This window comes from Sorangium sp. So ce1504, assembly GCF_051521635.1.
Taxonomy (GTDB): Bacteria; Myxococcota_A; Polyangia; order Polyangiales; family Polyangiaceae; genus Sorangium; species Sorangium cellulosum_B.
This window is the reverse complement of sequence record NZ_CP150365.1, coordinates 4,790,069-4,905,411: the sequence shown is the minus strand read 5'-3', so window position 1 is coordinate 4,905,411 and position 115,343 is coordinate 4,790,069. Positions and strand designations below refer to the sequence as shown.

Here is a 115,343-nt window from a genome sequence, read left to right as displayed (position 1 = left end):
GGCGGTGAACACGCCGGTGCTGCGGGCCGCGTTCGATCGGCTGGTCGGCCGCGGGCGCTGGCAACCGCTGAACACGCTGGGCACCTTCCCCGTGCGCTTCCCGTCTCCCGACGATCCAGGGGATGCCGGCTGGCACGTCGACGTGAGCTTCGGCACCGAGAACCCCGACTTCATGTCATGGCGCGTGAACGTCGCGTCGCGCGGCCGCGCGCTGCTCATGCTGTTCCTCTTCTCGGATGTCGGCGAATCCGACGCGCCGACGCGCATCCGGGCGGGGTCCCATCTGGACATCGCGCGGCAGCTCGAGCCGGCAGGCGAGCCGGGGCTGACGTTGCGTGAGCTGGCCGCGAACGGCTTCGCCGAGACGGCCCACCGGCCGCAGGTGCTCGCGACCGGCGAGGCGGGAACGGTCTACCTGTGCCACCCATTCCTGGTCCACGCAGCGCAGCCGCACCGCGGCACGCGCCCGCGCTTCCTGGCCCAGCCGCCCCTGCTCCCGACCGAACCGTTGCGGCTCGATCGCGAAGACGGCGAGAGCTCACCCGTCGAGCAAGCCATCCGCGCGGCGCTGCGCGGCGATCTGTGAGCATCGGACACGCCTCGACACACCGGCCGCGCGCGTCGAATCACCGTCAACCCGCGGCGGCGCGCGCCCCGCGCGCGCGCCGCACCCGGTCGACCGCCACGGCGACCACGATGATCGCGCCCGTCGCGATCTCCTGCACCCAGCTCGGCAACCCGAGGTGGACGCCGCCGGTCCGGATGACCGTGATGAGCAGCGCCCCGATCACGCTCCCCGCGACGCTCCCCTCGCCGCCCGAGAGCGGCGCGCCGCCGATGACCACCGCCGCGATGACCTCGAGCTCCAGGCCGATCGAGTCGGTCGGGTCGCCCACCGTCAGCGTCGAGAACTCCATCACCCCCGCGACGCCGGCGAGGAGGCTCGACAGCGTGTACACCGCGATCTTCACGCGCCCCGTGTCGATGCCGCACAGGCGCGCCGCTGCCTCGTTGCTGCCGACCGCGAACACGTGCCGCCCGAAGCGCGTGAACAGGAGCACGGCGAAGACCACGATCGCCAGCGCCGCCGTCATCCACAGCCCGGGCGCGGTGAGGTCGGACGACAGCAGCGCGTCCAGCCCGCGCGGATCCGCGTCGATCTTCTGCTCGGACGCGAGCCCCTTCGCCGCGCCGCGCAGCGCGCTCATCGTGCCCAGCGTCACGACGAAGGGCACCATCCGCGCCCGCCCCACGAGCGTCCCTACGAGGGCGCCCACGAGGCCCGCCGCCGCCGCGGCGACGAGCGCCGCCGGGAGCGCCGGCACCCCCGCGCGCAGGAGCTTCGCGAGGACGACCGTCGTGAACGCGACGAGCGAGCCCGTGGAGAGGTCGATCCCGCCGGTCGCGATGACGAGCGTCATGCCGACGGCGCAGATGCCGACCACCACCGTCTGCCGCGCCATCGTGAGCAGGTTCTGGCTGCGCAGGAACGTGTCGGGCGTCAGCGCCGCGAAGAGCGCGTAGACGAGCAGCAGCGCGACGAGAGGCCCCACCCACGGCGGACGCTTCTTCACGAGGATGCCTCCAGGAGGAGCGACGCCTCGGTCCATGACGACGCGGGCCGCGGCGGGTCGAGGGTCCCCCGGCGGAGGACCGCGATGCGATCGCAGGTCGTGACGAGCTCGTCGAGCTGGCTCGACACGAGCACGATCGCCTTGCCGGCGCGCGCCAGATCCCGGAGCAGCGCCAGCACCTGCGCCTTGCTCGCCACGTCGATGCCGCGCGTCGGCTCGTCGACGAGGAGCACGTCGAAGTCCTCGCGGAGCAGCCGCGCGATCTGGACCTTCTGCTGGTTGCCGCCCGAGAGCTCGCCGGCGCGCTGCTCCGGCCCACGTGCGCGGATCGCGAGCTCCTCGATCCAGCGCGCGCCCTCCGAGAGGACCGATCTCGGCCTGGCGAAGCGCGGGGCGCGCCGCGAGAGCCAGACGTTCTCGGCGAGCGAGCGGCCGAGCATCAACCCTTCCCCGCCGCGATCCTCGCTCAGCAGGCCGATCCCGCGAGGAGCGCGCAGCGCGACCGTCCCGCCGCGCCTCGGATCGAGCCCCGCGAGGATGCGGAGGAGCTCCGTCCGCCCCGAGCCCACGAGGCCGGCGATGCCAAGGATCTCCCCCCGGCGCAGCGTCAGCGACGCGCGCTTCGGCCGCTTCACGCCGGAGACGCCCTCGGCCTCGAGCACCACCTCGCCGCCGTCCGGGCGCGCCGCCTCGGGTACGGCGCTCGCGCGCGAGTCATCGAGCGCGCGGCCCAGCATCTCTCGGACGATCTGCGCCGGCTCGATCTCGCGCGGATCGCCCTCTCCCGCGACGCGGCCGTCGCGGAGCACCGTGTAGCGATCGGCGTGCGCGCGCACGTCCGAGAGGAAGTGGGTCACGAGCAGCACCGCGAGGCCGGCGTCTCGCAGGGCGCCGACGCGCTCGAACAGGCGCGCGGCGTCCGACTGGCCCAGGCTCGATGTCGGCTCGTCGAGGACGAGGAGCCGCGCCGCGAGCCGCCCGTCCTCGCGGAGGCCGCCCTGCGCGAGCGCCCGCGCGATCTCGACGAGCTGCTGATCGGCGACGCCGAGCTCCCCGGCCCGCGCGTCGAGCGGCACGCGGCCCGGATCGGCGGTGACGAGCGCGATCGCCGCCCGCGCCACGGCGCGCGCGCGCGAGCGGTCCCGGATCCCGAGCCGCGCGCGCGCGAGCGGCTCGATCCCGAGCATCACGTTGTCGACGACCGTGAGGTGGGCGCAGAGCGTCCGCTCCTGCGGCACCAGGACGACGCCCGCGCGGCGCGCCTCCTCGGCCGACGCCGGCGCGTACCGCGCCCCTCCGAGCAGGATCGCGCCCGCGTCCGCGCGCTCCATGCCGAGCAGGACGCGCGCCAGCGTGCTCTTGCCCGCGCCGTTCTCGCCGAGGAGCGCGTGAATGCTCGCGGGCGCTACCCGCAGCGAGACGTCGCGCAGCACCGGGTTCGGTCCGAACGCCTTCGCGAGGCCGGTCACCTCGAGGAGGGGCGCGCGCTCTCCGCCCACGGGCCGCTCACTCCCCGAGCCACCTGGCGAGGTCGGGTCTCACGATCTCCTGCACCGCCGGGTCGTCGAGGTCCTGCCTCGTGACGACGCGCGAGCCCGTGTCGATGCGCGCCTCGACCTTCTCTCCGTGGAGGTGCGCCACCATCGTCTTGACCGCGACGTACCCCATGTTGAACGGGTTCTGCACGACGAGCGCCTCGACGTCGCCCTCGCGCAGCGCGCCGAGGAGCTTCTCCGACGCGTCGAAGCCGACGAACTTCACCTTCCTCGCGACGTTCGTCTTGCGGAGCGCCTGAAGCATCCCGAACGTCGTCGACTCGTTCGGCGTGAAGACCCCGGCGATGGCCCCTTCCGCCGCCCTCTGCGCGAGCAGCAGGCTCTCGCTCTTGTGGAACGCGGACTCCGTGGTCGCGCCGCCATACTGGTTCTCGCTCGCGACCGTGACGCCGGCCATCGCGCGGACCGCGTCGAGGAACCCCTTCTCGCGGTGCTGCGTGCTCGCCGAGCCCTCCTGGTAACGGAGCACGACGACCTTGCCGTTCTCGCCGATCGCCTTGCCGAGGTGCTCACCGGCGAGCCTCCCGGCCGCCTCGTTGTCGGTCGCGACGAAGCTCACGTGATCGTCGCTGGCGAGATCGGAGTCGAACACGACCACCGGGATCTTCGCCTGCCTCGCCGCCCGCACCGGCGCCCTCAGCGCCGTGGCGTCGAGCGGCGCGAGCACGATGCCGGACACGCCTTGCGCGACGAAGCTCGAGACGACATCGACCTGCGCCTTGAGGTCGTCCTCCCGGAGCGGCCCTTTCCACACGATGTCGACGTCGAGCTCGCGCGAGGCCTTCACCGCGCCTGCGTGCACGCTCTTCCAGAACTCGTGTGTCGTCCCCTTCGGCACGACAGCGATGCGGAGGCGCGCGCCGCCCGTCGCGCCCGCGCCCGCATCCGTCGACGTCGTCGCCGATGACGACGTCTTGGAGCACGCGGCGAGGACGGCAATCGCGAACGCGCACACGACGACATGGACGCTCATGGGCGCGAGGATAGTCGACGGATCGCGGCCACGCTCGCGGGGGCGAGCATGTCGTCGGCGGAGTTCCGTCCGACAAGCACCATGGGAGTTCTCGGCTGCGTCCGGCGCAGGCAAGCTCATCCCGCGCGACGCTCGCCTGCAGCTCGTCATTCACCCGGGTCGAACCGGCGAGCGGGCGCGCGCATCGACCCGGGTCGGACGGCGCCGCTCAGTCAGCTCGGCGGCGCCGCCTTCGCCTCAGAGGCCGAAGAGCTCCTGGAGAAACACGCCGCCCTTCCCTGCCCCTGCGTGCGTGAAGAACAGGCGCCCCGCCTCGAAATCGCCCCCCTCCGCGACCCACTCGGCCGCGTGGGCGCGCAGCCGGGCGACGGCGTGCGGCGGGAACGCGAACGGCGAGCGCGAGCGGTAGACGAACGTGGCGTCGTAGTCGACAGGATAGCTGGTGAGCGTCAGGTAAAACCACCCTTTCCGCTCGAACACGAAGGGCGACTCGGTATAACCGCTGTTGCGCATCGCCGTCTCCGGCCCGAGCGTGAGCGCCATGGCCGGCGGGCTCCAGTGGAAGAGATCCAGCGACGTGCGGTAGGCGACGCCGCTCAGGGGCGACTCGATCGACGTGCAGCGCGTATAGTACACCACCCACAGATCGCCGAGCCGGGCGAGCATCGGATCGCGGGCGACGCAGATGTCCTCGAAGAGCGTCCCTCCCTCGCGGCTCCAGGTGAAGCCGTCGCGCGAGCGCGCGATCCGGAAGCCGGATCGGTCGGGGTCGTGCGTGCCGACATGAAAGATCATGACCAGGCTGCCGTCCCGGTCCTGGACCATGTGCGGGGCCCAGATCCAGCGCTCGTCGGAGAGGGCGCGAATCGAGAAGCGCTCCGGAGCCAGCGTGAGGCTCGGTGAGACGGATTCCATCCAGCTCACCGGCCCAGGTCCAGGCGAGGTGGCGAGGACGAACTCGCGCTCGGTGTCCGGTCGATAGGGCTCGCGGTGAAAGATCCCGGTGAGGATCCAGCGACCGTCGGCGAGCTGGATCATCGAGTGATCGTTCACATAGAACGGCCCCCCGAGGAGGCTCTTCGTATCGAAGATCTTCACCGCGGGCCCCTGCGTGAGCTGAGGCGCGGGAGGTCCGGAGAAGAACCGCAGCGTGTAACCCCGCTCGCTCCACGGCGCCGGGGAGCCTGTCGCGTCGATCTCGAGGAGCGGGCGCTCGCCTGCGCCGCACTGTTCGGGGAGGAGGTCTATCCACAGCGCGTCCTCGGCGAGCGACCGGACGGGGTTCGCCTGCATCTCGTGGAGCACGCCGACCTCCCGCCCGTCGAGCCTCACACGCGCCGTCTGGGGGGCGTTCGCCGCGGAGTACGCGCGGAGCAGCAACAGGCCGCGCGCATCGGACGGGCACGCGACCTCGATCCGGGTGATCCCGCGGCCCTCGCTGGACCAGGATCGCCGCCGGAGCTCCAGCCGCTCGGCGTCGACGGCCGAATGCACGAGCCGCCGCCGCCCGGACGCACGGACCTTCTGCTCACCGATCACCTGATGTTCCGGGAATGCGTAAGAGAGGCCCAGCGAGCGCACCCGCAGCGGTGTGTAGGCGCCGGTCGGCCCGGCCTCCATGCCGAAGCGCAGACCGGAGCGGCTCACGATGGGATCGGCCACGTGCAGGCGGTACAGGGAATGGACGAACGTGGCGTTCTTCCATCCATCCTCGGGATCGACGACGAGGAAGCGGAGCAGCCCGCTGAAGGCGTTATGGTGCGCGCCCAGGAAATAGAAGCCTCCGTTGAAATAGTCCTCGGTGCCGGTCCCTATCTGCAGCGGGTGCGACATCCCGTCGGTCCGGATCATCTCGTCGCCCTCGAGGTACGTCCGGTCGTTCGGTCGGCCGCCGCTGATCTCCTCGAGAAGCGCGACGAACTGGAGCGGCTCATCGCTCTCGAAGAGGGGCATCGTCGTCTCGCGTCCGGGGGCCATCTGATCGCGGTATTGCGCGATCAGCCGCACGCCTCGGCGGGCGGGCGCGACGTCGACGGCCGCCTCGACACCCGCGATCTCCTGCCCGGGCGCGGCCTCGAGCGAGAGCACCTCGCCTTCGGCCAGCGGGATCGGCAGGCGCGTCGCGAGCCTGCCCGCCCCTGCGGCGTCGGGCGTCCAGGCGGCGTGCAGCGCGCTCCTGAAGGTGGTCCATCCGCCGTCGGCGTCGGTGCCCGAGCTGGCGAGGCCGAAGAAGAACGACGCTGGTATGGGCGGCTGTCCGCCGATCCTCACCGACAGGTCGTTCAAGCTCCCCGCCGGGATGTGAACGTCGACCCCTGATACGGTCGCGGGGCCAGCCGCCAGGACGAGCGGCGCGCTGGCGCTCAGGCTCTCCCGACGCGGCGGGGCAAGCAGGGTGGCTGTCCAGTCCTCCGTCATGAATCGCGACAGCTCCTCGGGCGTCGGTCCCGACGCGGCCCCGGGGCCCTCGCGGTACGTGATCTGGTAATAGATGGGAACGCCCCGAAAGAGGACCTTGGCCTCGCTCGACCAGGCGAAGGGGACGTAGCTGGTATACGCGCCCGAGCTCGCGTCCACGTCGAGCACGAGAGGTGATCTCCAGGGGCCCCTGCCCCCGAAGAAATCGCCGGGCGACCCGCGGAACGCTGTGTGTCCGTCGATCTCGATCCAGATCTCCTGGTCCGGCCTCTCGAGCTCCGCGCGGGGGGCGGTCATCCAGATGCGCGCGATTCTCCCCTCCCCGCGGGCATGGAACAGGACCCGGTGCTCCCCCTCGAGCGCGACCCCCGGGCGATATCCATCATCGTTGCCCCCTGCAGGGTCATGCGTGGTCACGCTCCGTGTCATCCACCCGGGATGAAAGGAGAGGAGATCCTCCAGCACCGGCGTGATCGACGCGGCGCCCGGCGCGATGGCGAGGGACGCGCCGAGGAGATGGCGGGCCGCGCTCGAGACAAGGCGGTCCAGGAGCGCGCGTGCGCCGCGCCCGTCGAGACTTCCGGCGTTCATGATCGAAACCTAATGGCGCGAACGACGCCAGGGGAGCGGGCTCGGCGAGGCACCACGCTTGCACCGCCGCGAAGCGAGGACATGCGCGACGCACCGATCGCGCACTCGAGGGGGGTAATTCATGCGCACCCGCCGCGATCGACGCCCTGTCGAAGGCTCGCCCAGCTTCGGGCCACGCGCATGCGCGCGAGGCCTCCTGCTCGCGCTCCTCTCTCTATCGCCGCTCGCGGGCGCCGGCGACGCGCCGCGCCGCGCGCTCGCCGCTCCCATGGAGCAACGGGACGCCCCGGGAATGTCCCCGAGGCCGCCGCTCCAGCTCGATCGCGCGGCCTACGCCGAGCGGCTCCGCGCGATGTGGATTGGCGCGTGCATCGCCAACTGGACAGGGCTTCGCACGGAGGGCGTCCGCATCGAGCGCCCCTTCTTCACCGACGCTGACTGGGGAAAGCCCCTGGGGCGCGACGGGGCGCCGATCGACTTCGTCGTCCTCGACCCCTGCCCTGCCGACGATGACACCGACATCGAGTATGTCTACCTCCACCTCATGACCGAGGCGGGGACGCTCTTCCTCTCCCCCGAGCGAATCCGGGACGGATGGCGCGCGCACATCAACGACTTCATCTGGGTCTCCAACCGGAGGGCGCGCGATCTCCTCGAGCGCGGCGTGCTGCCCCCCGCGACGAGCGATCCGGCGCTCAATCCGGACGCGCTCCAGATCGACGCCCAGCTCACCACGGAGATCTTCGGCGCCCTCGCGCCCGGCATGCCGGATCTGGCGCTGCGGATCGCCGACCTCCCCATCCGGACCACCGCGCGCGATCACGCCGCGCACGCCGCGCAGTTCCATGTCCTCCTCTTCTCGCTCGCGGCGACCGTCGATCTGGAGAAGCCGCGGCGACAGGAGATCGTGCGCATCGTCCGTGAGGCCAGGGGCTATCTGCCGGCGGAGTCCAAGGCCGCCGACGTCATCGACTTCGTGCTGTCCGCCTATCTATCGACCAGCGATCGCGCCGAGGATCGCGACGGCTGGGAGCGCGCCCGCAATGCCATTGCGGATCGCTACCAGGAGCGAGCCTCGGCGTATGGCTTCGTCTATCGGGGGTTCACGGAATCCGCGATCAACCTGGCGACCGCGACGCTGGCCCTCCTGTTCGGTGAGGGGAGCTTCCGGCGCACCGTACAGATCGGTACCCTGTCCGGCTGGGACTCCGACAACGGCACGGCGACCATGGGCTCGCTCGTTGCGCTCATCGGCGGGATGGAGGAGCTGCGCCGCGCCTTCCCCGGCGCGCGCCTGTCCGACCGTTATCGTATCCACCGCACGCGCCCCACCCTGCCGGACCGGCTTCCGCAAGATCGCGAGGCCGAGGACACCTTCACGGACGTGGCGAGGAGGATGGCCGCGCTGGTCGACCTCGCCGTGCAGGAGCGAGGCGGCCAGGTCGAGCCGACCCGATGGGTCGTTCCGCCGGGATCCCGACGGGGCACGGCGCGGTCGCCTGGCCGCCTTCCAGGCGCTCGCAGCCCTCGCCGAACGGCGGCTCCACCGACTTGTCCTTGAAGACGTCGAAATACGCCTGGGCCGCGGCGATCAGCTGTTCCCGCGTGCTGCGCTGCTCTTCAGGCAAGACGTCCCATGTCTGGTCCTTCGAGTCGAGGTACCCCTGGGCGTCGAACAGCCAATCGCCGTTCCACATTGCTCGGTGTCGACGAGGTACCGGTGCAGCTTGACCGGTCCAGCGGTCTTCCAGAGGCCCTCTCCGATCGGCACCTCCTCGGTATTCTGCGTGCCCTCCGCAAGGAAGCCCCTTGCCAGCACACGGCGGAATCTTGCCTCGAATCGTCGCGGACGTCGATACACCGCTCGGGGAAATACTCGAGTTCTCTCCCAGCGCGCCGCAGCGCGACCGGGGCAATTCGACACGTGGATGAATCTTTGGGTGTGGTCAATTTTCAAGGCGACCGGTGAACTCGAGCTGCTCTTGACGACCAACACGTGCAGCGTCGCTGCACGATGAAGACGTCCACCGCAAGCAGCTCCGGCGACAATTCTGACACCCCGACGAGCGACCTTTGCACGCGGCGCGACACGGACCACCGCGCGGGCCGCTCTGCCAAGTCCAGGACCGCTGCGTTTGCCCCTCGGATCCCGGCGGCCTCTGCGCAACGAGGGCGCGCAACGCTCCCGCGCCGCTGAGCCCGCGCCATGAGGGACGGCGCGGCCCTGCACCCGCGACGCCCGGATGTGAGATTTCACGCCGACGACCATGCCGGTTGCGTGAACGGGGGCGCATTGCGCGATGACGACGGCGACTCGACGCTGCGTCTTTTCGGACCGTATCCCGCGCAAAGATCAGCGTCATCGACTATACTCGTCATCGATCCCGGGGCTCCGCCGAGGCATGCACTGGAAAATTCCGCCTCTGGAGACCTCTCGTTGCTAACTAACTTCGTGCCCGCGGACCGCGCTGGCACGCGTTCCAGTAGGAGTCGGCTCATGAGATTGCCTAGGACAGCCATTGCATTGCCAATGGTGGCTTTGATCGGCGCGGCGTGCGGCGGGGCCAACGATGGCGGCGGGGACAGCGCTGGCTCCCAGAGCAGCACCGGCTCCGGCGCCGGCGCCGGCTCGGGCTCGGGCTCCGGCACCAGCACCAGCACCGGCTACGACGACACCTTCGGCAACGGAAGCGGCGAGGGCTCGAGCGGGAGCTCCGGCACGACCGGAAGCAGCAGCGGGGGCTCGACGGGCGCGGGGGAGGCGTGCGCCACCCAGTCGTCCCAGGCCGGGTTTCAGCAGGTGTACCTCGTGTTCGCGTTCGACGTATCGGCCAGCATGACAGCGAGCGACGTGGAGTGGCGCAGGAAGGATCTCAAGTGGGATCCCGTCGTGGCCGCGACGAAGCAGTTCTTCGTGGATCCCGCGTCCGCCGGGTTCAGGGCGTCGCTCACGTTCTTCCCGGGCGCGGCTCAGACGACTCAGGCGTGCCAGGCCGCCGGCTACTCGACCCCGGATGTCCCGATGACGCCGCTGCCCTCCCCGGCGTTCGGCGAGGCGATCGACGTCATCGAGCCGGAGATCAGCGACAGGCTCTCGTGGCGCACCAGCACGCCGACGGCATTCGCGGTCCAAGGCATCGTCGATTTCATCGAGGCGCAGCGCCAGCAGAACCCCGGGAAATATGCGATCGTGCTCGTGACGGACGGCTATCCGGAAGGGTGCCGGCAAGGCAACACGCTCCCGGACGTCGTGAGCAGCGTCGAGGCCGCGCTCTCCAGCAACATCTCGACCTTCGTGATCGGGGTCGACAGTCCGCAGGGGGAAGGCGCGCCGCCCAGCCTCACCAACCTGCACGAGATCGCCGCTGCGGGCGGCACGGGAGAGGCGTCCATGCTGAACACCGGCGATCCCGCGCAGACGACGGCCGCGTTCAAGACCGCGATCGAGAAGATCCGCGGCGCCGCCGTCTCGTGCACGATCCCGATCCCGCCGCCGCCCGACGGGAGGAGTTTCGACAAGCAAAAGGTCAACGTGACCTACACGAGCGCCACGACCAACATGCCGACGACCCTCACGTATGACCAGGCCTGCGCGGCCACGGGGACATGGCGCTACGACGACCCTGCGACCCCGACGGCGATCATCCTCTGCGACGATACGTGCGCCGTGGTCCAGGCCGACGTCGAGGTCTCCCTGGGCGTCGACTTCACCTGCGAGGACGTGATCCAAGTGCCCCAGTGATCGACGACGCTCGCTGACCGACACGGGTCTTCGCGAGGAGGCGCCGGCCAGCTGCTCGCCTCCCGATACGCAGCCAGCGAGTGGGTTCACGATCCAAGATCGGGTCGTGAACCCGGCTCAGGTCAGAGAGACTGACGCAGACCTGGAGAGAGCGCGCCGGCATCCGTACGAGATGCGGGCGCACCCGAGCTCCTTCGGTCGAGGGAGCTCGTCCAGCTCAGCGCGTCGGCTCCGCGTCAACCACCACGGTCCAGGAAGTCCATCAGCCACTGCATCGCCGGCCGCATGGTGCCGTTCTCCTGCTGGAGGCCGGTGCCGTTCCTCCAGGTCTTGCCGACGATGTAACCCCACAGGGTGATCCCCGGGATCTTGGGGTGATTCCAGAACATGGTGAACTGCTCCTCCATGATCTGCTTCTGCCTGTTGTCGTTCGCTTCGCCGATGTCGTACTCGGTGATGTACACGGGCTTGCCCAGCTCGGCGAGCGAGTCGATGTACCCCTTGACCGTGTTGGTGTTGATCTTGAAGGCGTCGTGCGCCTGCGCGCCGAGGGCGTCGACCGGGGCGCCCGCCTCGATCACCTTCTTCGCGATGTCCTTGAAGTGCCTGTGCTCGTTCTCATACTCGATGTTGTTGTAGTCGTTGAGGATCAGAACGGCGTTCGGGCAGAACTCGCGAGCCCACTTGAAGGAGTTGACGATCCAGTCCCAGCCGCTGGCGCCGTTGCCGCCGAGGCCGGCCGTGTATGAAGGCGTGGTGTGGGGCGGCGGCTCGTTGACGACGTCGATGTACTTCGTGTCCGGGTAGCGCTTGCAGAACTCCTCCATCCAGCTCCGCACGGCCTTCTTCTGCTCATCCGGCGAGAGGCTCCCGACCCAGGAGGGTTGCTGGCTGCCCCACACAAAGACGTGGTGCTTGAAGATGATCTTGTTGTCCTGCGCGTACTTGTAGGTCCTGTCGAGCGAGCTCCAGTTCTTGTTCCCGCGGGAGCTCTCGACGGAGCCCCACTTGCCCTCGTTCTCGGGCGTGATCTGGTTCCAGTACTTCGCGAAGCCGTCGCGCACGGCGCCGCTCGTCGTGATGTTGCCGACGAACTTCCCCTCGGGCTCGGTTCCGCCGGTTCCGGTCGACGCGCTGGTCGACGAGCTGGTCGAAGCGTCCCCGCCGCCGACCCCCGTGGTCGCGCCGCCGGAGGTGGCGCTGGTCGTCGCGGGATCGCCCGAGCTGCTGCTGGTGGCAGGGCCGACGCCGGTCGTCGTGCTGGCGCTGGAGCTGCTGTTCGTGCCGTTGCTGGAGCTCGTGCTGGCGCTGGTGCCGGTGCTCCCCGCCCCGCCCGAGCCGCCCACGCCGTCGTCAACCCCCTCGCCCCCATCGCCACATCCAAAGAGGGTCGCCATTCCGAGCGCGATCCAAGCCGTGCTGCACAGCAATCGAGAAGAACGCATCTTGTTCATGTTGGACTTCCGCAAGTCGGACGATTGTCGTTGGTGAAGCTGGGAGCGAGAAAGCCGAGGGGCAGCGGCACGAACGGCGGCGCCCACACTCAGCGATGCGCACGCCGTGCAACTCGCGACGGATGATTCCCGCCACACCTGGAAGTGATCACGACACGCGCGCGAAGCCTCCTACATTTCAAGTTCCCAGCTGATAGGAAACGTGCATCGACAGCGCATGTTGCAATCATGAAGCAACTTTGCGATTCAAGCGGCAGCCCAGCTCGGTACCGCTGGCTTGACCGCTCAAGGCCCGGTCCGAGAACACATCACGGAGCCGGTACGGTAGAGCGCGCACGGTCTCACCGGCGCCGGGGGACGGCCGTGCTCTTGCGCACGACGAGCTCGGTCTCGACCACGACCCGCGACCACGAGCGCTGGCCGCTCTCGATCTGCCCGAGCAGGACGTGGAGGCACCGGCGCCCGAGCTCGGAGAAGTCCTGGCGCACCGTGGTGAGCGGCGGCGTGAAGTAGGCCGCCTCCGGGATGTCGTCGAAGCCGACGACGCTGATGTCGCGCGGCGTCTCGCGCCCGTTCTCGTAGAGGAAGCGGAGGAGGCCGAGCGCCATCTGGTCGTTGGCCACGAACACGGCGGTGACGCCCGGCGTGCGCGTCAGCTGCGGGGCGAGCTCGTAGCCGGAGCGCGCGCTCCAGTCCCCCCGCAGGAGCGGCGGGATCTCCGCGCCGGCCGCCTGCAGCGCCGAGCGCCAGCCGTCGATGCGCTGGTCGGCCTCGAGCCAGTCGGTCGGGCCGGCGATGTGCCACACGGTCTTGTGGCCCAGATCGAGCAGGTGGCGCGTCGCGGACACGGCGCCCCCGAGCTGGTCGACCGCGACCACCGGCACCGAGTCGTCCGGACCGCCCTCGACCGCGACCACCGGCACATCGGAGGTGACGTGGCGCAACGCGTCCACCGCCGACCGCTGCGGGGCGATCACGACGATGCCGTCGGCCCCCTGGTCGCGCAGCCGCTGCACGGCCTCCAGCACCGGCGCGCGGCTGAACGACTTCAAGCTGGCGATGCTCACGCCGTAACCCGCGTCGTGCGCCGCCTCCTCGAGCCCCAGGAGCGTCGACGCCGGACCGTAGAGCGTCGTGTCGAAGCTGACCACGCCGAGCGTCCGCGACCGCCCGGTGACGAGCGCCTGCGCCACCGAGCTGGGCCGGTAGTCGAGCTGGCGGATCGCATCCAGCACCCGCTCCCGCGTGTCGCGACGCACGTGGGGGCTGTCGTGCAGGACCCGCGAGACCGTCTGATACGAGACGCCAGCGAGCTTGGCCACGTCGACCATGACCGCGGCCCGCCGCCCGCCGCCCCGCTTGACGCGGCGCTCCGGAAGAGATTTGTCAGCCATCGGCGCGGGAGGATAGTCGCGGGCCGGTCGATTGGAACGGAGTTCTTCAACGTGAGCGTTCACAAACTGGTCGGGGTTCTTCATTTCACTCGGCTTTCGCGTCACTGGGCGGGTGCGCGCCGGGGATCGTCCCCCTCGGGATCGAGCGCGGCACCGACGCTGATCGTTCGTCGTCGTAGATGCCATTCCCGGTGGGGCCGCGATCGATCCCGCAGATTTCACGCCGGCTGTCACATCGGGCCTATGCGAACGGCATGCCGGCGTCTGCCGGCGGGCGAGGCCACCTCGACCAGGTCCGCAGCCCGGCCTCTCCTCCCCTGAGGTCGGCGCTCCGGAGGAGCGCCGACGGCCCTCCTGCTCAACCGGTTCAGAAATCGTTAGGTGCCAGTCGATTCCAGTTGACACCAGCTATGTGAACGTTCACAATTCAGGAGACATCCTTAGGCATTGCGCCGGCTAGGTCGTCGTCGTACGTCTACGCACCGGGGCATTCGTCATTGATGTCAGCGCGGGGAGAGGCGGCTGGTCTGACCTGCTGCTCGTGCGCTCGCCTCACACGCCATGGCCAACCAGGGTCGGCCCGCGCGGCAGCGGCGGTTCGTGAAGGTGTTACGCGGTGCGGCGCCAGATCATCTAGCGCAGCCCCGGACGTCAGCAAGGCACTTTTTCACACAGCAGGGCGGACTCACAGGAGGGATCGTGTGAAATTATCTTCTTTATTGGCTGCCGCCTTGGGGCGCGCGCCCCGCAAAGCGCTGAGGTGGCTCGATGGCCGAGGTCGCGCAGCAGAAGCGATGAAATCTTCCACTCACGATAGCGGTCCGAACGCCGCGTATGATCGATGGGAGGTGGAAACATTCACTCACAGCGGGGCGGCCTCCCGGCTGCTGCGAGCGGTCGCGTGCACTTCGCTCCTCGTTGCAGGGTGCGTGGGTGATATCGGCGGCAACTCGAGCTCCTCTGGCTCCTCGGGCGCCGGCGCGAACCCGACGGGCGGCGGCACGAGCTCCTCGGGCGGCGGAGACGCCGTGTGCAACCCGCGGCTCGAACGACGGATCGTGCTGCTCGCCGACCTGCAGTTCATCAACGCCATCCGGGGTCTCCTGGGGGACGAGGCCATCGAGGCGGAGCAGGCGCCGGACGCGCGGACGAAGCCGTTTGCCAAGAAGGGCCTTGTCGTGGGGACCTCCCTTGTGCATACGCGGCTCGCGAGGGCTGCCTACGCGGCCGAGAGCATCTCGGGGCGCTTCGAGCAGGTGACGGGGTGCGCCGCCGACGGAGACGACGCCTGCGCCAAGACGTTCCTGACGAAGTTCGCGCAACGGGCGTTCCGCCGGCCCGTGGACCAGGCGGAGCTCGACAACCTGTGGTCGGTCTATGCGCTCGGGAAGGAGACGAGCTACGAGCGGGGCGTCTCGCTCGCGCTCGAGGCGCTCATCGCGTCCCCCTCGTTCTCCTACCGCACCGAGCTCGGCGGCGACGCGGACGGCGACGTGGTGAAGCTCGCCGCGCACGAGGTCGCGAGCGAGCTCTCGTTCTTCTTGACGGACGGCCTGCCGGACGAGGAGCTCGCCGCCGCCGCCGACTCCGGGGCCCTGAACGATCCGGAGGAGCTGGCGCGCCAGGCCGAGCGCCTCCTCGAGAAACCCGAGACGCGCAGCAGCCTGAACACCACGCTGATCGCGGCGTGGGGGCTCAGCAACCTCTTCGGCACGGTGAAGGATCCAGGGCTCTTCCCCGAGTACACCCCCGCGCTCCAGGCGAGCATGTTCCACGAGACCGAGCTGCTCGTGGACGACCTCCTGTGGAACCGCGGAGCGGACGTGTCGGAGCTGCTCACCACGAGGGAGACGTTCGTGAACGGCGTGCTCGCGAAGGTCTACGGCGTGGAGCACACGGGATCGAGCCCGGAGGAGTTCACCAAGGTCGAGCTGCCGGCCGACGAGCGCGCCGGGATCCTCACGCAGCCCGGCCTGCTCGCGGCGCTGGCCCGGACCGACAACACGAGCGTGGTGGCGCGAGGGCTCTTCGTGCGCGGCGCGCTGCTCTGCCTCGGGAAGATCCCGTCGCCCCCGGAGTCGCTCTCGGACGCGATCAAGGAGCTGCTCGAGGCCGACATGACCGAGCGCGAGCGCGCCGACGCGCGCGCCGCGAACTCCACCTGCGCCGCATGTCACGCCCAGTTCGACGCGTTCGGCCTGCTGCTCGAGAACTACGATCCGGTCGGCCGGTACCGCGACACCCTCGATGGGGAGCCGATCGACGCGCGCGTCAACGTGGGCAACATCGCCGAGGTCGCGGGGAGCTACGCGAGCGCCGTCGAGTTCGCCGAGGCCGTCGCGCAGAACGACGCGTTCGCCGCCTGCATCACGCGGCACCTGCTGACCTACGGCACGGACGATGAGACGCTCGGGACCAGCGACTGTCAGGTCGAGCGCGTGATCGAGGCGCTGCCAGAGGGCCAGCGGACGCTGACCAACGTCGTGAAAGCCATCGTGACGTCGCCCGCGCTGACCGAGCGCGCCAAGGAGGAATGACCGTGGGCTACAACCTTTCTTATGGATGGTCTCGCCGCCGCTTCCTGCAAGGCATCGGCGCCGCCGCGGGTCTCGTCACGGTGCTCAAGGGCCTCGAGTCGGCCGCCGAGGGAGCGGCGCCCCCGAGGCGCCTGTTGATCGTGCAGCGCCCCGTGGGCACCGTGTACGAGAACTACTGGCCGCAAGGGAACGGGACCAACTTCACGCTCTCCCGCATCCTGACCCCGTTCGAGGCCATGAAGGATCGGATGATCGTGATGCGCGACCTGAAGCTGCCGCACGAGGGGTCTGTCGGCGGCGGCCACGAGCGCGGGACGGTGCTGATGTGCACGGGGACGCGGACCAAGCAGCTGTACCCGGGCAACGGCGGCGACGATCCGATGGCCGAGGCGCCGAGCATCGACCAGCTGCTCGTGAAGCAGGCGGCCGAGCTCCAGGGCACGCCCATCGCGTCGCTCCAGGTCTCCTGCGACAACCGCGCCGACACGCCCGAGGTGTCGACCCGCCACATGTCCTATTCGGGCGCGCGCGCGCCGATGAAGCCCTACTACCAGCCGCTCGAGGTGTACAGGCGCGTGTTCGGCACGCTCATGCCGGGCGGCCCGACGGACGGCAACCTGGACGCCCTGGCGCGGGCGCGCCTGGAGAAGAAGAGCGTGCTCGACTTCGCGCTCAAGGACCTGAGGCGCCTTCAGGGCCTCGCGCCGAGCTCGCAGCGAGAGGCGCTGGAGGGGCACGCCGCCGCCATCCGCGAGGTGGAGAAGGAGTTCGACGCCGACCCGAGGGATCCCGCGTCCTGCGGTGTGCCGCAGGAGCCCGAGACGATCGAGGTGAGCGGGCACATCGATCCCTATGGCAGCTCGCACGTCGTGAACGAGCGCGACGACGTGAAGCACGCGCGCATCGGCGCCCTGCACTTCGCCGTGATCAAGGCCGCGTTCCGCTGCGACCTGACGCGCGTGGTCACGTTCCAGTGGTCCCCTGGCACGAACCACGTGAGCTTCGGCGAGCTGTGGCCGCCCAACTCCGCCATCTTCAAGGTGCACCACACCACGAGCCACGATCCCGATACGCCGGACACGCTCGAGTTCCTCACCCGGGTGGAAGAGTTCTACGCCGGCTACGTCGCCGGCTTCCTGAAGGAGCTCGCGGAGACGAAGGACGTGGCTGGCGGGACGCTGCTCGACACCACGCTGGTCCCGTACATCACGGAGGTCGGCACGCGGCACCACAACTGGGACAAGATGGCGTGGGTTCTGTTCGGCGGCGAGGGCACCACGCTGCGCGGCGGGCAGGTGTGGACCAACGGCAACCGCGGCGGTCGCTCCACCAACGATCTGTGGATGGCGATCGCGGGCTCCTTCGGGGTCCCGGATCTCGTGATGGGGGACAACGACCAGCACACCACGGCGATCGAGGGGCTGTTCGGCTGAACGTGGGCCGGCCGTAGCCGTCAACCAAGCCTCGCGTCGCGTCCTCCCACATCCGAACGTTTACGTAAACGTTCACGTGGTCGTGGTCGTGGTCGTGGTCGTGGTCGTCAACGGTCAGCCGTGAACGACCACGACCACGTAAACGACCACGACCACGTAAACGACCACGACCACGTAAACGTAAACGTTCACGTTGGTGAACGATGGTGGGTGAAGGGGGCGGGTTTCGTGCCCTGCGTGACCGGACGAGCTTGGTTGACGCCTATGGATCCTCGGGGATGGGATACGGTGGAGCTCGGCGTGGACGTCGCCTGCGAAAGGTCGTGAGGTGAACATGATGAAGTCGAGCTTCCACCTGCACCTCTTGAGCCTCATGGCGCTCTGCGCCTGCGGCGAGGCACCGGACAGCCCCGCGGCGACGACCGAGGGCGGCGGCACGTCGGAGGGCAGCACCTCCGCGTCCGGCGGCTCTGCCAGCAGCGGAGCAACAGGCGGCGGAACTCCGGGCGCAGGCGGCGCAGGCGGCGCGGCCCAGAGCGGCTCTACCGGCACGGGCGCAGGGGGGAGCTTCGTGCCCGGCGGCACAGGAGGAGGCGACTCCGCTTACGTCCTCGATTGCGGCGCGAACGGCGTGGCCATCGAGAGCGCGGGCCCACCAGAGAACCGCATCAACTACGTCATCGTGGGCGACGGCTACGACGCCACGACCGTGAACACCACGTACCTCGAGCACATCGAGGAGGCGATGGCCAAGCGCTTCAGCAGCCCGATCGGCGAGCCGTACGGCAGATATCGCAAGTTCGTCAATATCTGCGCCGTCAAGCTGGTCAGCCGCTCGAACGGCATCCCTGGAGCGCTCGGCTGCACGGGCGACGACGAGAGCCGCCTCGCAGAGTGCGACACCCGCGCGGCGGATCAGGCGCTCAAGGCGAACCTCCCCGAGGACTTCGAGGTCGACTGGCACGCCATCGTGTTGAACAACGACCGGTGGTGGAACACGGGCTCGGCCTGGATGCTCTGGTCCGGCGGGCATGGGGACGCCGCCGGAGCGGCCCTGCACGAAGGTGGCCACGGCTTCCATCAGCTCGCCGACGAGTATTGCGCCAAGGCGACGGGCTCTGCCTGCGGCGCGAACACGTGCAGCGGCAGCGGCACGGAGTACGTCGAGGTGAACACCACGGGCAACTGCACGACGACGGCGGGCAAATGGGACAAGTGGCTGGAGTACGACGCCGCCGACGCCACGGGCGTCCAGGGCACGTTCATCGGCAGCCGCTACGTGGATAGCGGACAGTACCGCCCGTCCTCGAACTCGATGATGAACAGCCTGTTCGGAGACAACAAGAACACGAGCTTCAACCCGGTCTCGCGCGAGAAGATGGTCATGGACATCTGGATGCGCATCAAGCCGATCGACTCGGCCGATCCGCCCGCGGGGGCCGTCACGGATCCGGCGACGCTCGCGGTCAAGGTGATCGATCCCGACGTCATCAGCGTGGATTGGACGCTCGACGGCGAGGTGATCGCGACGGACGGCGGCCCCGTCTACAACGTCGCCGCGGCGGGCCTCGCTTCGGGCACCCACACCATCGTCGCCAAGGCCTACGACAACGCCGGCGAAGAGCTTGTGCGCTACCGCAGCGGCGAGTGCCTCGACCCTCCTCCCTCGACCAATCCCCGCTACATCGATCCCTGCTGGGGTCGCGACAACTGGCCCCGCTCGCAAGAGACGGTGACGTGGACCGTGACGATTCCATGAGGTCGGCGCGCAGGCGCTGGTCCGTCGCCGCGCTGCTGCTCCTCGGCGCGGCGCTTTACCTCGTGCATCGCTCTCGAGAGCCCGACGCGCCTCTCCTGCCTTCCTCTCGGCAGGAGACGTCGCGAGAGGAGGCGCCGCGCGAGGCAACGTCGCGCCGTCGGTCGAACGAGCCACCGGCGTCGGCCGGCAGCACCGTGCTCGCCGCGGCGATCGACGACCTGCCCGTGATCGGGCCGAGCCCCGACGACCGCCACGACGGCCCCGCCCACCCCCACCCCATCACGCAGCGCCACGTCGAGATCCAGCATGAGAACGGCCTGATCGGGCTGCTCAATGACGCGATGAGCGCGCGGAACGGCGCGCGCATGCGGGAGCTCGTGCACGAATATCGTCGCACGCACCCCGGCGACCCGAACCATCTCCAGGACGGCTACGAGATCATCGCGGACTGCCTCGACGCGCCGGGCGAGGCGTCGAGAGCGGCGGCGGATGGCTACTACGCCGAGCATCGCGCCTCGACCGTGAGGCGCTTCGTGCGCAGGATCTGCCTCGAAGGCGGCTGAGCCGCGTCCCCAAAGGCGTTCGCCAAGCTCGTTCGGTCACGCTCAGGGCACGAAGCCCCCTCCACCACCATCGGTCACCAACGTGAACGTTCACGTGGTCGTGGTCGTGGTCGTGGTCGTGGTCGTGGTCGTGGTCGTGGTCGTCGCGTGAGCCGGCGGACCATCGCCCCCTCCCGGCCTGACCGCACGACAGTAGAGTTGCAGCCTGGTTCATCCTCCGGGACGGGAGAAGCGTCGCGATCCGGCAGATTGTGATTGACAGTCACATTGTGAACGTTCACATTGAACTCGGGGCACATCCTTACTGGCTTAGCCCGGCCAACGGGTCGTCATGCGCAAGGGAACATTCGTCATCGGGATCGATTTCGGCACCGACTCCGTTCGGGCGGTCGTCGCGGACGCGCGGAACGGCGAGCTCGCGGGGGCCTCGGTCGCGCCCTACCCGCGCTGGGCGCAGGGCCTCTATTGCGACGCGCGCGCGCACCGGTTCCGCCAGCATCCGCTCGACTACCTGCATGCCATGGAGGCGTCCATCCGCGCGGCCCTGGACCAGGCGGGCAGCGACGTCGCCGCGCACGTGCGCGGGATCGCGGTCGATACGACCGGATCCACGCCGGTCCTGGCCGACGCGAAGGGCAGGCCTCTCTCGCTCAGCCCACGCTTCGAGGAGGACCCGGACGCGATGTTCATCCTCTGGAAGGACCACACCGCAGTGGCCGAGGCGGCGCGGATCAACAGCGTCGCCCGGACCTGGGGCGGCGTGGACTACACGAAGTACGAGGGCGGGGTGTACTCGTCCGAGTGGTTCTGGGCCAAGGTGCTCCACGTCCTCGAGACCAATCCGGCGGTCGCGCGCGCGGCGGTCACCGTCCTTGAGCACTGCGACTGGATCCCCGCCGTCCTGACCGGCGCCGACGACCTCCGGCAGATCAGGCGGAGCCGCTGCGCCGCCGGGCACAAGGCGATGTGGCACCCGGAGTTCGACGGCTATCCCTCGAACGAGTTCCTGTCGAGGCTCCATCCGCGCCTGCCCGCGCTCAAGGCCACCCTCGGCTCGCAGACCTGGACCGCCGACGTGCCCTTCGGGACGATCTCGCCCGGGTGGGCCGTGACGCTCGGTGTCCCGGACGACGTCGTCGTCGCCGTCGGCGCCTTCGACGCGCACATGGGCGCGGTCGGCGGCAACATCCAGCCGAACCGCCTGCTCAAGGTCATGGGCACGAGCACGTGCGATATGCTCGTCGTCCCGAAGACCGGCGCGACGGAGGTCCTCGTCGCCGGGATCTGCGGCCAGGTCGACGGCTCCATCCTCCCGGGCGCAATCGGCTACGAAGCGGGGCAGTCCGCCTTCGGTGATGTCTTTGCCTGGTTCAAGCAGCTCCTTAGCTGGCCGCTCCTCGCCATCCTCCCTGCCCTGCCCGGCGCCGGCCACTCGGACCGGAAGACGCTGGCCGACGTGACGCTGGCCGATGCGGCGATCGAGCGGATCATCCCCGAGCTGGAGCGGGCGGCGGCGGAGATCCCGCCGGCGCGGAGCTCCGTGCTGGCGCTCGACTGGCTGAACGGGCGAAGGACCCCGGACGCGGACCAGCGGCTCAGGGGCGCCATCGTCGGCCTCGATCTGGGCACGGACGCGCCGCGGATCTACCGCGCGCTCGTGGAGGGGATCGCCTTCGGATCGCGCGCCATCGTCGAGCGCTTCCGATCCGAGGGGCTCCGCATCGACGGCATCATCGGTGTCGGCGGCGTCGCGCGCAAGAGCCCCCTCACCATGCAGGTCCTCTCGGACGTGCTCGACATGACGGTCGAGGTCCGCGCCGGCGAGCAGCCGGTCGCGCTGGGCGCGGCGATGTTCGCCGCGACCGCCGCCGGCCTTCACGCCACCGTCGAGGACGCGCAGCGCGCGATGTCGTCTGGAACCGAGGCCCGGTATCTGCCGGATCCCACGCGCGCCAGGCTCTATGACGCGCTGTACCGGGATTATGTCGCGCTGGGATCGTTTGTGGAGAGGGAGTTGACGCAATGAGCGGGATCGCCATGCAGGATCTTCGAGAAGGCTTCGAGGTGTGGTTCTTGACCGGCAGTCAGGACCTCTACGGTGAGGAGGCGCTGAAGCAGGTCGCCGAACACGCGCGGGAGATTGCCGCGTCCCTCGACGCCTCGGGCAAGCTCCCGGTCAGGGTCGTCTGGAAGCCGACGCTCAAGAGCTCCGAGTCGATCCTCGCCGTCTGTCGCGAGGCCAACGCTTCGCCGCGGTGCGCCGGCGTGATCACGTGGATGCACACGTTCTCTCCCGCGAAGATGTGGATCGCGGGGCTCAAGCGCCTGGAGAAGCCGATCGCGCACCTGCACACGCAGTACGGCCGCGAGCTGCCCTGGGACAGCATCGATATGGACTTCATGAACCTGAACCAGTCGGCCCACGGGGACCGCGAGTTCGGGTACATCGGCGCTCGCCTGCGCATCGACCGGAGGGTCATCGTCGGCCACTGGACGGACGGCGACGTCCTCGCCAAGCTCGACATCTGGGCGCGCGCCGCCTGCGCCATCCTCGACGGGCGGCGGCTCAAGATCGCGCGCTTCGGCGGCATGAACATGAGAGAGGTGGCCGTCACCGGAGGCGACCGCGTCGAGGCGCAGGTCAGGTTCGGCTGGTCGGTGAACGGCTATGGCGTGGGCGATCTCGTGGGGCGCATCGCCGAGGTCGACGAGCGCGAGGTCGATCGCCTGGTGGCCGAGTACGACGAGGCGTACACCATCGCCCCCGCCCTGAGGAGGGGCGGAGATCGCCACGGCGACCTGCGGTACGCGGCGAGGCAGGAGGCGGCGATGCGCTCCTTCCTGAAGGAGGGCGGCTTCGGCGGCTTCACCACGACCTTCGAGGATCTGCACGGGCTCAAGCAGCTCCCCGGCCTCGCGGTGCAGCGGCTCATGGACGACGGCTACGGCTTCGGGGCGGAGGGCGACTGGAAGTCCTGCGGCCTGGTCCGCGCCCTGAAGATCATGGCGACGGGCCTGCGCGGGGGCGTCTCCTTCATGGAGGACTACACGTATCACCTGGTCCAGGGGCGAGAGCGCGTCCTCGGCGCCCACATGCTGGAGATCTGTCCGTCGATCGCCGCCGGGAGGCCGTCGCTGGAGATCCACCCGCTCTCGATCGGCGGCAAGGGGGACCCGTGCCGGCTCGTCTTCGACGCCGGGGTCGGGCCCGCTGTGAACGTTGCCATGATCGACATGGGCGGCCGCATGCGGATCGTCGCCAACGAGCTCGAGTCGGTGGCGCCCGACAGGGCGATGCCGAAGCTGCCCGTGGCGCGCGCGGTGTGGATCCCGAAGCCCGATTTCAGGCTCGCCTGCGAGGCGTGGATCCTGGCTGGGGGCGCCCATCACTGTGCCCACAGCCGCGCCGTGACCATGGCGCACGTCGAGGACTTCGCCTCCATCGCCGGCGTGGAGCTGGTCCGCATCGGCGAAGGGACCGACATCCGCTCGCTCAAGAACGAGCTCCGCTGGAACGATCTCGCCTACCGGCTGGCGCACTGAGGGCCACGACGTGAGCGCGACCTATCGAGAGCTGCGCGAGCGCGCCTTCACGGCGAACATGGAGATCCCGCGCATGGGGCTCGCGATCTACACGTTCGGCAACGTCTCGGCGTTCGATCGCGACAGGGGCGTCCTGGCGATCAAGCCGAGTGGCGTCCCTTACGATCGGCTGTCGGCCGACGACATGGTCGTGGTCGATCTGGAGGGGAAGGTGGTGCAGGGACACCTCCGCCCCTCCTCGGACACCAGGACGCATATCGTTCTCTACGCGAGCTTCCGCGGGTTGGGTGGCGTGGTTCACACGCACTCGACCTACGCGACTGGTTGGGCGCAGACAGGCACGCCGATCCCGATCTACGGTACGACGCACGCGGATCACCTGGCCGAGGACGTACCCTGCACCGAGGTGATGCGGCCGGACGCCGTGGAGGGCGACTACGAGACGGAGACGGGGAAGCAGATCATCGAGTGCTTCAGGGATCGTAACCCGCTTCACACACCCATGGTGCTGGTGGCGGGACACGGCCCCTTCGCGTGGGGAGAGGACGCCGAGAAGGCGGTGTACAATGCGGCGGTGCTCGAGGAGATCGCGAGGATGGCGTTCATCACCCGCACGATCCACCCGGGTGCCGCGCGCCTGCCCGACGCGCTCGTGCGCAAGCACTTCGACCGGAAGCACGGGAAGAGGGCGTATTACGGGCAGAAGTGACGCCGGACGTCGGGGGACGACGGCGAGGATGACCGAGGTGCCTCATGGAACGAGGCGATGGACGAGAGGAGACGAGCTGCGCCATGAAGAGGAGAAACTTTGTCACCACGGGGATGGTGGCGCTGGCAGGGCTGGCGCTGATCCTGGTCGGGCAGGGCTGTCAGAAGGAAAATAAGCAGATCACGCTCGGGTTCTCCCAGATCGGCGCGGAGAGCGAGTGGCGGACCGCGAACACGAAGTCGATCGAGGAGTCCGCCAAGGCGGCCGGGATCGATCTCAAGCTCTCCGACGCGCAGCAGAAGCAGGAGAACCAGATCAAGGCCATCCGGTCGTTCATCGCCCAGAAGGTCGACGTCATCGCGTTCTCGCCCGTGGTCGAGACCGGCTGGGAGCCCGTCCTGCGCGAGGCCAAGGAGGCCAAGATCCCCGTCATCCTGACCGATCGCGCGGTGGACACGAAGGACGACACCCTCTGGGTCAGCTTCATGGGGTCGGACTTCGTCGAGGAGGGCCGCCGCGCGGCGAAGTGGCTGGTCGAGAAGACGAAGGACCAGAAGGACCCGATCAACATCGTCGAGCTGCAGGGCACCGTCGGCTCGGCCCCCGCGATCGATCGCAAGAAGGGGTTCGAGGAGATCATCAAGGACAAGCCCCAGTTCAAGATCATCCGGTCGCAGACGGGCGACTTCACGCGCGCCAAGGGCAAGGAGGTCATGGAGGCCTTCCTCAAGGCGGAGGGCAAGAACATCAACGTCCTCTACGCCCACAACGACGACATGGCGATCGGCGCGATCCAGGCCATCGAGGAGGCGGGGCTCCGCCCCGGCAAGGACATCCTCATCATCTCGATCGACGCGGTGAAGGGCGCGTTCGAGGCGATGATGGCGGGCAAGCTCAACGTGACGGTCGAGTGCAGCCCCCTCCTCGGGCCGCAGCTGATGAGCGCTGTGAAGGACCTGATGGCGGGCAAGCAGCTGCCGAAGCGCATCGTCACCGAGGAGGGCGTCTTCCCGATGGAGACCGCCGCTCAGGAGTTCCCGAAGCGCAAGTACTGAGCGCGCGTAACGGTGGCGCCGCGGAGGCCGCCGGGGAGGACGTGAGCGATGCAGAGCGGAGCCGTGCCCGTGCTCGAGATGAAGCGGATCTCCAAGGGATTTCCTGGCGTACAGGCGCTCTCTTCCGTCGATTTTCGCATGCTGCCCGGGGAGGTGCACACCCTCATGGGGCAGAACGGCGCGGGCAAATCGACGCTGGTCAAGGTCCTGACCGGCGTCCACCCCCCGGATGACGGGCAGATCCTGCTCGAGGGCCAGGAGATCAGGCCCTCGAGCCCGCAGGACGCGCAGGCGCTCGGCATCAGCGCCGTGTTCCAGGAGGTGAACCTCTGCCCCAACCTCTCCGTGGCCGAGAACATCTTCCTCGGGCGCGAGGACGCCGGCGTCTTCGCGATCCGGTGGGGGGAGATGCGCCGGAAGGCGAGCGCCCTGCTCTCGGACCTCAACATCCACGTCGACGTCACCGCGCCGCTCTCGACCTTCTCGATCGCCGTGCAGCAGCTCGTCGCGATCGCCCGCGCGCTCTGCGCCAAGGCGAAGATCCTCGTCCTCGACGAGCCGACCTCGAGCCTGGCCGAGGACGAGGTGAAGACGCTCTTCTCGGTCATCCAGCGGCTCAAGGCGCAGGGGATGGCGATCCTGTTCATCTCGCACTTCCTCGACCAGGTGTTCGAGATCTCCGACCGGATCACGGTGCTGAGGAACGGTCAGCTGGTCAGCGAGACGCCGGCCGCCGAGCTGTCGCGCATGGAGCTCGTCACGCGGATGGTCGGGCGCGAGGTCGCGGAGGACGGCCCGGCCCGGGCCGAGCGCGCGCGGGCGACGATGCCGGCGGGCGGGCAGGCGCCCCTGTTGCGGGCGCGAGGGCTCGGCAAGAAGGGCTCGGTCAGCGATGTCGATCTCGACGTGCAGCGCGGCGAAGCGCTCGGCCTCGCCGGCCTCCTGGGCGCCGGAAAGACGGAGACGGTGCGGCTCTTGTTCGGGCTCGACGGGGCGGACCAGGGATCCATCGAGATCGACGGGGAGCCGGCGCGCATCGGCTCGCCGCTCGACGCGATCGCGCGCGGCCTCGGCTTCTGCCCCGAGGACCGGAAGGTCGAGGGGATCCTCGGCGACCTCTCGCTGCGCGAGAACATCGTCGTCGCCCTCCAGGCCAAGCGCGGCATCTTCCGCAACCTGTCCCGGGACGAGCAGGACGACATCGCCCGCCGCTACATCGAGCGGCTCGGCATCGTGGCGGCCGACGCGGAGGTGCCCATCTCCAAGCTGAGCGGCGGCAACCAGCAGAAGGCGCTCCTGGCTCGCTGGCTGGCGACCGATCCGCGCATGCTCATCCTCGACGAGCCGACCCGCGGCATCGACGTGGCGGCCAAGGGCGAGATCATGGGCAAGGTCATGGAGCTCTGCGATCGGGGCATGGCGGTGGTGCTCGTCTCCTCGGAGATGGCCGAGGCGCTGCGCTACTCGGACCAGGTCGTCGTCCTGCGCGACCGGCGCAAGGTGGCGGAGCTCGCCACGGACAAGACCGACGAGCAGGCGGTCTACCAGATCATCGCGGGAGGTCAGCCGTGAGCGCGCCCGCCGCCTCCCTGCGCCGGCTCGCCAGCGGGAGCACGTTCTGGCCGCTGGCGATGCTCGGCTCCCTCCTGCTGTTCAACCTCGTCAGCAATCCGCAGTTCTTCGCGATCACGGTCAAGGACGGCCACCTCTACGGCAGCGTCATCGACATCCTGAACCGCGCATCGCCGCTCATGATCATCGCCATGGGGCTCACCCTGGTGATCGCCACCCGCGGCATCGACATCTCCGTCGGCGCGGTCGTGGCCATCTCTGGCGCGGTCGCGGCGGTGCTGATCGGCGGCGAGCTCTCGCCGAGCGGCGGGACCGGCATGGCGGACGCGACGCGTGTCCCGCTGCCGATCGTCGTCTGGAGCGCGCTGGGCGTGGCGCTGGCGCTCGGCATGTGGAACGGCACGCTGGTGTCGATCTTCGGCATGCAGCCGATCATCGCGACCCTGATCCTGCTCGTCACGGGGCGAGGCATCGCCCAGCTCATCACGGGCGGCCAGATCATCACCATCTACTACAGCCCGTATCACGTCATCGGGAACGGCTTCCTCCTGGGGATCCCGGTCTCGCTGTTCATCGTGGCGGGCGTGAGCGCCGTCGTCTGGCTCTTGACCCGCAAGACCGCGCTCGGCATGTTCATCGAGGCGATCGGCGTGAACCCGGTCGCCTCGCGGCTGGCCGGGATCCGCGCGCGCACGATCACCTTCGCCTGTTACGCCGTGTGCGGCCTGTGCGCCGGCATCGCCGGGCTCATCGTGAGCTCGAACGTCAAGAGCGCCGACGGGAACAACGCGGGCCTCCTCTTCGAGCTCGACGCCATCCTGGCCGTGGTCCTGGGCGGGACATCGCTCTCCGGGGGCAAGTTCACGCTGGCGGGGAGCGTCATCGGCGCCCTGATCATCCAGACGCTCACCACCACCATCTACTCGGTCGGCGTGCCCCCGGAGGTCAACCTGGTGGTGAAGGCGCTCGTCGTCTTCCTGATCACCATCGTGCAATCGCAGAAGGTCAGGGATCTCATCGCAAAGCAACGGACGAGGAGGGTGGTCACACCATGATCGACACCGCCGCCGTGACCGGACGGAGCGGCACCATCGCCGCGACCGGACGGAGCGGCACCACCGCCGCGACCGGGCGCTCCGTCCGGATCGACCCGAGGCACCTGCCGCTCGCGGTCACCAGCAGCCTGTTCGTGCTCATGTTCGCGGCCGGGTCGTACCTGTTCGACGGGTTCTTCTCGCTGCAGGTGTTCCTCAACTTCTTCATCGACAATGCGTTCCTCTTGATCACCGCCATCGGGATGACCTTCGTCATCCTCTCCGGCGGGATCGACCTCTCGGTCGGCTCGGTCATCGCGCTGACAACGATGGTCTCGGCGTCGCTCGTCGAGAAGCACGGCTTGAGCCCTGCCGTGGTCATCCCGCTGGTGCTGGCCATGGGCTCGGGCATCGGCCTCGTGATGGGGCTCGTCATCCAGTACTTCAAGGTGCAGCCCTTCATCGTCACGCTGGCGGGCATGTTCCTGGCGCGCGGGCTCTGTTACCTCATCAGCATCGACTCCATCACGATCCGCAACGGCTTCTACGTCGACGTCTCGTCGCACCGCATCCCGTTCCTGTTCGACACCTCGATCACCTGGAACGTGGTCCTCGCGCTCGCGCTGTTCGCCGCGGCCATCTACATCGCCCACTACACGAGCTTCGGCCGCACGATCTATGCGATCGGCGGCAGCGAACAATCCGCCCTGCTCATGGGCCTGCCGGTGCCACGGACCAAGGTGCTCATCTATACCTTGAGCGGGTTCTGCTCGGCGCTGGCGGGCGTCGCCTTCACGTTCTACATGGTATCCGGCTACGCGCTGCACGCCGGCGGAATGGAGATGGACGCCATCGCCGCCGTCGTCATAGGCGGGACCCTGCTGACCGGCGGCCACGGCACGGTCGTCGGCACCCTCTTCGGCGTGCTCATCTACGGCACCATCCAGACCCTCATCATGTTCGAGGGCACGCTCAGTTCCTGGTGGACCAAGATCGTCATCGGCCTCCTCCTCCTGGTCGCCTGCCTGCTCCAGCGGGTCTTCGAGCGGCGCGCCCGTACGGCGTGACACGACGGGGATGAAGTGCGTTCCGCCGGGGTCCGTGTGGCGTCGATAGGCACTTTCGTGCCCGTTCATTGATCATTTCGGAAGCCCTCGGGAATTCAAGCGTCCACAACAAGGAACTGAGAGGTCATCGTGCGCTCCTATGCAGCAGGGATTGTCACTTTCGTTGGATTGATCGCGATGGGGTGCGGCTCGGACGAGCCCAATCCCACCCCGGCGGGATCTAGCACCTCGTCCGGGTCAACCTCGGCAAGCTCCGCGGGTCAGGGCGGAGACGGCGGTGGAACGGGCGGCGACGGCGGCGGCGGCGGCGACGGCGGCTCCGGGGGCGACGGCGGCTCCGGGGGCACGGGTGGCTCTCCGAACGCCGGCGGCGGTGGGGCGGGCGGCGACGGCGATGCGGCCTTCGAGGTGACGACCTACCAGAACCCCGTTCTGCCCGGTGATCACCCGGACATGAACATCTACCGGGAAGGCGACGACTTCTACCTGGTCGGGTCGAATTTCCACATGATGCCCGCCTTCGAGATCCTGCACTCGACGGATCTCCTCCACTGGGAGCGCATGAACCGGGTGGTCCACTCCACCGCTCCCGCGCTGGAGGCGCAGCTCGGCCCGGGCCAGGGCACCTGGGGCGGCTTCATCGTCAAGGCCGGCGATGTGTACCGGGTCTATTACTCCATCGGGGCCACCCAGCATTTCTCCTCGGCGCCGAGCCTCGAGGGCCCGTGGTCAGAGCCCACCAAGGTCGACATCTTCCCCTACACGCCGCCCGGCAGCGAGACCTCGTACGAACGAGGGACCGGCTCCGACAACTCGGTGTTCGTCGATCCCGACAGCGGCAAGACGTACATGATCATCAAGAACGGCCTGTGCAAATGGGACGCGGATCACCCGAGCGACTTCGGCATCAACCTGGTCACGGAGATCGATCCCGACACCGGGATGCTGCTGCCCGAGTCGAGCATCGACATGAGCTTCATCAACTGGGACCAGGAGACCGGCGGCTGCGGCGACTTCACGAATCCTGACTGGAGCAAGTGGGCCGAGGGGCCGACGATGGCCAAGCGCGGCGAGTGGTACTACTACTTCGTCTCGACGCATACGGCCTGCGGCGGCCAGCTGCACGCCTGGGCGTCGAAGAAGCTTGTCGGCAGCACCCCCGAGGACTGGACGTGGCTCGGCTATGTCCTTACCGGCGAGGAGCCGTACGCCGGCGTCCAGCACACCACGTCGCCGATCGCGCTGGAGGACGGCTCGTGGTGGGCCTTTGCCCACTCGTACGACTGCAGCAACGTGGGAACCGACGACACCAAGACCTCGAAGAACGGCGACTGGCAGGGGCTTGGCCGCGAGGGGCTGCTGCTGGAGGTGACCTGGGTCGACCAAGAGGTGAACGGGAAGACGATCCCGGTCCCGCGATACCCGACCAAGAAGGGCGATCTGTCCGCGCCCAAGCTGCCGCAGAGCGGCGTGCCCTTCCTGCTGCCCGTGAACGACGATTTCTCGTCGGCCACGATCAACTCCGCGTGGACCACCTACGGCGCGTCGGAGGACAAGTACTCGGTGGCGGATCGCCCGGGGTGGCTGCGGATCACGCCGGGTGCCGGAGGGACCGCGTGGGTCGTTCAGAAGGACACGCTGCACTCGAGCAGCATGGTCGCGAAGGTCGAGTTCACGCCCGCGGCCGACGGGGACGCGGCCGGCATCCGCGTGGGCAACGGCTACTGGCAGGACGAGCAGGTGCTTTCCTGCCCGACGTGGATGAACGACAGCGAGAAGTTCAGGCTCCCCGCCATCATGGACGTCTCGGTGGCGCGGGTCATGGAGGGCGAGGAAGACAGGATTCGCTTCTCCTTCCGGTCGCGCTCGGTGCAGGCCCCGGCCGAGGCGGGGGCTGCGTACACCGAGCTTGCCGAGCCGGTCGTAGTGGGCGCGTCGGTCCCCGCACCTTCCGGGAAAGCGGTCTGGCTGAAGCTGGTCCGCTCCGAGCACAAGGCTACGGGCTGGTTCAGCACGGATGGAGTCGAATGGACCCAGGTAGGCCCCGAGATCGACATCTCCACGCTCGACGGGTTCTATGCCATGGCTCACACCTGGATTGGCAACCAGGCCGGCATGTTCGCGACCAATAGCCGTGCCTACTTCGACCTGTTCACCTATCGTGATGGATTCACCCCGATCCCGGCCGCGGAGGCGGACCAGCAGTCCGGCGCCCAGGTCGTGTCGAGCACGTCGGCGGGACCGGTGCTCGGTGATCTGGAGAACGGCGATTGGGCCATGTTCGGGAGCGTCGACCTCGGCAGCGGGGGTGTACAGTCGAAGGCGATCGCGCTGGAGGCCTCGAGCGCCGGGGACGGCGGCACCGTGGAGGTCTGGATCGATCCGCTGGCAGGCGGCTCGATGATCGGCACCTGCGCCCTCCCCGGTACCGACGGCTGGGAGAAGTGGACGACGACGACGTGCAACGTGGCGCCCACGTCGGGCACGCACGAGGTCTACTTGAAGGTGAAGGGCGGCCAGGGCGAGCTCGTGCGCCTCGCATCGCTGCGTTTCGTGCCCACCAACTGACCTGCCCGCCACGGGTGGCAAAGCCGCCGGCGGAGTCGCCGGCGGCCGCCCCCTTCCCGGCCGGCCTGACGGCCGCGAGCAGCGAGGAAGCTGCGGCTGGACCTGAACCTCCAAGAAGTGTGGCGTGGCCCCGTACGCCCGCCGGAGCCGGCGCGCTCGGGGCCGACGGGCCTGCCGCTCTCGCCGTGCCAGGCGTGATCAGATACGCCGCTCAGGGGCGCGCCGCGACCGGCGACATGGCCGCGGCCGCCGAGGCTCGGCTCGCCGACGACAAGGCGATGTCGCGCTACTACAACGAGACGCTGGCCGGCGGGAAGTGGAAGGGCTTCCAGACGCAGCCCAAGATCGGCTACGGCGGGAACTATCCGGACTCGGGCTGGCAGCAGTCGGAGAGGAACAACACCGGAGAGCTACCGCGCGACGAAGTAGGCGCGCGCGGCCCCACCCTTCCCCGCATAGGCGTTCACGAACCTTCACGCCGCGTTCTCCTACCTCCGAACGTTTACGTGGTCGTGGTCGTGGTCGTGGTCGTGGTCGTCAACGGCAGGCCGTGAACGACCACGACCACGTTCACGACCACGTTCACGACCACGACCACGACCACAGGTTGGGCCCAGTTCAACCTGGGTCGGGCTGACGGCATTCTGGCCACACTGAGGCACTCCGCGACGTCCGCGACGTTCGAGCACGGCTCGACAGCGCGCTGGGCTGCGCTCGTGTCGCGAGCGCCGAGCCGCAGGCTTGGCATACGGCTTGCGATCCTTGCGATCGCGAGCCGAGGCCGACACGATCGAGGCCGCTCAACCCACCATGACCAATCGCTTCGACAGTCTGATCGCGCGCCTGCGCAGCGCATGGAAGCGGACCAAGCAGCCCACCGCCCCGCGCGCCTACCGCTGCCAGTGCGAAAGGCCCGTGTTCTTCCGCAACAGCGAATGCCTGGCCTGCAAGACGCCGCTCGGCTACGAGCCCGAGCGCGCCCAGGTCCTGCCGCTCAAGGCCGGCCCGACCGAGGGCACCTGGCAGATCTGGCACGACACGGCGGACGCGCCGCAGCTCTACAGGCGCTGCGGCAACTTCGACCTGGCGTCGGGCTGCAACTGGCTGATCCCGGCGGCGGCGGAGGCGCCCGCGCTCTGCGCCGCGTGCCGGCTCAACCGCACCATTCCAGATCTCTCCGTCGCCGAGCACCAGGCGCATTGGCGCCTGCTCGAGACGGCCAAACGACGGCTCGTGTCGCAGCTCCTGGCGCTGAACCTGCCGGTGAAGTCCAGGATCGGCGAGGATCCGGAGCGCGGCCTCTGCTTCGACTTCCTCGCCTCGCCGCCCGACGGGCCCAGGGTGATGACGGGCCACGCCGACGGCGTGATCACGCTGAACATCGAGGAGGCGGACGACGCCACGCGCGAGCGCACCCGCGCCGCGATGCGCGAGCCCTACCGCACGCTGCTCGGGCATTTCCGGCACGAGGTCGGCCATTATTACTGGGACCTCCTGGTGCGCGACACCGGGTGGCTGGCGCCGTTCCGGGAGCTGTTCGGCGACGAGCAGCAGGACTACGCCGCCGCGCTGAAGGCCAACTACGAGCAGGGGCCGCCGGCCGACTGGCCCGAGCGCTTCGTCAGCGCCTACGCCAGCATGCACCCGTGGGAAGACTGGGCCGAGACCTGGGCCCACTATCTCCACATGGTCGACACCGTCGATACGGCGCTCAGCTTCGGCATCGACGCCGACGAGGTGGAGCTCGACGTCGAGCCATGGGGCGCGGACGCGCTGTGGCGTCCGGACGACCGAGGGGCCGAGACCTTCCTGGGCTTCTTGAACGCCTGGGTGGAGCTGACGGCCGTGCTCAACGAGATGTCGCGCAGCATGGGCCAGCATGACTTCTACCCGTTCGTGCTGCCGCGCCCCGCCGTGGCGAAGCTGCAGTTCATCCACCTCGTGGTGAACGGGGCCTCGCCGGCGGTACGCTAGCCGGCGGAGCACTCACGGCAGGGCGCTCGCCCGCGCCTACCGCCCGTACAGGCGCTGGAGCTGCTTCACGAACTCCGGCTTGAACACGCCGTCCACGCGGATCGAGTACCGGAAGAACGGGTCCGGCTCGACGCCGTGGTAATCCATGTCGTTGAACCAGTAGATGGGCGCGCGGACGACCGTGCGCTCCTCCCCTGCCCTGTCGCAGACATAGAACCGCTTGTCGCCGCGCGGGTCGAACGAGATGGACTGCGCCGCGCCGATCGCGCTCCCCGGCTCGGTATCCCGGTGCGCGGGCGCGTGATCGTTCGCCTCGAGGCCGAAGATCACGCACCGCCCGATCTCGACGAACGGCAGGCCCCGGATGAACTCGACCGTCCGGGGGAACATCGCCTTGGCCTCCGCCGAAAAGTCCTTGCCGGAGCCCGAGTGCTTGTCTTCCCAGCGATCGTTCTCGAGCAGATGATAGCAGACCTTCCAGGGGAAATAGACGCCGTAGCGGTACTTCAGGTACAGCATCTGCGCCCGCGTGAGCGGGTGATCCGTCTCGTCTCCGAACGTGTACTCGCGCCGCCGGTCGGGATCGAAGGCGGACGGGTCGTCGCCGAGCGCGATGAAGTCGCAGAACTCGTCGCGCGAGAAGCCCCCGATGACCTCCCCGTAATCCACGTACGGGTCGTCGTGCACCCAGGGCGCGACCACGCCCATCCATTTCAGGCTGCCGCCGGTGTACGAGGGCTCGACGCGGCAGAGGCCGCGCACGATCTCGCGATCGAGCTCGGGGAAGCACGCCGCGTCGATCAGCGGCGACAGGTCGATGTACGGGCGGCCCCACAGGCCGCAGAGCTTGCTCATGCCGTCCTCGCTCCGAGCGGTACCCGCGCGCGACCATGCCGTCAAACCTGCGGGCGCCTTCCTCCACCAGGGCGTAGGTCGACGGGGCGTGGCCCGGCGCGCGGCTCCCGCGCTGCTGGCGCGGTCCTCCCGGTTCACGGCGTCCCAGGAGGCGCACACGTGGCCCGGATCGAAGCCTGGCGTGAACGCCGCAGGGTGGAAGTACGTGCCGGCGATCACGAGCGTCCGGTCGGGCGCACGCGTGACCCAGCCGGCTGGCAGGCCGCGGTCGCGAACACGTTGCCGATCCACCGCCGCGGTCCACCGCCGAACGGCATGGACGCGCAGCGCGGGCGGAGGCCGCGCGCTCGGGCGTGGAGCGCTCGGGACCGAACGCATCGGGGCCTCCCAGAAGGATGAGCCGCGGCGCAGACAACGAATTCGACTCTCGCCCGAATTATTCAATCCACCAACATGAACGTGACGTCTCGCATCGAGGCATAGGCGAGTATGCCTATACATCGATTCAGCTGGCTTGGGTACGACCTCGTGGCAGTCACCTGCATCGGGCGAACGCGGCCCCCAAGGTGCACGGATGAATTGTCAACACAAGGCAATGAATGGCTTTCGCCGCTTGAACCCTCGGCGCCAAGCGGACACTGGAGAAATAAAATGAGGTCGACACGTTCCTACGTTGCTACGAAACTGAGCGTTCTCGGTCTCCTGAGCATCGGCATCTGGGCCTGTGGTGAGGCCAATGACGGTGGTACGTCCTCGACCGGCGGAGGCGGCCCCGACGGGACCACCACCACCACCACCACCAGCGCGGAGACCACGGTCGGCACGGGCGATATGGCCACCAGCGGTGCCGGAGGCGCAGCAGCCGGGAGCACCGCGAGCAGCAGCAGCAGCGCAAGCACCGCGGAGGCCAGCAGCTCGGCCAGCGGCGGAGAAACGGTCGGCACGGGCGGGGACCCGGGCGAGTGCGTCAAGGGCCAGACCAAGGGAAATCAGGTCGCGGTCATCGGCGAATCGTTCATCGCCGCGACTCACGGCATCACGCAGCAGATCGAAAAGCAGGCGAAGGCCAACGGCTCCCTCCCCCAGAACGATCGCTATATCGACAACTCGGTCAGCGGCACGACGCTGGCCAACGATCAGATTCCCAGCCAGTACCGCAAAGCCGCGGAGAACGGCATGATCAAGTACGTGCTGATGGATGGCGGCGGGAACGACTGCTTGCTGAGAGGGGACGGCGACGCGGCCCTCGCGGCGGCGGAGTCGCTGTTCGAGACCATGGAGAAGGACAACGTCGAGAAGGTGGTCTATTTCTTCTATCCAGACCCCATCGGCAACCAGTTCGCGTCGCTCAAGACCTGCCTCGATACGCTCCGACCGAAGATGAAGGCATTGTGCGACGGGCTCACGGCGCCGAAGTGCTACTGGCTGGACCTTCGTCCGACCTGGAACGGACACAACGAGTATACGCAAGACGGAATCCACCCCACCTCTGCCGGTAGCATCGCCACCGGAGATGCAGTCTGGGAAGTGATGAAGACGAGCTGCGTCGCGCAATAACGAGAGATCGATCTACGGGCGACCCCACCGGCCGCAGCGCTCGCTCATGCCGTCCCCGCGCGGAGCGCCGAGAGGTACCTGCGCGCGACCATGCCGTCGAAGGCGTGGACGCCGTCTTCCACCATGGCGTAGGTCGACGGCGTGTAGCCGGGCGCGCGGATCCCGCGCTGCTGCCGCTCGCAGATGGCGCGGTCTTCCCGGTTCACCGCGTCCCAGAAGGTGAACACGTCGCCCGGATCGAAGCCTTTCGTGAACGCCGCGGGGTGGAAGTACGTGTCGGCGATCACGAGCGTCCGGTCGGGCGCGCGCGGGGCGAGCCGGTACGTGAGCAGGTAGTCGGGCTGGAGGCTCGTGAGCAGGCCCGGGAAGAGCATGGCGTCGCGCACGCGCCGCCGCTCCGCCTCGGGGACGATGAGCGGCCGCGCGCCTGGCGCCGCGCTCGTCGAGACGGTGTCGGCGCCGGGCGCGAGGTCCATGACGCCGCCGAGCCACGGGCCCCCCCGGCCCCAGGACACGGCGTCGTCGCACGGGGTCAGCCGCTCCAGCGCGGGGTGCACGCGCGGGAAATGGTGAGACTCCTGGAAGTTCTCCGCGCAGAGCTTCCAGTTCGCGGCGACCTCGTACTCCACCCGCCTGCCCCGCCGGAGCGAGCGCAGCCCGGGGCGCGAGAGCCAGGGCGGCGCCTCGCCGAGCGCGCTCTCGAGCGGCGGCGCGCCGGGATCGAGCGTCACGAAGAGGAAGCCGAAGAGGGCGCCGGCGCGCGCCGGGAGGAGCCCGTGCGCGCCGCGGTCGAAGCCGGGCGGCGCGTGGGGCGCGGCGCGCAGCGCGCCGGAGAGCTCGTAGGTCCAGCCGTGGTACGGGCACTCGAGGTGCGCGAGGCGGCCGCACGGGCCGTCGAGCAGCGTCGCCGCCCGGTGGCGGCAGACGTTGTGGAACGCGCGGATCTCCAGATCGGCGCCGCGGAGGACGACGACGCCCGCCGGCGTGAGGGGGGCGAGCAGCCACTCTCCTGGGCGGGCGATCTCGTCCTCGCGGCCGACGCAGAGCCAGGAGCGCCCGAAGATCTCGGCCTGCTCGAAGGCAAAGACGTCCTCGTCCCAGTACGCGCGCGCAGGCAGCGGCCGGGCGCTGGGGAGCGGCGCGAGCACCGCGTCGAGATCGGCGGGGGTGAGAGGGAGCTCCGGCAAGGCGGGCGATGTTACCAGAACGAGGGCGCGGATCGCGCCGCCCGGGATCGGCTCAGGGGCCGGCTGCGGATCAGCACCCGAGGATGCTGGCGTTGCCGCACGAGTAATAACACTCGTCGCAGTTCACGCATGTGTCGTAGTCGAGATAGAGCCGCGCTCCATCCGGATGTCTGTCCATGCACGCGGTGAAGCAGGCGTCGTCCCCGTCCTCGCAGGTCACGGCGCACTGAGCGAACAGGATGCAGTCGTCGTTGAGGGTGCACGCATCGAGCTCATCGGCGCAGCTCCCCTGGACCGCGCATCCGATGCACCCGCTCGTGTCGCTGCCGCACTCGTCGAGGTCGTCGCAGGCCAGGGTGGCGTTGCAATCGGCGAGGTCCGTGCCCTCCTCGCAGAGACCGGTGCCTTCGGGCTCGTCGCACTCGCCGTTGTTCGTGGAAGCGCACGGCGCGCCTACCGCGCAGTCCGCGACGTCCGTGCCCTCCGCGCAGAGCCCGGTGCCCTCGGGCTCGTCGCAGGCGCCGTCCTGCACGCGGTCGCACGGCGCGAGCTTGCAGTCGTCGACGTCCGTGCCCGCCGGACACCGGCCCGTGCCCTGGGGCTCGTCGCAGGTGCCGTTGCCGGTCAAGGGACAGGAAGAGAGGCAGTCGGCGGGGTCGGTCCCGGCCGGGCATTTGCCGGTGCCCTGGGGCTCGTCGCAGATGCCATCATCCGCGCTGGGACAGTGGCCCGTGGGATCGAGACAGCCCTGGAGGGCCGCCGCATGGGCGTTGCAGACCTCCGCCAGGTGATGACCGTCCACGCACCGGCCCTCCAGCCGGACACAGTCGATGTACGCCGCGTGCTCGTCCTGGCAGCGCTCCTCGGCTCGCTTGGCGATGGCCTCCTCCTCGGCCTCGCACAGGCCCTCTTCGTCGCCAGAGCAGTCCTCGCAGGCGCAGCGGGCCTCGCAGACCGTCCCGTAAACCGGCGGCTCGGTCTTGCCATCATCGCTCTGCGAGCTGGCGCAGGCCGCGAATAGACCGGCGATCGCTGCTGTGATCATCACGTGTCGGACACGCATGGGGTCTCCTCATCCTCTGGCTGAAATGAGAGGTCGTCCGCGGAGGCGCAGGGCGCCGACGCGACGCGGCAAGGGCAAGACGACATGGCTGGCACTCGAAGCACCAGGGCACCCTTCACCTGCGCACACCGCGCTCGACCGCCTTTTGTCTCGGCTATGCCTGGAAAAATTCAACCCAAAGAAAACGGCTACCTATACCAGCTCCGAAGGCGGCCGGTCAATCATCGCGAGGCGACGCTCGGGTCGACAGCGCGTCGCGAGGCGACGCTGGGGTCGACAGCGGGCAGGGCAGCGGCCGCCGCTGCGCTCGTGGCGACAGGGGCGGAATGGCCAAAGCTTCACGGAACTCAGGAGGTGCGCTCGATGTGCTCCGGCTTGCCAACGAGCTGAGGAGCGGACGCCCGAAACCTCACGGACATCGGGAGGTGCGCTCCGGCTCGGGAAGGTGCTGAGGAGAAGAGAAACGCTCAGATCGGCAAGGACGGCTCGCCGGACGGGTGGAACGGGTGAAAACGAGTGGAGAAGAGAGCGTCGCGACCTCCAAAACGCGCTCCACCAACGTGGAGCGGACGCGACAATCGCGCGCGCTCGGCCGTCAAAAAGCTGCTTCGTTCGTGGTTGGCCCGGGGCGAGGATGAGCGTGGACGAGGTAGGACGCGGACAGCGCGGGCGCCCTCCGCCCGAAAGCGCCGTGAGGGAGTAAAGAGGCGTTGGCATCCGCGCCGTTTCGACAGAAGATGCGTGCGCGCGTATCGCGCTGCGGCTCCTCGCCTCCGACGGCCGGCGCCGCGTCACTGGACCCCTACCGGCTGGAGAACAGCGGATGAAGATGCGATCTTTGGTGTGTCTCTTCGTTCTTGGACTGATGACGACGGCGTGCGGCGACGACGACGCGACGATCATCGGGACTGGGGGCGGCGGGGGTGCCGGCGGCACCGGCGGCGAAGGCGCCACCTCGGCCAGCAGCACGACAGGAAACGGCGGCGGCGACACGGGCGGCGGCGGCACCGGCGGCACCGGCGGCGGCACCGGCGGCGGCGACACGGGCGGCGGCGGTGCGGGCGGCACCGGCGGCGACGGCGGCGGCGACACGGGCGGCGGCGGTGCGGGCGGCACCGGCGGCGACGGCGGCGGCGACACGGGCGGCGGCGGTGCGGGCGGCACCGGCGGCGACGGCGGCGGCGACACGGGCGGCGGCGGTGCGGGCGGCGGCACCACCTCGAGCTCGGCCTCATCGAGCAGCGCCTCCTCGACCTCGGCCGCGGCCACCACGGGCGCTGGCGGCGACGGCGGCGGCAGCGTCTCCTCGACCTCGGCCGCGGCCACCACGGGCGCTGGCGGCGACGGCGGCGGCAGCGTCACCTCCACGACCTCGGTCACCACGGGCGCTGGCGGCGACGGCGGCGGCAGCGTCACCTCCACGACCTCGGCCACCACGGGCGCTGGCGGCGACGGCGGCGGCAGCGTCACCTCCACGACCTCGGTCGCCACCGGCGTCGGCGGCGGCGGCGGCGGCGGCGTCACCTCCACGACGGCGGTCACCACCACCGGCGCCGGCGGCGGCGAGCTCGGTGGCCCTGGCGCTGCCTGCGCCAGCGATGCGATGTGCGCGAGCGACATCTGCCTCGAGGAGAGCGAGAGTGGCTTGCCTTCCGGCTACTGTAGCGCCGGCTGTGCGTCGGACGACGACTGTGGCGACGGCGTCTGCATCCCGGTGGACGACACACTCGCCATCTGCATGGCCGCGTGCGCGACGTCGGCGGACTGCCGCGACGGCTATATGTGCGACGACGGGTTCTGCTGGATGGGCTGCACCAGCGATGATCAGTGCACGGAGGTGGGCTCGTGCCACGAGGCGTCCGGCGGCTGCTACCTCCCGGACGGCAGCGCTTGCGAGACGGACGCCGAGTGCGGTGGCTACCTCTGCGCCACCGAGGCCGTGGACGGCTATCCGGGCGGCTTCTGCACGGGTCTCTGCGAGGATGACAGCAACTGCGACGGCGGCACCTGCATCGCCGCAGGCTACTGCCTCGTCGAGTGCGACACGGACGCCGACTGCCGCGACGGCTATCGGTGCGACGAGGGGCTCTGCGCTCCGGCCTGCACCAGCGACGCTCAGTGCACGGGCGAGGGTGCAACCTGCGTTGTGGAGGTGGGTCGCTGCGCCCCGCCGCCCGGCGAGGGCGCCGACGGTGACCCTTGCACGGCGGACGCCGACTGCGCCGGCCTCTACTGCGTCCCCGAGTCGTCGGACTGGCCCGGCGGCTACTGCACGGGCTACTGTGACGCATCGACTCCCTGCGCCGGCGGCGGGGTCTGCGCATCGGACGACACCTGCAACAGCGCGTGCGAGACGGACACCGACTGCCGCGAGGGCTATGAGTGCACGCCGGAGGGCTGCCTCCCGGCGCCCCCGGCGCCGGCCGATAGCGCCGACGGCGACGCTTGCACCGCCGACAGCGAGTGCATCAGCGGCATGTGCTACGACGGCTGGCCTGGCGGTTCCTGCACGGGCGACTGCGAGACGGACGCCGACTGCGCCGAGGGCGGCATCTGCGCCGCAGTGGACAACACCTGCAACCACGCGTGCGAGACGGACGCCGACTGCCGCGAGGGCTATGAGTGCATGGCGGAGAACGGCTGCGTCCCGCAATGATGACCCGATGACCGGCAGGCTCGCAGGCTGGTCCGTACGACCTGACGACGGACCCCTGCGGCTCCCCTGAAGCGATGAACCTCCGCGTCGCCGTGAGGCGACGACGAGGCCTCTCCCACGAAGCGCGGCGCGGCTGCTCCACCACTCCTGGCGCAGCCGGCGCGCGCCCCCTCCCCGCTCCACCAGCTCTCCACGAGGCGCCGCTCGGCGCTCAGCCCTGCCCGCGCGAGCGGCGGCGCAGGCCCGCGAGCGCGACCAGCGCGAGCGCTGCCGCTGCCCCGGGGCCCTGGCCGGCGGCGGTCCGGCAGCCGCAGCCGCCGGCGCTCCCGGGCGCGACCCCGCCCGAGCTGGCCGTGGCCTCGGCGCTGCCCGTCGCCGCCGCGCTCCCGCTCGATACGGCCGTGGCGCCCCTTCCCCCCTCGCCTGCGCTCCCGGCGCCGCCCGCCGCCGCCGCGCTCCCGCTCGATACGGCCGTGGCGCCCCTTCCCCCCTCGCCTGCGCTCCCGGCGCCGCCCGCCGCCGCCGTGCTCCCGCTCGATACGGCCGTGGCGCCACCTCCGGTCGCGCCGCCTCCCGTGGCGCCCCCTCCCCCTGCAGCCGCGCTCCCGGCGCTGCTCGCCGACGACGCGGTCGACGAGCCCTCCTCGCGGACCAGCGCGAGGTACGCCTCGGCGAAGCGGTCGCCGAGGAGCTGGTACGCGGCGGAGTCGAAGTGATACGTGTCGTCGGGCGATCGCGCGGTGAAGTCGTCCGTGTCGACCCATGCGACCCGCGGGTCCTCCTCGGCCACGGTCACCTGCGCCGCGCGCACGGCGTCGATGTTCGCCTCCTTTCCGGCGGCGATGGGCCCGCCGTTCGCGGGATAGAGGTTGTCGCTGACCCTGCCGAGCACGACCGGGAGCCCGGGGACGCCGAGGTCCGCGCGGATCGCCGCGATGAAGCCGCGCAGCGTGTCGCCGTAGGAGAACGCGGCCGACCACCCCGCCTCGTTCTCGCCCTGCATCCAGACGAGCGCGGCGATCTCGTACGGGTGCCCCTCCGACTCGATCCTCGCCAGGGCGCCGTCGAGCCGCGTCACCTCCTCGGGATAACGGAGGGCGCGGTCGCCCTCGTACGTCGCGGAGTCCAGCTTGCCGAGGAGCGCGTGGTAGAGCTGCGATTTGTAGAGCACCTCGGGATCCGGCGCGAGGCCGCGCCCCCAGTGATCGACGAGGTTGGTGCCCCCTTGCGCCATCTTCACGATCGCGATCCGGTGCTCCGGGTACGCCGCGGCGATCGCGCGGCCGAACGTGATCTCGGGCCCGTAGCGGCGGGCTTCGCCCTTCGGCTCGAGCGGCCCCCAGTCGGCGCTCGTCGCCGCGGCGTACGGCCCTCCCTCGCGCGCGTCGGGGTTGTAGTGGTCGTACCAGACGTCCGGCTGGCTCTGGAGCTCGACCGGGAGCTGGCGGCCCACGCCGTAGCCGACCATGTTCGACTGGCCCGCGAGGACGAACACCTTCACCGGCTGCGCGATCGCGGGAGCGGAGAGGGACAGCGCGAAAGCCGCCAGGGCGATGCAAGACCGCTTCATGGCGCTGTGTATCCCCCGCGCGCGGTGGAACGTCAACGCGGCGGGATCGCGATCGACCGGAGGGAGCGCGCGGCGCTTCGGCGCCGAGCTGTTCGAGGAGAGCGCGCGGAGAGACCACGACGCACGAGGATGGGAGCTTCGTTTGCCACGCGCTCGCCTCGCGTCCTCAGGACACGTATCGGGCGCTTGTGTGCCTGACAGGCGCGCGGTCCCGTCGAGCTCGCCTCGCGATCACGTCGCTTCGGGCGTCGACTGGTAGGCCGCGCTCGACGCCGCGTAGACCCCGTTGGTCGCATACGAGTAGCGGTGCGGCCGGACGTGGTGCTCCGCGTGGCGCGCGCACCAGAGCGCTGCGCCGCCCGTCTCTTGCCGGTGCCTCACGCACTCCGGGCAGGGCGGCTCGATCTCGGGGACCCGGCCGGCGGTCGCGTGATCCTTCGGCCGGACGATCCACACCGGGCAGCGCGCGAGCCGGGAGACGCGCTCGGCGACCGAGCCGAGGAGCAGCCGCTCGAGCCCGCGGTAGCCGTGCGAGCCGACGACCACGAGGTCGGCGTCCAGGTCGGCGGCGAGCTGGGCGATGTTCTCGGCCGCATCCCCGCGGCGGAAGTGGACGACGACGCGCTTCAGCCGCCCCCCGTCGAGCTTGTCGCCCATGGCGCTCACGCGCTCGCTCGCGCGCTGCTGGAGCTGCTGGAGCGCCACGTCGGGCTTGGTGGCCACCATGGGCGCCCGCGAGAGCCCGATGCCGACCCAGCTCTCGGGCTCGACGTAGACCCCGTGCACCTCGGCGTTCTCGCGACAGCAAGCGGACTCGAGCGCCTGATCAAGCGCACGGTTGCTCGGCTCCGAGAAGTCGATCCCGACGACGACGATGAACCGATTCGTTGCGTTTGCGCTCGACATGACAGCCTCCTCAGCCTCCATGCGAGGCCCCGACCAGCGGTCGCCTCGCTTTACCCATCTGCCCCTCTGCTCATCTGCCCACTTGTCCAACACTCAGCACGCCGCATGCCAGGCGTTCCTGGGGCCGGAGAGGAGGGTCTCGCGCGCGCTGGCTCCCTCGCGCGAGCGGGGCTCTTCCCGCGACCTGGACGCTTCGCGCGAGCCGAGAGCGAGCTCCTCTCGCCGCGAGCGCTGGGGGCGGGCGCCTCGCGAGGCAGCCCGCAGCCGTTTGCGCCGCGGCGCAAACGGCGCGCGGAGGCGCAGACGTGACCGCGGCGTACCAGGGCCGCCGCCGCACGCCGGGGATCTCGCGTGCGTGGCACGAACGGTGCTCATCCCACGGCGCACCTCGAGCGAAGGACGCAGAGGCGAACGGGAGACGACGATGACAACCCCTGGACCTACCGGCGGAGAGCACCAGCTCCGGCACCACACGATCCGCAGCGCGCACATCGTTGGAGACGACGGCGAGGAATCGGTCGTGGCGACCGTATACTGTCCGTTGCGGGAGCGCTCGATGGCGGCGCGAGAGTGCGAGTCGTGCCATCGCTTCCATGCGCTGCACTTCGACAAGAGCTCGCGCACGACGTCGGTCGTCTGCCATGCCAGCCACGCGGCGCCGGGCACGGAGGAAGCGGCTCCGCTGCGCGGCGTGGGCGTCGACGTGGCCGTGAATCCGGAGGCGCCGCTCGCCGAGATCATGACCAAGAGCGTCATCTGCATCCGATCGGAGGTCTCCCTCGACGACATCACGGCCCTGCTCGTCCGCCACGAGATCAGCGGGATGCCGGTCGTGGACGCGGCGGGCAGGCCGGTCGGCATGGTGTCGCGGGCCGACGTGCTCCGTGCGGCAGAGGAGCGCGGCGACACCGAGGAGTCGCGTCAGGTGGCCTCGCGGTCGGGCGAGGTCGCGCCGCTCGAGATGAGTCAGGGCTTCCACGTCTACGAGCCCGTCAGGGTCACCGCGCGCGACGTGATGACGCCCGTCGTGGTGCAGCTGCACGAGAGCGCCAGCATCCGGCAGGCCGCGTCGCTCATGGCCTACGAGGGCGTGCACCGGCTGCCGGTCGTCTCGGACGACGGCAAGGTCGTCGGCATCCTGTCGTCGCTCGACGTGCTGCGGTGGTTCGGGCGTTGCTGCGGGTACCTGATCCCGCCGGCGCGCAAGCGGGCCTGAGGGGGAGCGCCTGTCTCCAGGACAGGCATTCAGGGCCTCTCCACGAGCCTCCGCGCCAGAAACCTGAGCTCCAGCTCCTCGGGCACGCACGGCTGAAATTTCGACAGCGGCTCTCGAGCGCACGAGGCATGCTCGTCAGCCATCTCCCTCTCCGCCCGGGCGCGGGCCCCCGAGATCGAGCACGATGTCCTCCGGGCCCTTCACCACCCCCGCCGCCGCGGCTTCCTCGGCCGTCATCTCCGCAGTGCGCGGAGCCGGGCTTGATCGTGGGTCGAACTACAGAATTGCCTGCGGTGTGAGGCACCTCCCTGCGCGGGCAAGGCTCGATCACGGCGCGCGGCGGAGCGCTCCGCGCTGCCATACGTACCGGCCGCGGGAGCTGCAGATACGCCGGTAGTCGGCACGCATGCGCTGCCTCGAGGCGATGTTCCCGTCGGTGGCGCCCGGAAGGGGCTTGTTCGATGTGATCCACGGGTGATCGCACGCGGAGGTCGCCCCCGCCGCATCCTCGAACTGGATCGCGTCCCCGTCGACGCGGACGTCGAGCGCCACCCGGCAGGGGATCGGGGCGCCCGGCGCGCAGTCGTCGAGCATCGCGCCGGTGGGCACGTCGAGCACAGCCCGGAGCGCGCCGCCTCGCGACGCATAGAGGACCGTGTGCGTCACGGCGGGCGTCCCCTCGGATTCCGGCTCGCGTGCGCGCGAGCACACCATGAAATCGACCTCAGGAAGGCTGAGCGCCTCGTGGCATGAGCACACGTTGAGGCGCTGAGGCGGGCTCGTCGCGAGCGTCGACCAGCACGACGCGTCGGGGCGCCACGTGACACCGCGGGCAGCCAGCCAGGCATCCTGGTCGAACGGCCTGCCAGCGGGCGCGCGCGGGCCAGTGGCCGACCCCGGAGAGGGCAATACCGCTCCTGCGTCGGTGGCCGACGGCGGCGATCCCACCAGCGGAGCCCCGGCGGTGCCTGAGCCGACAGGCTGGAGAGCGTTCAGCTCCCCCCCGCCCGCCAAGGCGCTCCCGGCAGGCGCTGCCGCCGCTGGCGCGCTCGCCGTGCTTGTCGAGGAAGCCAGCACGCCGGTCGAGGCGTCGCCCTGGGGCAGGCGCTCTCGGTGGCACCCAGGCGATCCGGCCGCGAGGGCCGCCGCGAGCGAAGCGGGGACGAGCGACCGGACGGGGCGCCTCAAAACAGGGAGTCCTGCAGGAACTGTTGAAGAAAGGTCAGGGCGAAGGGACCGGGGAGGGCCACATGGCCGCCGAAGACCGCGAATTGATGCCAGAAGCCGGGTGCCTCGCGCACTTGCATCAGACCTGCTTCGTCTCCTGGAACATGGGGTCCACCTTCCCCTCGAGGGCCAGCTCGACCATCGTCGACCGGTAGACGAGCTCCTCGACGAACGGCGGCGGCGCGTCGAGGCCCGGCGCGGGCAGGTCGAGCGGGATGCTCTCGAGGAAGCGCCATACCGGGTCCAGCCGCTGCTGGAACAGCGCCGCCGTACGCTCGCCACGCCGCGTCGGCGTCGGCGTCCAGCACCCGATGCTCGTTCTCCCGGTCGATCAGCCGCGCCGTGGAGAGCGCGGCGCGATAGAAACACATGGCCTGGTCCTGCGTCGGTGCGGTGTCTTTCATCGATGCCTGGGAGAGGGAGGAGAGTAGAACGAACGCGGGCGACCTGTCGATCTTCCACGAGCGCCGCCGCCCTCCGCGAGCGAGGCGGACCCGGCGCCGCGCGAGGTGCGGCTGTAGGCACCAAAATCGCCGAGAATACGTGTCCGTCCGCCCGTCTACAGCCACAGATGGGCCACAAGTGTCGCTGTAGTACCAGCCGCCCTGGCGCATCGGTGGCTCCGCCGCGCCGGTCGCCGTGCCGTCCGGCCCAGCGAACCCCCTGCGCTCCCGCGCAACCCGTGCAGGCGCGCCCGCCGATGGCCGCGAGGCCGGACGTCGCCGGCGCGGCGCAGGCAGTGCATCGACCCCCGGGGCAGCTCGCGGGCCGCGCAGACCACCGCAGCGAGAATGTCGAGCTCGGCCCGGTGGTCTGCGTCTTGCAGATTCACATCGTGGCAAACCGAGCTCGATCGAAGGACGCCGGTTCGATCAGCCCGTAGACATCATCCCGGACGTCCAGCGCCAGGGGAGGCCTCATGAGCTCTTCGACCATTCGCATCCAGGACTGCATGACCAGGAGCCCCCACTCGATCGGCGCCGATCAGAAGGTCGGCCTCGCCCGCGCGCTCATGCGCGGACATCGCATCCGGCACCTGCCGGTGCTGAGCGGCGGCCGGCTGGTCGGCATCCTCTCCGAGCGGGACATCTACTGGATAGAGACGCTCAAGGAGCAAGAGGGGGATGAGCTCGTCGTCAGCGAGGCCATGTCGCCGTGCCCCTACGCCGTCGCGCCGAGCGCGCCGCTCTCCGAGGTGGTCCGCGAGATGGCCGAGCACAAGTATGGATCGGCGGTGGTGCTGGACGGCGCACAGGTCGTCGGCGTCTTCACGACGACCGACGCGCTCGCCGTGCTGGCCGCGCTGCTCGTTGAGAAAGAGATCTCCTGACCCGAGGCTCGACCCGCGTGACGGCGCGGCCGGCCATCGCCCGCCCCGACGGCGAACGCGCTCGGTTCATCCCCCCCAAGAACACCGGAAGAAGGCACACGATGCAGCAGACGATCACGGACTGGCGATCGCGCTTCGGCGACAAGATCAAGACGGCCGAGGAGGCCATCCGCGCGATCCCCCCGGGGCGGCGCATCCTCGTCGGCTCGGGCGCCGCGGAGCCGACCGATCTCGTGAACGCCATGGTTCAGTCCGGCGAGCACCTCGCCGGCAACGAGATCGTCCACCTGATGACCGAGGGCCCCGCGCCGTATGTCCGCCCCGGTCTCGAGCGGCGGTTCCGTCACACGGCGTTCTTCATCGGCCAGAACGTCCGCGAGGCGATCCACGAGGGGCGCGCCGACTTCATGCCGGTCTTCCTCTCCGAGATCCCGAGCCTGATCCTCTCGGGCCGGGTGGGCATCGATGTGGCCCTCATCCAGGTGAGCCCCCCGGACGCCCACGGCTTCGTCAGCCTCGGCGTCTCCGTCGATATCGTCCGCGCCGCCGTCGACTCGGCGGCTCTGGTCCTCGCCGAGGTCAACCCGCGGATGCCCCGCACCCACGGAGACTCGTTCTTGCACGTGGATCGGATAACCCACCTCGTCCCGGTGGACCGCGAGCTCCCCGAGCGCGCGATCGAGCCGCTCGACGACGTCGACCGCGCCATCGGCCGCAACGTGGCGACGCTCGTGCCCGACGGCGCGACGCTCCAGACCGGCATCGGCAAGATCCCGAACGCCGTGCTCGCCGCCCTGGGAGGCAGGAGCGACCTCGGCGTGCACACCGAGATGCTCTCCGACGGCGTGATGGATCTCGTCCAGCGCGGCGTCATCACGAACCGCAGGAAGACCCTCCTGCCGGGGAAGCTCGTGACCTCGTTCCTCCTCGGCAGCCGGGCCCTCTACGCCTGGGCCCACGACAACCCGGTCATCGAGATGCGCGGGTCCGCCTTCACCAACGATCCGCTGACGATCGCGAGGAACGACAGGATGATCGCGATCAACGCGGCCCTCGCCGTCGATCTGACGGGCCAGGTCGCCGCCGACACGCTGATGGGCCGCTTCTTCTCCGGGATCGGGGGGCAGGTCGACTTCATCCGGGGCGCGGCGCGGAGCGCCGGCGGCAAGCCGATCATCGCGCTCCGGTCCACCGCGAAGGACGGCACGATCAGCCGGATCCAGCCGGCGTTCGAGCAGGGCGCCGGCATCGTGACGAGCCGCGGGGACGTGCACTACGTGGTGACGGAGCATGGCGTCGCGGATCTCTGGGGCCGGAACATCCGGCAGCGCGCGCTGGCGCTCATCGAGATCGCCCACCCCGATCACCGCGCCGACCTCCTCGCGGCGGCCAAGCAGCGCCGCTATGTGTTCGGCGATCATGTCGTCTCGCGCGCGGAATCCCCCTGACGAGCGCCGGGCTCAGCCACGCATGACTCGCCGCGTCCAGACGGGAGAGCGCCGCGCGAGCCGATCGAGGTGGCCGCGGCGACCCGGCATCGCCGCGCGGAGCCCCCGCACCGGGACCGCGCAGCGCCCCGTGCCGCGCCCCACACGCCGGCGCCGGGGGCGCACCTCGCCGGGCGCGCGAGGTGCGTCCCCGGATCCTGCCATGATATAGAGCGCCTCGCCCGTCCATGAGCCCTCTTGATCACAACGATGTCGCCGTGAAGCCCTCCGCCCTCGTGCCCTCGCTCGACGATCCGCTCGACGAGGGATCCGGGGCGCCGGCCGCGCCTGCCTCGGCGTACGACGCGGCGCTCCGGGAGGCCGAGGAGCTCCGCAGGCGCCCCCATGTCTCCGCGGGCCCGGAGAACATCATCCGGCAGCACAGCAAAGGCCGGATGACGATCTGGGAGCGCATCCGGGTGCTCACGCCCGAGCCGCCGCGGGTCGTCTTCGAGAACTGGGGGCCCAACCTGGACGGCGCCTCGCTGGTCACCGCGATCCTGCGCATCGGCAGCCGCGACGTGGCGCTGTACGGCCACGATTTCACGATCCGCGCCGGGTCGATGGACGCGACGAACGGCCGCAAGCTCGCGCGGCTGTTCCAGCTCGCGGGAGAGCGGGGCATCCCGCTCATCGGCCTCAACGACAGCGCCGGCGCCTACGTCCCCGCGGGCGTCGGCGGGCTCGACGGCTACGCCGAGGCGTTCGCGGCGCTGCGCAAGATCAGCGGCGTGGTCCCGAGCATCATGTGCATGTTCGGGTTCAACGCGGGCGGCGGCTCCTACCTGCCGCGGCAGGGGAGCTTCGTCATCCAGCCGGGCGGCACGTTCTTCGGCCTGACCGGGGCGGCGGTCGTCAAATCGGTCCTCGGCGAGGTGGTCTCACCCGACGACCTCGGCGGCCCGCGCGTCCACGGCGCCTCGGGGGTGGCCGATCTCACGGTGCCAGACGAGGTGGGCGCGCTGCGCACCACCGTCCGGCTGCTCGGTTACCTGCCGAGCAACAACCGCGAGAGCGCGCCTTTCCAGCGGACGAGCGATCCGGTGGGCCGGGAGACGACCGAGATCGACACGCTCCTCCGCAGGACGATCTCGTCGCCGACGGGCTACAACACGCCGCTCGACATCAACATCATCATCCAGCGCATCTGCGATCACGGCGACTACTTCGAGGTGCAGCCGCAGCGCGCGCGCAACACGATCACCGCGTTCGGGCGGGTCGGCGGGCGCGTCGTCGGCTTCGTGGCGAACAACAGCGCGGTCGCGTCGGGTCAGATCGACGTCGCGGCCGCTTACAAGAACGCGCGCTTCATCCGCTTCTGCAACCTCTACAACATCCCGCTCCTCTTCATGGAGGACACCACAGGGTTCCTCCCGGGCAGGGAGCAAGAGGCGATGGGCATCGTGCAGGCCGGCCGGGCCATGCTCGACGCGATCATCGACGTGCGCACCCCGCGCATCCTGCTGCTCGTGCGCAACGCGTTCGGCGGCGCGTATGCCTCGTTCAACAACTACGCGACTGGCGCGGACGTCGTGCTCGCGCTCCCCACGACCCGCGTCGCCGTGATGGGCCCCGCCGGCAAGGAGTTCGTCTACAAGGACGAGCTCCGCAAGGTGCGCGCGCAGGCGAGCGCCAGGGAGAAGGCCGGCGTCAAGGAGCGGCTCGCCCGCGGCCTCGACGAGGCGAAGGCGAAGGCGGAGGCCCGCGACGAGGCCGCGGCGTGGCTGAAGGCGAGAGAGGCCGAGTTCAGCGCGCGGTACGAGCGGGAGCTCATGAACCCGCGCGAGGGGCTCAGCCTGGGCTCCATCTCGCGGCTCGTGATGCCGCGCGAGCTCCGCTCGGTGATCGCAGAGAACCTCGAGTTCCTGCTGCGGCACTACCAGCCAGGGCCGTTCACCGGTGTTCAGCGGGAGTTCCATTGATCATGGATGGATTCGAGACCAAGCGAGGTTACGACCGCAACCCGAGGGTGGTGCGCGACCGCAGGCTCGGCCGCTCGAGCTCGGCGTGGGCGCGCTCCTTCGCCGCCGACGACGTGCGGCCGCTGATCGTCTGCCGGGGCCCGATCCGGAAAGAGGCGATGGATGTCTTCGCCCAGATGGGGATCGAGCATTACGGCATCCTCCTGTCGGAGAAGGACTCGATCGTCTACACGCACGCCCTGGCGCCGGAGCTGCGCTGCATCCACCCGGCGCACGTGCACCGCGTGAAGGACTACACCGGCGCCACCAAGGACGAGCGCGTCAAGCTGATGCAGGAGATCGTCGCGATCGCCCGGGCCGGCGGCTACACGCACGTGTTCGCGGGCTACGGCTTCATGGCCGAAGACGGGGAGTTCGTGCGCACGCTCGAGGAGGCGGGGCTCGTCTTCATCGGCCCGCGCTCGTCGGTGCAGCGCGCCGCCGGGCTCAAGGACGAGGCGAAGCGGACGGCGCTCGCGGCCGAGGTCAGCGTGACGCCCGGCATCGACGACGCGACCCGGCGGATCGTGCTCCGCAAGTGGCCCGATCACGCGGCGCTGCGCGCGGCCGCGGCGGACCGCGGGCTGCTCGGCGCGGGCGCCCCGGGCGGCGCGGGCGCGCGGCTCGCCGACGGGATCCCGCTCGCCGAGGCGGCGGACGCCCTGCTCGCGGCGGCGTACGCGCAGCGCGTGGATCTCTACACGACCGACGAGCTCTGCGAGGAGCTCGAGCGGGGCGCGGCCGAGCTGCTCGCTCGCCACCCGGGGCGGCGGATCCGGCTCAAGGCCATCGGCGGCGGCGGCGGCAAGGGGCAGCGGCTCCTCGCCGGCGTCGCGCCCGACGCGGCGACCCTCGAGGCCGCGGCGCGGGCGCGCGCGGCCGAGGTCCCCGCGCTGGTGCGGGAGGTCCTCGCGGAGGTGAAGGCCGCGGGCGTCGGCGACAACAAGAACATCCTGCTCGAGCTCAACGTCGAGGAGACGCGGCACAACGAGATCCAGCTGATCGGCAACGGCGCGTGGTGCGTGGCGCTGGGCGGGCGCGACTGCTCGCTGCAGATGCACGAGCAGAAGCTGCTCGAGGTGGCGATGACGCAGGAGGGGCTGCTCGAGGCGATCGAGCGGGCGCGCGCGGCCGGCGAGGCGCCGCGCGCGGCGTCGCTCGAGCGCGAGCGCGCGTCGCTCGCCCGGATGGAGGCCGAGGCGGAGCGGTTCGGGCAGGCGGTCGGGCTGAACTCGGCCTCGACGTTCGAGTGCATCGTCGAGGGGGATCACCACTACTTCATGGAGGTCAACACCCGTATCCAGGTCGAGCACCGGGTGTCGGAGCTCTGTTATGGCCTCCGCTTCGAGAACCCGGCCGATCCGGCCGACGCGTTCGAGGTGACCTCGCTCGTCGAGTGCATGGTCCTCCTCGCGCGCCACGGGGAGCGGCTGCCCCGGCCGATCCGCGTCCGGCGGGAAGGGTCCGCGGTGGAGGCGCGCCTCAACGCGACGAACGGCGCGCTGGAGCCCCACGCGGCCGGCATCATCGTGTCCTGGAGCGATCCGCACCCGCACGAGATCCGCGACGATCAGGGCATCTGCGTGAAGAACCCCGACACGGGGGTGTTCATGCATTACCGGGTCGCCGGCGCCTACGACAGCAACATCGCGCTCCTCGTGACCTACGGCGCCTCGCGCGAGGAGGCCTACCAGCGGATCTGCGAGATCCTGCGCACGACCACGCTGCGCGGCAGCGATCTTCACACGAACCTCCTGTTTCATTACGGGCTCGTGCACTGGTTCCTCGCGCGGAGCGTGTGGGCGAAGCCGACGACGGGCTTCGTGGTCCCGTACCTCACGCAGGTCGGCCTGCTCGCGGTGGAGCTCGGGGGGCTCGATTTCGACGCGATGTGGGCCGAGCTCGGCGCCCGTCACGAGCGCCGCCTCGCGGCGCGGGCCGGGGCCGCGGAGGCGACCGGCGGAGGAGCGTTGAAGAAGGTCTTCACGCTGAAGGACACGCTGGTGCGCCGTCCCGTGGAGAAGATCTGCGCGGAGCCGCACCTCCTGTCGGCGTGGCTCAGCCGGAACATGGGGTCGTTCGAGATCCGGTCGGGGCGGGTGCGCTGGCTCAAGAACCCGATCGAGGTGCTCGCGGACACGTACTGGCTGCTCAACATGACGCCGCAGCCGCAGGCACCCGCGGCCCACGTGATCTGGGATCACGACCAGGAGGTGCTCTCGCGGGCGCTCGGCTTCTACAGGCGCGTCGGCGAGCGGATGGGCCAGGCGGGCGGCGCGCCTTCGTGGCCCGAGCTGCGAGCGCACCTGTCCGGGGATACCGCGCCTCACGGCTACGACGCCGAGCTCTGGCGGCGGGTTCGCGGCTCGCACCTCGGCTTCCAGGCGGGCCTGGAGCTGCTCGACGCGCTGGTCCTCGCGGGGGACGCCGCGCGCTTCTTCGAGCTCCGCGCGCGGGAGGACGGCACGGTCGCCATCCCGGAGCGCCTGCTCGATCGCGAGCTCTCGGCCCGCATGCGCAAGGTGCTCGCGCCGCCGCCCGCCATGCGGGCCAACGAGATCGTCGCGGTCACCGGCGGCATGTTCTACGCGCAGGAGGCGCCGGACCGGCCTCCGCTCGTGACGAAGGGCAGCCATTTCGCCGCCGGCGATCCGCTCTACGTGATCGAGGTCATGAAGATGTTCAACAAGGTGCTCGCGCCGTGCTCCGGCACCATCGAGGAGGTGCTCATCGACGGCGGCGAGGGGACGATCGTGCAGAAGGGCCAGCCGCTCTTCCGCGTGAAGCCCGACGAGGTGCTCGTGGAGGAGGACTCGGCCGAGCGCGCGCGCCGCCGGCGCGAGACGACGCTGCGGTACGTGGACGCGATCTTCGACGCCGAGGGCGCCTGAGGCCGTCGCCTCGAAGCGCGCAACCGCCGCGCGGACGAGGGCCCCGAGGCCGACGTCGCGATGGCCCGCGAGGCCTTGGTCACCGAGGAGAGATCGAGCTGATCGGAGCCCACCGCAACGGTGGCGGTGAGCGTGGGAAACCGCCGCTCGACGAGGTGGGGATTCTGCCGGTCGAGCGGCCTCACCTTGCCGTGGGCGCCCCAGCGGGCCGCGCGAAAATCGAACGGCTCGGGCTGCACCATGTAGGAGGCGATTGTACTCTTCAATACCGACGAGGAGGGCAACAATGTGGCCTACCCCCGCGGGATGCGGTACCCTCGTTGCCGAGCGCGCTCGCGCGATGGGATGACCGACGAACCGAAGGTCAAGGGGGTGGCGTTTCGCTCCGTGGTGGCGAGCTTTGGCAAGCTACGCGGCGAGCCTGTCCAGAAGCGCAGCCTGGATGAGATGTGTGAACCGCTGCGCGACGGCATCCGCTACGGCAGCCTCGTCTCCACCGGCTGGTACCCGATCGCCTGGTACAAGGACCTGTTCCAGGCCATCCGGCGCACGACCGGCGAAGGCAAAGAGCTCATCCACCAGATTGGCCGCCAGTGCACGCACGACGACATGAGCGGCATCTACAAGGTCATCGCGGGCCTCATCTCCCCTTCTACCCTCTTCTCCCTCGGCCAGCGCGTCTTCTCCAACTACTATTCCGCCGGCCACGTCCGTGTCCTCGAGTCCCGCCGCGGCTTCACCCGCGCTCTCTGGATCGGCTGCCAAGGCTTCGACGAGAACATGTGGACCGAAGTCATCGGCTCCTGCGAGCAGCTCCTCGTGATCGGCGGCGCCGACCACGTCCGCCAGCGCATCATCTCCGGCGGCGGCGACAACGACGATCACCTCGAGTTGACCGCGCACTGGAGCTGAGCCCCCGTGGAGTGTACCGGACAGGTCACAGCGGTCGTCATTCACGGAGAGAACGACTCGGTGGTCGGGCCGGACAACGGCCCGAAGGCGCGCGACTTCTGGAGCAGCGCGCTGCCGAGCCGGCCCGCGCGTTCGGCCTCACCGCGGGCTGGCTCGGCGTGTGTGCGGAGGCGCTCCGGACCGGGCGGCTCTCGCTCGGCGCGTGCGTCCACCTGCCCGGGCGCCGTCCACGCTGTTCTCCACGAACATCCGTCCCCCTCTGTGCCAACAAGAGCCTGGACAAGGGTCGGTCGATACTAATCCCGGCGGGATGTCAAGACCCATCTCGCCGAGGTGTTCTGCCTCCGCCTCCGCGCTCTCGGTGACCCCGCCCCAGGCGCCTCCGGCCAGGCCGTGCGGCGGATCGTTGCAGATGCCATTCGTGAGATGGAGCGCGAGCGGCGGGAGCTCGGGGGACAAGCCTTGACTGGCGGGACCTGGCTGCGTGAGTTTTCGGCCACGCAACCCCGGAGCGCGCCAGCGCTCGCGGGCTGCATTACTTCGGGCCGAAGCGTAGCGGCGAGATCCGCGAATCGGGCCAAACTTGGCCAGTCTCAATCAAACTCGGCCACTACCGAATCCGAGGGGGCACTTCATAGTCCCGCAGAGCCCAGCGGCCCCCGCCGCTACCGCATGCGGAGATCCAGTTGTTGCAGGCCCATTCGGCATCCACATACCTATGCCCCACCAGATCCCGACACTGCCGACGTGGTCAGTTCTCCCACTCAGCGTACGAATAGTCATACACAGCCCGGCACTGGTTAGCGCATTCGGGGATCCAGCTGTTGCAGGCCCAGTCGGCATCCCAATAATTATGACCCCACCAGATCCCGACCGCGCCGACCTTCCGCGACCCCAAGTAGTGGCAATTCCAAGCCGTTTTAGATACCCACACCGCTTGCTGCGCGGTTCCAACCGCCTCCGCCGCGTCGGGGTCGATCGACTCCGCGGACCCGGGATCAGCCGCCTCCGCCGCGTCGGGCTGGTTCTCCTGCTCGTCATCGCCTTCGAGGGAAGCCTCGCCAACGCAGCCACCGAGCACGGCTGCGGCACCGAGGAGCGTCAGCGGGAGGACCATCTTGCTGAATAAGCTCATCTCTTTGCTCTCCTGAAATTTTTTTACTGGAGGGGACCGGTCGCATCCCGGTCTCTCTCGCCTGGTGGATGCTGCGGTGGCGGGCCGTCCTTCACCCGATTGTGTTCGGCCCTCACTTTTTCGAAAGCAGCCTCCTGTCGCGCTGGCGATCTCGCTCTCCTCAAGCCGGAGCTCCTCGAGCTACGCATGAGCCGGTGCGCGATGTAGCGGGGGAACAGGGCCGCGGGCGCGCCGATCGGCTCGCCGGGCGCGTGCAGCGCGACCCGGGCGCCGAGCGCCGCGAGGCGCTCGAGCTGCGCGAGGTACACCGCCATTCTGCGAGGTCTTGAGCCCATCGACAGCAGCCTTCGACCGCCAGGAGAAGATGCTCGTCTACGCGCGCGAGGGCGTGCGACACGCGTGGCTGGTCGACCCGATCGCGCGGACGCTCGAGGTCCTCGTGCTCGGCGAGGATCGGCGCTGGGCCCCCCGGTGCTCCACCGGGACGCCGCGCGGGTTCGGATCGAGCCCTTTGACGCCATCGAGCTCGATCTCTCGGTGCTGTGGGCGAAGTAGCAGATCGCCGTCACGCTGCGCTGGCAACGATGTTGCGGCCAGCGCGAAGGTAGGCGGCGCGACGACGCCGCGAGGTGATCCCTCAGCCGGGCGCGCTCGGCGCGACGACGCCGCGAGGTGATCCCTCAGCCCGCGGCAGGGGCACGGTCTCGAGGGCATCCGGGTGGCTTAAAGATCCAGCCTGAAAGACCCGCAGCCCCCGCGATTACGGCAGGTGTCGATCCACTCGTTGCAGGCCCATGTGGCATCCACTGACGTATGGCCCCACCAGATCGTGACCTTGCCGACGTACTCGGCACGATTGATGCACCACCATGTGCTATAATAAACCGCTTCCTCCGCTTGCTGCGCGGTTCCAACCGCCTCCGCCGCGTCGGGGTCGATCGAGTCCGCCGACTCGGGATCAGCCGCCTCCGCCTGGGTCTCCAGCCCGTCATCGCCTTCGAGGGAAGCCTCGCCAACGCAGCCACCGAGCACGGCTGCGGCACCGAGGAGCGTCAACGGGAGGACTCTCTTGCTGAACAAGCTCATCTTTCTATTCTCCTGAGATTTTTACTGGAGGGGACCGTTCTTATCCCGCTCTTGCCTGCTGGATGCTGCGGTGGCGGGCCGTCCTTCACCCCATCGTGTGCGGCCCTCACTTTTTCGAAAGCAGCCTCCTGTCGCGCTGGCGATCTCGCTCTCCTCAAGCCGGAGCTCGCGGAGCTCCTCGAGCTCCACGGCGGGGACGCACGAGGCAAGCTCGGAGACGACGCACGCGGGGGAGGCAGAGCCCGCGCGCCCGGCGCGCGCCGCGCGAGATAAGGCTGCTTGCCCCCACGGCGGCATCGCAGTACCCAGCCGAGCATGAGCGCCCGCCCAGCCGCGTTCTCGGCGGCCTTCCTGCGCGATTTTTCAGAAGATTTTCTCTCCATCGACCCGCCCGACCTCGCCACGTTCGGCCGCGGCTGGACCAAGGCCGTCGAGCCGAGGCTGTCCGCGGTCGCCTTCCCGCGCTCAACGGCCGAGGTCTCGCGGCCACATCGGCGACGGCAGCCGTCACATCAACTCCACATCAACGTCATGCAGCCCGATCACCTCAGCTCCTGCGGCGCACCCACGAGGCGGCTCACGCGAGCTTTTCGCTCGTCAAGAGACACCGCGGGAGCATCTCCGCCGAACACGGAATTGGCCTACTCAAGAGAGACTATCTCCCCTATCCTCGCCCGGCCGAGGCGCTCGCGATCGTGAGATCCATCCAGCGGGCGCTCGAGCCCCTGAACCCCATGAACCCCGGAAAGATCCTCGAGGTCTAGGCTCTGTCGGACGGACGTCGCGAGCGAGCCGATCCCGGGGCGAGCATGCGCGGGGCTGTGTCGCTCCTCTGCGCGTGCGCCGCGCTCGCCCCTGCCGCGGCGCGCGCCGAGTGCGCGCGGGGGGCCGCGGACGTGTCGTGGGTCCGCCTGGAGGGGGCCGAGGAGCGGTGCCCCTCGGCGCCCCGGCTCCGCGACGAGATCGCGCGGCGCCTCGGGCGGGAGCTCGCCACGACGGGCGGCGGCCTCTCGATCGAGGCCGTGGTGAAGGGAAACCCCGGGGCATGGTCGGCCCAGATCCGGACCGTCGGGTGCGACGGGACGCCGCCCACGGTGCGCAAGCTCGAGAGCAGCGCGGCGACGTGCGAGGCGATCACCAGCGCAGCAACGCTGGTGATCGCCCTCGCCATCGATCCCACGGCCGCCCTCGCCGCGCCGGCCTCGCCTCCCCTGGCCGGAGCCTCGCCTCCGCCGGAGCCGCCGGAAGCCCCGCCGCCAGGAGCCCCGCGGCCGGAGCCGCCGCGAGGCGCCCCGGCAGAGCCCGCGACGCAGGTGGAATCCTCGCGCGCCGCGCCCCCGCCGCTCCCCGACGCGGAGCGCGAGCCTCGCCCTGGGGCCTCGGTCACGCTGCGCGGGCTCGCCACCACGGGCCTCCTCCCGGTGATCGGGCCCGGCGTCGCATGGGCGGCCGAATGGTCCGTCGCGCCGCGCTGGACCACCGCGTCGGGACTGCTGTGGCTCCCGGAGCAGCGCACAGCCGAGCCGGCCCTCGCGTTCGGCCTTACCGCGGGCTGGCTCGGCGTGTGCGCGGAGGCGCTCCGGACCGGGCAGCTCTCACTCGGCGCGTGCGTCCACCTGCTCGCGGGCGCCGTCCATGCTGTCATCCATGAACATCCGTCGGTGCTCCCCGTCGACCCGGGAGCCCGGCTCTGGGTCAGCCCCGGTGTGGGCACGCGCCTCGCCGTGCGTGTGGTCGGTCCGCTCCGTCTCGAGACCGGAATCGACCTTAACTTTCCGCTTACGCGATACCGTTTCCAGCTCCAGGGGAACGAGCAGCCGGTCTTCGAGCAGCCGGTGATTGCCGGCGCGCTCTTCGGAGGGGCCGGGATCGCGTTTTGATGAAGGACCCCTCGGACGTCGGCATTCAGACGAGCGTGGAGCAATGTCTGGACGCAGAGGTCCGCGCCGGACCCAGGCCGCCCCGTGGCTTCGCCGCGGTGCACGCCGAGCACGCCGGCTTCGTGTGGGCCACGCTGCAGCGGTTCGGTATCCATCCGCCGGACCTCGAGGACGCGTTCCAGGACGTCTTCGTCGTGGTCCAGCGGCGTCTCCCCGCCTTCGACTGGGCCTGTCCGGTCACGACATGGCTCTTCGCCATCTGCCGGCGCGTCGCCGCCTCGCACCGCCGACGCGCGCAGCGCTCGCTCGTCGGCGAGGACGTCCACGACGTCGCGGATCCCGCGTCGGGCCCCGAGGAGATCGCCTCCGGGAAGCAGGCGAGAGAGCGGCTCGAGCGCATCCTCCAGGCCATGGATCTCGATCGGCGCGCCGTCTTCGTGATGTTCGAGATCGAGGAGATGCCATGCAGCGAGATCGCCGATCTGATCGGCATCCCCGTGGGCACGGTCTACTCGCGCCTTCACGCGGCGCGGAAAGAGTTTGCGGCGCTGCTGAAGAGGATCGAGGCCGAGCGCGCGCGACGAGGGGGCATATGAGCGAACCGAAGCGGTGGATCGAGGAGGATGGAGGCGCCCCGGCCGGGGCGCGCGAGCTGCTGCGTTCGGCCGTGCGCCCGCGGCCGATGACGCTCGTCGAGGCGGCGCGCACGGCGGCCCGCGTGGCACCGCTCGCGGCGGCCCCGAACGGCGGCGCCGCGCTGCCCATGTGGGCGAAGGGCCTGCTCGTCGTGGCGGGCCTCGGGGCCGGCGGCCTCGCCCTCCACGGCGCCGTTCGCCAAGGACAGCGCGACGCCGCGCTGGCCCAACCGCCGCCTCGGCTGGAGCACCTGTCGGCGGAGCGCCTCCTCTCGAGCGCGCGGGGCGCCCTGCGCTCCGTGGAAGCGGCGCCGGCTGCCTCTGCGCAGGATCTACCGTCCCTGGCCGCCGAGGCGCCCCATCCGGCCGCGTCCGCCCCTCGCCGGGAGCCGCCGCGCGACGTCGGCCAGAACGTCCGGCAGAGCGAGCCCGCGCCGCCTCCTGCGCCGACCGGGAGCGCGGCGTCCGACCGCGACGACCTGCTCCGGGAGGCGACGCGCCTGGAGCAGGCCAGGGCGCTGCTCGCGCGGTCGCCGGAGGCCTCCCTCGCGGCGCTGGACGAGCACAGGCGCGAGTTTCCGAGAGGCCAGCTCACGGCAGAGCGGGAGTTCATCGCCATCGACGCGCTGGTGCGGCTGGGCCGCACGGAGGAGGCGCACGCGCGCGCGGAGGCATTTCTCACGAGGCATGCGTCGAACCCCTATGCCGGACGGGTGCGCCGCCTCGTCGGCAGGGCCCCTGCAGGCAGCACCCATTGACACGACACGCTCGCGTGAGTTCACCGGCGAGCTCGGAGGCATCCATGCGACAGGAGACGATCTCGATGAAGCTAGCCCAGCCCACGGCGGCCTTCCGCGCGGGCGCCCCGCGATTCCTGGCCGTCCTTCTCTCGACGGGCACGGCGCTCGCGGGGTGCACCACCGAGATCGCCGTCATCGGTCGCGACCTCGGCGCCACGACCTCGTCGTCACCCGCCTCGTCCTCGTCCACCGCCGGCGGTGATGACCCCGGCATCCTCGATCCCGGCGCCGGCGGCGGCTCTCCCCAAGGCAGCGCCGGCGCTGGCGGGGACGAGCGTTGCGAACCGAAGCTCGCGGGGGTGGTGCGCGACTTCAAGGCCTTCGGCTCTGACGGCGGGCACCCCGACTTCGAGAACTTCGCGGGCGACGGCCTGAAAGGCATCGTCGAGCCCGAGCTCGGCCCCGACGACAGGCCGGTCTATGCCCATGAGGGCGGCACGGCGCACACGACCGGGCCCGAGGCGTTCTATCAGTGGTATCACGACGACCCCACGGTCAACATACCGATCCGGTACGACGTCCCTCTCCAGGTGAGCGAAAGCGGCCTCGGGGTCTTCTCGGGAGACCAGTTCTTCCCCATCGACGATCGGGGGTGGGGCAACGAGGGGAACATCCACAACTTCGGCTTCACGTACGAGCTCCACATGACGTTCAACTACCAGCCCCGCGGCGTCTTCTTCTTCAACGGCGACGACGACCTCTGGGTGTTCATCAACAGGCGCCTCGCGATCGACATGGGCGGGCTCCACGTCCCGACCTCGGCGCTCCTCGAGCTCGACGCGCACGCCGAGGAGCTCGGCATCGAGGTCGGCAAGGAGTATCCGCTCGACTTCTTCTACGCGGAGCGCCGCGGCGGCAGTGCGGTGTTCACGATGATGACGTCGTTCAAGTTCACGAACTGCGCCCCGATCCTGAAGTAGCGCCGAGAGCGCGCCGCGCGCCAGCTGGGATCGACGGTCTTCATGCGATGGAACCCAGGGAAGCGGGCTCGGTGGGGCGTACGGCTCGGCGGCGAGAGCGAGCGCGTCGCACACGCGATGGACGGATCACTTGAGGATATGCAACTGCGAGTGCCTCAGGTCGAGGTAGCACTTCATTCTGTGTATCTCGACACCGACATTGATACCCTTCGCCTTCAGCTTCGATACACTGATCTCCTTCACCTCATTCGGGGCTTTCTTGAATGCCAGCCCATCGATCCTCTCGTACTTTGTCCCTTTAATCCTCTCGACCCGTCTCCCAATCTCCGTTTTATATAGACCATTCACCACGCTGGTGGCGTTGCCGGTGACAGTGCTCTTCCTCCACGCATTCACCGTAGAGGTGACTCCGCCGTTGAACGTGCTGGTGGTCCTGCCCGTGATCTGCGTGACGCTCCCCCCCTTGTGGATGGTGGTCGTTCTCCCTGCGTACAAGTCGGTCGTGGCGCGACCACGGATCTCCGTCGCCCTCGTCCCCTGAACGGTCTTCTTGCTATTGCCTCGAATCGTCGTTTCGTTGTCTCCAACGACCGTCGTCTCGCGATCATCGCGAAAGATGCCCGTGTCCTTGCCCTGGATGGTGGTGGTGCGGGTCTTGCCGACGTACAATTGGCTATGGCCATCGATCTCGACATTGCGATTGGCCTTGAGCGTGGTCTTGTCGTCACCATTGACGGTCGTGGTCCGCTTCCCCTTGATGAGGGTCTCTCGGTACCCACGAACAGTTGCCTTGTCGTAGCCAAAGATGTTAGTCCTGCGCCAGCCCCCGACCACGCTGTCTGAGTATCCACCGACGACGCTGCACGAGTAAAGCCCGGTGATCGACAGACCGAAGCCTAACACCACATTCTGGGAGAACCCCCCGGTGACCGTCGTTCGGTTGAGACCCACGATGTTCTCGGCGGAGAGCCCGACAAACGCGAACGCGTTACCCCACGTCTTCGACTCGAGCGTCGCTCCAAAGTTGGGCGCCCCCATCCGGATGTAGGTGTTCGAATGGGGCGTCGACAGCGTGATCCGCTCTTGCCCCGCCTGGTCTTCCAGCTCGAGGCGATTGCGCCCGCCCGTCTGGATCACGTTCCGCGTGCTGTTTCCCGCCGTGACGGGGCTCGGCGTCAGCGCATTGGGCGCGACCCCGACGATGGCCGGCCTATCGGGATCGCCGCCCGCAAAGGCGCACATGACCTCGACGCCAGCTCGGAGCGGGAAATGGAAGCCCTCGATGCCACCGCCATGGGGCTGAAGCATCCGAACCCAGGTCGACGCCTTCCCCCCGCTCAGGTCGCTCTCGTCGAAGTGGAACTTGACCCGGTAGCGACCATGGCTGTCGATCTGGGCGTAGTCGCTGACCGCCGCCCCATCGACGATCGCGGTCTCGGTGCCGTAGATGCGCGGCCACTCGGTGACCTGCGGCGCGCGGAACTGCACCGTCGCGGCGATGGCCTTGGCCTCGATGCGGTAGTTCTCCTCCCACGGCGCGAGCTCCCGGAGCTCGGGGACGCCCGAGGCCTGGCTCGACCAGTGCTCGATCTCGGTGGTCAGATACTTCGTGTTGAACGCGGCCCGCGGATGGTCGTCGAGCTCGAACGTGAACCCGGGAATCAGCGTCCCCGCCGCGCCCATCGCCTGGTGGACGACGCCGGCGGCGGAGAGGCTCTCGGCCTTGATCCGCGCCAGCCGCGCCCCTTCGCCCGGCGAGAAGAACCGCGCGCCGTACAGGCTGACCTCGCCGAATCCGTTGGCGCAAACGGACGCCTGCCCGGCGACCGCTACAGCCGGATTGGTGTAGTCATAGTCCTTGAGGCGAACCGAGCCGGGCGTGGCGCCATGCCGGCACGTGAAGGCGCGGAAGGCGTCTCTCGCCGTGTTGACGCCGCCGCTTTGCGGGTAATAACGAATCGGCTTGTTTCCATGGGGCTGATGGACCGACCGATCGTCGACCAGCACCAGCGTCTCGCCGCCCTCCCCATGCTCGAAATAATAGTAGATGCCTTCGCGCTCCATCCACCGGGCGATGAAGGCATAGTCGCTCTCGCGGTACTGGCAGACATGCTCCTCGGCGCCGTAGGCGCCCCGGAGCTGGAATGCGCAGTCCGTGACGCCGCCCTTTTGCAGGACTTCCTGAATGATCACCGGGATGGTCTTCTCGCCGAAGACACGGCTGTGAAGAGACAGGGTAAGCAGGGCGAGGCGCGGGACCATGACGGCCCGAAAGACGCATCTACCCGCAAAATCGTTGACCAGCTCGACGCTTTCAAGCACGCCGCTTCGGAGGAAGCGCGCGCCGCCGTCGCTCCGGTCGAGGGAGAGGGTCACCGGCTTGCCCACGGCAGCGGCCATATCAAAATCATGGCCGACGTCGTTGGTCATCGTCAGGTAGAGCTCGAAGCGATAGAGCTTCGAGATGCCCTCGGTGCCATGAAAAGCTACGAGTTTGGTGGAAGAGGGCAAGGCGCTCGAGTGAACGACAAACATATCGGACATGGAGGTACCTCACGGGTGAGTAAGAGCGGCCGATAAAAAGACGCAGAGCCTCGACCGGCACCTCGGGCAGGCTCTCCTGAGGGCTACTCGGCGTAGCAGATGCTACGGCAGGCCGGGACCCATTGGTTGCAGGCCCAGGCGGCATCCGCTGACCTATGGCCCCACCAGATCGTGACAGTGCCGGCGTAAGGAAGACCGCGTTCATCACGGCGGCAGGTCCATTTGGTGTAGGTCTCATACGCTTGCGGCGCGTTGCCAACCGCCTCCGCCGCGTCGGGGTCGATCGACTCCGCTGACTCGGGCTGGGTCTCTTGCTCGTCATCGCCCTCGAGGGGAGCCGCGCCGACGCAGCCACCGAGCACGGCTGCGGCGCCGAGGAGCGTGAGCGGGAGTACTACCTTGCTGAACAAGCTCATTTTTTATTCTCCTGGGAGTTTTTTTACTGGGGGGGACCGTTCGCATCCCGGTCTCCCTCGCGCCTGGTGGATGCTCCGGTGGCGGGCCGTCCTTCACCAAATCGTCCGCAGCCGTCTCTTCATCGCCGGTCCCCCTCGCTCATCGCCCGATGCGCCGCTCGATCCGGTACCGGCCGGCGAAGATGGCGCCGAGAATGAGGTTCGATGACACCTGCGTCTCTTTTCTCAGCGTACGTCGGCGTGGTGAGCCCGTGGCAATTCGGAAAATTGCGCTGCTCAGGGCTTGACCTCGCGGCCGCCCCTCCGGCAGACTCCCGCGCTTCGAGCACCTATGCCGCACAAAGTCTGCGTCGCCACGCCGTTCGCGCTGGCGTCCGCCTTGCTCCTCCAGGCCGGAGCCGTCCGCGCGTCGGGCGCGCTCGAGATCACCGGCGCTCCTACGAGCGCCAACGGGCTGAACGCACGGGCGCTCGCGCGAGGACCGGAAGCCGCGTTCTTCAACCCCGCGCTCCTGCCGTATGCGGCAGCGACGACGCAAGCGGGCCTCTTCGTGCTCGTCACGCACGGCGACATCACCCTCGCCCCGCGCCCCCCTGGCGTCGACGTGCCCGAGTCGGTGTACGATGGCCAGATCCGGAATCCGGACGGCTCGACCTCCCGGCTCACCCACCGGCCCTTGCCGGGGTCGAAGCTCCCGAGCCCGCGGGCTGACACGCGCGACCGGCAGATCAACAGCTACGCGACGCTCGGGTTCGTGCGGCCGCTCTGCGAGGACCGCCTCGTCCTGGGCTTCTACGCCCTGCTGCCGCTCAGGAGCTTCCAGGAGCAGCGGGCCTTCTTCGCCGACGAGCGCGCGCAGTACTTCTCGAATCGGCTGGAGTTCGAGCTGCTGGGAGATCGGTTGTCGGTCACCAGCCTGGCCGTGTCGATGGCTGGCCGGATCACCCGCTGGCTGTCCGTCGGGGCGGGCGTCGACGTCACGATCGGCACCAGCGCGCGGACCGCCGTCCACGTGCCCGACGCGAGCGACCAGCGGACCGCCCTCATCAACCCCGACGTGGAGGTCGAGAGCGTCTTCGCCCCTTACTTCGCCTTCGCGACCAGCCCGGCCCCCTGGCTGCGCCTCTCGGCCACGCTCCACCTCGCCTCGGCGTCGGACACCGACGGCGAGAACAGGATCCGCTTCTGGAACTATACCTATCCGGAGGGCGAGACGTCGGTCCCCCAGGCCTATCGCTTGACGCTCGGCCACCAGCCGACGCGCGTCAGCGTCGGGGCCTCGATCATGGGCCCGCCAAGCGAGGATCGAGGGGGCGAGCGCGCCGCGCGCTCGAAGAGCCCGGCGCCGCCCGCCTGGGAGATCGGCGGGCACGCGCTCCTGACGCGGTGGTCAGAGTACCGCGATCGGCACGCGGAGACCCCGCCCGACCCGTGGTCGAGCACGGTATCCGTGGGGCTCGGCGGCGCGATCGCGCTGGGGAGCCGCAGGTTCTCCGCCGACGTCGCCTTCACTCCGTCTCCGGTGCCGGACCAGACGGGCAGGACCAACTACGTCGACAATTCGCGCATCGCGGTCAGCGCCTCGTTCGAGACGCCGGTGTCGCTCTTCGGCGCCGACTTCGGCGTGGGAGCGTTCCTGCACGGCCAGCTGCTCGTGCCACGGGAGGTGTCGAAGAGCCCGTCCGCCAGGAACCCCGTGATCGACGAGGTCCCCGATAACCTTGTCGACATCGTGAGCGGCGAGCCGCTCGACGGCGTGGAGGGGCTGCAGACGAACAACCCAGGTTATCCCGGCTTCTCCAGCGGCGGCTGGCTGGCCGGCGCCGGCTTCGTCCTGCGGCTGCCTGAGTGAGCAGCGCAGCGAAGCCGGCGTCCTCTCGATCGGAGGCCCGGAGGCGCTCGGTCACGCGGGGCGCCGCGACCGCCGGGAGGGGCTTTACTGGAAGAGCGTCTCGGCCCTTTCCTTGATCCAGGCGCAGTCCGCGTCGTCAGGGGTACGGACCATCACGAAGGTGCTGTTGCACGCCTCCGGATCGGGATACGTCCTCGAGGCGGCCATGGTCGCCTTGAGGCTCGAAGGATCCGTTTCGAGCACGCTCTGCTCCGACACGAACCCGAGCCGACCCTCGATGCGATCGGTCGCGACCGCCACGCCGTCGAGCTCGGTCCGCGCCCGCTCGGCCACGTACACCGACCCGTCGATGAGCCCCTGGAGCTGAACCGTCATCCCCGGGTGTCCGTCCTCGTCCTGATCGACGACGCGAGCGTCCGCCGGATCCGTGGGCAGCTCGTCCTCCGCCGGGTCGCCGAGCGCCGCCCCGATCACCTCGTGGAGCGGCCCGAGCTTGTAGCGGAGCCCCCCTTCGCTCGCCGCAAACGTGCCCTCACGGGTCACCGGCGCGAGCGCCTCCCGGAAGCTGTCCGGGATGACGGCGTGCACGATCGCGTCCGGGTCCTCGGTGTAATGGTCGCAATACGTGCCCTGCAAGGAAATAGCGTCTCCATTCTGCTGCTGCGTGATGAGCATCACGCTGACGATGCGCGTCTGGAACGGCGGGAGACCCTGCGCCTGGGTGAGCTGCGACCCGATGGCGCGGTACGCCCACGTGCCGGAGACGTTGGTGACGTCCGGCGCCGCGGCCTGCGCGCAGCCCGGCGACTCCCCGCCCGCGCCTCCCGTCGCCCCGGATCCCGTGCTCGTCGTCGCGACCGTCGTCGTCGCGTCCGCGTTGTCAGCAGGATCAGATCCGCAACCCAGGAGGGGCAAGGCAAGCAATCCAACGAACAGGTTGTACCTCATTCAAAGCTCCATGCATCGCCGGCCCGCGCGTCGAGGCGGCCGTGAAGATGGCCGCCTTCGGTCGTCCATGGCCAGCTCGTCTGCGTTCGGACGACCGGCGCGGTTGTTAGCATGAGCGCGCGCGCTGGAGGTGCGCCGACGCGCCGGCTCCTCATTTTTTCCGCCGCATCCCGAAGCGCACGGCGAGGAGCAGCGCGAGGAGCGCTGCGTGGAGCAGAGGCCCCGTCGCGTCCTTTTTGCGCCGAGGAAGTCCCGAGCACCTTCACAGCGCCACCCCGCCACGGAGTCGTGTTTCTGGCAGGGACCGCGCCAGGCTTCGCACGCGACACCGACCTGCGCATCCAGCGACTCGCCTTCGTCATGGGATCTTCGTTCTCTCGATAAAGAGATGGCCGCAGACGATTTGGCGAAGGACGGCCCGCCACCGCAGCATTCAAAAGGCGCGAAAGACCGCCACGGCTGGGCCCTGAGGACCGCGAGGCGGCTCATCGTAGATCCTCACAAAAGCATCTTCGACAGCATAGACGATCAGGACGACCGCGATGAGCTCGACATCGGAAGCAATCCCGATCGGCGACGGCATGGTTCGCCCGACGCAATTTCAGCGACTCCTCCCCACCGTTCCCCGCCTGGCCTCCAGAGGCGCATGGTTCGCGTGCTCGGCCTTGTATGTAGCGGCCGCCGTCGTCCTGATACGGGCGGTACTCGCGGGTCTCGACGTCCCCGGGCGCGCTGCGCTCTTCGCCATCGGTCTTCTGGGGGGCTGGCGCCTGTCGTGGTTTCTTGTCAATGTCACCCGCGCTGCGCTCAACGTGAACTGGCGTTTCCCGAGGTTTCGGCGCGCGGCCGACGCCCTGGGGCCGGCGGGGCGGGCGTCGGAGGTGGTCGTTCTCATCACCTCCTATCGAATGGAGCCCGAGGTCACGATACCGGTGTTTCACGCGCTGTTCGACGAGGCGGTCGCCTATGGCGTGCCCGTGACCGTCATGGCCTCCATGGGCAGCGCCAAGGAACAAGACCTCGTCAGGACGCTCTTCGAAGGGCGCGGGGCACCATCGTCCGTCCGCCTGGAGCTGTTCCTGCAGAGCGGAGCCGGCAAGCGCGAGGCCATGGCGGATGTCCTCGCCGCCATCCAGCGCCGCCCCCTGCCCGACGGAGCGGTCGTAGCCTTCCTTGACGGCGACACCCTCCTCGATCCCGGCACGTTCGAGCGCAGCTTCTCCTTCTTTCGCCTGCGCCCTGAGGTCGGCGCCCTGACCACCGACGAGCGGGCGTTCGTGTCGGGAACGAGCCTTGCGCGCGAGTGGTTCGATCTGCGCTTCGCCCAGCGGCACCTCTACATGTCCTCGGTCGGCCTGTCCGACAAGGTGCTGACGCTGACCGGCCGCTTTTGCGCCTTCCGCGCCGAGATCGCGACCCATCCCGATTTTGCGCGCATCGTCCGCGAGGACCACATCGACCACTGGCGGCTAGGGCGCATCCGGTTCCTCACCGGCGACGACAAATCGACCTGGTACTGGGTGCTGCGGGCCGGCTGGTCGATGCTCTATGTACCGGATGTCTGCGCCTATACATTCGAATCCATGCCCTCGCAGGGCTTTGTCACGCCGTCGGTGCAGCTGATGTGTCGCTGGTACGGGAACATGCTGCGCACCAATGGCCGCGCTCTCGCGCTGGGTCCGCGCCACGTCGGTCCGTTCGCCTGGTGGTCCTTGCTCGAGCAGCGCATCTCCACGTGGACCTCGCTGGTGGGACCGACGTTCGGCCTGCTGATGCTCACCGGCAAGATTCCCGGCATTCTCGCCGCGTACCTCCTGTGGACGCTCGGGATCAAGTCCGCTCAGAGCGTCCTCGTCGGCATACCCCGGAGGCGCGTCTCTCCGTTCTATCCATTCCTTCTCTACTACAATCAGGTGGTCGGTGCTGTGGTGAAGATCCACATGACCTTCAACCTGCACAAGCAACGCTGGACCCGCCAGGGGACGGGACAACCCCAGGTGGCGCGAAACCTGCGCGAGTGGGTCGTCTCCTCCGCCCTCACGGCGCTGTCCTATGCCCTGTTCGTCGTCCTCACCGCCGCCGTCGCCCTGCACGACCCGCACGCCGAGGAAGCGACGACGCAAGGCCAGCTCGAACGCATGTTGGCGGAGGCCAAGCCGGGGTCCGTGGTGCGTGTCGCGGCGCGCGAGCTCCGGCTGACGAAGCCGCTCATCATCCGCCGCGACGATGTCGTCCTCGAGGGCGCCGGAAGAGGAAAGACGACACTGGTGGCGAGCTTCTCCAGCGATGGACAGCCGACGCCGGCGATGATCGTGGTGCGGGGCGAGCTGCCTTCGGAGGTGCAGGGCGACAGGAAGGGGCAGCTCGAATCCCCTCTCGATCCCGCCTCGACGATGGTGAAGCTCACGCACCCGGTCCATGTCCAGACCGGGGATTTCGTCGCGTTGCGAGCCGGCAACGATCAAGCGTTCCTCGACGCCCTGGGAGCCCGTCGGTGGAACCAGCAATACCCCATCTTGCGTCAGACGCTGGGGCGCGTGACGCGGGCCGAGGGCTCCACCATCACCCTCGAACGGCCGGTCGGAGACAGCTTCCCGGCGGGGACCGAGGTCATCCCGGTGCAACTGCGGCGCGAGGTGACGATCCGCGATCTCACGATACGCTACGAGCTGAACGGCGAGCCCGCGCCCGATCTTTACGCAAATACGCGGCCGAACAAGGCTGTGGACGGGATCATGCTGCTGGGAACGGCCGACGTGACCTTGGAGAGCGTCGAGGTCTTCGCCGCGGGTCGGCATCCCCTGAGCATCGACACCGCCTACGCCCCGCGCGTCAGCGATGCCCGGCTCGAGGGGGCCTGGAACAAGGGACCGGGAGGCAACGGCTATGTACGCATCGCCCGAGCCAGCTTCGGCGCCTTCGACGATCTCACCCTGCGTGGCCTGCGTCACCTGACCATCCAGTGGTCAAGCCACGACAATACGTTCGACGACCTTGATGCCGACTGCGACGTGAATTTTCACGGAGGATGGAGCCGGCGCAATCGCGTGCAGGTCGCCCGTCTCGTCCCTCGGCCGAACCATCCCTGGCCGAGGATCGTGCGAACCCCGGCCACCGCCCGATGGGCGCCGCCCGATGGGCCGGGAAATGTTGTCCTGTCACCCTCCGGGGCAGAGCTGGCCGAGAGAACCGAAGATGGTCTGAGCTCTGACGAGGGTGACTCGCCGTCGTTGGAGGTGGGGAATTTATGACCCCTGGCAAGATCGCCGCAGTCGTCACCCCCTTGCTGTTGCTCGGCGCCGTCCAGGCGAAGATGTGGATGACGTATACGACCCAGGCTACGCCGGCCGTGAGCGTCCCGGCGGACACCGCCACGGCCGAGGACGCCGGCGAGCGGGAGGTGATCCGCGCGCCGATAGCCGGAACGCTGTATGCCCCGAAGCTCACCCTGGGAGCCCAGGTGTCCGCCACCGACCTGCTCTTCCGGGTGGGGCCTGATCATGAGGGTGAGGTGACCGCCAAGGGCGATGCCGAGGTGGTCGAGGTCCTGGCGGTTCCAGGCACACATGTCGCCCAGGGCGACGTCGTGATGGTGCTGCGTTCGCAGAAGCCGATGGCGACCTCCTCTCCGGACGCGTCCATCACCGCTGAGCCCACACTCCCCGGAACATGGTCATCCGACCTGCTCGCCTCGGGCGAGTATGTGCCCGACCTCTCCTATGCGGGATATTGCTTCGGTGAGGCTCCGCTGCCCCGGACGGACGACCATCCGGCCACCCTCATCGACGTCATCCGTTTTGACGCGCTGCCCGACGACGATCGGGACGACACGACGGGCCTGCGCGCAGCCCTGGACGAGGCCGAGCGTCACAAGGGCCCCGTGGTAGTCCGCCTCCCCCCCGGCCGCTTCATCCTGAGCGACATCCTGTTCATCGAGCGCGGCGACATCACTTTGCAGGGCTCAGGGAGCGGAGCGAACGGTACGACAATCTACGTTCCCAAGCCCCTGGCCGAGATGCCGAAGCCCGACGTGATCAGCAAGATCGAGAAGGACATCGCCAGGCGGAACTGGCGTACCGGACACGGAGGGCTTTATTCGGCATTCGCCTGGAACGGAGGCATCATCTGGACGCGAAACCCCGACAGGTCGACTTCGCCACCCATCGGCAAGGCCCTGGAGGGAAAGCGGGGTCAGCACGACCTGCGAATGAACGACGCCAACGCGGTGACGCCCGGCGAGATCCTGAGCATCCGGTGGTACAACCGGAGCGGCGACGACTCCCCCATCCTGCGCCACATGTTCGGCGTCCGGGACCGCAGCTTCGGCGAGAAGATGGCATCCCCGTCGAACACGCCGATAGCGACGCAGGAAGCGACCGTGGTCGATGTGAAAGAGAACGTCGTCGTCCTCAAGCAGCCGCTCCTCTTCGACGTGCATCCGGAATGGGGCTCGACGGTGAGCCACACCAGCTTCCTCGAGAACATCGGTATCGAGCATCTCCGGGTGAGCTTCAAGCCCGCCCCGCAAGCGCCACACGAGGAGGAACGCGGTTTCAACGCGATTTACCTGACTGACGTCGCTCATTCCTGGGTGCGTGACGTTCGTGTCGACGATCCGGACTCCGCCTTCCTGGTGACGGACAGCGCCAATGTCACCCTCGAGGAGATCACCGTGAGCGGTCGGCCCGGACATTACGGCGTCATCCTGCTCAACGCCTACAACGTGCTCGTCAAGGACTTCGACATCGACGCCGAAGAGATCCATTCGATCAGCTTCGACTCGCGGGCGCACGGGAACGTATATACCCATGGCCGCGTCCGGCGGGGCACGCTCGAGCTGCACAGGGGGCCCAGTCACGCCAATCTGTTCGACGACCTCGTCGATGTCGAGGACCGCGACAGGGCTTTCCTGTTCAGTCAGACCGGTCAGCCTTACTGGGGACCGGCCGGAGGGTACAACACCTACTGGAACCTTCAGCTGAAAATGTCCGCGCCGCCCCTGGCTCCCCTGGATCTGGGCCCGTTGCCCGAGGCCGGGCTCACGCGCGTCGTCGGCGTTTCGGCGAACGTACCGGTCCAGCTCAAGGGCCCGGCCGCTCACATCGAGCACATTGGCGCCGACGACCCTGCCATCGACTCGCTCTACCGCCACCAGCTCGCCAGGCGCCTGGGGCAGCCCAGCCCGACGGTCCGCATCTTCAACGAGCTTCAGCGCATGAACGGCGAGACCCGCTGGACGGTCTGGGGCAACGGACATGTCGCGCGGAACGGCAAGTACTACTTCGCCATGGGCAATCACCAGATCGTCGATGGCAATACCATGGTCATGGAGTACGACCCGGACAAGCAGACGCAGGCGAAGGTGTTCGATGTCGCGAGCGCCATCGAACAGCGCCATGGGCAGAAGGGCCACGGCAAGATACACGCCGACATCGTCGAGGACGCCGACGGCTGGCTCTACTTCGCCACCTGGTGGGGCGGACGCGATCCCGATCACGAGGAGCCCGACTACGACGCGAGCTATCAGGGGTCGATCCTGCTCCGGTATCACCCGGAGCTCAGGAGGTTGGAGAACCTCGGCACCGTCGTCCGCGAGCATGGCGTCGTCACGGCCGTCTGCGATCGGGCGCGCGGGCTGATCTATTTCCGCGCCATCTCGTACCGCCGGGGCAAGAACGAGGCGGGTCTTGCGGTCTTCGACATCGCGAAGAAGAAGGTGGTGTTCACCGGCGGCGGGGCGGAAATGGGGGAACGACGCGGGCTCATGCTGGGCGGAGATGGGATGGTGTATTTCAGCGGTACCGATCTGCGCCTGCATGCCTACGATCCGGCAGAGAACAGGATCAAGACCACCGACATCGCGCCACCGAGCGTGCCGTTCCAGACGTCCTTCTCACGCAAGAACATGCTCCGGGTCGGCACACCGCCGGCGCCGAGCGGCACGGTGTACGCGACGACCCACGGTGGCATGATCTTCAGCTTGGGCCCGTCCGGCCAGACCCGTTCGCTCGGCACCACCTGGAAGCAAGGGTACTATGCGCCATCACTCGCCTTCTCGCCGGATGAGCGATGGCTCTACTACGCTCCCTACTTGCCCGGCCCCGCCGGCCAGCCCGAGCTCAAGGAGGCACCGGTCATGCGCTTCGACGTGCTCAGCGGCCAGCGCGAGGTGCTGGCGCTGCTGGGGCCGCGGCTGATCAGGGAGCGCGGCTACATCATCGGGCAGAACTACGGGGTCGCCCTGGATGCCAGGCGCTCCCTGCTCTACCTCCTCTACAACGGGCGCGTCGCCGCGTCGGACGCGGAGGTTCCGTGCTTCGTCGTGCTGCCGCTCGCGCGGCGATAAGACAGAGCGGCTGTGGTGTCATGACTCTGCCGAGGCGCTTCGCACGATCGGATTTCGCTCCTCGACGGAGGCGCTCCGTGTGCTGATCATGCTGTCCTCCTCGGGCCGCGCAAACCTGGCGACATCAGCGAAATTTCAGGCAAGGAGGCCCTGGCTGCTCGAGCGGAGCCGAATGCGACAACTACTTCCCCCAATGAGCCCACTCAGCCCAGCAACTTCCGTTGCACGCGCTTATCCATTCGTTGCAGGCCCACTTGGCATCATAATCGTGATGCCCCCACCAGATGGTGACCCAGCCTTTGCGGGCTTCGGCACCCCCCCATGGCGCCGGATCAATACGCCAGCACGACCATGTGCTATTGCTATAATCCGTAGCCGCTTGCTGCGCGGTTCCAACCGCCTCCGCCGCCTCGGGGTCGATCGCGTCCGCTGACTCGGGATCAGCCGCCTCCGCCGCCTCGGGCTGGGTCTCCTTCTCGTCATCGCCTCCGAGGGAAGCGTCGCCAACGCAGCCACCGAGCACGGCTGCGGCGCCGAGGAGCGTCAACGGGAGGACCCTCTTGCTGAACAAGCTCATCTATTGATTCTCCTGAAAATTTTTCAATGGCGCGGACCGTTCGCATCCCGATCTCGCTCGCCGACTGGATGCTGCGGTGGCGGGCCGTCCTTCACCAAATCGTCTGCGGGCGTCTCTTTTTCGAGAGAAGCCTCCTGTCACGCTGGCGATCTCGATCTCCTCAAGCCGGACGCGGAGCTCCTCGAGCTCCACGGCGGGAGCGCGCGAGGCAGGCTCGGAGACGGCGCGCGCGATCATGGAGAGCCCCCGCGCATGGACGCGGCGTGGTCGCCGGCGTGGAATCGCCCAGAGCCCGGATGTGCGGCGAAGCCTTGGTTGCGTTGGCGTGAAGCGATGCGTGGGCTTCCCTTCACCGTGCCGTCGCGTGGCCGTGCGCTCGCGGATGCCCATGCGCGCGACATTGCCGGGCTCCAGGAGGCCTGATGAAGACCGCGCATTGCGCTACACGCCGTTTTCTCACCGTGCTCATCGCGCTCGCCGCACTCGCGCTCGTGGCCCCGCGCCCGGCCGCGGCGACGTTGCAGATCCGCGTCGAGGAGGTCACGTTTCCCGTCACGCTCTCGGATGGCAACACCTATTCCATCGCCGGGCACCTCTACTACCAGCACAGCTACCGGAACATTTGAGGGGATATCTCAGAAGTCAGTACGGCACCCATTGTTCACTAACGAAACTGCCAGCATTACGCCAGAGCTCGCTGCGCTCCTCGAGCTCCTTGCGGGGGCGGCGGTGGGGCGTCCGAGACGTGCTGCTTCCGGACGACTGCGCATTCAGGCTGCGCGCAGGCGCCGATGTAGCCGCTGGGGTGCGCCTACATGCTCACCAGTTCTGCACCCAAAGTTCATTGACCTGTTTCGCCGTGACGCAGTCCCCGCCCCCGCGGCGGCAATCCGCGATCCACTGGTTGCAGGCCCATAGGGCATCCGTCTGGGTATGGCCCCACCAGATGGTGACCTGGCCGGCCATCGGATTCCAATTGAAGGCCCAGCAGTGCCATGTGGTCAGACGTGTAAGCGCTTGCTGCGCGGCTCCAACCTCCTCTGCCGCGTCGGGGTCGATCGCGTCCGCCGACTCGGGATCAGCCGCCGCCACGTCGGGCTGGGTCTCGCCATCGCCTTCGAGGGGAGCCTCGCCAACGCAGCCACCGAGCAAGGCTGCGGCACCGAGGAACGTCAACGGGAGGACCCTCTTGCTGAACAAGCTCATTTTCAATCTCCTCAGAAATTCCTACTGGAGGGGCCGTTCGCATCCCCTCTCTCTCTCGGCTGCTGGATGCTCCGGTGGCGCGCCATCCTTCACTCAATCGTGTGCGGCCGTCACTTTTGCGAAAGAAGCCTCCTGTCGCGCTGGCAAGCTCGCTCTCCTCAAGCTGGAGCTCGCGGTGACCCTCGAGCTAGTTCCGCGCGTCGGAAATCCCGCCAGAAATCATAGCGATTTCGGTATCCTTCGGCTGTTTTGCCACCGAGGGCAGCTCCGGCGTGGCCCAACGGGCCCCCTCCGCCGCCGCGCCAGCCAATGTCCGGGCCCGCGGTATGATGGGTCGGCATCGGCACCTCGCCCCGATCGGGTCACCAAGATCGACCGGGAGGCCGTCGGCCAGCGGGACAGGAGGCTTCTTTCGCAAAAGTGACGGCCGCACACGATTGAGTGAAGGACGGCCCGCCACCGGAGCATCCAGCTCGGCAAGAGCGGGATGCGAACGGCCCGCTCCAGGTAAAATTCTCAGGAGAGTAAAAAGATGAGTTTGTTCAGCAAGAGGGTCCTCCCGTTGACGTTCCTCGGTGCCGCAGCCTTGCTCGGTGGCTGCGTTGGCGACGCTTCCCTCGAAGGCGATGAAGGGCAGGAGACCCAGTCCGACGTGCCGGCGGCTGATCCCGAGTCGGCGGACGCGATCGACCCCGACGCGGCGGAGGCGGTTGGAACCGCGCAGCAAGCGGCAAAAGCCAGTTGGACGTGCTATGTTCGTGACGATGACTGGAATTCGGGGTCGGGCATCAAAATCGCCGGCTATGTCACAATCTGGTGGGGCTATCAGCAACATGATGCCACATGGGCCTGCAACGCTTGGCGCTCGGCGTGCGGTGGGCAGTGCTGGGCAGAATAAGGCTGGTAGCCTGAAGATTCCGCCAATGTAGTTGTCGCATTCGGCTCCGCTCGAGCAGCGAGCGGTTCCTTGCCCGAAATCTCGCTGAGGTCGCCAGGTTTGCGCGGCCCGAGGCGGACAGCACCAACCGGTGGAGGCGGCCATCACGATCCGCGGGTTCCGGACGCGATCTCGCCGTTAGCACCAAACGCCCCTCAGCGCATTCACCCACGATTTCCGCCGCCCATGATTTCTGCTTGAGCCTGGCTGCTGTCGGTTGGCCCTGCGCAGGCGTGTACGGCACTCGGCATCAGCCGCGCAATCCTCTACCGGCAGACCCGGCCCGCGAAGCCGCCCGCGCTGCCCGGGCCCGCTCCGAGCCCACGCCGGGTCAGCGCCCCCGAGCGGCAAGCCGCGCTCGACGTGCTGCACAGCGACGAGCTCGTCGACCCGCCCCCGCCGGAGGTCCACGTGACAGGCGTCCGAGATCCCTCAGGGGGACAGGATGAGCACCTTGACCTGACTCGGCACGATCCGCATTCCGGGGCAGTTCGTGGAGTTCTGCAGGCTCATGCTGGTCAGCCGGGTGGCCGGCATGCCGCCGACGAGGCATGTGAACGCGGCGGTGATGTGACGGGAAGGCCCCATGACCGAGCCGGACGCGACCCCCAGGGCGACGCCGGGCTGATCGCCGACGGAGATGAGCTGCGTCGTCAGCAGGTTATGCGCGGGCGCGCACATGAACAGCACGTTGTACGCGGCCGGCGCGCTCACCGGGCCAAAGGACATGTTCGGATAAGGGATCGGGGCAGGCACCGGCGGGGTGAGGCACACGTCCGGAAACCCCAGGTTCATCCCGCCCATCTGCGTGTTCGCGAACATGATGCCTCCTCAACCCAGGTGGATCTGCTCGCCGTCGATCTTGACGAGCTCCTGCGCGGTCACCAGCGTGTTCTCGCCGCGCAGGCTCATCGTCTTCTTCGCGACGTAATCGACCCGCTCGGCCCGGAGCTGCTCGCTCTCCTCGACGGTGCGGTAGGAGCGCTTCACCCGCTGCGAGAGCCGCTCCAGCACGGAGTCGAGGCTCCCGGCGAGGACCTTGGCCTTGCCGATCTCCGCGCGAAGGAGCGTCCCGACGAACGAGAGGCTCTGCAGCGCGATGTTCCCGTCGACGGCGTTCACCGAGAGGCCCCCCGAGACCACCGCCACCTCCTTGGCCGAGACCAGGCCGATGCCGTCCTGCGCGGCGACGCTGAGGCGACCGGCTGGCAGCTTGATGTTCAGGTCGCCGTCCGCGACGATGCTCCCGGGCGCGCCGTCCTCCCGCTCCAGCACGGAGAGCACGTAGCAACGCCCGTCGGTCGCCACGGCGACGAGCACGAGGTCGCCTGCCTCGGGCTCGAGGAGGCACCCCTTGGCGCGCTTCGCCCGGAGCTCGCCCGCGTCGGTCTCCACGACGAGCGCCGCGCCGTCGGCGCGCACCACGGTGCCGAACTCCTGAGTGACCAGAGCCCTCGTCTCTTGCTTTCTCGCCAGACTGCGCATGATTCCCTCGTCAACGCGTAGACGTCTCGACACCCGCGGCCAGAGGCTCCGAGCTCCCCCGGCTGCTGCTCACAACCCGTGATTGCCACTGCTCCGCCTCGGCGAGATCCGCGTCGTCGCCGAGGGCGGCTGCCCGGTTGGACCACACGGCCCCTTCGTCCTTGATCCGATGGAGGCGCGCTCGAAACAGGGTCGCCCTCGAGAAGTCGCCGGCCGAGACGTCGGCGTGGGAGAGGTCGGCGTACGTCAGGTTGGCGCCGTTCCAGCGCGCGCCCGCGCACGCGGCCCGCGTCAGGATGCACATCTCGAGGTTGGCGCCGGCGAGGTTGGCCTCGATGAGGCGAGCGCCCACGAAGACCGACTCCTTGAGCACGGCCCCGGCGAGGCTCGCGCGGGTGAGGTTGGCATTCACGAAGAGCGCCCGGCCCGCGAGCGCGCCGTCGAGCTTGGCACCGGAGAGGTTCGCGTCCTTGAAACCGCACTGCGTCAGCGTCGCGCCGGAGAAGTCGCAGCCGCTGAGATCGGCGCCCGTGAACTGCGTCATCGTGAACGACATCCCGCGCAGGTCCTGGCCCGCGAGCTTCCCCTCCACGAGCACGACGAGCTCGATGACGGCGCCGCCGAGGGTCGCGGTCGAGAGATCGGCGCGCACGAGCGCCGTCTGCTTCAGCACGGCGCCCGAGAGGTCGATCCGCTCGGTCCGCACGTCCAGGATGGCGGCGCGGTCCAGGTTGGTGCGCGCGAGCCGGGCGCCCGAGAGGCTCGTGTTGATCACGCTCGCGAGGGTCAGGTCTGCTCCGCTCAGGTCGATCCCGGAGAGATCGCCGCCGGTGAGCTGCGCTGCGATCAGGGAGACGCCGTCCAGCTTCGCCCCCGTGAGATCACAGTCCACCATCGCCGCAAGGTGCAGGTTGGCGCCGGACAGGCGCGCGCCGCTGAAGCTGCAGCCGGTGGCGGTCGACTCCTTCAGCCGAGCGCCCGAGAGGTCCGCGCCGGCGAAGCTCACCTTGTCGAATATCGCGCCGGAGAGGTCGGCGCCCGAGAGGTCGACGCCCGAGAGGTCGACGTCGGAGATGATCTCGCCGCCCTGGACCAGCTCGACCAGATCATTTCTGTCCATGGTTCTCCGGCGGCGCGACGAAGCGCACGTACTTTACATTGGCCCCCTTCAGGCTCGTCGCGGCGTTTCCGCGCATCTTCGCGGCGTCGACGCGGAACAGGTTGGCCCTCTCGAAGTTCGCGTCGTCGACCTTCGCCTTCTGCAGCACGGCCTCCATCAGATCGATGCCGGACAGCGAGGCGCCTGTGAGGTCTGCCCGCGTGAGCATGGCGCCCACCGCGACGGCGCGATCCAGGCGAGCGCCCGTGAGGTCGCACTCGCTGAGATCGGAGCTCCGCAGGTTGGCCTCGGTGAAGTCGCTCCCTCTGAGGCAGGTGCCCCGAAGGTTGGCCTGCTCGAGCGAAGCGCCGCGGAAGTCGGCGCCGGCGAACGACGAGCTTGCGATGATGCGGATGTTGTCGAGCTTGGCGCCGCGGAAGACGGCGCCGTCGCCCTTGCCGGTGATGAACACCGACGCGCGGAGGTTCGCGCCGCGAAAGTCGACGCCCTGCACGTTGGCCTCGATGAAGGTGCACTGCTCGAGGTCTGCGCCGGAGAGCTGGGCACCGGAGAGGTCGGCGTTGATAAGGACGAGGTTGCGCGCGGTCACGCGGCTGAAGTCGGCCCCGTCGAAGGTCGCCTCGGACAGGTCGGCGTCCGACAGGCGCGCGCCGGTCAGGTCGGCGCCCGACAGGTTGGCCTTGGCCAGCACGGCGCCGGTGAGGTCGAGCCCGCCGCCCATCTTCACGTCGCAAAGGTTCGCTCCGCCGAAGTTCGCGCCGGCAAGGTTCGCCCCGGTGAGATCTGCGCCGAGGAGATTGGCCTTTGCCAGGACCGCGCCGGCGATGTTCGCGCCGCACAGCCGGGTGCCCGTGAGGACCGCGGCCTCGATCAGCGCGCCCTCGAGATCGATGCCCGACAGGTCGAGGTGCGAGAGATCGGCGCCCGTGAGATCGCGCCCCGCGAAGCTCTCCCCGGCCCGGTGCCCGGCGGTCACCTCTTCCCGCACGCGAGCGGCCTCCTCGCCGCCCAGCCGGGAGGCCGCCGGGTAGTGGTGTGCGAACTTCCGGTAGGCAGAGCGCATCTGCTCCTCGACCGCGAAGAGGCGCGCCACGAGCTCCGGATCACCGAGCTGCGCCTCGAGCTCGGGCCACTCGACCCCGCCGTTCCGCGCCATCTGGGCCACGTCCTCGAGCCGCTCGAGCTCCTTCTTGGCCGAGAACCGGGGCGGGCCGCCGGCTTCCTTCTGCCGCTCGCCCATGATCGCGTCGTAATCGAATCCGTGCTTCTCGCACTCGGCGCGCGCCCTCTGCTCCTCGGCCGCGCGGCGCGCCTCCGCGTCCGCCTTGACCTTCTCGGCCTCGGTCATCGCCCGCTCGACGTACGCCGGCAGCTCGTCCAGGCTGGGCTCGGTCACGTCCTCGTCCGGCGGCAGCGGGGCGACGAACGGCTCCGGATCGAGCCCCTGCGCCCGGATCTTCGCCTTGATCTCCTCGAGCTGCCGCTCCGCCTTCGCGCGGGCGCGCTTCTGCAAGAGCCCCTCCGATCGGAGCAGCCTGGTCATCTCCGCTTGAGGATCGTCCGGCAGCGGCCCCGCGCCCGGCTGCGGAGGCGGCATCAGATCCGCGTCACGCAGGAGGAAGAGGTGCCCTTTCTCCTTGTCCAGCCGCTGGATCATGACGGTTCGGTAATGCTCGACCGGCCTGGGCTCGCCCATCGCCTCGCAGCCCGCGACGATGTGGAGCACGTCGGCCGCATCGTCTTCACGGATCTTGAGCACCCCGCGATAGACGAGGATCCCGCGCTCGTGGTGGGGGAAGAGCCGGACGGTGTCGAGGCGGGTCGCGATCTCCCGGAAGGACTCCCCCTCGCCGGTCTTCTGGTTGATGAAGCACCGCGTCGCCACCCCCGGCAGCGCCCCTTCGATCCGGGGCTTCCCGGGGTGCATGTTCTCGATGACGAACGCCTCGTCGCCCCGGAAATACCCCTCGATCTGCTGGTCCGGCGGCGCGGTGTTGAAGAAGCTCCAGTCGAGGTCCTTGGCGAGCTCGGGGAAGCGCTCCTTGAGCCACGCTTCATCATACGTCCCGACCTTGGAGAAGCGCTGTGGCCAGGTCGGATCGTAACCTCCGAACCCGGCGGGCGGGGGCCGGTCGCCGGGCGACCGGACGAGGCGGCGCGGATCCTCGATGTTGGGCAACGGATGGACAGAGCCGCTCTCGCCGCGCACCGGCGCGAAGCCTTTGCCGATCGGGTTCGGCGCGTAGCCCTCGCCGCCGAAGGCGTTCTGCCATGTGATCGGCATCTCGGCGAACGGCTCCGGATCGGTCATCCCCAGGAGCTCGAAGCGGCGGTCTCCGACGACATAAAGAGTCTTGTCGATCGCCCCGAGCTGGACCCGCACCGAGCACGCGGTGCGCGGCACCGCGCCCGCGGTGAAGCAGCGGCCGTTCACGAGCAGCTCTCCCCGGAGCTTCGGCATGCACTCGTCGAGGATGGCGTCGCTCCCGAGCTCCGTGCCGGCGAACCTCCAGAGGCTCTGCTCGTAGAGCAGGTGCCTCGGCGCCTCGAACGGGAAGAAGACGAGGAGCGTGACGACGAGGTACGGCTCGCCGTCGTTCTCGAACACCTTGGTGAGCAGCCCCAGCCGGTTCGGCTTGATGGTCTTCATGAGGTTCGCTGCAGGCTCCCGGGGTCTTCTGCTCGGCGCCGCGCTAGTGGAACATGTGAAGAAAGGATTGCCAGACGTGAGCCCCCGTCGAGGTCACCTTGGCGGCGGCAGTCCTGCTGAGCGTTACCCCTGAGGTGCCGATCTTGACGGCCGAGTTCTTCATGTCGAGCAAAGTAACGTCAGTCTTGCCTTTTGAATTCTTGTAGTTCCAGCCCCAGATGATCTCCGCCTTCATCCCGGCGATGACATCCAGCTTCAATCCCACGACCAACTCCGTCCTTTGAGGGGCGACGACGTTCAGAGTGCCGAAGCCGTAGGTGAGGTTGATCAGGCCGCCGAAGGTGTTTTGAATTCTGACGCCCTGAATCTCGCGGTAGTCGGATTTGGCCTTCGCTCTGAAGTGCTCTGCCTGGATAACGTAGTTCCCCCCCGCGATGTGCTCGACGTTGCCGCCCGGGATCTCGACCTTCCAGCCATCGTTGAACTTCTCGTGCTGAAGGCCGGTGGTCTCCTCGTACCGGCCGCCCGTCGTCACCTTCGTCTCGTGATGGCCCTCGTACCGCTCCGTGACCTTCCCGTGGACGGTCGTCTCCTCGGCGCCGTGCTCGGATTTGCGCAGGTTGGTGACCGTGGTGGTCTGGGTGTCCAGGTATGTTTCCGTGACGGGCTTGGTGACCGTCTCGTTCTTCGTGTCCTTATAAATCTCCGTGACGGCCTTCGTGACGGTCTCGTTCTTCGTGTCCTTATAAATCTCCGTGACGGAGCCGGTGACGGTCTCTTTCAGGTAACCGCCGACCTCGATCTCCATTTGATCGTCGACGTTATCTTTCCTCCAGGTGCCCGTCTGGATCTCGAGCGACTTGCCCGTCTTGATCAGGGCGGTGCCGTCCGTCCTGGAGATGAAATTGTGGTGATCGTTGGGCGCGCCCATGCGCAGGATCGTGTTCTCGGTCGGTGTGCTGACGGTGATGCGCTGCGAGCCCGCCTGGTCCTCGAGCTCGATGCGGTTCCTGCCCCCGGTCTGGATGACGTTCCTCGTCCTGTTGGCCGAGGTGACGGGGCTCGGCGTGAGCGCGTTGGGGGCGACGCCGGCGATGACGGGGCGGTCCGGATCCCCGCCGAGGAAGGTGCACATCACCTCGGTGCCCTTGCGCAGGGGGAAATGGAACCCCTCGGTGCCGCCGCCGTGCGGCTGGAGCATGCGCACCCAGGTCGAGGCCTTGCCGCCCCGGAGGTCGCTCTCATCGAAGCTCAGCTTGACCGCGTAGCGACCGTGCTGGTCGATCTGGGCGTACTCGCTGTCCGCCGGGCCGTCGACGACGGCGTGCTCGGTCCCGTAGATACGAGGCCACGGCGTCCGCTGCGGCGCCCGGTACTGGACGGTCGAGGAGACGGCCTTGACCTCCATCCGATACACATCGTCCCAGGTGAGCCCGATGATCTGCATCAGCTCCGGCGCCCAGCCCGTCTGGTTGCCCCAGTGCTCGACCTCGGTGGCCAGATAAACCGTATTCAACGCCGGCCTCGGATGCTCTTCGAGCTCGAACGTGTACCCGGGGCGCATGTGGAACGCCGCCCCGGCGCCGTGGTAGACGACCTGGCCCGCGAGCAGCTCCTGCGCCTTCACGGCCGCGAGGCGGCTGCCCTCGGCCGGCGTGAAGAAACGCGCGCCGTGGACGCTGATCTCGCCGAGCCCCTTCGCCGCGACGGGCGCCCTGCCGGAGATCTCGATCGCGGGATTGTTGTAATCATAGTCGCTCATGCGGACCCTGGACGGCATCGACGTGTGCCGGCACGTGAAGGTCCAGAGCACCTCTCCCTTGGCCCTGTGCTCGCTGAACTGCGGGACATACCGGACCGCCTTCTGGCCGAGCGGGACGTGGACGCCCTTGTCGTCGGTGATGATGAGCGTCTCCCCGTCGTCTCCTTGCTCGAAGTAATAATAGAGCCCCTCGCGCTCCATCCACCGCGAGATGAAGTCGAAGTCGCTCTCGCCGTACTGGCACACGTGCTCCTGCGGCTTGTAGCTGCCGATCAGCCTGAGCTCGTACTCCGAGACCCCAGCGCCCGAGAGCACCGTCTTGATGATCTCGGGCACCGTCTGGTCGGTGAAGATCCGGCTATGCAGGGAGATGGTGAGCTTCCAGAGCTGCGGCACGAGCACGGCGCGGAAGACGGAGCGCTCGCCAAACGCGTGGATGAGCTCCACCGTCGCGAAGATGCCGTTCACGAGGAAGGGAGCCCCGCCGTCCGACGGGGAGAGGCGGAGTGTCGCCTTCGTGCCCACAGCGTCGGCGAGGTCGAGATCCTGGCCCACGTAGTTCGTCATCACGAGATAAATCTCGAAGACGTACGGCTTCGACAGCCCCTCTGTCCCTCGAAAGCCAATGACCCGCGTGGCGGCAGGGAGCGCGCTGGCGCTGACGGTGAACGCATCTTGCATGGTTGGATTTCCCCGTTATCGGTACGCGTTGGCTCCTGGCGCCGGAAGAACGTCGACTATAGAGGCGATTCCTGGAAAGCAAAGCGATGATTGCATGTCACGACGGCGCGTCGCCATCGTGTGATCCGCACACCTGACATCGCATCGCACGGATCAACCGGCCTGCGCCGCGGGGGCGTTGCTGTCCGCGGGCTGCCGCGGCGCTCCGCGCAGCGTCGCGATCTCGGCCTCGACGTGCGCTCTCAGGCGCGGATCGCCGGCGAGCCGCCTGGCCCAGAGCCGCTTCATCTGCGCCCACACCGTGCGTCGAATGGCGAGCGGATCGAGCGCCGCCGCCGCACCGTCGCGCTCGGTCGCGACGAGCAGTCGCGCATAATCGGTCGGATGCACAACGCCGCGGATGGCCTCCCAGGCGGCGAGATAGGCTGCATCGAACCGATCGCGGAGCGGTCGCTCGCGGCGTCGGGCCTCCTCCGCCATCGCCTCTTGCCATCGCGCCTCGGCCTGCTCCCAGCGCTCATCGGAGAGGCCGTGCGCGCGGAGCACGTCGGCCCGGGGGACCGGCCGCTCCGCGAGCTCCGCCGCGATGATCGCGCACCGCTCGACGCTGACCTCGTCGCCCTCGCCGAGCGGCGGGAGCGGCCCCGGGACCTCGTCGCCCTCGCGTCGGAGCTCGCGAAAAAAGCGAGACGCGGCCGGCTGCTCGGACGCTTCCGAGACGAGCCCCGGGACCGCGGTGGTGTCGAGGGGAGCCTCGAAGCACGCGGGCGCCGCCGCCGTCAGCGCGGAGGTCGCGGGCCCCACGGACGCGGAAGGCGCCCGCGCAGCGCGCTCGCCGGACCAGGGCGCGCCAGGGATCGGCAGCTCGGGCGCGACGCGCGGCGGAAGCGGCGGCGCGGCAGGAAACGGCGTCGCGGGCTGACCGGTCGCCCGCGCCTCATCCTCGCTCGACAGAAGCGTCGTGCTGGTGAAGATGGCAGGGATTTGATCTGCGACCGGCCCAAGCTCGCCCTGCGACGCCGGCGCAGGGGCTGCGGGCCCGAAGGGGAGCGCCGGGGCGCGCATCGACGGCTCGTCCGGCTCCACGGGGAGCGCGAGCGTTTGAAAGAGGGACGCGGCGGACAACGGAGGATCGACGATCTCGACGTCCTCTGCGGAGAGGCTGATCGGGAGCTCCGGGGCGAGCCGCGCCTCGCCCGCCCCGTCGGGCGCGTCCGTAATCCGGGCGGTCTCCTGGGAGCCCAGGCGGAGGGAAGGCGGATGCGCCGGCTGGGCGCGCTCCTGCTCCTCGAGGCGCACGTCGGGCCATGCGATCTCCTCGCCTTCGATCTCGACGCCGGCCACGATCCGCACGGCCGCGAGGGCGTCCTCGCCGGACACGGGGAAGACCCGGCGCCACACGACCGTGCAGCGCTGCTCGACGCCGTCGATGCGAAGCGTGTCGGCGTTGAGCTCGAGCAGCTCGCCGTCTGCCGCGGCGGAGGCGGCGAGCCCCCGGATCCGCGCCACCCCGCGCGCCCCGGGCAAGCGCATCTGAAGCCGTGGAGCCGCCGGATTCACGTGCTCGAGCACGATCCACTCATCGCCTTGCAGGAATGCGATCCGCTGGTCGGCGGGCGCCGCCTGGAAGTACGACCAGTCGAAGCCCGCGGGGATGTCGGCGTTCGGCCCCTCGAGCGCCTTGCGAGGCGTGCTGCCGAGCAGCCGACGGCGCACCGGCGCGGCGCGCGCGAGCGGCGCGAAGCCAGCGAGGCGTGCGGGATCCTGGGGGTCGAGGATGTTGGCCGGGCCATCCATCGGCTCCCCATCGAACGGATTTTCCCACCCGTTCGCGCCGCCAACCGCCCTCTCGTACACGAGGGGTATCTGCCGGAAAGGGCCCTTGTCACGGACGAGGAGGCGCTTGTCGAGCACCCAGCCGCCGGCGCTGTAGATCGCGAGCCGCACCGGCAAGGACTGGACCTCGGTGCCGCGCGGCGCGTGCGCGTCTCCGGTGAAGACCACATCGGCGCGACCGAGGTAGGGCGCGAGGTCCCCGCTCCAGCGGATGCTCCGCGCCGGGTTTTTGCCATGGTGGACCTCGGCGCCGAGGATCTCCTGCGGATCGGTCCGCCACATCACCGCATCGATCGCAAAGGCGAAGCTCGCCTTGGCGACGACGGTGATGTAGTGCCGGCCCTGCGTGCGCCAGGCGATCGCGGCGGCCGCGGCGCCTTTCAGCGGCGTCACGGCGCCGCGCAGGAGCGCGCTCATGATCGTGCTCTCGGACGGCCGCTCCCGGCCATGGCTCGCCTCGGCACCATGAATCGCCTCCCACGTTGAGTACCCTCGCTTGTGTGAAGAGCGTGCGGCAATCTCGCAATCTATGTGTGACTTCAGCGCCCGCGCACGGCGCATCTCATCGTCGGCGGGTCGTGCCATGCGCTCCGCGGAGGCGGCCTTCCATGCCGACGGCTGGCGCGGGCGAAGCCTGGCAGGATCGTCGAGGGCATCCGCAGAAAGCCTGGCATGTCGACGGCTTGTCACGCGGGCTGGGTGTTCCAGCAGGTGACCCGGGGCACGCGGTCAGCCCGGCAGGCCGTGCATCATTCTCGTCAGGGGAAGGCGTGCCTCGATCCTCGGCCGCGCGAGCCGTCAGACGCGCGGCGCCCTGTCCACGCAGGCGACCGGCGGCATCGCCTCCAGCGCGGCGACGCCTTCCCCCGCAGCCTCATGCGCCTGGCGGGGATCGATGAGGAGGATCCCCACGCTCCTCACCATGACCAGGCGATCGGCGTCTTATCACGAACATAGCAGCCGTCGCCGTGGTTGTAGCAGCGCGCGACCCAGTTCTGGCAGGCCCATAGGGCATCATTGGGGGTATGGCCCCACCAGATCTTGACATGGCCGACGTCGACCCATTTGCCCCACCATTGCCAGCAGATCCATTCGCTTTGGGTCACCGCTTGCTGCGCGCTTCCAACCGCCTCCGCCGCGTCGGGGTCGATCGCGTCCGCTGACTCGGGATCAGCCGCGTCCGCCTGGGTCCCCAGCTCGTCATCGCCTTCGAGGGAAGCGTCGCCAACGCAGCCACCGAGCACGGCTGCGGCGCCGAGGAACGTCAACGGGAGGAAACTCTTGCTGAACAAGCTCATCTCTTTACTCTCCTGAGATTTTTTACAGAAAGAGACCGTTCGCATCCCGGTCTCTCTCGCGCCTGATGGATGCTGCGGTGGCGAGCCATCCTTCACGCAATCGGGTGGGGCCGTCTCTTTTCTGAAGGGTGCGGCAGGCACTGCCGGTCGCCGCGCGGCGCTACGGCGAGCAGGCGCGCCAGCGGACTGCCGGGCGCTGGCGCGCGGGTGATCAGGCCGCCGGCGCGCCGCTCGCCGCCGGCGCGGCCATCCCTGCCTCCTCACCCTCGGGCGCGGGCTTCGCCGAGGCAGCGCCCGCCGGCCGGCGGGTGAAGAGCCCCGCGACGAACCCCACGAAGGCCAGGACGCCGACGATGAACAGGCTGTCTCCGACGAGCCGCATCCAGCGCAGCGCCTCGAGGACCGGCTGCTGCAGGAACTCCGCGCTCCGCGCATACCACAGCCCGCGCTCGACGCTGGCCCACGCCTGCGCCAGCCCGATCGGCAAGAGGCTCAGGAGGATCATGAGGCCGAGGCCGCCGTTCATCCCCCAGAACGCCACCCGGAGCCGCGCCTCGTTCCACACCGCGTCGGGGCGCAGGCGGCGGAGCATCACCAGCACGAGGCCGAGCGACAGGAGCCCGTAGACGCCGAAGAGGGCGGCGTGCGCGTGCACGGGGGTCGTGTTGAGGCCCTGCATGTAATAGAGCGCGATCGGCGGGTTGATGAGGAAGCCGAACACCCCGGCGCCCACGAAGTTCCAGAACGCGACGGCGACGAAGAACTGGATGGGCCAGCGATAGGCCTGCATCCACGCGCTCCGGTGCTGCATCTGCCAGGTCTCGTGCGCCTCCATCCCCACGAGGACGAGCGGCACGACCTCCAGGGCGCTGAAGCTCGCGCCGACCGCCATCACCGAGACCGGCGTGCCGCTGAAGTAGAGGTGGTGGAACGTGCCGGGGATGCCCGAGACGAGGAAGATGCAGGTGGACAGGAGCGCGGCCCGCGCCGCGCTGTCGGGCCGCACGAGCCCGAACCGGGTGAACAGGAACGCGATCGCCGCGGTGGCGAACACCTCCATGAACCCCTCGACCCACAGGTGGACGACCCACCAGCGCCAGTACTCCATGACCGACAGGTGCGTCTTCGCGCCGTAGAACAGCCCCACGCCGTAGAACATCCCGATCGCCACCGTCGCGCCGGTGAAGAGCAGCACGATGTGCCGGCTCATGTCGCGCCGCGAGAGCGCGGGCCAGAGCGCGCGCAGCATCAGGAAGAGCCAGAGCGCGAGCCCGCCGAAGAGCGCTATCTGGAAGGCGCGGCCGAGGTCGACGTACTCGTACCCCTGGTGCCCGAACCAGAACGAGTGCTCGAGCGCGAAGCGCTGCTTGACCGACAGCCACTCTCCGGCGAGCGAGCCGAAGACCACGAGGACGAGCGCCCCGAAGAGGACGTTCACGCCGAGCCGCTGCCCCCTCGGCTCTCGCCCGCCCACCGCCGGCGCGAGGAACAGCCCCGCCGCGAGGAACGCGGTCGCGATCCAGAAGACGCCGAGCTGGACGTGCCAGGTGCGCGTCACCGCGTACGGAAGGTAGTCCGCGACCGGCAGGCCGAAGACCTCGTGTCCTTCCACCGTGTAGTGCGCGGTCAGGGCGCCGAGCGCGACCTGGAGCACGAGCAGCGCGACCACGACGACGCAGTACTTCCCGACGGCCCGCATCGACGCGGTGAGCACCCACCCCGAGAGCGGGTCGCGCGCCGGCGCAGCGACGGCCGGCTCCTCGGTGCGGCGGAACGCGTGGTACCAGACGAGCGCGCCGATCCCGGCGAGCAGCAGCACGACGCTCACGATCGACCAGATCACGTTGGCGGCCGTGGGGACGTTTCCGACGAGCGGCTCATGAGGCCAGTTGTTGGTGTAGCTGGCGCCGGTGCCAGGGCGCTCCGCGGCCGTGGCCCACGAGGTCCAGAAGAAGAACGCCGTCAGCTTGTCGCGCCGCCCGGCGTCGGGGACCGCGCCCGTGTGCAGCGCGTAGCTCTCGCGCAGGCCGGTGAGGCTCGGCTCGTCGCCGAAGAGCGCGCGGTAGTGCGCCGCGGTCTGCTCGATCGCCAGCGCGCGATCCTCGGAGACCGTGAGCGCGCCGGTCGCGGCGTCGTAGCCGTTGTGGCGCATCGTCCGCTGGAGCCGCGCCTTGAGCGCGGCCTGCGCCTCGTCCGGGAGCGCCGCGAACGCCGCGCCGTGCTCTCGCTGGCTCCAGAGCGCGAGCTGCGCCTCGGCCTCGCGATGGAGCCAGTCGGCCGACCAGTCCGGCGCCTGGTAAGCGCCGTGCCCCCAGACGCTGCCGACCTGCTGTCCGCCGATGCTCTGATAGACCAGCTGCCCGTCCAGGATATCGTCCTTCGTGAGCAGCACCCGGCCGGACGGCGTCTCGACCCGCTCCGGGATCGGCGGGGCCTTGCGGTACACCTCCCGACCCATGAAGCCGAGTATCAAGAAGCCAGCGGTGATGACGGCGGCGAGCGCCAGCCAGAGTCGTCGTAGGTTATGCATAGCGACCTCGTTGTTCGCGTGAGCCCCGGCGCGCCCGCGCCTCCGCGGCGCGACCTCGAGGGCTCCGGTCGTGACGCCCGGCCCTGAAGCAGCCGGCGTGCCGCTGCCGTGCGCCCCTTGTTTTCGCGGCGCGCGGGCATGCGCCGGAGGCGGTGGGGCGCACCTTTTGCACGAAGGCGCACCCGCGGCCTCGGCCTACCGTCGCGCCGGGACCTCCGGCTGGGGTATCCTCGGCCGCGCGCGCCGCTCCCCTACCCCGGCGCCGTCGCGGAGGCTCTCCCCATGTTCAAACGCATCGCGCACGTCTGTCTCAACGTGAGAGATCTACAGCGTTCGGTCGACTTCTACGGCAAGCTCGGGTTCGCCACCAAGTTCAGCTTCACCCGCGAAGGCGCGCCGTTCGGCGCTTACCTCGAGATCGCCGACGGCAACTATATGGAGATGTTCGAGGACCGGAACCTCGGCGAGGTGATCAATACCGGGATCGCCCACTTCTGCCTGGAGACGGACGACATGGACGCCGTGATGGCGACGCTGAAGAGCCGCGGCGTCCCGTTCACCGAGAAGAAGCTCGGCTGCGACAACACGTACCAGATCTGGCTGGCGGACCCCGACGGCAACAAGTTCGAGGTGCACCAGTACACGCCGACCAGCACGCAGTACACCGGGGGGGTGATCGAGGCGGACTGGTAGCCGGTACAGGGGCGGCAGCCGGGGTTGGATGGAGGGGCGCTCCCGCGTCTGCGCGTGGCGAGAGGCGAGGAGATCGGCGGGCTCATCGGTCGAAGGGAGCGGTGGACAGAGCAGCAGCCGAATGGCAACCAGAGTCCATGGACAACCGAAGATCATGCCGGCTGTGGGCCCGGCGTGGGGTGGCTCAGGTGCTCCTGGTTTTCGCCGGCGCGGGCGCGCTGGCCTCCTGCTCGCCCAAGCGCGCCGAGGTCACACCGCAGCCAGCGCCCACCGACAGGATCCTCACCGGCGCCGACGCGCTGGGCGACTGGACAACGGACGCGCCCGGCGTGAAGCGCAAGATCACCGTCGCCGACCTCCCCGCGCCCAACGAGGGCGAGTCGGTGACCAACAGCCCGAGCAAGGCAGATCGTCCAGCCGGTGCGTTCCCCAAAGTCCCGTCGGGATTCACCGTCACCGAGCTCGCCACGGGTCTGGAGAAGCCGCGCGTCGTGCAGGTGGCGCCGAACGGCGACGTGTTCGTGGCCGAGAGCGCGGCGGACCGGGTGCAGGTGCTCCGGGACACGGACGGCGACGGCAAGGCCGATGTCCGCAGCGTCTACGCCGAGGACCTGAACCGCCCCTTCGGCATCGCCTTCTATCCGAGCGGGACCGAGGCGCCGACGCACGTCTACATCGCGAACACCGACAGCGTTGTGCGGTTCCCTTACAAGGCGGGCGACACCAGGGCCAGCGGCCCGGCCGAGGCGCTGGTCACCAACATCCCCTCGGGCAAGGAGGCGGTGGGCGGCGGCGGCCACTGGACCCGCGATATCGTCTTCAGCAGGGACAACCAGCGAATGTTCGTGTCCGTGGGCTCCCGCTCCAACGTCGATGACGACGACGACGAGATCCGCCGCGCGTGCATCCTGGCCTTCACGCCCGACGGCAAGAACGAGGCGCTCCATGCGTCAGGCATCCGCAACCCGGTCGGCCTGGCCATCGAGCCGGCGACGGGCGCGCTCTGGACCAGCGTGAACGAGCGCGACGAGCTCGGCGACAACCTGGTCCCCGACTACGTGACGCGCGTGCAAGAGGGCGGCTTCTACGGCTGGCCCTGGTACTACCTCGGCGGGCATCAAGATCCGCGGCACGAGGGCAAGCGCCCCGAGCTCCGGGACAAGGTCGTCGTGCCGGACGTGCTGATCCAGTCGCACTCGGCCTCCCTCGACCTCTGCTTCTACACGGGCCAGCAGTTCCCGGCCGACTACCAGGGACACATCTTCGCGGCGGAGCACGGCTCGTGGAACCGCTCGCGGCGCACCGGATACAAGGTGATCCGCATCCCGGTCAAGGACGGCAAGGCGGCGGGATATTACGAAGACTTCATGACCGGCTTCGTCACGAGCACCGGCGACGTGTGGGGTCGTCCGGTCGGCGTCGCCGTGGCCAAGGACGGCGCGCTGCTGGTGACCGACGACCAGAGCAACACCGTGTGGCGGGTGGCCTACCGCAAGTGAAGCCACGATGCGGCGCGGCCGGGGGTCTTCCAGCGCGCTCAGCGCGGGCGGCGCTTCGGGCGACCGAGCAGCAACCCCAGCGCCGCGAGGAGGAAGCCCGCCTGGGCGCCGGAGTCGCTCGCGTCGTTGCCCACGGCGCAGCTGCAGCCGGAGCTGGAGCTTTCTCCTCCTGTCGAGTCGCCGGTTCCCGAGCTGGCGTCCTGTCCGTTCGCCCCCCCGGACGCGGTGTCCATCGCGCCGCCGCTGCCTGCGCTGCCGCCTGAGCCACTTACCATGACCCCGCCCGCGCCTCCGGCTCCGGGCTCGCCCCCCGCGCCTCCGGTTCCGGGCTCGCCCCCCGCGCCTCCGGTTCCGGGCTCGCCCCCCGCGCCTCCGGCTCCGGCCGCGCCACCTGCGCCTCCGGTGTCGCTGCCGCCGGGGACAGCGCCGGGACAAGCTGCCGTCTCTGGATCCTGACCACCGGCCGTATCGAGGCCGAAATAAGCGGCGACGGCGGGTCCGTCGAACGGCACAGCGTGCCCGACGCCGTCCATCGAAAAGGCCTCATAGACCGTGTAGCCGCAGGAGCTCTTCCAGGACTGGCGCGTGGTTCCGCGCTCTGGCGTGTCGGTCCCATCCGGGGTTTCGCTCAACCCCAGGAGGTTCGTCCACTCTTTGACGTCTTCAGCCATGTTCTTGTAGCTGAGGATCGTGTCGGCGGTGCCATGCCAGTGCTGCAGGCGCGGGCGATGGCCGGTGTAGCCGGGATAGTACGAACGAACGAGGTCTCCCCACTGCTGCCCGGTCTTCGTGACGTTGCCGCCCCCGCAGGGCCCGCTCCACTGGGCCGAGCTCCCCGTCCCGGTGACGTCGTTGTAGCCCTCGGCCCAGCAGCCACACGGAACGCCCATGAGCGACACGCCGGCCATGAACACGTCGGGGTACACGCCGAGCAGCGCCTCGGTCATGATGCCGCCCGATGACCCGCCGACCGAGTACACGCGGCCAGCATCGCCGCTGTACTTCGCGAGCGTGTATTTCACCATCTGGACGATGGCCCCCGTGTCGCCGCCGCCGCCGTGGGCGAGCGATCTCGTCGATCCCGCGTCCCAGCAGTTCTGCCCGGTGGCCTCCGGGAAGATCATGATGAAGCCGCTGGTGTTCGCTATGGAAACCAGGCTCGACATCTCGCTGAACGTCCCCTGGCCATTACCCTGACAATGATGGGGAGCGACGACGATGGGCGGTTTGGTCGCCAGCTTGTCAGGCACGTAAATGTACATGTTGACATAGCTGGGCAGGCCGTCCGCCCCCCATTCGCTCTGGTTGACTTTTTGTAGCGATGCCCCGCGCGCAGGCAGAGCAACGAGCAGCGCCAACGAGAGCGACGCGAGCCCGAGGACGTGACTTTTGAATTGGTCCATCGAACAGAGACTCCATGTCAACGACAACCTGGCACGCGAGCCAGCACCGCTTTGTTTCGCGCACTCTGGAGCGACAAAGTGGTTGAAACCCCGAGAAAAAGCAGAAATTTCACAGGGAGACGGGGAGGCGGGGAGCGAGAGACGGCGAGAAGGAGAGATTCTTTTTGTCTTCCTCCCCGCCTCCTCGCCTCCCTGTGAAATTTCTCCGGATTTCAACACGATTGGTGTTCTAGAACTGACTCAGGAACGTCCATACTTCCTGGGGCATCCATGACATCTGCTGCCCGCCGTCGTTCGGCGACGGAGTATGACCACCGTCGTAGTCACACCAGCGGGTGGGGTGCCCCGCGGAGCAGCCCTTGTAGTCCGAGCAGGCGTGGCCACCTCTGGGCGCCTTGGCCAGGGCCTCCACCATGCATCCATTCTGCTTGGCGAAGAAATCGCTGTTGGAGGTTTGTCCGGCTCCGCCGCTCTCCTGCTGACCCAGCGAAGACATGAAGGCGACCGGCTGACAGCTCGCCGGCCGGGGGAGACCGCCGCCGGAGTGGACCACCGCGGCGCGGTAAACGTCCGGACGCGCGCAGGCCAGCGTCCACGCCATGGCACCCCCCTGGCTGAAGCCTTCGAGCTCGATGCGCGAGGTGTCGATGCAGAGATCACCCGTGACCTGCTCGAGGATGTCGTCGACGAAGGTCACATCGTCGTCGGCTGACCAGAACCCGCCGACAGCGTCGGGCGCGATGAAGATGGTGCTCCCTTCGGAGAGCGACCAGAGCCCGAAATACGAGGGCGCGACTTGGCCGCTGTTGCCCGTGGCCCCGTGGAAGGAGAGAATGAGCCGGTACGGGTGGCCGTTGTCGTAGTCGTCGGGGACGTGCAGGGTGTACTTGCGGCTCTTCCCGCCGCTCTGCACGGTGCCGGCGCCGTTCTGAAGCGTGCGCATCTTGCCGCAGCCTGCGGACTTCACCGCATCACCGCCACCTCCGCCCCCGCCCCCGCCGGCCTCACCTGCCCCGGCGCCGCCCGCGCCGCCCGTTCCACCCGAGCCCGCTCCACCGGCGCCGGCGGTCGCTCCGCCGCTACTGGCTGCTTCGCCGCTGCTCGTGCCGCCGGAAGTGCTGCCCGACCCAGCGGTTACGCCGGTCGACGCCCCGCTGGCGGCCGACACGCTCGAGCTGCTCGCGCCCGCAGCTTGTGCCGCATCGCCGCTCTCTTCGCTGCACGCCAGCATCGCGACGCTCGAGAGCAAACAGAAGACATGGAAGCGACTGACGGCTTTCTTCTCGTAGTGCACGATGCCCCTCTGGTTGCGTTATGTCTGCGCGAAGCGCTCACTCGATGCCGACGACGGCGAACGGCGAGATTGGCGGACAGGTGGTTGCCAGATGTTCCACGCCTGGAGCGCGCCCTGATGTCACCCCAGCCGAGCACAACTGCTGCTCCTCCTTTCCCCCGGCATGCGCCTCGTCCGGAGCCACGGCGCGACCGTCAAGGTGAACGCGCAGAAGGACGCAAGACCCGGTGCGCATGGCGGCCCATCCAGGGGAAGGCAAAAGAAGTTTCGGAGCGCCGAATGTGAACGCTCACATGTTCGGCGTCAATCACAAACTGGCGCGGCGAGCGTCGACGATCGTCGGCGAGCGCGAGGCCCGCGCCCGGCGGGGACCGGAGCTGGTGGCGCGGCATGACCGCGCCTTCGAGCCTCACGCTCGCGTCTCCGCCCCCATTCGCACCGACGCGTTGCGGCGCGGGCCTGCCGCGCCGACGCCGCCCGAGGGGCGAGCGGCGGCGAGTCCCGGGCGCCGCGGCGCGGTGACCACGGCGGGAGAGCGCGCAGGCGACCGGCCGCCCGCCGCGTCACGCTCACTCCGTCGAGGCTCCGCACGCGTGCTGCGGCGCGCTGACGTAGGCCTGACCGAGCTCGTTGAGCTCGCCGTCGTCGCCGAGCAAGCTCGCGTGCCGGACGTTGTCGGCGCGGCCCGAGAACCACGCGTACTTCGCGATCCGGGGCTCGTTCTCGAGGTACGCCAGCGCGTCGACAAGGAACTCCTTCTGCTCGGCGAGGGAGCCCGCGCTGTCGCAGGCGAACTCCGTGAGCCAGAGGGGCTTGTCGAACCGTGACTTGTACGTCTCGACGTGGTTGATGAGCCACTGGGCCTGGTTGTCGCCTTCTCCCTTGCAGCCGGTGTAGATGTGGATGCCGATGTAATCGACCCGGCACCCGCTGCACGCGGCGAAGAAGTCGTCCAGGTACTTGAAGGGATCGGTCTCCTGGCAATCGCCGCCGCAGAAGTTCACGGCCGGCGACACGAGCGCGAGGCCGCGCGCGTCGGCCACCGCCTCGACGTGCGGCCAGAGCGCCGCAGCTTCGGCCGCGGAAAGGTCGGCCTGCGCCCCGAAGTTCGGCTCGTTGAACCCCAGCAGGAACCTCGCCCCCTCGGGGATCTCGGAGGCGATTCGGCCGGCGGCGGCGCTGTCGAGGTTGCCCCCGCCCCACACCATCGGTACGTACTCGACGCCGAGCGTCCTGTAATGGTCGGGCCGGACCCCCTCGTCCGGCACATGAGTCCAGTTGTACCACCAGGACACAGCCGGGGAGAGGACATCCATGTCCGCCTTCGAGTGATAGCCATACGCGAGGCCGCGCTTGCAGCCCGCCGGCGCAGGGCCGCCGCTGCCGCTCGAGCTTGCCGCGCCGCTGCTGCTAGAGCTTGCTGCGCCGCTGCTGCTAGAGCTTGCTGCGCCGCTGCTGCTCGCGCTGCCTGCGCCGGCGCCGCTCGTGCTTGCTGCGCCGCTGCTGCTCGCGCTACCTGCGCCGGCGCCGCTCGACCCTGACGACGCCTGTGCCTCGTCGTCGCTGCCAGAGCACGCCGGCACGCCGGCGAAGGACGCGATCGCGGCGATGAAGACCCACCGCACCGGAAGCTGACGGAGATTGTGCATCGTGTTCCTCGGTTTCATGGGGCTCATTCGGGCAGGCGCATCGAGAGCATGGCGTCGATCGAGCCGCGCGAGAGCCCTCCCGGCAGATCGGGGAGCATCTCGGCCGCGGCGGAGGGGATCCTCTCGGGGTGGATGACCGCGACCTGGATCGTGCGCTGCGCCTCATCGAGCAGGATCATGAAGTAGCGATCGCCGCTGGGCCGGCGCCACGTGGGGCAGCCGTCCGAGGGCCCGCCGGCCTCGATGACGGGCCCCTTGTCGTAGGCCTTTTGCGCGCACGCATCCACCACCTCGACATCCTCGGCGAACTCGTCACGATCACAGCCGGTCCCGCAGACGCTGCCGCCGATGTGCCCCTCCTGGTACGAGCGGACACCGGTGCTCATGAACTCGCGGTTGCTGTACTCGTTGTTGTCCATCACGACCTCGAACACGTTGATCTCGCCGCAGCCGTCGCCGACGGTGCCCGTCTTCGAGTAGCAGTTGCAGAGCCCGTTCCACTTGCGGCCGCCGTCGCGAATGAGCTCGGACGCGACGAACGCGACCCACGGGCCGGGGTGGCCCTGCCCATCACCGTCGCATTTCTCGACGCCCGCGTCGTCGAACGTCATCGACGCCAGGAAGACAACGAGCTTCGAGCCCGCCCAGCCGAGGTGCATGACGCCGGGATCGTCGGGACAGTAGTAATCCTTGCCGTCACCGCACGCGAAGGGCTTGTCCTGCGTGAAGTACGTGACGCAGTCCTTCTTCGTGAGGTCGCCCGTGAAGTCGGCGGAGGTGGTCTGCCCTTCCGTGACGAGCAGATTGGAGCCCGCGCCGACCTTCGCGTCCCACGACGAGACCATCTGCCATGCGGAAGGGTCGCTGCCGGGCTGATAGACGGCGAGCTGCTTCACGCGGATCGCCTTCATGATGAGGGTCATCTCTTCATCGAACGGGGCGAGCTCGTCGCTCGTCGTGTGATGCTCCGTCATGCAGCAGTGCCCGCCCCAGGTGTCGTCGCCGTCCTTGTAGTCGCACGCCGGGTCGCCCGGCTCGCGGTCGATGCGGCGGGGCCACCAGCCGGTCGCGCCGATGTTCGTGAACGTCATCGTCCCGCCGCGCGTCGGCGTGCTCGTCTCAGGGACGTGGGGGCCGAGACCTCCGCCCGCGCCCGCGCCCGTGGTGCTGGCGGACGGGCCTGCGCCGGCGCCCGCCGTGCTGGCGGACGAGCCTGCGCCGGCGCCTGTCGTGCCGGTGGATGGACCTCCGCTCGCCTGGCCCCCCTGGCCGCCCTGGCCGCCGACATCGCCTCCGTCACCGCAGGCGCACGCGAGGAGGACGAGAGCAGCCTGCACGATCAACGAGGAGCGCTTCATGCCCGTGACTGTCTCCGGGGCGCGCGCGTTCCGTGATGGAAAACAGAGGGGTCGGAGCCGATTGGTCATCGAGAGGCCCACATGGGCGCCGCTCGGGCCCGACCCGAGCAGATCGAGCGCGGTCGAGCCACGACCCATCCCGGAGCGAGGTCGCTCGAGCAGGCATCCGCAGGGGCTTCGACCTCGCGTCCGTGCTCCCCGAGAGCCCGCCTGACGCTGCGTAGCGCCCTGGTGCGCCTCGACGCCGACTCGCACGCTCGCACGCAGGGTTCATGAAAAAGAGATCGACTCCAATCGCCTCTCGCAAACCGGACCGACGGGCGGCGGAGACAGCAAAGTCGACTCCGAACATCTCCCGCGAGAGGGGCCATCCGCGCCACCCTGCCCCGTCAATGCGGCCCGGGCGGCGAGGCTTATCGTGCCGGGCTCATCGGTAGCGCTGATTCGAGGACGTGCGATCGTCGGACTTTTTACCTGCTAGGGTGCGCGCGGGAATATCGGTCTCGCGATCCACCCGGCTCGGACAGGAGGGGGAAGTGAGGACGGAATTCTTGTGCTGTGAATTTTCTTGCTGAGCAGGAGGCCTATGAACCAGCATGTCCGATGCGCCCTTTCGGCGTTGCTTGCGGCGGTGTCGGTGAGCGTGGCAGTGCCGGTCCGGGCGGAGGTGACCCTCTCGGACGATGTATCGCCCGCGAGCCCGTCGGACCCGTGGGACCTCGGCGATAGCCCTCTGCTGGTCGGCGGCACGATACCGGGCACGCCCCGCTCGGGGAGCGTGCGCGTCTCCAACAGGGGGAGGGTGCTCAGCCCCGGCGCCATCATCGGCGGGCCTTACGAGGGCTCCGGTGCGGTCGAGGTGGTCGGGTACGGATCGCGGTGGACCAACAATGGCTCTCTCGCGATCGGCGCAGGCCACTTCGCCTGGGGCTCGCTCATCGTACGGACCGGCGCCACGGTGATCACCGACGACCTCCTGGTCAGCGGGCCGTACTTCCACGCCTACGGCGACGTGCTCGTCGAGGGGTACGACGCGACCCTGACGAGCCGGACCAACGCCTACATCGGTGACCTGTGGGGCGGCAGGATCGAGATCCGAAAAGGAGCGAGCTTCTTCTCGCACAACGTCTATTTCGGTGCGAACGCCCCGGAGGACCCTTTCCGCCCGATCGAGGCGTTCGTCACAGGCTCCGCGACGAGATGGGTGAGCACGGGGGAGTTCGTCGTCGGCGCGGGCAGGGCCGCGCAGCTGTCCATTTACCGGGGCGAGCTCTCCACCGTGGACGCGCAGGTCCTCGGCAACGAGCTCGAGAACAGCGCTGTCAGCGTGAGCGGCTGGGGCGGCACCTGGACGAACGCGGGGCTGCTGTCGGTGGGGGGAGACGATGGAATCGGCGGGATCGCCCTCGGAGCGCTGGGGACCCTGGCCACGGAGGAGGCCGAGATCCGCTCGCGAGGCGGCGCGGCGTACATCTATGTGACCGACGTCTATGCGTCGTGGATCAACGGCGGTGACGTCACGATCCTTGCGTCCACCGACTCGTCGGTCTATCCGGCGCTGCACATCGACGGGGGAGGATCCGTCCGCATCGGCGGCCTCCTCCGGCTCGCGCCGCTGCCCGGCGCTCCCGGCGGCCCGAGGTGGGCGGTGCGGCTCGCGGACGGCGAGCTCATTGCGGGAGAGATCGAGGTCCAGGCCAGCGACGTCATCGATTTTTACCGGGGGCGCCTCGAGACCAGCAGCTTCACGGGCGATCTCGCGAACCCCGCGCTCGGCACGCTGGTCGTGGGCGAGGTGTACCCCTCGACGAGCGTCGCCGGGAGCTACAGCCAGGGCTTGTTCGCGGCGCTGAGCGTGACCGTCGCCGGGCCGAGCGCCGCGCCGCTCCTGTTCGTGGACGGGGACGTGACCCTCGACGGGGCCCTGGAGATCCACGTGGAGGACGGGGCCATGCCCTTCGAGGCCGGCGACACCGTCGCCGTGCTCGGCTGGAGCGGCGCCCTCCTGGGGACGTTCTCCGAGGTGAGCGTCGATGTGCCGCTCGCCCCCGGGCTCGCCTGGGACACCTCGGCGCTGTACACGACCGGCGAGATCGTCGTCGTGCCTGGTTGATCGCGGCCCGAGCCCGCCGCGGGGACGACCTGCGGCGAGACGGAGATGAGCCGCCAAGGCGCCGGGGACGCCAGGAGCAGAGCGAGTTCTTGGCGCGCTCGGCGGTTCGAATTCCTGCTCTTTTTCCGGGGGTTTTAACCCGCTTGTCGATCTAGAAGCGCCCTCGAACACCCGCCGAAAACACGCCCACCGTGAACTCCGCGTCCACCCCGGGATCCTTCGGCGGCGGCGCGGCGGGCGGGGCGACGCCAAGGCCCTTTGGCTCGTCGAACGCGAAGAGCCCGAACCCCACGGCGGCGGCGAGCAACGACACCCCGCCGGCGACGGCCGCCGCCGCGCCGAGACTGCCGCGCGCGTCGACCGCGGCGTTGTAGCGATCCCGCTCCGACGGCGTGAGCGAGCCCGCGTCCTTCCTGTCCCGCAGCTCGACCGCCTCGCTCTGGCTCGCGAGGGCGAGGCCCCCGAGCACGCCGGTCGCGACGGCGCCCGCCGCGCCGACGCCGAGCACCGTCCACGCGGCGACGCGGCGGGACGTCATGCGCAGGTTGGCATCGAGCCCCACGGCCTGCTCGCGCGTCACGCGGAGCTCCCGCCGGAAGAGCTCGTATCCGGGCAGCGAGACCTCGACCCCATGAACCCCCGGCTCGATCGCGATCGCGCCCGCCGTCGGCACCGTCCCCCTCACCTGCCCGTCCACCGCGATGCGCGCGCCGCCCGTGCCCGTCACCCGCAGCTGCGCCGGCTTCACGCGCAGCACGACGTGCCGCGGCATCAGCTCACCGGCGACCGCGACGACCGTGAGCTCTTCCTCGTCGTGCCCCGCCGCCTGCACCCGCACGCGGTGCGGGCCAGGAGCGACCGGCGCCACGAGCGGCGCCGCGACGAACGGCTGGCCATCCACCGACACCCGGGCCCCCTCGGCCGGCGACGACAGCAGGAGGCGCGTCCCGCCCGCCGCCGGCCTCGAGGCCGCCGCGGCGCCGCCGCCCGGCGCCGTCGCGCCCTCGCCGCCCGCCGCCTCCGAGCCCTCGCCGGGGAGCCGCGCCTCCAGCGGCACGAGCGACCCAAGGGCCGTCACCGCCTCCTCGCGGCGCGTCGCCTTCGGATCCTGGCGCAGGTACTCGCGGTAGAGGGCGATCGCGCGGCGCAGCGCGTCCGGCGACGGCTCCGTGAGGTGCTGCCGCCGGAACGCTTGCGCCGCCGAGAACAGGAGCGACGGGCTCGGCACGCGCTCGTGCGCCTCCAGGAACGCCTCCGCGGCGACCTGGTACTGGCCCGCCTCGTAGGCCTGCGCGCCGGCGTTGAAGTAGCTCTCCGCCTGCGCCACCTGCTCGGGCGTCGGGCGCGCGCCCGCCTGGGCCGCGGCGGGCGCCGCGGCGAGGCTCAGCGAGGCCCAGGCGAGCAACGGACAGAAGAAACGCGCCGCCGCCCTCATTGCAGCACCGGCTTGCCGCGGAACACCTTCAGGAAGGCGGAGCTCATCCCCACCGCGAGATCGTCGACGCCATCCCCATCGACGTCGCCCGCGACCAGCGCGACGAAATCGCTGCCGGCCTCCGGCGGAGGCCCGGGGAACGCGGTCTCGATGCGGCGCAGCGCCCGCGCGCCGGCGTCGAGATCGTAGAGCTCGAGCCGCCCGGGCCCGGCCACGGCGACCTCGAGCGCGACGTCGGCGTCGGCGTTGAGCAGCGCCACGGCGAGGCCCGCGCAGACCTGGTCGCCCTCGCAAGGCTCCGGCGCGACGAGCGCCGTCTCGTCGAAGCCCCCTCCGGCGCGGCCCCAGAGCGCGACGATCTCGCCGCTCGCCGCGCGGGCGAGGAGATCCTGCCGCCCGTCGCCGTCCAGATCCGCGACGAGCGGGCGCGGCGCGTACTTCGGCGGGTTCACGTCCTCCACGATGGCCTTGAACACGTGCGCCGTCTCCTGCCGGGCCGCCTCGACCAGCTTCTCGCCGTCGGCCGCGTACAGCGCGAGCTCGCCGTCGTTCAGCCACACGAGCTCGTCCCGGCGGTCGCCGTCGGTGTCGATCGGCGCGAGCACGCACGCCTCGCACGGCGGCGCCCCCTCTCCGGGCCGGCCGGACGCCTCGGCGCGCAGGTTGTCCCCCTCCGGTGAGACGGAGATCAGCCAGATCTGCGTGCCTTCGGGCACGGGACCGGGCGCGCCCTCGACGGCGAGCTCCGTGATCGCGGCGAGGCGCTGCTGGGGTTCGCCGTCGGCCCCGACCGCGAACATGCCGCCCGCGACGCCGAGGAGCCGCACGGGCAGGATGGAGCTCGGCGCGCCAGGACCAGGCGGCATGCCCCCCGGCGCTCCGGGAGGCGCGGCGAAGTAGAACGGCGCGCGGATGAGGCGATCGCGGCCCCCCTCGATGAGCGCCAGCCCGGAGCCGGAGCCCACCGGCGCGTCGGGCGGCCGCGGGAGACCGCGCAACGCGAAGAGCTGGGCTCCCGTGGCCTCCTGGAGCACGCGGCCCGCGACGAGGCCGCTGGCGAGATCGAGCCGGCCGTGCCCGGCCGGCGCGGAGGGCGCGGCGAAGGCGTTGCCGTAAGCGATGTCGAGCCGGGTCGAGGGCTGCGGAGACGACGGCCGCGCCTGCTGATCGAAGTAGGCGATGTCGTTCACCCGGTCGCCGTCGAAGTCGCCGACGGCGAGGTAGTGGGGCGGGCACTGCGTCGCGACGCGCTGCGTGTAGAACGTGCCGTCCGAGGCGCCGGTGTAGACCGTGATGTCGGGCAGCTGCGTCTCGGTGGCGACGATATCGAGGTGGCCGTCGGCGTTCACGTCGGCGGCGACCGCCTCGCACCCTCCGCCGATCGAGCCGCAGACCGGAGACTGGAACGGCGCGCTGGGGCGGCAGTCGAGCGGCACAAGCTCTGGCCCGGGGCGGTTTGCGTCGAAGTCGCCGGCGACGAAGATCCGGTCCGGATCGGCGAGCGCGGCCTCGAGCTCCGCGTCGTCGAGCGAGAGCGCGCCCGTGCGCTGGTCGGGCGAGCCGCCGGACGGAAGGCTCGGCGTCGCCTGGAAGCGCCCGTCGCCGAGGCCGTACGCGACGTGGAGCTCGCCGCGGTCGGCGCGGATGGCGTTCACGACGATGTCGAGGAAGCCGTCGCCGTTCTGATCGTGCACGGCGAGCGACGCGTTGACGTCGCGGATCCTCGCGCCGCCGCCGAGCTGCACCTCGGGCAGCGCCGCGAGCGCGCTCGATCCCGCGGGGCCGCAGGCGGCGTAGATGCGGATCCGATCGTCGCCCCGCTTCGCCACGATCGCCTCGTCGCAGGCCGCCGGGTCCGCGGCGGTGTCGCCGTCCAGATCGGCGGCGACCGCGACCGCGATGTCGCCGGGGGCCACGACGTCGCCGTCGAGCGTCTGCGGCGTCATGGCCGGGTCCGACATCACCGCGATGCGGCCAGCGCCGCCGCTCGCCGGCGGCTCGCCGCCCGTACCGCCGCCGTTCGGGCCCCCCGTCGCGGCGGCTGCTCCGAGGAAGATCAGCGCGGCGTCGCGGCCGCGCAGCCGCGCCGACAGGAGGCGCGCGGCCTCGCTGTCGAGGCGCGTGGTCGCGTAGAGCGTGGGCGCCATGGCCGCGCTCTCCGAGGCGGAGAACACGAAGAGGCCGTTCGCGGCGCCCCCCGGCGCGGAGACCACGTCCCCGCGGCCGGCGACGATGAGCTCGAGCTGGCCGTCGCTCGTGAGGTCGCGCAGGATCGGAGCGGGCGACGTCTCCTCGCTCGACGCCGCCCGGGCGATCGGGAGCGCCTGCTCCGCCTGCGCGCACAGCCCAGGCGCCTGGCTGGGGAGCGCCGAGATCGTGGTGCTCTCGAGCGTCGTGTGCACGAGCTCGTCGCAGCCGTCGGCGTTGATGTCGCCGGCCGAGAGCTCCATCGCCGTGACCATGGTGCGCGCCGAGAGCTCCTCGAACACGCCCGTGGGCCGCCGGCAGACGCCGTCCGCGCCGCACCCGTAGCCGCCGGGGCACGCGAACCCTTCGGCGCCCCCGCAGAGGTAGCGGCACTGGTGCGCGCTCCCGGGCGCGCCGCAGCCTTCCTGCCCGTCGCAGGCCTCGTCCGGCGCCTCGACGACGCGGTTGCCGCAGACGTCCTCCTCGAGCAGCGAGAGGTTCGCGCAGCCAGCCGCCGCGATCGCCAGGACGATCGACGCTCCGTGAGATGCCTTCATGGTCAGGGTGCTCCGCGGAGGCTGTCGAACGCCGGCTTCTCCAGATCGGTGTGGTGCTTGCGCGGTCGGGTCGCCCGGACGCCCGACGGCGCCGTGGTGGACGCAGTGCTGGCCGCCCCGGCGACCGGTGCGGTCGGCGCCGGTCCACCCGCGGCTGCTCCCGGAGCTGCCTGGGGACCGAGGGGCGCGGCGCCCGCGACGGGCGGCGCGCCGGAAGGATCCGCGGCGCCGGACGGCACGCCGGTGGCGCCCGCGCCGGCCAGCGGCGCGCCGAGGGGGCCCTGGGTGCTGGACGGCCCGCCGGTGGCGTCTGCAGCGCCGAGCGGCGCGCCCGTGGCCGCTGTCGGGGCGGCATCGCGGATCGAGGCAGCGTCGCCGCCGGGGCGCAGCGACACGATCGTCCCGGCCATGGCGCCGCCGAGGAGCAGCACCGCGAGCACCCCGGCGCGGCGGGCGCTGGTCCTCGGCGCCCGAACAGGCTCGGCGGGCGGGGCGAACGCCGCCGTCCGGGCGGGCTCGGCGGGCGGGGCGAACGCCGCCGTCTGGCCGATCTCGGCGGGCGCCACCGGGCCCGGCGGCATCGGCTGCGTGCGCCCCGCCGCGACGGCCCCGCTCCCGCCAGGGCTGCGCAGCGTGCCGGAGGAGCCGCCGTTCCCGGAGGCGCCGCTCCGGGACGCGCCGCCCCCGTCCGCGCCGCTGCCCTCCCCCGGATCGAGCGCCTCGACCACGTCGGTCGCCGCCTCGGAGCTGACGTCCTGCGAGCCGACGGACACCACGCGCGCGCTGCTCCTGGGCCGCGCGGCGCCCGCGCTGTCGAGCCCCTCGAGGCCGAGCTTGCGCACCTGCTCGACGAACGCCTGGACCGCTTGGCCCGCCGACCGCGGGCGTTCCTCGGCGCGCTTCGCCAGCATCGCCGTCACCGGGGCGTCGAGCTCGGGCGGGAGGTCCGCGCAGACCTCCGACGCCCGCGGCGGCGGGTGGAGGAGGTGCATCATCATCACGTCCATCATCGACTCGCCCTGGAAGACGAGCGTTCCCGTGAGCACCTCGTGGGCGATCACGCCGAGGGCGTAGATGTCCGAGCGATGGTCGACGCCCTTGCCGCGGACCTGCTCGGGCGACATGTACGCGGGCGTCCCGACGGCGACCCCCGTGGCCGTCTTGTGGGCGAGCGCCTCGTCGGCGAGCTTCGCCACGCCGAAATCGAGCAGCTTGGGGAAGTAGCGGCCGCCCTTCTCGATCGCCACGAAGATGTTCTCGGGCTTCAGATCGCGGTGCGTGATCCCCGCCGCGTGCGCGGCGTCGAGCGCGTCGGCGATGCCCTCGAGGATGGGGACGGCGCGGCCCGGCGAGAGGCGCCCCTCGCGCCGGATCAGCGCGCCGAGCGTGAGCCCGTCGAGCAGCTCCATGACGAAGTAGTGCCGCCCGTCGACGACGCCGAAGGAGAAGATGTCGATGATGTTGCGGTGCCGGATGCGGTTCACCGCGCGCGCCTCGCCGACGAAGCGCGAGACGACGGTCGGATCGGACGCGAACCGCCGGTTCAGCACCTTGATCGCGACCCGCTTGCCGATGAGGGGGTGCTCTCCCGCGTAGACGTCGCCGAACGTCCCCGCGCCGAGCAGCCGCTCGACGCGGTACTCGCCGAGCATCGTGCCCGGCGCCAGCTGCGCGTCCTCCTCGAAGAAGGCCTCGTCCGGCAGCAACGCGTCCCCGTGCTCCGGGCAGGTCGCCACATCCTCCGGATAGACCGAGCGACACGCGGGGCAGGTGGCCATCGACCGTCACGCCAGTCTAGGCGCCGTCGCCAATGATGAACAGCGCGGCGAAGCGCGCCCGCGCCGACCCTGCTCGCTCGCACCGCCGGGCGACCACGTCGCTAGGGTGAGCCGTCGCGCGCGGCGCTCGATCTGGCCGCGGCCCACGCTAGCTTCCGGGCCGAGCGCCCCTGCTCCGGTCCGACGCATGCGCCCCTCTCTCCTGGTCCTCGTGCGCCACGGCCACACCGCCGGTAACCGCGCCGGCCCCGCGACGCCGATGAGCGGGTGGACCGACACGCCGCTCGACGCGCGAGGGCGTGAGGAGGCCGAGGCGCTGCGCCGCCGCCTCGCCGGAGGCCCGGCGTTCGACGCCGTGTATTCCAGCCCGCTGAGCCGCGCGCTCGAGACGGCGCGGATCGCGGCCGGCGCGTGGGGCCCGGTCCGCCCCCACGACGGGCTGCGCGAGATCTGCTGCGGCGACGTGGACGGCCTCCCGATCGAGGAGGTCAAGGCGCGCCACGCCCCGCTCTGGGAGGCGCACCTGCGCCAGGCCGACGACGATTTCCGCTGGCCAGGCGGGGAGAGCTACCGGGAGCTCCGCGCGCGCTGCCTCGCGGCGATCGTGGCGATCGCCGCGGCGCACCCGGGGCAGCGCGTGTTCGCGGTCACGCACGCGGGCGTCATCGGCCAGATCCTCGGGGCGCTGCACGGCATCCCGCCCGCGCGCTGGGAGCCGTTCCGGCCGGGCAACGCCAGCCTCACGTCGCTCTCGTGGCAGGGCGAGCGCGGCGTCCTTTTGCGCTTCGACGACCGCGAGCACCTCAGCTCCAGCACGCGTCGGCCCGGCGGATGACGCGCAGCCAATCCGCCGCGTTCCGTGCCGCGGCCGCGAGCGCGCCGGGCGCGCTCGCGCGGCAGGCCAGCGCGAGGTGGTGCACGAGCGCGCCCGCGAGCGCGTTGGACGCCGCCGCGAACCAGTACGCGTCGCGCAGCGGCCGGGTCAGCGCGGGGGCGAGCCCGCGCGCCGAGAGGTAGCCGGCGAGCAACGTATCGTGGCGGCGCCGCGCCTCCGGCTCCCAGTAACCGAGGGCCTGGAGCCACGAGCTCACGTCCTCCAGCGGCGAGCCGATCCGCGCGCGCGCCCAGTCGAGCAGCACCGGCTCCACGACGCCGTCGCGCCGGCGGACCATGACGTTGCCTGGGTGCACGTCGCCGTGGATCACCGCGCGACCAAGCGGCTGGAACGCGAGGAGCTGCCGGCGCATCGCGGGCAGCGCCGAAACGACCCGCCGCAGCGCGGGCAGCGCCCGGGCGAGCGCCGGGACCTCGCCGCGGGGCAGGCGCTCGGCCAGCGAGAGGGTATCCCGCGCCATGGCCAGGTTCTCGGCCTCGTAGTCCCAGGCCGGCAGCGCGGCGCCCTGCGCCGTCTCCTCGTGGAGGCGCGCCAACCGCTCGAGCACCCGGGCCGTGTGCCCGCTGTCGGCCCAGGGCCAGGCGTGCGCCGGCTCGATCCGCTCGAGGTAGAGCAGCCAGCGCTCACGCCCGAGCCGTTCCGCGCCGAGCAGCTCGGGCGAGAAGCGCCGCCCGACGGACGTCGAGAGCCGCCGGTAGACGGCCGCCTCGCGCGCGGCCTTGCCGTGCACGAGCTTGGCCACGAGCGTGACCCGGCGCGCCCCCGCGCCGCCGCGCAGCCGCGCGGTGACGAGCGCGACCTCCGAGCAGAGCCCGCCGGGGAGCGGGCGTATCTCGATGGCCGAGTCGCAGACAGCATCGCCGTGGCGGGCGACCAGAAAGGCCGTCACCGCGACGCGATCCAGGGCATCTCGCGTCATCCGTCGCCTCCGGGCCCCACGATGCGCCGAGGCCAGCTCACGATCCACCCTGCGCCTCGAATCCGCTCCATGCGCCTGGCCATGCCGGAGCGGCGGCGCCCGACCGCGCCAGAGCGACGCCCCCGGCCTGGCGCGCCCGTTCGCGCTGGATCCGGTCGCCTGAACGAGTATTCTCCCGTGCGGGTGTCGCGGCGGCAGAGCGCCGCGACAGGTCTTCCTGGGACGGTCGGGCCGCCTTCCCCCCTCGCGCGACGTCGCTCGCGCCTCGGTGGTCCATTGCGTCGATCCCCCTCTCAGGAGCTTGCCCCCGGAACCTGGGCCCCCGCGCGCCGCATCGCCGAGCGCGTCCTCGGCCCGATCGAGCGCTTCCTGCACGTCGAGGCCGCCAGCGGGATCGTCCTGCTGATCGCGTCCGCCGTCGCCCTCGCGTGGGCGAACTCGCCGTGGGGCGACGCCTACGAGCACCTCTGGCACGTCCCGATCACGCTCAGCGCGGGCTCGCTGGCGTTCACGCAGCCGCTCCACTTCTGGATCAACGAAGGGCTGATGACGATCTTCTTCTTCGTCGTCGGCCTGGAGATCCGGCGGGAGATCCACGAGGGAGAGCTCTCGGATCTCAAGCGCGCGGCGCTGCCGGTCGCCGCGGCGGTGGGCGGCATGATCGCGCCCGCGCTCCTCTACCTGTCGCTCAACGCTTCGCCGGTCTCGCGGCACGGCTGGGGCGTCCCCATGGCGACGGACATCGCGTTCGCCGTGGGCGTCCTGGCGTTGCTCGGCAAGCGCGTGCCCCCTGCCCTGCGCGTGCTCCTGCTCGCGCTCGCCATCATCGACGACATCGGCGCGATCATCGTCATCGCGCTGTTCTACTCGTCGGGCGTCGCGTGGAGCGGCCTGCTCGTCGCGGGCGGCGGGGTGCTCGCGGTGCTGCTGCTCCAGCGCTTCGGCGTCCGCTCGCCCGCCGCCTACGTGGCCCCAGGCGCCGTCGTCTGGTGGGGCATGCTCCGCGCCGGCGTCCACCCCACGATCGCCGGCGTCGCCATCGGACTCCTGACGCCGGTGCGCTCGTGGTTCGGCAGCGACGGGTTCGTCGCCGCGGCGCGCGACGCGGTGGACAGGGTCGCCTCGCTCACCAAGCGCGACGGCTATCGCGCGGACGAGCTGATCAAGCCCCTCGGGCGGATCCGGCAGGCCCAGCGCGAGGCGCTGCCGCCCGTGGTCCGGCTCCAGGCGGCGCTCCACCCGTGGGTCGCGTACGGCATCATGCCGCTGTTCGCCTTCGCCAACGCCGGCGTCCGCGTCGACGGCTCCTCGCTCGGCCACGCGGCCTCGGGGACGATCCTGCTCGGGGTCATGCTCGGCCTGGTCGCCGGCAAGCCGCTCGGCGTCTTCCTCGCGAGCTTCGCGATGGTCCGGCTCGGCGTCTGCGCCTTGCCACGCGGCGTCGGCTGGCGCGGGATCGCGGTCGTGGGCTGCGTCGCGGGCATCGGCTTCACGATGGCGATCTTCATCGCGGGCCTCGCGTTCGACGACGCCGCGATGCTCGCCGCGGCGAAGCTGGGCGTCCTGCTCGCCTCGGGCGTGGCGGCCGTGGTGGGGCTCCTCGTCGGCAGGCTCGCGCTGTCCGGGGCCCCGACGCCCGGCGCGGCGCTGACGCTCGAAGAGGCCGAGACGTCGACGGAGCAGTAGCCGCCGCGGGCGACCGCCCTCGCGGCGGGCCTCAGCGGATGCCGGAGCCCGCGCCGGCGGCCGCCGGAGCGCCGGCGTCCGCAGCGGCGTCGGCCGGCGCCGCTGCGGCCGCCGGCGCGCACGGCGAGATCGAGACCAGCGCCCGCCACCGCGCGCCCTGGTGGACGTGCACCCGATCCGAGCGGAGGGCCGGCAGCGACCGGAGCGCCGCGAGGACCGCGTCGAGCTCACCGCTCGGCTTCTCCCCGCTCGGCTTCTCCCCGGGGTTCGGGGGCACCTCGACGCACCCGTGGAGCGCTTCCACGTCGTCCACCCAGGCGAGCGCCGGCCCGGCTGCCTGGAGCCAGGACCACCCGCCCGGCGGCTCGGCGACGATCGGCTCGGGCGAGATGGCGCGGTCCTGCACGGCGATCTCCGCGCCGACCTCGCGCGAGAGCGCGCGCCCGAGCAGGTCGCCCGCCGGGGCGCCGAGCTCGGGACCGACGTGCACCACCTCCACGACGGCCGGCTCGTTCTCCGGGAACCGGAGCCGCCACGCGACGAGCGGCCCCGCCGCGTGCGGCCACGCGCCGGCGAGCGACTTCGCGAGCTCCTGGCGGACGAGCACGAGCTCGGGCTCCTTGGGCGCCACGTCGATGGGCGTCGAGCTCGCCCTGACCGACGCCGCCACCTCCTGCAGCGCGCTCGCGTCGAGGACGGCGATCACGTCGACCTTCGGGGTGATGCCCGCGACGGCGGCGATCTGGTCGCGCAGGGCGTGCTCGATCCGCTCCGCCTCGTCGGCTCGGCCGAGCATCACGAGGCGCACGACGACGCTGCCGTGATCGACCGAGACGTTCGACCGCACCGCGCTCTGCGGCAGCGCGTCCAGCATGCGCACGATCGCCGTTCGGACGCGCACCTGCCACGACACGCGCGCGAGCGCCTCCCGGAGCGGGAAATACACGGCCCCGAGGAGCGCGAGCGGCATGAGCACGCGCAAGATCCACCCGTGGCGGAGCTCGAAGAAGACCTGCAGCGCGCGCGCCACGCGGCGGATCGCGCCCGGCTTCTGCTTCGCGAGCTCCGCGTGCTCCAGCTCCGCGGTGCTGACGGCGCTGTAGCCGAGGAGCAGGAAGGAGAGGATGGCAAACAGGAGGATCGCGCAGAGGTTCGCCGTGAAGAGCAGCGCGGCGCCGCTCGCGACGCTCTTCGTCCGGGTTCCGATCCCGTAGCCGATCACGCAGAGGGGGGGTACGAGCGCGATGCCGATCGCCGTGCCCGCGGCCGTCGAGGTCGTGTCCGAGCCGGGCCGCGCGGTGGTGTAGGCGGCCGCGATCGCGCAGAAGATCGCGATGAGCAGATCGAGCGCCGTCGGCGAGGTGCGCGCGGCGATCTCCGAGGTCACCTCGTAGAACGGCAGCATCAGCGTGAGGACCGTGGCGCTCGTCACGACCATGACGACGCTGAAGGCGACGCGCGTGAAGGAGCGCAGCGCCAGGAACGGCGAGCCGATCGCGAGGCCCATCCCGAGCTCGACGATGGGCCCCATGAGCGGCGAGATCAGCATCGCGCCGATGACGACCGCCCCGCTGCCGAGGACGAGCCCGAGCGAGGCGATGCCCATGGCGAGGAAGAGCTGGAGCCAGTAGCCCGCGGCCCCCCGGGCGCTCCGCTCCAGCATGCTCCGGACGAGGGCCTCGCGGGCCTCGGGCTCGATGCCGAGCGCGGCCGCGATGCGGTCCTGCAGGGCCGCCCCTGCGGGCTGCCCGGACGGCCTCTCTTCGGGCGATTCACGGCCGGGATCTCGATCCATGGCGCGCCTTATAACGCGCCTCTCCGCCGCGCTCGCCCCGGGAAACGCGGGCCGCTCGTGGACAGCGCCGCGCCACGAGCGGCGGCGGCTTCGGGCCGGGAAGAAAGGCATGAATCAGGCGTAGAACGAGCGTGGAAAGCGCGTGGACCCCGGCGCGGGTCAGGCGTGGATCCCGGCGTCGAGCCCCGCGTGGCCGGCGTGGCCGGCGTGGCCGGCGTGGCCGGCGTGGATCGAGCGCAGGAGGCGCCGCACCGCGCCTGCGTCGGGCAGCCGGTAGGCGGCGCGGCTGCTCTCGTTGCCGACGTGGATGGTGTACGCGGACGGCGGCAGCGCCGCGAAGGTGTCTTCGTCCGTGCGGTCGTCGCCGATCGCGATCACCGCCGCCCTCGCCGAGACATCGTCCAGGATGCGCGGCACCACCCTGCCCTTGTGGACGCCGCGCGGCCGGACCTCGACCACCTTCGCGCCGGCGAGGAGCTCCAGGGTATCCATGGGGAGGCGCTCCTCGAGGCGCGCGCGCAGCTCGCGCACGTGATGGCTCCCGAGCTCGGGCTCGGCCGTGCGGTAGTGCCACGCCAGGGTCACCGTCTTCTCCTCGATGAAGCTGCCCGGGGTGCGCCGGGTGACGCCCTCGAGGATCGCCCGCGCCTCGCCCTTCCAGGCGGCGGCGTCCGGCTCGAGCGCGACCCAGTCGCCGCTCGCCTTGGGCCGCGACCAGAAGCCGTGCTCGGCGTGCAGGTGGAGCGGCAGCGCGCCGAGCCAGCGCTCGATGTCGGCGCGCCGGCGGCCGCTCACGATGTGCACGCAGTCGCGCTCGGAAAGCGCCCCGAGCAGCGCGAGCAGCTCCTCGTCCGGCGCGGCGAGGTCCGGCACCGGCGCGAACGGGACCAGCGTGCCGTCGTAGTCGAGGATCCACACGCGCTGCGGCGCGAGGCGCATGCGCTCGACGACGCCCTCGGGCATCCCTCGGCGCGATGGCGCGGCGGCCCCCGCGGGCTCCGGCGCCGCGGCGCGGTCGAGCTCGTCGAGGAACGCCTGCGCCCAAGCGTGGACGTCGTGCGTCGCCACGCGGCGGCGCAGCGCCGCCATCCGGCGCTGCTGCTCGACGGGCGGCATGGCGATCGCCTGCTTCACGGCAGCGGCGACCGAGCCGATGTCGTACGGGTTGACGGAGATCGCCTCCGCGAGCTCGGAGGACGCGCCCGCGAACTCGCTCAGGATCAGGGCGCCGTCGTCGTCGACCCGCGCGGCGACGTACTCCTTCGCGACGAGGTTCATGCCGTCGCGCAGCGGGGTCACGAGCATCACGTCGGCGGCGAGGTAGAGCGCGACCACCTGCTCGAGCGGCAGCGAGCGGTGCATGTAGTGGATCGGCGTCGCGTACGTCGTGCCGTACTGCCCGTTGATGCGGCCGACCATCTCGTGCACGATCCGCCGGAAGTCGGCGTACGCGCCGGCCATCTCCCGCGTGGGCACGGCGAGCTGGAGGAAGCGGACCCGATCGCGCAGCTCCGGCTCGCGCTCGAGGAACCGCTCGATCGCGAGCAGGCGGCGCGGGATCCCCTTCGTGTAATCGAGCCGGTCGATCCCGAGCACGATCTTGCGGCCGCGCGCCTCGGCGCGGATGCGCGCCACCTCCTCCCGCACGCCGGGGTGGTCCGCGAGCCGCTCGATCTCGGCGGCGTCGATGCTGATGGGGTGGACCCCCAGCGCGACCGTGCGCCCGTCGTGCTCGATCACCGCCTCGCCCGGATCGACGCCGAGCACGTGCGCCGCCGACGCCGCGAAGTTCCTGCGGTAGGCGGCCGTGTGGAAGCCGATCAGGTCCGCGCCGAGCAGCCCGCGGACGATCTGCTCCCGCCACGGGAGGATGCGGAAGACCTCGGCGGACGGGAACGGGACGTGGAGGAAGAAGCCGATCCGCGCCCCGGGGAGGCGCCGCCGGAGGAGCGCCGGGAGGAGCAGGAGCTGGTAGTCGTGCACCCAGATCGCGTCGCCCGGCGTGTACTGCGCGGCGACGACGTCGGCGAAGCGCTCGTTGACGCGCTGGTAGGCCTCCCAGTCGAGCTCGGCGTCGAGGTTCACCTTGTCGAGCAGGTAGTGGAGCAGGGGCCACAGGACGCCGTTCGAGAAGCCGTCGTAGAAGCGGTGCTGCTCCGCGGCGCCGAGGTGCACGGGCACGGCGCGCATCCCGGCGAGCGCCACGTCGGCGTCCCTCCGCTGCTCCGGGGAGAGGCTCGCGACGCTGCCCGGCCAGCCTATCCAGACCGCGCAGTGCCGCTCGTGGGGGCCGCGCATGGCGGCGGCGAGGCCGCCCGAGGAGCGCGTGAGGCAGAGCGCGCCGCGGTCGACGCGCACGCTGATCGGGAGACGGTTGGAGACGATGAGCAGTCGGGCCATGGAACTCCCCTCCTTGGCGGCGACGAGGCGCCGCTCCCCGGGCGTGAGGCGCGGCGCCTCCCTCATCCGCCGGGCGCGAGGCGCGCCGGCGCAGGGACGAGCCGCGCGCCGCGAGGCGCGGTGCCGCGAGCCGTCGGAAACGAACAGGGCGCGACGCCCACCGCGGGATCGCCGCGGGCGAGCGGCCGAACGAATTCTTTGAACTCAAAACATGTCGCGCGGCGTCGCGCAAGCTGATCCGGCACGCCGGGGGGCGTCGCGCGTCGATCGATCCCCCACGTCGCGGCGCCGGAGTGTCGCGGCGCGTCGAGCGCCGATGGAGGGCAACGCGGGTTGCTGGACCGACAGGTATGCGGGCAGGTCGCGGATCTCTGGCGGCAGCGACACAGCGCGCCGCTGCAAGGGGAGAACAATCTCCACACGCAAAAACAATACGGGGTGGTTCGAGCAGTTATCGTCTGTGCCCGGCATGGGCGGTGGCCAGCGGGCGGACGCCGTGGAGGCCGCGCGCGGCCATCGGGGCGCGCCCGTGCGGTGCTGGTGATCGCGGATCATCGGGGGCGCGTTCGGAGCGCGCTGCGTCTGGGCAGGAGCCACGGCGGCGCCTGTCGCAGCCTACCCAGTGAGCGCAGGCGTCATGATGGGCCAGGCGAGAGATTGCCCGCCAGATCGCCTCCACACCCGACGGATGGGCGCGAACGCTGCGGGGCTGAAGAGTCTGCGCATGGTGGAGATGCCCGAAAGGCTGGGGACCTCGCCGCGCACGCCGACGCCTTTCGCCAGGGCGATCGCCGCTCTAGGTCTCCGCCCGGGGGTGACGCGTGTCGCTGACGGGAAGGCGCCTGTGGGCGCGGCTGCCGCGCTGGATTCCGTGCGTGCTCGCGCTGGTCTCCGCGCTCCTCACGTCGAGGGCGCGGGCCGGGGCCGCGCCGATCGTCCATGTCGCGCCGATCCACGGCGAGATCGACGCCGGGCTGTCCGCCTTCGTCCAGCGGGCCATCGGCGCGGCCGAGGCGGCAGGGGCGAGCGCGCTGATCCTGCCCACGAACACGCTCGGCGGCCGCGTCGACGCGGCCATCGCCATCCGCGACGCGCTGCTCGCGACCCCGCTCCGCACCGTCGTCTTCGTCGATCAACGGGCGATCTCGGCGGGCGCGCTCATCGCGCTCGCGGCAGAGCAGATCGTGATGGCGGACGGCGCGACCCTCGGCGCCGCGGCGCCGGTGCGCGCGGGGGCGGAGGGCGCGGAGCCCGCCGGGGAGAAGGCGACCTCGTACGTCAGGAAGGAGTTCCGCTCGACCGCCGAGCGCCGCGGCCGGCCGCCGGAGCTCGCCGAGGCGATGGTGGACGAGGACGTCGCCGTCGAGGGGGTCGTGGGGCCGGGGAAGCTGCTCACGCTCACGACCGCCGAGGCGCTGGCGCTCGGCGTCGCGGACGCCCGGGCGGACGGCATGGATGCCGTGCTCGCCCGGCTCGGCCTCGAGGGGGCGGAGCTCCGCCACCTGTCGCCGAGCTGGGCAGAGCGTGCGCTCCGGTTCCTGACGACGCCTGTCATGAGCTCGCTCCTCCTGAGCCTCGGGATGATGGGCCTGCTGATCGAGCTGCGCACGCCGGGGTTCGGCGTCCCGGGCCTCGTGGGCGCCACCAGCCTGGTGCTGTTCTTCTGGGCGCAATGGCTGCTGGCCCTCGTCGGCTGGGAGGAGATCGCGCTCGCCGTGGCCGGCGTGCTGCTCCTCGCCCTGGAGGTGTTCGTGATCCCCGGCTTCGGCGTCGCCGGCGTCCTCGGCACGATCGCGCTGCTCGCCGGCCTGAGCATGAGCCTGGTCGGCGCGGGCGTGACGATCGAGCGCGCCCTCGAGGCCGTCGCCCAGGTCGCGCTGTCCATCGCGCTGGCGCTGGCCGGCGTGCTCGTCGCACTGCGCTTCCTGCCGCGGCTCCCGTTCGGGCAGCGGCTGATCCTGGCGACGAGCCTCGGCGCGGACGTCGCCGGCGGCCCGCCAGCCCAGGCCAGAGGACCGCTGGTGCGCGAGCGCGGCGTCGCCGCGTCGCCGCTCCGGCCGGCCGGGATCGCCCACATCGGGGGGGCGCGGATCGATGTGGTGTCGGAAGCCGAGTACATCGCGGCCGGAGAGGCGGTCGAGGTGATCCGCGTCGACGGCAACCGCGTCGTCGTGCGCCGGACCGCGGCGCAAGGGGATGGGGGGATGAGGGGATGATGGGTGTCGATCTGGGCCTGGTCGGGCTCGTCCTGCTGGTGCTGGCGGCGATGTTCCTCGGGCTCTACATGATCCCGGTCCCTCTCTGGATCGCGGCCTGGGCCTCGGGCGCGTATGTCGGGCTGTTCACGCTCGTCGGGATGCGGTTCCGGCGCGTCCCGCCGGGCACGGTGGTCAACGCGCGCATCAGCGCCGTCAAGGCGGGGCTCGACATCTCCGTCAACGACCTCGAGGCGCACTACCTCGCCGGCGGCAACGTGGTGCGCGTGGTCAACGCCCTCATCTCGGCCGACAAGGCGAACATCCCGATGCCGTTCAAACGCGCGGCGGCCATCGACCTGGCCGGCCGCGACGTGCTCGAGGCGGTGAAGATGTCCGTGATCCCGAAGGTCATCGAGACCGCGCGCGTCGCGGCGGTCGCGAAGGACGGTATCCAGCTCATCGCGGTCTCCCGCGTGACCGTCCGGACCAACATCGAGCGGCTCGTG

General features: G+C 69.9%; 80 protein-coding genes and 2 pseudogenes (2 of these 82 running past the window's edge). 45 read left to right on the top strand and 37 right to left on the bottom strand.

The window, feature by feature from the left end; all coding sequences use genetic code 11:
• On the top strand, positions 1-586 hold the 3' portion of the coding sequence (locus WMF39_RS18425; RefSeq protein ID WP_437746795.1) for a phytanoyl-CoA dioxygenase family protein. It extends 221 nt beyond the left edge of the window; 586 of the gene's 807 nt are visible here — the last part of the coding sequence; its start codon lies off the left edge, out of view; the stop codon is at positions 584-586.
• Positions 587-632: 46 nt separating this feature from the next.
• Here WMF39_RS18425 and WMF39_RS18420 read toward each other — a convergent pair whose 3' ends face one another.
• From WMF39_RS18420 to WMF39_RS18405, 4 genes are all read right to left on the bottom strand, one after another.
• Entirely contained in the window at positions 633-1,574 is a 942-nt protein-coding gene (locus tag WMF39_RS18420) for an ABC transporter permease (RefSeq protein ID WP_437746794.1), read from the bottom strand.
• Positions 1,571-3,073 carry a sugar ABC transporter ATP-binding protein gene (locus WMF39_RS18415; protein WP_437746793.1) on the bottom strand — a complete coding sequence of 501 codons (1,503 nt, stop codon included), beginning with the start codon at positions 3,071-3,073 and terminating at the stop codon, positions 1,571-1,573. Before WMF39_RS18415 ends, WMF39_RS18420 begins: the two co-directional genes overlap by 4 nt.
• 7 nt (positions 3,074-3,080) lie before the next feature.
• Positions 3,081-4,103, bottom strand: coding sequence for an ABC transporter substrate-binding protein (locus tag WMF39_RS18410; protein ID WP_437746792.1), 1,023 nt, complete (start codon positions 4,101-4,103; stop codon positions 3,081-3,083).
• A gap of 237 nt (positions 4,104-4,340) precedes the next feature.
• Positions 4,341-7,112 (bottom strand): DUF2961 domain-containing protein, encoded by a 2,772-nt coding sequence (locus WMF39_RS18405; protein WP_437746791.1) that lies wholly within the window; start codon positions 7,110-7,112, stop codon positions 4,341-4,343.
• Between the two features lie 121 nt (positions 7,113-7,233).
• Here WMF39_RS18405 and WMF39_RS18400 point away from each other — a divergent pair, with 121 nt between their 5' ends.
• A complete protein-coding gene (locus WMF39_RS18400; protein ID WP_437746790.1) occupies positions 7,234-8,673 on the top strand; it encodes an ADP-ribosylglycohydrolase family protein in 1,440 nt (479 codons plus the stop codon).
• Between the two features lie 969 nt (positions 8,674-9,642).
• Complete coding sequence (locus WMF39_RS18395; protein ID WP_437746789.1) at positions 9,643-10,854, top strand: vWA domain-containing protein; 1,212 nt, start codon at positions 9,643-9,645, stop codon at positions 10,852-10,854.
• Positions 10,855-11,090: 236 nt separating this feature from the next.
• Here WMF39_RS18395 and WMF39_RS18390 read toward each other — a convergent pair whose 3' ends face one another.
• Complete coding sequence (locus WMF39_RS18390; RefSeq protein ID WP_437746788.1) at positions 11,091-11,918, bottom strand: endo-1,4-beta-xylanase; 828 nt, start codon at positions 11,916-11,918, stop codon at positions 11,091-11,093.
• On the opposite strand from WMF39_RS18390, the gene WMF39_RS18385 reads away from it, so the two are divergent.
• Positions 11,881-12,345 carry a hypothetical protein gene (locus tag WMF39_RS18385; RefSeq protein WP_437746787.1) on the top strand — a complete coding sequence of 155 codons (465 nt, stop codon included), beginning with the start codon at positions 11,881-11,883 and terminating at the stop codon, positions 12,343-12,345. The two genes, WMF39_RS18390 and WMF39_RS18385, sit on opposite strands and share 38 nt — an antisense overlap.
• A gap of 304 nt (positions 12,346-12,649) precedes the next feature.
• Here WMF39_RS18385 and WMF39_RS18380 read toward each other — a convergent pair whose 3' ends face one another.
• Positions 12,650-13,702, bottom strand: coding sequence for a LacI family DNA-binding transcriptional regulator (locus tag WMF39_RS18380; RefSeq protein WP_437746786.1), 1,053 nt, complete (start codon positions 13,700-13,702; stop codon positions 12,650-12,652).
• Positions 13,703-14,550: 848 nt separating this feature from the next.
• Here WMF39_RS18380 and WMF39_RS18375 point away from each other — a divergent pair.
• The 14 genes from WMF39_RS18375 to WMF39_RS18310 all read left to right on the top strand — a co-directional run bounded on the left by WMF39_RS18375 (position 14,551) and on the right by WMF39_RS18310 (position 33,516).
• A complete protein-coding gene (locus tag WMF39_RS18375) occupies positions 14,551-16,239 on the top strand; it encodes a DUF1592 domain-containing protein (RefSeq protein WP_437746785.1) in 1,689 nt (562 codons plus the stop codon).
• Complete coding sequence (locus tag WMF39_RS18370; RefSeq protein WP_437746784.1) at positions 16,236-17,672, top strand: DUF1552 domain-containing protein; 1,437 nt, start codon at positions 16,236-16,238, stop codon at positions 17,670-17,672. Before WMF39_RS18375 ends, WMF39_RS18370 begins: the two co-directional genes overlap by 4 nt.
• Positions 17,673-18,006: 334 nt before the next feature.
• The gene (locus WMF39_RS18365; RefSeq protein WP_437746783.1) at positions 18,007-19,431 is read left to right on the top strand and encodes a M64 family metallopeptidase; all 1,425 of its coding nucleotides are present in this window, start codon (positions 18,007-18,009) and stop codon (positions 19,429-19,431) included.
• The gene (locus WMF39_RS18360) at positions 19,428-19,994 is read left to right on the top strand and encodes a hypothetical protein (RefSeq protein WP_437746782.1); all 567 of its coding nucleotides are present in this window, start codon (positions 19,428-19,430) and stop codon (positions 19,992-19,994) included. Before WMF39_RS18365 ends, WMF39_RS18360 begins: the two co-directional genes overlap by 4 nt.
• A gap of 331 nt (positions 19,995-20,325) precedes the next feature.
• Positions 20,326-22,020: a ribulokinase gene (locus WMF39_RS18355; protein ID WP_437746781.1), complete on the top strand. Its 1,695-nt coding sequence runs from the start codon at positions 20,326-20,328 to the stop codon at positions 22,018-22,020.
• Between the two features lie 11 nt (positions 22,021-22,031).
• A complete protein-coding gene (gene araA / locus WMF39_RS18350) occupies positions 22,032-23,537 on the top strand; it encodes an L-arabinose isomerase (protein ID WP_437747994.1) in 1,506 nt (501 codons plus the stop codon).
• Positions 23,538-23,547: 10 nt separating this feature from the next.
• Positions 23,548-24,246 carry an L-ribulose-5-phosphate 4-epimerase gene (locus tag WMF39_RS18345; RefSeq protein WP_437746780.1) on the top strand — a complete coding sequence of 233 codons (699 nt, stop codon included), beginning with the start codon at positions 23,548-23,550 and terminating at the stop codon, positions 24,244-24,246.
• An 83-nt stretch (positions 24,247-24,329) separates the two neighbouring features.
• Positions 24,330-25,301, top strand: coding sequence for an ABC transporter substrate-binding protein (locus WMF39_RS18340; RefSeq protein WP_437746779.1), 972 nt, complete (start codon positions 24,330-24,332; stop codon positions 25,299-25,301).
• 48 nt (positions 25,302-25,349) lie between these two features.
• Positions 25,350-26,873, top strand: a complete 1,524-nt coding sequence (locus tag WMF39_RS18335) for a sugar ABC transporter ATP-binding protein (protein ID WP_437746778.1) — start codon at positions 25,350-25,352, stop codon at positions 26,871-26,873.
• Complete coding sequence (locus tag WMF39_RS18330; protein WP_437746777.1) at positions 26,870-27,928, top strand: ABC transporter permease; 1,059 nt, start codon at positions 26,870-26,872, stop codon at positions 27,926-27,928. The genes WMF39_RS18335 and WMF39_RS18330 overlap by 4 nt, the downstream gene beginning before the upstream one ends.
• Complete coding sequence (gene yjfF / locus WMF39_RS18325; RefSeq protein ID WP_437746776.1) at positions 27,925-28,974, top strand: galactofuranose ABC transporter, permease protein YjfF; 1,050 nt, start codon at positions 27,925-27,927, stop codon at positions 28,972-28,974. Before WMF39_RS18330 ends, yjfF begins: the two co-directional genes overlap by 4 nt.
• 177 nt (positions 28,975-29,151) lie before the next feature.
• Positions 29,152-31,542 (top strand): family 43 glycosylhydrolase, encoded by a 2,391-nt coding sequence (locus WMF39_RS18320; protein ID WP_437746775.1) that lies wholly within the window; start codon positions 29,152-29,154, stop codon positions 31,540-31,542.
• 194 nt (positions 31,543-31,736) lie between these two features.
• Entirely contained in the window at positions 31,737-32,096 is a 360-nt protein-coding gene (locus WMF39_RS18315; protein WP_437746774.1) for a hypothetical protein, read from the top strand.
• A gap of 256 nt (positions 32,097-32,352) precedes the next feature.
• Complete coding sequence (locus WMF39_RS18310; protein WP_437746773.1) at positions 32,353-33,516, top strand: zinc-binding metallopeptidase family protein; 1,164 nt, start codon at positions 32,353-32,355, stop codon at positions 33,514-33,516.
• Positions 33,517-33,552: 36 nt separating this feature from the next.
• Here the strand turns inward: WMF39_RS18310 and WMF39_RS18305 are convergent, their stop codons facing one another.
• On the bottom strand, positions 33,553-34,371 hold the full coding sequence (locus WMF39_RS18305) for a hypothetical protein (RefSeq protein ID WP_437746772.1): 819 nt from the start codon (positions 34,369-34,371) through the stop codon (positions 33,553-33,555).
• Positions 34,372-35,022: 651 nt separating this feature from the next.
• Here WMF39_RS18305 and WMF39_RS18300 point away from each other — a divergent pair.
• A complete protein-coding gene (locus WMF39_RS18300; RefSeq protein ID WP_437746771.1) occupies positions 35,023-35,928 on the top strand; it encodes an SGNH/GDSL hydrolase family protein in 906 nt (301 codons plus the stop codon).
• Positions 35,929-35,972: 44 nt separating this feature from the next.
• Here the strand turns inward: WMF39_RS18300 and WMF39_RS18295 are convergent, their stop codons facing one another.
• Both WMF39_RS18295 and WMF39_RS18290 read right to left on the bottom strand, forming a co-directional pair.
• Positions 35,973-37,115: an aromatic ring-hydroxylating oxygenase subunit alpha gene (locus WMF39_RS18295; protein ID WP_437746770.1), complete on the bottom strand. Its 1,143-nt coding sequence runs from the start codon at positions 37,113-37,115 to the stop codon at positions 35,973-35,975.
• A gap of 70 nt (positions 37,116-37,185) precedes the next feature.
• A complete protein-coding gene (locus tag WMF39_RS18290) occupies positions 37,186-38,178 on the bottom strand; it encodes a latent transforming growth factor beta-binding protein (RefSeq protein WP_437746769.1) in 993 nt (330 codons plus the stop codon).
• A gap of 823 nt (positions 38,179-39,001) precedes the next feature.
• Between WMF39_RS18290 and WMF39_RS18285 the strand changes: the two genes are divergently transcribed.
• Complete coding sequence (locus WMF39_RS18285; protein WP_437746768.1) at positions 39,002-40,834, top strand: hypothetical protein; 1,833 nt, start codon at positions 39,002-39,004, stop codon at positions 40,832-40,834.
• Positions 40,835-41,045: 211 nt separating this feature from the next.
• On the opposite strand, the gene WMF39_RS18280 is transcribed toward WMF39_RS18285, so the two are convergent.
• The gene (locus tag WMF39_RS18280; RefSeq protein ID WP_437746767.1) at positions 41,046-42,404 is read right to left on the bottom strand and encodes a sialate O-acetylesterase; all 1,359 of its coding nucleotides are present in this window, start codon (positions 42,402-42,404) and stop codon (positions 41,046-41,048) included.
• A gap of 231 nt (positions 42,405-42,635) precedes the next feature.
• Positions 42,636-43,310, bottom strand: coding sequence for a universal stress protein (locus WMF39_RS18275; protein ID WP_437746766.1), 675 nt, complete (start codon positions 43,308-43,310; stop codon positions 42,636-42,638).
• 424 nt (positions 43,311-43,734) lie between these two features.
• Here WMF39_RS18275 and WMF39_RS18270 point away from each other — a divergent pair, with 424 nt between their 5' ends.
• Complete coding sequence (locus WMF39_RS18270; RefSeq protein ID WP_437746765.1) at positions 43,735-44,526, top strand: CBS domain-containing protein; 792 nt, start codon at positions 43,735-43,737, stop codon at positions 44,524-44,526.
• A 327-nt stretch (positions 44,527-44,853) separates the two neighbouring features.
• Here the strand turns inward: WMF39_RS18270 and WMF39_RS18265 are convergent, their stop codons facing one another.
• Both WMF39_RS18265 and WMF39_RS18260 read right to left on the bottom strand, forming a co-directional pair.
• Positions 44,854-45,192 (bottom strand): hypothetical protein, encoded by a 339-nt coding sequence (locus WMF39_RS18265; RefSeq protein ID WP_437746764.1) that lies wholly within the window; start codon positions 45,190-45,192, stop codon positions 44,854-44,856.
• A 518-nt stretch (positions 45,193-45,710) separates the two neighbouring features.
• Positions 45,711-45,833: a hypothetical protein gene (locus WMF39_RS18260; RefSeq protein ID WP_437746763.1), complete on the bottom strand. Its 123-nt coding sequence runs from the start codon at positions 45,831-45,833 to the stop codon at positions 45,711-45,713.
• Positions 45,834-46,672: 839 nt separating this feature from the next.
• Here WMF39_RS18260 and WMF39_RS18255 point away from each other — a divergent pair.
• The 5 genes from WMF39_RS18255 to WMF39_RS18235 all read left to right on the top strand — a co-directional run bounded on the left by WMF39_RS18255 (position 46,673) and on the right by WMF39_RS18235 (position 54,334).
• Positions 46,673-47,083: a CBS domain-containing protein gene (locus WMF39_RS18255; protein ID WP_437746762.1), complete on the top strand. Its 411-nt coding sequence runs from the start codon at positions 46,673-46,675 to the stop codon at positions 47,081-47,083.
• 101 nt (positions 47,084-47,184) lie between these two features.
• Positions 47,185-48,531, top strand: coding sequence for an acetyl-CoA hydrolase/transferase family protein (locus WMF39_RS18250; protein ID WP_437746761.1), 1,347 nt, complete (start codon positions 47,185-47,187; stop codon positions 48,529-48,531).
• Positions 48,532-48,758: 227 nt separating this feature from the next.
• Positions 48,759-50,492: an acyl-CoA carboxylase subunit beta gene (locus tag WMF39_RS18245; protein ID WP_437746760.1), complete on the top strand. Its 1,734-nt coding sequence runs from the start codon at positions 48,759-48,761 to the stop codon at positions 50,490-50,492.
• A 2-nt stretch (positions 50,493-50,494) separates the two neighbouring features.
• Positions 50,495-53,422 carry a biotin/lipoyl-containing protein gene (locus tag WMF39_RS18240; RefSeq protein WP_437746759.1) on the top strand — a complete coding sequence of 976 codons (2,928 nt, stop codon included), beginning with the start codon at positions 50,495-50,497 and terminating at the stop codon, positions 53,420-53,422.
• A gap of 345 nt (positions 53,423-53,767) precedes the next feature.
• Positions 53,768-54,334, top strand: a complete 567-nt coding sequence (locus WMF39_RS18235; protein ID WP_437746758.1) for a hypothetical protein — start codon at positions 53,768-53,770, stop codon at positions 54,332-54,334.
• Between the two features lie 751 nt (positions 54,335-55,085).
• Here WMF39_RS18235 and WMF39_RS18230 read toward each other — a convergent pair.
• Positions 55,086-55,469 carry a hypothetical protein gene (locus tag WMF39_RS18230; protein ID WP_437746757.1) on the bottom strand — a complete coding sequence of 128 codons (384 nt, stop codon included), beginning with the start codon at positions 55,467-55,469 and terminating at the stop codon, positions 55,086-55,088.
• A gap of 316 nt (positions 55,470-55,785) precedes the next feature.
• On the opposite strand from WMF39_RS18230, the pseudogene WMF39_RS18225 reads away from it, so the two are divergent.
• Positions 55,786-56,024, top strand: a pseudogene (locus WMF39_RS18225) (Uma2 family endonuclease); the annotation flags it as partial.
• 168 nt (positions 56,025-56,192) lie between these two features.
• Here WMF39_RS18225 and WMF39_RS18220 read toward each other — a convergent pair.
• Entirely contained in the window at positions 56,193-56,555 is a 363-nt protein-coding gene (locus WMF39_RS18220) for a hypothetical protein (RefSeq protein WP_437746756.1), read from the bottom strand.
• A 62-nt stretch (positions 56,556-56,617) separates the two neighbouring features.
• Between WMF39_RS18220 and WMF39_RS18215 the strand changes: the two genes are divergently transcribed.
• The 5 genes from WMF39_RS18215 to WMF39_RS18195 are packed head-to-tail and all read left to right on the top strand — an operon-like array spanning position 56,618 to position 60,790.
• Positions 56,618-57,319, top strand: a complete 702-nt coding sequence (locus WMF39_RS18215; protein ID WP_437746755.1) for an FAD-linked oxidase C-terminal domain-containing protein — start codon at positions 56,618-56,620, stop codon at positions 57,317-57,319.
• A gap of 45 nt (positions 57,320-57,364) precedes the next feature.
• Positions 57,365-58,435, top strand: a complete 1,071-nt coding sequence (locus WMF39_RS18210) for a hypothetical protein (protein WP_437746754.1) — start codon at positions 57,365-57,367, stop codon at positions 58,433-58,435.
• Positions 58,435-59,031, top strand: coding sequence for an RNA polymerase sigma factor (locus WMF39_RS18205; protein ID WP_437746753.1), 597 nt, complete (start codon positions 58,435-58,437; stop codon positions 59,029-59,031). The genes WMF39_RS18210 and WMF39_RS18205 overlap by 1 nt, the downstream gene beginning before the upstream one ends.
• The gene (locus WMF39_RS18200; RefSeq protein WP_437746752.1) at positions 59,028-59,828 is read left to right on the top strand and encodes a hypothetical protein; all 801 of its coding nucleotides are present in this window, start codon (positions 59,028-59,030) and stop codon (positions 59,826-59,828) included. The genes WMF39_RS18205 and WMF39_RS18200 overlap by 4 nt, the downstream gene beginning before the upstream one ends.
• A 44-nt stretch (positions 59,829-59,872) precedes the next feature.
• Positions 59,873-60,790 carry a fibro-slime domain-containing protein gene (locus WMF39_RS18195; protein WP_437746751.1) on the top strand — a complete coding sequence of 306 codons (918 nt, stop codon included), beginning with the start codon at positions 59,873-59,875 and terminating at the stop codon, positions 60,788-60,790.
• Between the two features lie 126 nt (positions 60,791-60,916).
• On the opposite strand, the gene WMF39_RS18190 is transcribed toward WMF39_RS18195, so the two are convergent.
• Both WMF39_RS18190 and WMF39_RS18185 read right to left on the bottom strand, forming a co-directional pair.
• Positions 60,917-63,334 carry a type VI secretion system Vgr family protein gene (locus WMF39_RS18190; protein ID WP_437746750.1) on the bottom strand — a complete coding sequence of 806 codons (2,418 nt, stop codon included), beginning with the start codon at positions 63,332-63,334 and terminating at the stop codon, positions 60,917-60,919.
• 83 nt (positions 63,335-63,417) lie between these two features.
• The gene (locus WMF39_RS18185) at positions 63,418-63,750 is read right to left on the bottom strand and encodes a hypothetical protein (protein ID WP_437746749.1); all 333 of its coding nucleotides are present in this window, start codon (positions 63,748-63,750) and stop codon (positions 63,418-63,420) included.
• A gap of 331 nt (positions 63,751-64,081) precedes the next feature.
• Here WMF39_RS18185 and WMF39_RS18180 point away from each other — a divergent pair, with 331 nt between their 5' ends.
• Positions 64,082-65,602 carry a hypothetical protein gene (locus WMF39_RS18180; protein ID WP_437746748.1) on the top strand — a complete coding sequence of 507 codons (1,521 nt, stop codon included), beginning with the start codon at positions 64,082-64,084 and terminating at the stop codon, positions 65,600-65,602.
• An 84-nt stretch (positions 65,603-65,686) separates the two neighbouring features.
• Here the strand turns inward: WMF39_RS18180 and WMF39_RS18175 are convergent, their stop codons facing one another.
• Positions 65,687-66,550: a hypothetical protein gene (locus WMF39_RS18175; protein WP_437746747.1), complete on the bottom strand. Its 864-nt coding sequence runs from the start codon at positions 66,548-66,550 to the stop codon at positions 65,687-65,689.
• Positions 66,551-67,092: 542 nt separating this feature from the next.
• On the opposite strand from WMF39_RS18175, the gene WMF39_RS18170 reads away from it, so the two are divergent.
• From WMF39_RS18170 to WMF39_RS18160, 3 genes are all read left to right on the top strand, one after another.
• Positions 67,093-69,801, top strand: coding sequence for a glycosyltransferase (locus tag WMF39_RS18170; protein ID WP_437746746.1), 2,709 nt, complete (start codon positions 67,093-67,095; stop codon positions 69,799-69,801).
• Entirely contained in the window at positions 69,798-72,896 is a 3,099-nt protein-coding gene (locus WMF39_RS18165; RefSeq protein ID WP_437746745.1) for a hypothetical protein, read from the top strand. Before WMF39_RS18170 ends, WMF39_RS18165 begins: the two co-directional genes overlap by 4 nt.
• Before the next feature lie 999 nt (positions 72,897-73,895).
• A complete protein-coding gene (locus WMF39_RS18160; protein WP_437746744.1) occupies positions 73,896-74,099 on the top strand; it encodes a hypothetical protein in 204 nt (67 codons plus the stop codon).
• A 193-nt stretch (positions 74,100-74,292) separates the two neighbouring features.
• Here WMF39_RS18160 and WMF39_RS18155 read toward each other — a convergent pair whose 3' ends face one another.
• Positions 74,293-74,679: a hypothetical protein gene (locus WMF39_RS18155; protein WP_437746743.1), complete on the bottom strand. Its 387-nt coding sequence runs from the start codon at positions 74,677-74,679 to the stop codon at positions 74,293-74,295.
• Between the two features lie 532 nt (positions 74,680-75,211).
• Between WMF39_RS18155 and WMF39_RS18150 the strand changes: the two genes are divergently transcribed.
• Entirely contained in the window at positions 75,212-75,577 is a 366-nt protein-coding gene (locus tag WMF39_RS18150; RefSeq protein WP_437746742.1) for a hypothetical protein, read from the top strand.
• A gap of 471 nt (positions 75,578-76,048) precedes the next feature.
• On the opposite strand, the gene WMF39_RS18145 is transcribed toward WMF39_RS18150, so the two are convergent.
• The 8 genes from WMF39_RS18145 to WMF39_RS18110 form a co-directional block, all read right to left on the bottom strand.
• Complete coding sequence (locus tag WMF39_RS18145) at positions 76,049-76,438, bottom strand: DUF4150 domain-containing protein (RefSeq protein WP_272095087.1); 390 nt, start codon at positions 76,436-76,438, stop codon at positions 76,049-76,051.
• Positions 76,439-76,447: 9 nt separating this feature from the next.
• Positions 76,448-77,101 carry a DUF3540 domain-containing protein gene (locus WMF39_RS18140; protein WP_437746741.1) on the bottom strand — a complete coding sequence of 218 codons (654 nt, stop codon included), beginning with the start codon at positions 77,099-77,101 and terminating at the stop codon, positions 76,448-76,450.
• A 10-nt stretch (positions 77,102-77,111) separates the two neighbouring features.
• The gene (locus tag WMF39_RS18135) at positions 77,112-78,221 is read right to left on the bottom strand and encodes a pentapeptide repeat-containing protein (RefSeq protein ID WP_437746740.1); all 1,110 of its coding nucleotides are present in this window, start codon (positions 78,219-78,221) and stop codon (positions 77,112-77,114) included.
• Complete coding sequence (locus WMF39_RS18130) at positions 78,208-80,871, bottom strand: DUF2169 family type VI secretion system accessory protein (protein ID WP_437746739.1); 2,664 nt, start codon at positions 80,869-80,871, stop codon at positions 78,208-78,210. The genes WMF39_RS18135 and WMF39_RS18130 overlap by 14 nt, the downstream gene beginning before the upstream one ends.
• A gap of 43 nt (positions 80,872-80,914) precedes the next feature.
• A complete protein-coding gene (locus WMF39_RS18125; RefSeq protein WP_437746738.1) occupies positions 80,915-83,314 on the bottom strand; it encodes a type VI secretion system Vgr family protein in 2,400 nt (799 codons plus the stop codon).
• A gap of 153 nt (positions 83,315-83,467) precedes the next feature.
• Positions 83,468-85,567, bottom strand: coding sequence for a DUF2169 domain-containing protein (locus WMF39_RS18120; RefSeq protein ID WP_437746737.1), 2,100 nt, complete (start codon positions 85,565-85,567; stop codon positions 83,468-83,470).
• A gap of 500 nt (positions 85,568-86,067) precedes the next feature.
• A complete protein-coding gene (locus tag WMF39_RS18115; RefSeq protein WP_437746736.1) occupies positions 86,068-86,448 on the bottom strand; it encodes a hypothetical protein in 381 nt (126 codons plus the stop codon).
• Positions 86,449-86,659: 211 nt separating this feature from the next.
• Entirely contained in the window at positions 86,660-88,978 is a 2,319-nt protein-coding gene (locus WMF39_RS18110) for a nitric-oxide reductase large subunit (protein WP_437746735.1), read from the bottom strand.
• Between the two features lie 282 nt (positions 88,979-89,260).
• On the opposite strand from WMF39_RS18110, the gene WMF39_RS18105 reads away from it, so the two are divergent.
• On the top strand, positions 89,261-89,671 hold the full coding sequence (locus tag WMF39_RS18105; RefSeq protein ID WP_437746734.1) for a VOC family protein: 411 nt from the start codon (positions 89,261-89,263) through the stop codon (positions 89,669-89,671).
• A gap of 188 nt (positions 89,672-89,859) precedes the next feature.
• Positions 89,860-91,170 (top strand): PQQ-dependent sugar dehydrogenase, encoded by a 1,311-nt coding sequence (locus WMF39_RS18100; RefSeq protein ID WP_437746733.1) that lies wholly within the window; start codon positions 89,860-89,862, stop codon positions 91,168-91,170.
• A 38-nt stretch (positions 91,171-91,208) separates the two neighbouring features.
• Here the strand turns inward: WMF39_RS18100 and WMF39_RS18095 are convergent, their stop codons facing one another.
• From WMF39_RS18095 to WMF39_RS18085, 3 genes and pseudogenes are all read right to left on the bottom strand, one after another.
• Positions 91,209-92,573 carry an extracellular catalytic domain type 1 short-chain-length polyhydroxyalkanoate depolymerase gene (locus WMF39_RS18095; RefSeq protein WP_437746732.1) on the bottom strand — a complete coding sequence of 455 codons (1,365 nt, stop codon included), beginning with the start codon at positions 92,571-92,573 and terminating at the stop codon, positions 91,209-91,211.
• A gap of 229 nt (positions 92,574-92,802) precedes the next feature.
• Positions 92,803-93,867 carry an alpha/beta hydrolase family esterase gene (locus WMF39_RS18090; RefSeq protein WP_437746731.1) on the bottom strand — a complete coding sequence of 355 codons (1,065 nt, stop codon included), beginning with the start codon at positions 93,865-93,867 and terminating at the stop codon, positions 92,803-92,805.
• Between the two features lie 569 nt (positions 93,868-94,436).
• Positions 94,437-95,204, bottom strand: a pseudogene (locus WMF39_RS18085) (glycoside hydrolase family protein); the annotation flags it as partial.
• A gap of 16 nt (positions 95,205-95,220) precedes the next feature.
• Here WMF39_RS18085 and WMF39_RS18080 point away from each other — a divergent pair.
• Positions 95,221-95,502 (top strand): hypothetical protein, encoded by a 282-nt coding sequence (locus tag WMF39_RS18080; RefSeq protein ID WP_437748170.1) that lies wholly within the window; start codon positions 95,221-95,223, stop codon positions 95,500-95,502.
• Positions 95,503-95,539: 37 nt separating this feature from the next.
• Here WMF39_RS18080 and WMF39_RS18075 read toward each other — a convergent pair whose 3' ends face one another.
• Positions 95,540-96,874 (bottom strand): DUF2403 domain-containing lipoprotein, encoded by a 1,335-nt coding sequence (locus WMF39_RS18075; protein WP_437746730.1) that lies wholly within the window; start codon positions 96,872-96,874, stop codon positions 95,540-95,542.
• A gap of 586 nt (positions 96,875-97,460) precedes the next feature.
• Between WMF39_RS18075 and WMF39_RS18070 the strand changes: the two genes are divergently transcribed.
• Positions 97,461-98,987: a hypothetical protein gene (locus WMF39_RS18070; protein WP_437746729.1), complete on the top strand. Its 1,527-nt coding sequence runs from the start codon at positions 97,461-97,463 to the stop codon at positions 98,985-98,987.
• 151 nt (positions 98,988-99,138) lie between these two features.
• Here WMF39_RS18070 and WMF39_RS18065 read toward each other — a convergent pair whose 3' ends face one another.
• The 3 genes from WMF39_RS18065 to WMF39_RS18055 are packed head-to-tail and all read right to left on the bottom strand — an operon-like array spanning position 99,139 to position 104,944.
• Positions 99,139-100,422: a PEGA domain-containing protein gene (locus WMF39_RS18065; protein WP_437746728.1), complete on the bottom strand. Its 1,284-nt coding sequence runs from the start codon at positions 100,420-100,422 to the stop codon at positions 99,139-99,141.
• On the bottom strand, positions 100,419-103,166 hold the full coding sequence (locus WMF39_RS18060; RefSeq protein WP_437746727.1) for an FG-GAP repeat domain-containing protein: 2,748 nt from the start codon (positions 103,164-103,166) through the stop codon (positions 100,419-100,421). Before WMF39_RS18060 ends, WMF39_RS18065 begins: the two co-directional genes overlap by 4 nt.
• Before the next feature lie 2 nt (positions 103,167-103,168).
• On the bottom strand, positions 103,169-104,944 hold the full coding sequence (locus WMF39_RS18055; protein ID WP_437746726.1) for a protein kinase domain-containing protein: 1,776 nt from the start codon (positions 104,942-104,944) through the stop codon (positions 103,169-103,171).
• A gap of 187 nt (positions 104,945-105,131) precedes the next feature.
• Here WMF39_RS18055 and WMF39_RS18050 point away from each other — a divergent pair, with 187 nt between their 5' ends.
• Positions 105,132-105,779, top strand: coding sequence for a histidine phosphatase family protein (locus WMF39_RS18050; protein ID WP_437746725.1), 648 nt, complete (start codon positions 105,132-105,134; stop codon positions 105,777-105,779).
• Here the strand turns inward: WMF39_RS18050 and WMF39_RS18045 are convergent.
• The gene (locus WMF39_RS18045; RefSeq protein ID WP_437746724.1) at positions 105,748-106,758 is read right to left on the bottom strand and encodes a phosphotransferase family protein; all 1,011 of its coding nucleotides are present in this window, start codon (positions 106,756-106,758) and stop codon (positions 105,748-105,750) included. The two genes, WMF39_RS18050 and WMF39_RS18045, sit on opposite strands and share 32 nt — an antisense overlap.
• A 276-nt stretch (positions 106,759-107,034) precedes the next feature.
• Here WMF39_RS18045 and nhaA point away from each other — a divergent pair, with 276 nt between their 5' ends.
• Positions 107,035-108,444, top strand: coding sequence for a Na+/H+ antiporter NhaA (gene nhaA, locus WMF39_RS18040; protein ID WP_437746723.1), 1,410 nt, complete (start codon positions 107,035-107,037; stop codon positions 108,442-108,444).
• A 31-nt stretch (positions 108,445-108,475) separates the two neighbouring features.
• Here the strand turns inward: nhaA and WMF39_RS18035 are convergent, their stop codons facing one another.
• A complete protein-coding gene (locus tag WMF39_RS18035; protein WP_437746722.1) occupies positions 108,476-110,239 on the bottom strand; it encodes a DUF389 domain-containing protein in 1,764 nt (587 codons plus the stop codon).
• A gap of 159 nt (positions 110,240-110,398) precedes the next feature.
• Entirely contained in the window at positions 110,399-112,639 is a 2,241-nt protein-coding gene (locus tag WMF39_RS18030) for a bifunctional alpha,alpha-trehalose-phosphate synthase (UDP-forming)/trehalose-phosphatase (protein WP_437746721.1), read from the bottom strand.
• 821 nt (positions 112,640-113,460) lie between these two features.
• On the opposite strand from WMF39_RS18030, the gene WMF39_RS18025 reads away from it, so the two are divergent.
• Both WMF39_RS18025 and floA read left to right on the top strand, forming a co-directional pair.
• Positions 113,461-114,855, top strand: a complete 1,395-nt coding sequence (locus tag WMF39_RS18025; RefSeq protein ID WP_437746720.1) for an NfeD family protein — start codon at positions 113,461-113,463, stop codon at positions 114,853-114,855.
• A protein-coding gene (gene floA, locus WMF39_RS18020; RefSeq protein WP_437746719.1) for a flotillin-like protein FloA crosses the window boundary here: on the top strand, positions 114,855-115,343 show its start. Its footprint extends 504 nt past the window's final position; only the first 489 of its 993 coding nucleotides appear in the window; it begins with the start codon at positions 114,855-114,857; the stop codon falls past the right edge of the window. Before WMF39_RS18025 ends, floA begins: the two co-directional genes overlap by 1 nt.

Excerpts from the sequence above, each read along its gene's own strand:
- WMF39_RS18110 (WP_437746735.1), bottom strand. The coding sequence starts at position 88,978 with ATGCATAACCTACGACGACTCTGGCTGGCGCTCGCCGCCGTCATCACC.
- WMF39_RS18210 (WP_437746754.1), top strand. The coding sequence starts at position 57,365 with ATGCGCGGGGCTGTGTCGCTCCTCTGCGCGTGCGCCGCGCTCGCCCCT.
- WMF39_RS18095 (WP_437746732.1), bottom strand. The coding sequence starts at position 92,573 with ATGGACCAATTCAAAAGTCACGTCCTCGGGCTCGCGTCGCTCTCGTTG.
- WMF39_RS18255 (WP_437746762.1), top strand. The coding sequence starts at position 46,673 with ATGAGCTCTTCGACCATTCGCATCCAGGACTGCATGACCAGGAGCCCC.
- WMF39_RS18065 (WP_437746728.1), bottom strand. The coding sequence starts at position 100,422 with ATGAGGGCGGCGGCGCGTTTCTTCTGTCCGTTGCTCGCCTGGGCCTCG.
- WMF39_RS18245 (WP_437746760.1), top strand. The coding sequence starts at position 48,759 with ATGAGCCCTCTTGATCACAACGATGTCGCCGTGAAGCCCTCCGCCCTC.
- WMF39_RS18160 (WP_437746744.1), top strand. The coding sequence starts at position 73,896 with ATGAAGACCGCGCATTGCGCTACACGCCGTTTTCTCACCGTGCTCATC.
- WMF39_RS18105 (WP_437746734.1), top strand. The coding sequence starts at position 89,261 with ATGTTCAAACGCATCGCGCACGTCTGTCTCAACGTGAGAGATCTACAG.
- WMF39_RS18360 (WP_437746782.1), top strand. The coding sequence starts at position 19,428 with ATGAGGTCGGCGCGCAGGCGCTGGTCCGTCGCCGCGCTGCTGCTCCTC.
- WMF39_RS18130 (WP_437746739.1), bottom strand. The coding sequence starts at position 80,871 with ATGAAGACCATCAAGCCGAACCGGCTGGGGCTGCTCACCAAGGTGTTC.
- WMF39_RS18190 (WP_437746750.1), bottom strand. The coding sequence starts at position 63,334 with ATGTCCGATATGTTTGTCGTTCACTCGAGCGCCTTGCCCTCTTCCACC.
- WMF39_RS18045 (WP_437746724.1), bottom strand. The coding sequence starts at position 106,758 with ATGACGCGAGATGCCCTGGATCGCGTCGCGGTGACGGCCTTTCTGGTC.
- WMF39_RS18355 (WP_437746781.1), top strand. The coding sequence starts at position 20,326 with ATGCGCAAGGGAACATTCGTCATCGGGATCGATTTCGGCACCGACTCC.
- WMF39_RS18305 (WP_437746772.1), bottom strand. The coding sequence starts at position 34,371 with ATGAGCAAGCTCTGCGGCCTGTGGGGCCGCCCGTACATCGACCTGTCG.
- WMF39_RS18185 (WP_437746749.1), bottom strand. The coding sequence starts at position 63,750 with ATGAGCTTGTTCAGCAAGGTAGTACTCCCGCTCACGCTCCTCGGCGCC.
- WMF39_RS18320 (WP_437746775.1), top strand. The coding sequence starts at position 29,152 with ATGGGGTGCGGCTCGGACGAGCCCAATCCCACCCCGGCGGGATCTAGC.
- WMF39_RS18220 (WP_437746756.1), bottom strand. The coding sequence starts at position 56,555 with ATGAGCTTGTTCAGCAAGAGAGTCCTCCCGTTGACGCTCCTCGGTGCC.
- WMF39_RS18400 (WP_437746790.1), top strand. The coding sequence starts at position 7,234 with ATGCGCACCCGCCGCGATCGACGCCCTGTCGAAGGCTCGCCCAGCTTC.
- araA (WP_437747994.1), top strand. The coding sequence starts at position 22,032 with ATGCAGGATCTTCGAGAAGGCTTCGAGGTGTGGTTCTTGACCGGCAGT.
- WMF39_RS18240 (WP_437746759.1), top strand. The coding sequence starts at position 50,495 with ATGGATGGATTCGAGACCAAGCGAGGTTACGACCGCAACCCGAGGGTG.
- WMF39_RS18135 (WP_437746740.1), bottom strand. The coding sequence starts at position 78,221 with ATGGACAGAAATGATCTGGTCGAGCTGGTCCAGGGCGGCGAGATCATC.
- WMF39_RS18260 (WP_437746763.1), bottom strand. The coding sequence starts at position 45,833 with ATGCAAGTGCGCGAGGCACCCGGCTTCTGGCATCAATTCGCGGTCTTC.
- WMF39_RS18035 (WP_437746722.1), bottom strand. The coding sequence starts at position 110,239 with ATGGATCGAGATCCCGGCCGTGAATCGCCCGAAGAGAGGCCGTCCGGG.
- WMF39_RS18030 (WP_437746721.1), bottom strand. The coding sequence starts at position 112,639 with ATGGCCCGACTGCTCATCGTCTCCAACCGTCTCCCGATCAGCGTGCGC.
- WMF39_RS18395 (WP_437746789.1), top strand. The coding sequence starts at position 9,643 with ATGGTGGCTTTGATCGGCGCGGCGTGCGGCGGGGCCAACGATGGCGGC.
- WMF39_RS18070 (WP_437746729.1), top strand. The coding sequence starts at position 97,461 with ATGAACCAGCATGTCCGATGCGCCCTTTCGGCGTTGCTTGCGGCGGTG.
- WMF39_RS18150 (WP_437746742.1), top strand. The coding sequence starts at position 75,212 with ATGAGTTTGTTCAGCAAGAGGGTCCTCCCGTTGACGTTCCTCGGTGCC.
- WMF39_RS18410 (WP_437746792.1), bottom strand. The coding sequence starts at position 4,103 with ATGAGCGTCCATGTCGTCGTGTGCGCGTTCGCGATTGCCGTCCTCGCC.
- WMF39_RS18155 (WP_437746743.1), bottom strand. The coding sequence starts at position 74,679 with ATGAGCTTGTTCAGCAAGAGGGTCCTCCCGTTGACGTTCCTCGGTGCC.
- WMF39_RS18165 (WP_437746745.1), top strand. The coding sequence starts at position 69,798 with ATGACCCCTGGCAAGATCGCCGCAGTCGTCACCCCCTTGCTGTTGCTC.
- WMF39_RS18125 (WP_437746738.1), bottom strand. The coding sequence starts at position 83,314 with ATGCAAGATGCGTTCACCGTCAGCGCCAGCGCGCTCCCTGCCGCCACG.
- WMF39_RS18055 (WP_437746726.1), bottom strand. The coding sequence starts at position 104,944 with ATGGCCACCTGCCCCGCGTGTCGCTCGGTCTATCCGGAGGATGTGGCG.
- WMF39_RS18335 (WP_437746778.1), top strand. The coding sequence starts at position 25,350 with ATGCAGAGCGGAGCCGTGCCCGTGCTCGAGATGAAGCGGATCTCCAAG.
- WMF39_RS18050 (WP_437746725.1), top strand. The coding sequence starts at position 105,132 with ATGCGCCCCTCTCTCCTGGTCCTCGTGCGCCACGGCCACACCGCCGGT.
- WMF39_RS18075 (WP_437746730.1), bottom strand. The coding sequence starts at position 96,874 with ATGAAGCGCTCCTCGTTGATCGTGCAGGCTGCTCTCGTCCTCCTCGCG.
- WMF39_RS18115 (WP_437746736.1), bottom strand. The coding sequence starts at position 86,448 with ATGAGCTTGTTCAGCAAGAGTTTCCTCCCGTTGACGTTCCTCGGCGCC.
- WMF39_RS18180 (WP_437746748.1), top strand. The coding sequence starts at position 64,082 with ATGCCGCACAAAGTCTGCGTCGCCACGCCGTTCGCGCTGGCGTCCGCC.
- WMF39_RS18175 (WP_437746747.1), bottom strand. The coding sequence starts at position 66,550 with ATGAGGTACAACCTGTTCGTTGGATTGCTTGCCTTGCCCCTCCTGGGT.
- WMF39_RS18270 (WP_437746765.1), top strand. The coding sequence starts at position 43,735 with ATGACAACCCCTGGACCTACCGGCGGAGAGCACCAGCTCCGGCACCAC.
- WMF39_RS18235 (WP_437746758.1), top strand. The coding sequence starts at position 53,768 with ATGACCGACGAACCGAAGGTCAAGGGGGTGGCGTTTCGCTCCGTGGTG.
- WMF39_RS18200 (WP_437746752.1), top strand. The coding sequence starts at position 59,028 with ATGAGCGAACCGAAGCGGTGGATCGAGGAGGATGGAGGCGCCCCGGCC.
- WMF39_RS18250 (WP_437746761.1), top strand. The coding sequence starts at position 47,185 with ATGCAGCAGACGATCACGGACTGGCGATCGCGCTTCGGCGACAAGATC.
- WMF39_RS18140 (WP_437746741.1), bottom strand. The coding sequence starts at position 77,101 with ATGCGCAGTCTGGCGAGAAAGCAAGAGACGAGGGCTCTGGTCACTCAG.
- WMF39_RS18170 (WP_437746746.1), top strand. The coding sequence starts at position 67,093 with ATGAGCTCGACATCGGAAGCAATCCCGATCGGCGACGGCATGGTTCGC.
- WMF39_RS18310 (WP_437746773.1), top strand. The coding sequence starts at position 32,353 with ATGACCAATCGCTTCGACAGTCTGATCGCGCGCCTGCGCAGCGCATGG.
- yjfF (WP_437746776.1), top strand. The coding sequence starts at position 27,925 with ATGATCGACACCGCCGCCGTGACCGGACGGAGCGGCACCATCGCCGCG.
- WMF39_RS18275 (WP_437746766.1), bottom strand. The coding sequence starts at position 43,310 with ATGTCGAGCGCAAACGCAACGAATCGGTTCATCGTCGTCGTCGGGATC.
- WMF39_RS18215 (WP_437746755.1), top strand. The coding sequence starts at position 56,618 with ATGCTGCGGTGGCGGGCCGTCCTTCACCCCATCGTGTGCGGCCCTCAC.
- WMF39_RS18370 (WP_437746784.1), top strand. The coding sequence starts at position 16,236 with ATGACCGTGGGCTACAACCTTTCTTATGGATGGTCTCGCCGCCGCTTC.
- WMF39_RS18280 (WP_437746767.1), bottom strand. The coding sequence starts at position 42,404 with ATGAAGCGGTCTTGCATCGCCCTGGCGGCTTTCGCGCTGTCCCTCTCC.
- WMF39_RS18285 (WP_437746768.1), top strand. The coding sequence starts at position 39,002 with ATGAAGATGCGATCTTTGGTGTGTCTCTTCGTTCTTGGACTGATGACG.
- WMF39_RS18380 (WP_437746786.1), bottom strand. The coding sequence starts at position 13,702 with ATGGCTGACAAATCTCTTCCGGAGCGCCGCGTCAAGCGGGGCGGCGGG.
- WMF39_RS18405 (WP_437746791.1), bottom strand. The coding sequence starts at position 7,112 with ATGAACGCCGGAAGTCTCGACGGGCGCGGCGCACGCGCGCTCCTGGAC.
- WMF39_RS18290 (WP_437746769.1), bottom strand. The coding sequence starts at position 38,178 with ATGCGTGTCCGACACGTGATGATCACAGCAGCGATCGCCGGTCTATTC.
- WMF39_RS18340 (WP_437746779.1), top strand. The coding sequence starts at position 24,330 with ATGAAGAGGAGAAACTTTGTCACCACGGGGATGGTGGCGCTGGCAGGG.
- WMF39_RS18205 (WP_437746753.1), top strand. The coding sequence starts at position 58,435 with ATGAAGGACCCCTCGGACGTCGGCATTCAGACGAGCGTGGAGCAATGT.
- WMF39_RS18230 (WP_437746757.1), bottom strand. The coding sequence starts at position 55,469 with ATGAGCTTATTCAGCAAGATGGTCCTCCCGCTGACGCTCCTCGGTGCC.
- WMF39_RS18060 (WP_437746727.1), bottom strand. The coding sequence starts at position 103,166 with ATGAAGGCATCTCACGGAGCGTCGATCGTCCTGGCGATCGCGGCGGCT.
- WMF39_RS18195 (WP_437746751.1), top strand. The coding sequence starts at position 59,873 with ATGCGACAGGAGACGATCTCGATGAAGCTAGCCCAGCCCACGGCGGCC.
- WMF39_RS18120 (WP_437746737.1), bottom strand. The coding sequence starts at position 85,567 with ATGAGCGCGCTCCTGCGCGGCGCCGTGACGCCGCTGAAAGGCGCCGCG.
- WMF39_RS18145 (WP_272095087.1), bottom strand. The coding sequence starts at position 76,438 with ATGTTCGCGAACACGCAGATGGGCGGGATGAACCTGGGGTTTCCGGAC.
- WMF39_RS18365 (WP_437746783.1), top strand. The coding sequence starts at position 18,007 with ATGATGAAGTCGAGCTTCCACCTGCACCTCTTGAGCCTCATGGCGCTC.
- WMF39_RS18300 (WP_437746771.1), top strand. The coding sequence starts at position 35,023 with ATGAGGTCGACACGTTCCTACGTTGCTACGAAACTGAGCGTTCTCGGT.